A 115,343-nucleotide genomic window follows, 5' to 3' on the forward strand; every position below is an offset into this window, starting at 1 on the left:
CAAGAACCTGAAGGAGATGGTGCTGGAAGACCTGGTGGCCGAGCGCATCGCCATCGACAGCTACCGCGAGATCATCCAGTTCATCGGCGACAGCGACCCGACCACACGGCGGATCTTCGAGGACATCCTGGCCCAGGAAGAAGAGCACGCGGACGATATGTCGGATCTGTTGCAGGGTCTGTAAACACCAGACTGTGGGAGCGGGTTCACCCGCGAACACGGGCATAGCCCGTGCCAGGCACCGAGGTGTCACCTTCGCGGGTAAATCGCAGCGGCGAACCGCCGCTCCCACAGGTAGAGTGCAGGTTTTGAGTTCGGCCCGCTCCCACGCACTTCAACGACCTTTGTTCACCGCAGCCGGCGCCTTGCCGGCTTTCATCTGCTGCAACAGCGGCGTGCACTGGTTCGGCGCATCGCCACTGCTCGGCGCGATCAGCGCCAGCAGCCCCGCCGCTGGCCCCACGACCACACCCAGTGCCAGCATCCCCGCGCCACGCAGCGCCAGCGGCACCGCCTGCACGCCGGCATTGGGCTTGGCGAACGGCCCACGCACATACAACGGCGAACGCAGCGAGAACAGCCGCACGCCCTTGGATTCCGGGGTGATCTTCAGGTCCAGCTGCTCGCTGGCGAAGTTGGCCGTGCCGTTGATGTAGATGATCGCGTTCTCGGTATCGAAGACGAACAGGCGGGTAGTGGCCAGGCCATCCTTGATACCCACATCGGCCGCCGCGCAATTGATCTTCACGTCCTCGTCGCCGAACAGCTTGCCGATCACATAGTTGCCGACATTGAGCCCGGCGATCTCCATCAGGCTGCGGCTGATCGCGCCATCGTTGATCAGCAGGCGCAGGTCACCGTTGGAGGTGCCGAGCAACGCCGCCACCGAATTGCCGCTGCCGCGCAGGTCGGCATCGCCATTGAGTTCACCAAAGCTGGTCTGCATCGGCGCGAAGCTGGGGAACAGCTGCTTGAGCTTGAAGCCCCGGGCGGTGAGCTTGGCACGCCCTTGCAACGGCGTGCTGCGCCCGTCCAGGCTGATGTTGGAGTCGAGGTTGCCGCCGGCCACGCCGAAGCGCAGCGGCTCCAGGCGCAACAGGCCATCGTCGAGGATCACATGGGCGGCCAGGTCGTTGAACGGCAGCTGCTCGCTGTGGACGATGCGCTTGCCGGCGAACGAGACGTCGGCATCCATGGCCCGCCAGCGCTCGGTGCGGAATTCTTCCACCGGCAGCACCTTGCCCGCCGGCTGCTTGCTGGCGCCGCCACGGGCCTTCTGCTGGCTGTTGGAGTCGGCGCCGATCAACGGTGCAAGGTCCTTGAACAGCAGCTGGTTCGACACCAGGTTGCCGGACAGTTTCGGCCGCGGCTGGCTGGCGACGAACGCCAGGTCGCCATGGATATCGCTGGCGCCGATCTTGCCGTTGAAGCCCTCGTAGCGGAACTGCGCACCGCCTGCTGCATGCAAATTGGCGTTGAGGTGGCCGTCGGTTTCATAAGCCGGGGTGTCCGGCAAGGTCACGCCGGTGAGCGGGTAGAGGTTGCCCAGGCTGCTGCCGGACAGTTTCAGGCGCAGGTCGAGGGCGCCCAGGTTGCGCGGATCGGTCAGGGTACCGGCCAGCGCCACCTGGGTGTCGCCGATGCGGGCGTCGGCCTGCAGCGGGAACGGTTGGCTGGCATCCTGCAGCGCCAACAGGCCACCGATCTTGCCGGTGGCCGTCACGGCCTGGCCTTTGTAGCGGCCCTGGGCCTTGAGGCCGAAGGCGTAGGCCTGGGCGTTGCCGGCTTTTTCGGCGCGGGCCTTGCCGACGATGTCGCTGAACGGGATCGGTTTGCCCAGCGGGTCGATCTGCACCTTCAGGCTGGTCTTGAGGGTCTGGTCGTCGAAGCTCACGTTGCCCTGGTCGAAGCCGATGGCGCCGATGTCCAACACCCATTTCGACGGTGGTTGGTTGCCGTCCTTGGGCCCGAAGTCGAAGGTCCAGTTGGCGCGGCCGTCGGCCAGCCGGGTGAGGCTGGCGCTGGGCTTGACCAGATCGATGCGTGGGATGCTGATGCGCTGGACGATCAACGGCAGTGGCGCCAGGCGGAACTCGACCCGCTCGAGGCCGACCATGCGCGGCTCCTTGAGCCAGTCCGGGTTCCCCAGCGTGAGATCTTCGGCGGTGAAATGCGGCCAGGGCACGAAGGCGCGCCAGCCGCCTTCTTCCGGTGCGGTGCGCCAGTGCACGGCGAGGTTGCCGTTGATCGCGAAAGGCCGATGCAGCGCCTCGGACACCTTCTCGTTGAGCAGTGGCTTGACGCGGTTCCAGTCGAAGGTGGCGATCACCACCACCAGGATCGCCAGCAGCGTGGCCAGGGTGACGAAGGTCCAGACAAGGATTCTGGCGGGGCGCGTCATTGCGGGGTTCTCCTGACTGCCGGGCACGAGGCGGGCATAACGATGGCACTTAAAATGTCGGACTGATGAAAACCCGCAGGGTTTAGTCCGGGTTGCCATGATAGCGAAGTTTTCCTGGCGCTTTTCTGCGCTATTGGTCTGCTGCGGGCCTTGGTGTTACTGAGAAATCGGCAACGCACAATGCCGGCATCATCGCCGAAACCATTGATTCAGAGCCGTCGCGCCTGAGTATCAATAGCGTCGATTGTTACCATTACCCTGATGAACTTCTCTCTGGCGTTACGCGGCGTAGCATTGCCTCCGTAGCCACTTTTCAGCCCCCGAGAGGAGCACCGAATCATGAAACGCCATCTGCTGCTGAGCCTGACCCTGTCCGTACTTGCCGCCAACGCTTTCGCCCTGCCTGCCGAAGACCAGCACCTGAGCGCCGAATCGCGCTCCAGCGCAGCCACTGTTGCCCAGCCGCTGAACACCCTGGCTGAAGGTGGCGCCGAACGCCTGCAGGAACGTGCCGGTCGCGTTGCCGAAGGTGGCTCGGATCGTCTGATCGAACGTAATAACCGCGTCGCCGAAGGTGGCTCGGATCGCTTGATCGAACGTAATAACCGCGTCGCCGAAGGTGGCTCGGATCGTCTGCTCGAACGCAACAACCGCGTCGCCGAAGGTGGCTCGGATCGCTTGATCGAACGTAATAACCGCGTCGCCGAAGGTGGTTCGGACCGTCTGATCGAACGCAACAACCGCGTCGCCGAAGGTGGCTCGGACCGTCTGATCGAACGCAACAACCGCGTCGCCGAAGGTGGCTCGGACCGTCTGATCGAACGCAACAACCGCGTCGCCGAAGGTGGCTCGGACCGTCTGATCGAACGCAACAACCGCGTTGCCGAAGGTGGCTCGGATCGCCTCGTCGAACTCAGCCGTGTGAGCTGATCGCCATGGCCGAAAACAACAAACCGCCCCGCTGTATCTGCTCCCCACCTAGCCCGGTCCATTGACCGGGCTTTGTTTTTTTATCCAGAATGGCCGGCCTCACAGCCACAGAATCCCGTCCCATGCTGCCGCGTGCCGAACAGAAGCTACAGACCCGCCAGGCCCTGCTGGACGCCGCCTGCCAGCTCATGGAGAGCGGCCGTGGCTTTGGCAGCATCAGCCTGCGCGAAGTGGCCAAGGCTGCCGGCATCGTGCCCACTGGCTTCTATCGCCACTTCCCCGACATGGACACCCTGGGCCTGGCCCTGGTCGCCGAAATCGACACCACCTTCCGCCAGACCATTCGCCTGGTGCGGCACAACGAATTCGAGCTAGGCGGCATCACCGACGCCTCGGTGCGCATCTTCCTCGATGTAGTCAACGCCCACCGTGCTCAGTTCCTGTTCCTGGCCCGCGAACAGTACGGCGGTTCGCAAGCCGTACGCCAGGCCATCGCCCGCCTGCGCCAGGACATCAGCAGCGACCTGGCCACCGACCTTGCGCGCATGCCGCGCTGGCAGCACCTGGACGGCGCGGCCCTGGCGGTGATGGCCGACCTGGTGGTCAAGACCGTGTTCGCCACCCTGCCGGAGCTGATCGACAGCCCGGAGCCGGGCAACCCGCAGGTGATGACGGCGCAAGAGAAGATCACCCAGCAGCTGCGCTTCATCTTCGTGGGTGCGCGGCATTGGCAGGGGTTGGGGAACCCAGGCTGATCCCTTGCCTGTACCGGCCCCATCGCCGGCAAGCCGGCTCCCACAGGGAATCACTCCTACAAAGACAGTTGCTCCCACAGAGCAGGCGTCAGCCTCGATACTTGTGGGAGCTGGCTTGCCAGCGATGGGGCCAGCACAGGCAACCCATACCCCCAGTTCTGCTACCATGGCGCCCTGCCCGACCGTCCATGAGCGCCAGCATGTCCGACCCCCGCCTTGCTTTGACCCGTTTTCAACAGCACTTCGCCGAACGCATCGTGCCGCTGTGGCAAGGCCCGGGCTGGAACGCCGAGATGGCGCTGCCCTATGAAGCCCTGGACGCCCAACACCGCCCGCTGCCGGTACAGCGCTACCGCGCCATGGCCTGCGCGCGCCAGCTGTACCTGTTCAGCAGCCGCATCGAACAACCGGGCGCTGCCGAACGCGCGGCGGCACTGTTCCGCTCGCTGCAAAAGCACTTCCATGACGCCGAGCACGGCGGCTGGTTCTACAGCATCGACGCCGAAGGCAAGCCGCTGGACCGGCGCAAGGATCTCTATACCCACGCCTTCATCGTCTTCGCCTGCGCCCATTACTGGGGCAAGGTCGGTGAAGGTCTGGTGGAAGCCACGCTCAATGGCGCCCTGGAAGTGGTTGCCGAGCAGTTCGCCCGTGACGATGGCCTGTACGAGGCCAGCCTGGGTGAAGACTGGTCGGACCTGGGCAGCGGCCCGTTGCAGAACCCACAGATGCACCTGGCCGAAGCTTTCCTGCAGGTGCTGGCCGTGCGCGAGGACGACGACGTACGCCAGTCGCTGCTGCAGCTGTGCGAAGCACTGCAGGCGCAATTCGTCGAACCGCAACACGGCCTGATGCTGGAGAAACCGCGCGGGGCTGTGGATAACTGGTTCGAGCCTGGCCATCAGTTCGAATGGTTCTACCTGCTCGACAGCTCGCCGCTGCTGCGCGGCACGCCGCTGCATGCCTCCATCAGCCGTGCGTTCGGCTACGCCGAACAGTGCGGGGTGAAGGATTCGGCGGTGCTGGCGATGCTGGATGTGGACGGCAAAGTGCTCGACGCCACCCAGCGGATCTGGGCCCAGGCGGAGTACCTGCGGGCGCTGGTGCTGCGCTCGGCCAGCGATGAAAAATTGCTTGGGCAGCTGCAGGCCCTTCAGGGGCAGTTCCTGCATGACGGCGGCTGGCATGAGTGCCGGGATGGCAATGGCGCGGTCAGCCGGCATGACATGCCTTCGACCACGCCCTATCACTTGGCGACCTGCCTGGAAGGTTTGCAGCGCCTGGACTGACGCAATCGCGGGGCAAGTCGCAGCGGCGCACCGCCGCTCCCACAGGTTTTGCGCATCATCTGTGGGAGCGAGCTTGCCTCGCGAATGGCCCGCAAAGCGGGCCTTGTCAGTTGATTCAGGCCTTGGCCGAGCGGTCGATCGAGAACCCTGCCCAGTCCTGGCTCACCGGCATCAGCTCGAGGCTGTTGATGTTGATGTGCGCCGGTTGATTGAGGATCCAGAAGATGGTCTCGGCAATGTCCTGCGGCTGGATCGGCTCGGCGCCTGCATAGGTGGCGTCGTACTTGGCCTGGTCGCCGCCGAAGCGCACCAGCGAGAACTCGCTCTCGCACAGTCCTGGCTCGATGTTGCTCACCCGCACCCCGGTACCGCGCAAGTCGCAACGCAGGCTCAGCGAGAACTGGCCGACGAACGCCTTGGTGCCGCCGTACACGTTGGCGCCTGGGTACGGGTAGTTGCCCGCCACCGAGCCGACGTTGAGGATCGACGCACCACGGCCGTGGGCGATCAGGCGTGGCAGCAGCAGGCGGGTGGTGTACATCAGGCCCTTGATGTTGGTGTCGACCATGGTTTCCCAGTCGTCCAGGCTGCAGTTCTGCGCGGCATCGACACCCAGCGCCAGTCCGGCGTTGTTGACCAGGCCCTGCAGTTTGTCGAAGGCCGGCGGCAGGCTGGCGATGGCCGCCTCCATGGCTTTGCGGTCACGCACATCGACCACCAGGGTGTGCACTTCGGTCTTGGCCGACAGCTCGGCGCGCAGGGCATCCAGGCGCTCCTGGCGACGGCCGGTGAGGACCAGCTTCCAGCCGGCCTCGGCGAAACGGCGGGCGGTGGCCTCACCAAAACCGGAAGTCGCGCCAGTAATGAATACGGTGGATGTCATGCTCTTCTCCTTGGCTGTGGATTAGGTGCTGCAGGCCTCGCAGCATGCCCGGCGCACGCCCTGGCGACAACCGTTTCGATGCCTGATCAAAAAACGACCAAAGCCTTGAAGGCCCCGTGCTAGATGGTCCTGAGAGAGCTATGCGCACCTTATCCACAAGCCTTTCCCCACGGATTGGGGGCAACTCGTCGGTTGCGTGGAACCTTTTGTTCGGCCGAGGTCCTGTGGAAATCTTTCAGTGATGGCGCAACGCTTTCAACCATGCCGCTTGCGGCAGTCTGTCCAAGGTTTTTGCACAGAGTTATCCACAGATATCCGGCCCTTGTGGACAGGTCCTCCTGCTGGCAAAAACACTCGTTGAATCAACCACAAAGCGTACATGATCAAAAAACGTACAACCTCTTGAAGACCTTGAAAACAAAGGGGTACAGCGAGGTGCCACCATGTTTTCCACAGGCGGCTCCACACAATCCGTGGAAAGTTTTGTACCTGTGGAAACAAGGGCTTGCGAGGGGGTTGTGGAGTGCTTCGAGAAAGATATGCGACAAGTTGTCCACATGCTGCTGGGAAGCCGCATCGCTGGCAAGCCAGCTCCCACAGAAGCAGGTTCATGCGGTCAGGGTGGGAGCCGGCTTGCCGGCGAAGGGGCCGCGCAGCGGCCCCGGAAACAATCAGTGCCCGCCCAGATAGGCGTTACGCACCTCCTCGTTGACCAACAGCTCCTGCCCGGTCCCGGTCATGCGGATCTGCCCGTTGACCATCACATAGGCACGGTCCGAGAGCTTCAGCGCATGGTTGGCGTTCTGCTCCACGAGGAAGATGGTCATCCCGCTCTGCGCCAGTTCGCGCAGGGTGGCGAAGATCTGCTTGACCACGATCGGCGCCAGCCCCAACGACGGTTCGTCAAGCAGCAGCAGCTTGGGCCGGCTCATCAGCGCCCGGGCGATGGCGAGCATCTGCTGCTCGCCGCCGGACATGGTCATCGCCCGCTGGTTACGCCGCTCCTTGAGCCTGGGGAACAGCGTAAACATGCGCTGCATGTCCTCATCGGCATGTTTGTCGCCGATGGGGATGGTGCCCATCATCAGGTTCTCCTCGACGGTCATGTCGGGGAACACCCTGCGCCCTTCGGGGGACTGGGCGATGCCGTTGGAGGCGATGTAGTGCGACGACTTGCGGGTGATGTCGGTGCCACGGTAGATGATCTGCCCGGAGGCCGCCCGGGGCTGGCCGAAGATCGACATCAACAAGGTCGACTTGCCCGCACCGTTGGCGCCGATCAGGCTTACCGTCTCGCCTTCGTTGATGTGCATCGAGACTTTCTTCAGGGCCTGGATCGGCCCGTAGAACACCTCGAGATCCTTCAGTTCGAGAATGGGTGCGGTCATACCAGTTCCTCTTCATCAGCACCCAGGTAGGCGGCGATCACCGTCGGGTTGTGGCGGATATCCTGCGGCGCGCCTTCGGCGATCACGTTGCCGTGGTCGAGCACGACGATATGGTCGGAAATGCTCATGACCATGCCCATGTCGTGCTCGATCAGCACCACGGTGATGTCATGCTCGTCGCGCAGCACGCGGATCATGCGGCTGAGCGCCTCGGTTTCCTGCGGGTTGAGGCCGGCGGCCGGTTCGTCCAGGCAGATGATCTTGGGCCTTGTGCACATGGCCCGGGCGATCTCCAGACGGCGTTGCTGGCCATAGGAAAGCTCACCGGCCAGGCGGTTGGCGCAGTCGACCAGGTCGACCACCTCCAGCCAGTAGAAGGCATGGTCCAGCGCCTCGCTCTCGGCCTGGCGGTAGCCCTTGGTGTTGAGCACCCCGGCCAGCAGGTTGCGGTTGACCCACATGTGCTGGGCCACCAGCAGGTTCTCCACCACCGACATTTCCTTGAACAGGCGGATGTTCTGGAAAGTACGCGCCAGCCCCGCCCGGTTTACCAGGTGGGTACCGCCGAACATCTTGTAGTACATGCGGTTGGCGAAACGCGCGGGGGACACGAAGTCGGAGGGCCGGAAACGCTCGCCCAGCAGCTGAATGACGTTGGTTGTGCTGCCGCGCACGTTCAGTTCGATGCGCCCGCCGCTGGCCTTGTAGAAGCCGGTCAGGCAGTTGAACACGGTGGTCTTGCCGGCGCCGTTGGGGCCGATCAGGGCGAAGATCTGGTTGCGCTTCACTTTCAGGCTGACATCGCTGAGCGCCTTGATCCCGCCGAACTGCATCATCAGGTTGTCGACCGACAGAATGATTTCGTCGCTCATGGCGCCACTCCTTTACGCGGGACCACACCAGTACGGCTGATGCGGATCAGCCCCCGTGGTCGCCAGATCATCATCAGCACCATCAATACGCCGAACAGCAGCACGCGGTACTCGGAGAAGCTGCGCAGCAGCTCGGGGGCCACGGTCAGCACGAATGCGGCAATCACCACGCCCACGGTCGAGCCCATGCCGCCGAGCACGACGATGGCGAGGATCAGCGCCGACTCGAAGAAGGTGAACGACGACGGGTTGACGAAGCCCTGGTAGGTGGCGAAGAACACGCCGGCAAGGCCTGCGGTAGAGGCACCGAGGGTGAAGGCGGAGAGCTTGACCAGCACGTGGTTCAGGCCCATCGAGCGGCAGGCGATCTCGTCTTCGCGCAGCGCCTCCCAGGCACGGCCGACCGGCATGCGGGTCAAGCGGTGCTTGATGTACAGCACGGCCAGCACTACCAGGAACAACACCGCGTAGATGAACACGAACTTGAGGTTGGCGTTGTATTCGAAGCCGAAGAACTCATGGATCGGCACCCCGCCGTCCTTGGCCCTGCGACCGAACTCCAGGCCGAAGATGGTCGGCGATGGCGCCGGCATGCCGTTGGGGCCACCGGTGAACGACAACCAGTTGTTCAGCACCAGGCGAATGATTTCACCAAAGCCCAGGGTCACGATCGCCAGGTAGTCGCCATGCATCCGCAACACCGGGAAGCCGAGGATGCACCCCGCCAGCGCGGCGGCGATGGCCGCCAGCGGCAGCACGCTCCAGAAGCCCAGGCCCAGATACTGGTAGCCGAGCGCCAGGCCGTAGGCGCCAATGGCGTAGAACGCCACGTAACCCAGGTCGAGCAGGCCGGCCAGGCCGACCACGATGTTCAGGCCCAGGCCCAGCAGCACGTAGATCAGGCCGAGGATGACCACGGTCAGCAGGTACTTGTTGGCGAAGACGGGGAACACGATGGCAATCACGATCAGCGCCGGAATGATGTAGCGCAGGCGCGACTTGTAGTCCGGCGCCAGCACGTGCACGCCCGAACCACCACTGTCGAAGCCCTGGAGCATGCGCAGGCCGGTGGCGGTCTGCAGGAACAGGCTGAGCACGAAGCGCCCGACCATCACCCCGCCGACCAGCCAGGCCACGCGGGTCGGCTGGGCGTTGAAGGTGTAGCCGTCGAGTACCACGCCGACGACCGGGCCAAATACGATGAGGGCCAGCAGGCCGGCGACTATGGTCTCCAGCAGGCTGCGTTTGAGATCGAAACCTTTGTTTGCAACAGCAGGGGCAGTATTGGCAGCGGACATGTTCACACCTTAGCCACGAGCGGGCGACCCAGCAGGCCTTGGGGACGGAAGATGAGGATCATCACCAGCAGCGAGAAGCTGAACACGTCCTTGTAGTCGGAGTTGATCAGGCCGGAGAACAGCGACTCGGAAATCCCCAGGATGATCCCGCCAAGCATGGCGCCCGGGAGCGAGCCGATACCGCCAAGCACGGCGGCGGTGAATGCCTTGATGCCGATGATGAAGCCGGCATAGAAGTCGAAGGTGCCGTAGTTCATGGTGATCAACACGCCCGCCAGTGCGGCCATCACCGCGCCGATGACGAACACGTAGGAGATCACCCGGTCGGTGTTGATACCCAGAATGGAGGCCATCTTGCGGTCTTGTTGCGTGGCGCGGCACATGCGGCCGAGCTTGGTGTACTTGATCACGTAGGTGAGCAGGCCCATGCCGACGAACGCGGCGACCAGGATGAAGATCTTGGTGTAGGTCAGTTGTACGAAACCACTGCCAACGTCGATACGCATGGCGCCTTCGAGCAGCGTGGGTACGCCCTGCTGGCGGGCGCCCTGGCTGATCTGTGCGTAGTTCTGCAGGATCAGCGAGATGCCGATGGCGCTGATCAGCGGTGCCAGGCGGGTGGAGTTGCGCAGGGGTTTGTAGGCGATGCGCTCGATGGTGAAGCCGTAGACGCCGGTGACGACGACGGTGAACAACAGCGTGCCGAGCATCAGCAAGGGGAACGACTCGATGCCGAAGTAGGCCAGCAATGCCAGGCTGATCGCCGCGAGGTACGCGGAAATCATGTACACCTCGCCGTGCGCGAAGTTGATCATGCCGATGATGCCATAGACCATTGTGTAGCCGATGGCGATCAGGCCATAGACCGACCCGAGGGTCAGGCCGTTGACCAGTTGCTGCAGGAAAATACCATCCATAACGCAATCTCACCTGATTGAGATTGCACGAGCGCCGACCACGGCGGGCCACGGATGAAGTGGCCGTTGCGGCGCAGAACCGTGCAGATCTACGAATAAAGACAGCTGCTGCGGGGGCGTTGGCCCGGGCTTGCAGGCCCGGGCCCCACCCTGGTTATTTTTGTTTTTCGAGCTGGTGGTACTTGCCGTCTTTATCCCACTGGTAGACCACGTAGTCGGACACGGTCAGGTCGCCCTTGCTGTCCCACTTCTTCTCGCCCATGACGGTCTTGACCGGGTTGGCCTTGAGCCACTTGGCGGCGTCCTCGCCCTTGTTCGACTTGGCGCCGTTGAAGCCGGCGGCCAGGGCCTGCAGCGAAGCGTAGGCGTACAGGGTGTAGCCTTCCGGCTCGGTGCCATTCTTGCGGAACTCCTCGACCACCGCCTTGCTGTCGGGCAGCAGACGCGGGTCGGCGCCGAAGGTCATGTACACACCATCGACGTATTGAGCACCGCCAGCGGTGGTGACCAGTTCGTCGGTGACGATGCCGTCGTCGGACATGAACTTGACGTCCTTCAGGCCCTGCTCGCGCAGCTGGCGTACCAGCGGGCCGGCCTCTGGGTGCAGGCCACCGAAGTAGACGACGTCGGCACCGGCGGCGCGGATCTTGGTGACCACGGCGCTGAAGTCCTTCTCACCGCGGGTCAGGCCTTCGTACAGTACCGGCGTGACGCCGCGCTTGATCAGCTGTGCCTTGGTCGCGTCGGCCAGGCCCTGGCCGTAGGTGTCCTTGTCGTGCAGCACGACCACTTTCTTGCCCTTGAGCACGTCGACGATGTAGTCGCCGGCGACGATGCCCTGCTGGTCGTCACGGCCACACATGCGGAACATTGCAGACAGGCCGCGCTCGGTGACCTGCGGGTTGGTGGAGCCCGGGGTGATGGCGATCACGCCAGCCTCGTCATACACCTCGGAGGCGGGGATGGTGTTGGAGGAGCAGAAGTGACCGACCACACCGATCACCTTGTCCTGGTCCACCAGGCGGTTGGCCACGGCCACGGCCTGCTTGGGTTCACAGGCGTCGTCACCTTTGACCAGGACGATCTTTTCGCCGTTCACCCCGCCGGCGGCGTTGATCTTGTCGGCTGCCGCCTGGGCACCTTTCATGTACTGCTCGCCAAACGCTGCGTTGGCACCGGTCATGGGGCCCGCAACACCGATCTTGACGTCGGCCTGAACATACGAAGAAACACCCAGTGCTGTGGCTACTGCCAGTGCCAGGAAACCTTTCTTGTAAAACGTCTGCGACATGAGGTGGTGCTCCTAGAGTTTTTTTTGGTTGGCACTACAACTTCATCAACCCTGTGCTCCGAGCAAGGGCCGTGCCATTGGTTTTGCATTCCGGGAAAACTCACTGTGCAGGGGGATAAGAGGCGACCGACGGCCTTTTCTTTATTGAGCGTGCAACCGTCTGCCGCAGGGTGAGCGCCACCCAAACGCCTAGACAAGGAGCAACCATCGAGTGCCATCATTGCAACCCTTGCAAGTGTTAACGTGCAACCGCCCTGTAACAGCCGACGTCACCGAACTGCACACCGCTGGTGCGCGACTGCTACAGGCAGCACCGTTTGAAGGCTAGCCGGTGCACGGAAAAAGACCTGCTTTGCCTGCGCCGGCCCTTTCGCGGGTAAACCCGCTCCCACAGGATGGCACCTGACCTGTGGGAGCGGGTTTACCCGCGAAGGGGCCGGCATAGGCGCAACAACACCTCAAAGACTGGCACAATAGCCGCCATTGCCCGCTTTGGAGCTTCCCCCTGATGAGCGAGAGCGCATTCGCCGAGCGCATCGTGCACAACCTGCTCGACACCGATTTCTACAAGCTGACGATGATGCAGGGCGTGCTGCACAACTACCCGGACGCCGACGTCGAGTGGGAGTTTCGCTGCCGCAATGGCGAAGACCTGCGCCCCTACCTGGGCGAAATCCGCCACCAGCTGGAACTGCTCAGCGAGCTCACCCTGGATGATGGCCAGCTAGCCTTCCTCGAGCGCATCAGCTTTCTCAAGCCCGACTTCCTGCGTTTCCTGCGGCTGTTCCGCTTCAACCTGCGCTACGTGCGCTTAGGCATCGAAAATGACCAGCTGAGCCTGCGCCTGCGTGGCCCGTGGCTGCACGTGATCCTCTTCGAAATACCCCTGCTGGCGATCATCAGCGAAGTGCGCAACCGCCACCTGCACCCGCACATGCGCCTGGCCGAGGCGCGTGACCAGCTACACCGCAAGTTCGACTGGCTGCGCGCCCATGCCAGCGATGACGAACTGGCCGAACTGCAGGTGGCCGACTTCGGCACCCGCCGGCGCTTTTCCAGCCGGGTGCAGGCGGAAGTGGTGCGGGTGCTACGCGATGATTTCCCGGCCCGTTTCGTCGGCACCAGCAACGTCGACCTGGCATGGAAACTGGATATCAAGCCGCTGGGCACCATGGCCCATGAATGGTTCATGGCCCACCAGCAACTCGGCCCACGGCTGATCGACAGCCAGAGCGCCGCGCTGGACTGCTGGGTACGTGAATACCGCGGGCTGCTGGGCATCGCCCTGACCGACTGCATCACCATGGATGCCTTCCTGAAGGATTTCGACCTGTACTTCGCCAAGCTGTTCGACGGCCTGCGCCACGATTCGGGCGAGCCGGTGGCCTGGGCCGAGAAAGCCATCGCCCATTACCAGAAGCTGGGCATCGACCCGATGACCAAGACCCTGGTGTTCTCCGATGGCCTGAACCTGACCCGTTCACTGGAAATCTTCCGTGCCCTGCGCGGTCGGATCAACGTCAGCTTTGGCATCGGCACCAACCTGACGTGCGACATCCCCGGTGTGGCGCCCATGAACATCGTGCTTAAAATGACCGACTGCAACGGCTCGCCAGTGGCGAAGATCTCCGACGAAGCCGCCAAGACCCAGTGCCGCGACCAGAACTTCGTCGCCTACCTGCGTCACGTATTCAAAATCCCCAGCAAGGAGTAACCCATGCAAGCCGTTCAGCAGGAGATTGCCCAGGCGCTCAAGGTGCAGCCCCCCTTCGCCGATACCGCCGCGCTCGAGCAGGAAGTGGCCCGGCGCGTGGCGTTCATCAAGGACTGCCTGGCCAACGCCCGGCTCAAGACCCTGGTGCTGGGCATCAGCGGCGGCGTCGATTCGCTGACCGCCGCCCTGCTCGCCCAGCGCGCCATCAACGAGTTGCGCAGCGAGACCGGCGACAAGGCCTACACCTTCATCGCCGTGCGCCTGCCGTACCAGGTGCAGCACGACGAGCACGACGCCCAGGCCTGCCTGGACGTGATCAAGGCCGATGAAGTGCACACCGTCGACATCGCCCCGGCGGTACGCGCCCTGGCCACTGAAGTAAAAGCGCTGGAAGGTGGCTCGCCGAGCCTGGTGGACTTCGTCGTCGGCAATACCAAGGCGCGCATGCGCATGGTGGCGCAATACACCATCGCCGGCGCCCGCGCGGGCCTGGTGATCGGCACCGACCACGCCGCCGAGGCGGTGATGGGCTTCTTTACCAAGTTTGGTGATGGTGCCTGCGACCTGGCGCCGCTGAGCGGGCTGGTGAAGAACCAGGTGCGGGCGATTGCGCGCAGCTTTGGCGCGCCGGAATCGCTGGTGGAGAAAGTGCCGACCGCCGACCTGGAAGACCTGGAACCGGGCAAGCCGGACGAGGCGTCCCACGGCGTCACCTACCAGCAGATCGATGCCTTCCTGCATGGCCAGCCGGTCGATCAGGCGGCGTTCGACATCATCGTCGGCACCTACCGCAAGACCCAGCACAAGCGCGAACTGCCGTTCGCGCCTTGATCAAGTCATAAAACGACCTGTGGGAGCGGGCTTGCCCCGCGATGGCGATGGTGGATTCACCATCGCCATCGCGGGGCAAGCCCGCTCCCACGTTTGTGGCTCAGTTAGTCGTTACTTAACTACGACCTTGCCCTTCATCATCGAGATGTGGCCCGGGAAGGTGCAGAAGAAGCTGTAGTCGCCACCGGCTTCAAGCTTCGAGGTGTCGAACTTCACTTCAGTCTCTTTCTCTGGCGCGCCGATCATCGCGGTGTGGGCGATGATGTTGGCGTTATCTGCTTTCAAGTAGCCCTTGTCGATGCCCTGGCTCATGCCTTCGGTGGCGATCGCCTGCATGTCGGCAGTCTTGCTGATCACCAGGTTGTGGCCCATGACGTTCTTCGGCAGGCTGCCCGAGTGGGTCAGCTTCACGGTGAACTCTTTGCAGCTCTTGTCGACGGTGAATTCTTTGCTGGTGTAGGACATCTGGTCAGTCGACTCGACAGTGACCGAGCATTCGGCTGCAAAGACAGAGGCGCTGGCGAGGGTCAGCAGGGATACCGCTACAGCTTTCGCAAACATCATGAATCTCCTTGGCAGGGTTTTATCAATTGCGAGACTGCCTGAAACCATGCAACCCAGCCCTGATGTGGGTCAAGGGGTGTCAAGTGGCCAGCCAGTTGAATTGTTCAATGGATTGTATACAACCAATCAAAGAGCACATCATGCCCTCTTGATAGACGATGGGACAACCTTTCATTTAGGAGTAACTGAAATGTCCCTCTCAAGTTTCATGAACAGCCTGCTCGCCGCCTACGCCCAGGGCGCCACCGGCGCGGCCTGCGAATTCTCCCGCCCAGAGTGAATAGCCTTGGAAGTGTCAGGCTAGAGCCTTACCCTGTGCCCCCTGTGAAGGGAGACAAGCCATGCCTGTACGTTCCGTTTGTGTGTTCTGCGGCGCCAGTATCGGCGCCAACCCCGCCTACCGTGAAGCCGCCATCGCCCTGGGCCAGGCCATCGCCCGCCGGGGCCTGACGCTGGTCTATGGCGGCGGCGCGGTGGGCCTGATGGGCACCGTGGCCGACGCCGCGCTGGCCGCGGGTGGTGAAGTGGTCGGGATCATCCCCGAAAGCCTGATGAACGCCGAAATCGGCCACAAGGGCCTGACCCGTCTGGAAGTGGTGGACGGCATGCACGCGCGCAAGGCGCGCATGGCCGAACTCAGCGATGCCTTCATCGCCCTGCCGGGTGGGCTGGGGACGCTGGAGGAGCTGTTCGAGGTGTGGACCTGGGGGCAGCTGGGGTATCACGCCAAGCCGCTGGGCTTGCTGGATGTGAACGGGTTCTACGAGAAGCTGGGCGGGTTCCTCGACCATATCGTCGAGGAAGGCTTCGTACGGCCGCAGCACCGGGCGATGTTGCAGTTGGCGCAGCAGCCGGATGAGTTGCTGGAGGCGATGGACAGCTTCGTCGCGCCAGTGGCGCCGAAGTGGGTGGACAAGAAGCCGGATTGATCTCGATTGATGCGGCAAACACCTGAGCCTGTGGGAGCGGGTTTACCCGCGAATGCGTCGGTGGATCGACCATCGCATTCGCGGCGGTTCGACGCTTCGATGAACCCGCTCCCACAGGGATCTCATGCTGCCTTGAAGGTCAGCGCGGAATGACTGGCTGACGCGGCTTCTTGCCCTTGCCGCCACCCTTGGCCGCCTCTTTGCGCTCCTTGGCCGCCTGCTGGTTGCGGGCGAACGCTTCGGCCTTGGCCTTCTCGCGCTTGTCCCACGGCTTGCTGCCATCGCTGGCACGCGGCGGCAGGCCGGTGTGCTGGGTGAGGATCTTCTGCTCCTTGCCCACCTTGTGGCTGCCGGCCGGCGTGGAGTTCTTGCGCCGGGCGCTCTGGTAGCTGTCGGTCTGCGGCTGGTGCAGCGGGATCAACTGGTGCTTGCCCGGGCCGATCAGGTCGGCGCGGCCCATACGCTCCAGCGCTTCACGCAGCATCGGCCAGCCCTTCGGATCGTGGTAGCGCAGGAACGCCTTGTGCAGGCGACGCTGCTCCTCGCTCTTGACGATCTCCACCCCTTCGCTCTTGTAGGTGACCTTGCGCAGCGGGTTCTTGCCCGAGTGGTACATGGCCGTGGCCGAGGCCATGGGCGACGGGTAGAACGCCTGCACCTGGTCGGCGCGGAAGCCGTTGCCCTTGAGCCAGAGGGCCAGGTTCATCATGTCTTCGTCGGTGGTGCCCGGGTGCGCGGCAATGAAGTACGGGATCAGGTACTGCTCCTTGCCCGCCTCTTTCGAGAACTTCTCGAACATGCGTTTGAAGCGGTCGTAGGTGCCGATACCCGGCTTCATCATCTTGTCCAGCGGGCCACGCTCGGTGTGCTCCGGGGCAATCTTCAGGTAGCCACCGACGTGGTGGGTCACCAGCTCGCGCACGTACTCCGGCGATTCCACCGCCAGGTCGTAGCGCAGGCCCGAGGCAATCAGGATCTTCTTCACCCCCGGCAAGGCGCGGGCCTTGCGGTACAGCTCGATCAGCGAGCTGTGGTCGGTGTTGAGGTTCTCGCAGATGCCGGGGAACACGCACGACGGCTTGCGGCAGTGCTTCTCGATCTCGTGGCTCTTGCAGGCGATGCGGTACATGTTGGCGGTCGGGCCGCCAAGGTCGGAGACCACGCCGGTGAAGCCTGGCACCTTGTCACGCATCTCTTCGATTTCGTGCAGGATCGACTCGTGCGAGCGGTTCTGGATGATCCGGCCTTCGTGCTCGGTGATCGAGCAGAAGGTGCAGCCACCGAAACAGCCACGCATGATGTTGACCGAGAAACGGATCATCTCGTAGGCCGGGATGCGTTCCTTACCATAGGCCGGGTGCGGAACACGCGCGTAGGGCATGCCGAACACGTAGTCCATTTCTTCGGTGGTCATAGGGATGGGTGGCGGGTTGAACCACACATCCACCTCGCCGTGCTTCTGCACCAGGGCGCGGGCGTTGCCGGGGTTGGTCTCCAGGTGCAGCACGCGGTTGGCGTGGGCATAGAGCACCGGGTCGTTGCGCACCTTTTCGAACGATGGCAGGCGGATCACCGACTTTTCCCGGGTGATCTGCGGGCTGTCGAGGATCTGCACCACCTTGGCTTCGTTCGGGTCGTCCTGCTCGCCCTTGGCCTGCTCGATGGCGCAGGCCTGGGTGTCCTGGGTGTTGACGTAGGGGTTGATGATCTTGTCGACCCGGCCCGGACGGTCGATGCGGGTGGAGTCGATCTCGTACCAGCCCTGGGGCGTGTCGCGGCGAATGAACGCCGTGCCGCGCACGTCGGTGATCTGCTCAATGGGCTCGCCCTGGGACAGGCGCTGGGCGACCTCGACGATGGCCCGCTCGGCGTTGCCGTACAGCAGGATGTCGGCGCTGGCGTCCACCAGGATCGAGTGGCGGACTTTGTCCTGCCAGTAGTCGTAGTGGGCGATGCGGCGCAGCGAGGCCTCGATGCCGCCGAGCACGATCGGCACGTGCTTGTAGGCTTCCTTGCAGCGCTGGCTGTACACCAGGCTGGCGCGGTCCGGGCGCTTGCCGGCCAAGCCGCCAGGGGTGTAGGCGTCGTCGGAGCGGATCTTCTTGTCCGCGGTGTAGCGGTTGATCATCGAGTCCATGTTGCCGGCCGCGACACCGAAGAACAGGTTCGGCTCGCCGAGCTTCATGAAGTCGTCTTTGGACTGCCAGTTCGGCTGGGCAATGATGCCCACCCGGAAGCCCTGGGCCTCGAGCAGGCGGCCGATGATGGCCATGCCGAACGACGCATGGTCGACGTAGGCGTCACCGGTCACGATGATGATGTCGCAGGAATCCCAGCCGAGCTGATCCATCTCCTCCCTGCTCATCGGCAGGAACGGCGCTGGCCCGAAGCATTCGGCCCAGTACTTGGGATAGTCGTAGAGTGGTTTGGCTGCTTGCATGTCAGTGACCGGTTCTGGTGTGCAGGGAAATCGCGGGCGCGGAATATAGCACAAATTTTGACCAAATCCGACGGTGGTGGTCGGATTCATTTGGATCGACCAGGAAAACACTGACCCCTGTGGGAGCGGGTTTACCCGCGAAGGCGATGGAACATTCGACATCGCATTCGCGGGTAAACCCGCTCCCACAGGGGCCAGTTGGATCCCGGGAGGTTTATTCGTCGTCGTCGAAGTTGTACATACCCGGCGCGAGGTTCTCGAAGCGGGTGTACTTGCCGATGAACGCCAGGCGGATGAAGCCGATGGGGCCGTTACGCTGCTTGCCGATGATGATCTCTGCCACGCCCTTGTGCTCGGTCTCGGGGTGATACACCTCGTCGCGGTAGACGAACATGATCACGTCGGCGTCCTGCTCGATTGCACCGGATTCACGCAGGTCGGAGTTGACCGGGCGCTTGTTGGGGCGCTGCTCCAGGGAGCGGTTGAGCTGCGACAGGGCGATGACCGGGCAGTTGAATTCCTTGGCCAGGGCTTTCAACGAGCGGGAGATCTCGGAGATCTCGTTGGTGCGGTTGTCACCGGCAGAGCCCGGGATCTGCATCAGCTGCAGGTAGTCGACCATGATCATGGCGATCTCGCCGTGCTCACGGGCCAGGCGGCGGGTACGGGCACGCATTTCCGAGGGGCTGATGCCGGCGGTGTCGTCGATGAACAGCTTGCGGTCATTGAGCAGGTTGACCGCGGAAGTGAGGCGCGGCCAGTCGTCATCGTCCAGCTGACCGGAACGCACTTTGGTCTGATCGATCCGGCCGAGGGACGAGAGCATACGCATGATCAGCGATTCACCTGGCATCTCGAGGGAGAACACCAGCACCACCTTGTCGCTGCGCAGTACGGCGTTTTCCACCAGGTTCATGGCGAAGGTGGTCTTGCCCATCGACGGACGGCCAGCAACGATGATCAGGTCGGCGGGCTGCAGGCCGCTGGTCTTCTCGTCGAGGTCGGTGTAACCGGTAGAGACACCGGTGATGTCACTGTCGGAGTTGAACAGCGTGTCGATGCGATCGATGGCCTTGGTCAACAGCTCGTTGACGCCCACCGGGCCACCGGTCTTCGGCCGCGCCTCGGCGATCTGGAAGATCTGCCGCTCGGCGTCGTCGAGGATCTCCTCGGCGTTGCGCCCCTGGGGGTTGAAGGCGTTGTCGGCGATGTCGGTACTGATGCTGATCAGCTGGCGCAGCGTGGCCCGCTCGCGAATGATCGCGGCGTAGGCCTTGATGTTGGCCACCGACGGCGTGTTCTTGGCCAGTTCAGCCAGATAGGCCAGGCCGCCGACCTGGGTGGAGACGCCTTCCTTGTCCAGCTGCTCGTGCAGCGTCACCACGTCGAACGGGTGGTTCGCGTCGACCAGCTTGTGGATGGCGCGGAAGATCAGGCGGTGGTCATGCCGATAGAAATCGCCATCCGACACCTGATCCAGCACCTTCTCCCAGGCGTTGTTGTCCAGCATCAGGCCACCGAGCACGGCCTGTTCGGCCTCGATGGAATGCGGCGGCACCTTCAGGGCAGCGGTTTGCAGGTCGAGCTGTTCCGGATGGGTAATCTCGTTCATGGCCACGAAAGAATTCTGGGGGGATGATAAAACAAAGGGCACGGCCTGTAGGAAACAGGACCGTGCCCGATGTTAACCGCCTGGCCCGCGAGGGACCAGCCGATTGCGCAGCTTAGGCAGCTACGACGACCACACGTACGGTGGCTTCAACGTCGCTGTGCAGGTGCACGGCTACGTCGTATTCGCCAACCTGACGGATGGTGCCGTTCGGCAGACGAACTTCAGCCTTGGCCACTTCAACGCCGGAGGCGGTCAGGGCGTCAGCGATGTCGTGGGTGCCGATCGAACCGAACAGCTTGCCTTCGTCGCCAGCGGTGGCAGTGATGGTCACTTCCAGCTCGGCCAGTTGGGCAGCACGGCTTTCAGCCGATGCTTTCTTGTCTGCTGCGGCTTTTTCCAGCTCAGCGCGGCGCTCTTCGAACGCGGCCAGGTTGGCGGCGTTGGCAACGGTGGCCTTGCCGAACGGCAGCAGGAAGTTACGGCCGTAACCGGCCTTAACGTTTACTTTGTCGCCCAGGTTGCCCAGGTTGGCGACTTTTTCCAGCAGGATCAGTTCCATTTGGTAAAACCTCTTAACTTTTAACCTTCACCGTTCGCGGAATCGTCACCCTGCGAAGGGGACTTGCGACCGCGAAAATCAATCAGGCTGTCGACAATGGCCAAAACCACGAGCAACGGATACATCAGCTGCATGAGCAGCGGCAACGTCACGTACATCCCCACCAGCCAGAACCCGGCCAGTCGCCCCTGCGCCACCAACCCATGAATCAGGGCGATGCCAGCCAGAAGCAGTACCAGGCTGGAGGCCGATGCCAGCACGATGAACTGAGACCCGATAAACGGACCCAGCGCCATCAGCGACACCAGTGCCAGCATGGGCACCAGCGGTAGCCTCAGTTCGCGAAACTCGCGGCCGAAACCACCGGGGTTGTACAACGCTGCCTGCCAATAGCGCGCCAGCATCAAAGCCAGCAGGCTGAACAGCTGCAGCATTACCGCACTGGAAGCGACCAGCAAAGGGCCGATCAGCTCACCAGGTAGTACGGGTTTGCCTTCGAACTGCGGCAGGGCTTTTTCAAGCGCCTTGGCCAGCACCTCGAAGGTCTCGCGCAGCACCGCATCCAGGATCAGGCTGTACAGCAAGCCTAATACGACACTGGACAGCAGCACCCGGCTCCAGGAGTGCCCGGCACGCAACAGCGCAGCCAGGCCCAGCGTTCCCAAAAACACCAGCAAGGTGCTGGGTTCGCCGAAGTACCACATGATCACCGCCGGCAACAGGCCCCAGGCGATGACCGATGAAGCATCCTTGAAACCACGCCGCAGGAACACCAGGCTCCCGGCGGCGGCACTCAACCAGAACAGCAGCGGCAGTACCGCACTGATGACCACCACGAAGGTGGCCTGCACACGACCGCGCATGATGAAACTTGCCAACGCTCGCATGCTTATCCCTTGCTACTTAAGTCGACGACCCGGTCTCAGCGGCCGTGGCTGTCGGTGTAGGGCAGCAGGGCCAGGAAGCGGGCGCGCTTGATAGCGGTAGCCAGCTGACGCTGATAACGAGCTTTGGTACCGGTGATGCGGCTTGGAACGATCTTGCCGGTTTCGGATACGTAAGCTTTCAGGGTGTTGAGATCTTTGAAGTCGATCTCTTTCACGTCTTCAGCAGTGAAGCGGCAGAATTTACGACGACGGAAGAAACGTGCCATGTGATTGGCTCCTCAAAAGGTCCGTGGATTACTCGTCAGCGTTATCGCTGTTGTCGCTGTCATTGCTGTCGTCGCCATCGACGCCATCAGCACTGTCAGGACGTTCGCGACGCTCACGGCGCTCGCTGCGGTTCTCTTCTGCCTTGAGCATCTCGGACGGGCCGGTAACGGCTTCGTCACGACGGATGACCAGGTTACGGATCACGGCATCGTTGTAGCGGAAGTTGTCTTCCAGCTCGGCCAGGGCCTTGCCGGTGCACTCAACGTTCAGCATCACGTAGTGAGCCTTGTGAACATTGTTGATTGCGTAGGCCAGTTGACGACGGCCCCAGTCTTCCAGGCGGTGGATCTTGCCACCATCTTCTTCGATCAGCTTGGTGTAACGCTCAACCATGCCGCCGACTTGCTCGCTCTGATCCGGGTGGACCAGGAAGATGATTTCGTAATGACGCATGAATGCTCCTTACGGGTTAGTAGTCTGCCAGCGTATCTGGTCAGACAAGGAGTGAATGACACTGTAAGTCTTGCCCCGGCGTGTAGGCGCATGCGCACCGGCCAGCTGGCAAGGGGCGCAATTGTAGAGAAGGCCAGGGGGACAAGCAAGGTAATTGGCGAATATTTGAACAGCCGGAAACATATTCGCCCGACGGGCAGGTTCCTGCGGGAGCAGACCCGTGAGGCGGGGTTCGTGGGAGCGGGCTTGCCCCGCGATACGATGGCAAACCCACCACCGCCATCGCGGGGCAAGCCCGCTCCCACAAGCCCGCCCTGTAGGTAACGAATCAGCGCTTGGCCTGGCGCTGTCTCACTGCCTCGAACAGGCACACCCCGGTCGCGACCGAGACGTTCAGGCTGCTGACGCTACCGGCCATCGGCAGCTTGACCAGGAAATCACAGTGCTCGCGGGTCAGCCGACGCATGCCCTTGCCTTCGGCACCCATGATCATCACCAGCGGGCCGGTCAGGTCCTGCTGGTAGATCTCCTGCTCGGCCTCACCGGCGGTACCGACCACCCACAGCCCGCGCTGCTGGAGCTTCTCCAGGGTGCGGGCCAGGTTGGTCACGGCCACCAGCGGGATCACTTCGGCAGCGCCACAGGCCACCTTGCGCACCACGGCAGTCAGGCTGGCCGACTTGTCCTTGGGGATCACTACTGCAGTAGCGCCCGCGGCATCGGCGGTGCGCAGGCAGGCGCCGAGGTTGTGCGGGTCGGTAACGCCGTCGAGGACCAGAATCAGCGGCGGGGTTTCAGTGCGCTCGAGCAACTCCTCGAGCATCAATTCACCCCACACCTGGCTCGGGCTCACCTCAGCCACTACGCCCTGGTGCACACCCTCGACCCAGGCATCGAGCTCGCGGCGCTCGGCCTGGCCGACCTGAACGCGGTTTTCCGCGGCCAGGGCCAGCAAGGTCTGCAGACGCGGTTCGCTACGGCCTTCCGACAGCCAGATCTGCTTGACCCGCTTGGGATGGTGCTGCAGCAACGCCTGGACGGCGTGCACGCCGTAGATCTTTTCCAGCTGACTCATGACTTGTTCTTGCCTTTACGTGGCGCGCCGGACTTCGACGGCCCCTTGCGATGCTTGGTCGGTTTACCGGAAGCCGACTTGCTGCCTTTCTCCGACTTGCTGGCGGCGTGCCCGGTGCGCGCATCGCTCATCAGCGCTTTCTTCATCTCGCGGCTCTTGCGCACTTCGGCGTTACGCTGGACAGCGTCTTTCGGGAAGTAGGCTTCGGCGGTTTCGCCCTTGCGGCTGCGCGGCTTGGGCGAGATTTTCGCTTCGCCGGCAGGCGCCGGCTGGGCGGCCGGCTCGGCGGCACCGGCGCGCGTCTTGCGGCCAACCGGCGCGGTGACGGTCTGCTCGGACATCTCGAAGTCGATCTTGCGCTGCTCGAGGTCGACACGCATGACCTTGACCTCGACCGTGTCGCCAAGGCGGAAGCTGCGCCCGGTGCGCTCGCCCGACAGGCGATGATGAACCGGATCGAAGTGGTAGTAGTCACCCGGCAAGGCACTGACATGCACCAGGCCTTCGACATAGATGTCGGTCAGCTCGATGAACAGGCCAAAGCCGGTCACAGCCGTGATCACGCCCGGGAAAATTTCCCCGACACGGTCACGCATGTACTCGCACTTGAGCCAGTTGACCACGTCACGGGTGGCCTCGTCGGCGCGGCGCTCGGTCATCGAGCACTGCTCGCCCATCTGCTCGAGGGCGTTCTCGTCGTACGGGTAGATACGCGCCTTGGGGATGCTCATGGCACCGGCACGCTTGACGTGCGGGGTATCGACCTTGGAGCGGATCACGCTGCGGATCGCCCGGTGCACCAGCAGGTCCGGGTAACGACGGATCGGCGAGGTGAAGTGGGTGTAGGCTTCGTAGTTCAGGCCGAAGTGGCCATTGTTCTCGACGCTGTACACCGCCTGGCTCAGGGAGCGCAGCATGACGGTCTGGATCAGGTGGAAGTCCGGGCGCCCGGCGATGCTCGCCAGCAGGGCCTGGTAGTCCTTCGGCGACGGATCCTTGCCCTTGTGCAGGCTCAGGCCCAGTTCGCCGAGGAAGGCGCGCAGTTTTTCCAGGCGCTCCGGCGGCGGGCCGTCGTGCACGCGGTACAGCGACGGCACATTGTGCTTCTGCAGGAACGCGGCGGTGGCGACGTTGGCCGCCAGCATGCATTCCTCGATCAACTTGTGGGCGTCGTTGCGCACGGTCGGACGAATTTCGTCGATCTTGCGGTCTTCGCCGAAGATGATCCGGGTTTCCTGGGTCTCGAAATCGATCGCGCCACGGGTGTGACGGGCCGCCAGCAGCACCTTGTACAGCGCGTACAGGCTCTTGAGGTCTGGCAGGACCGCACTGTACTCCTCGCGCAGGGCCTTGCCTTCGCGGGTACGGGAATGCTCGAGCATGCTGCTGACCTTGTTGTAGGTCAGGCGCGCATGGGAGTGGATGACCCCCTCGTAGAACTGGTAGTCGACCATCTGGCCGGCCTTGTTGATGGTCATTTCACAGACCATGGCCAGGCGATCGACGTGCGGGTTCAACGAGCACAGGCCGTTGGACAGCTCCTCGGGCAGCATCGGGATGACGCGCTCCGGGAAGTACACCGAGTTGCCGCGCTGCTGTGCTTCGGTATCCAGGGCAGAACCCAGGCGCACGTAGCTGGACACGTCGGCGATCGCCACATAGAGGCGCCAGCCGCCAGAGAACAGGCGCAGCTTGCCCAGCGGCTCGCAGTAGACGGCATCGTCGAAGTCACGGGCGTCTTCACCGTCGATGGTGACGAACGGCAGGTGACGCAGGTCGATGCGCTTCTCTTTGTCTTTTTCTTCGACTTCGGAGCGGAACTTGCGCGCTTCCTTGATCACGTCCTGCGGCCAGACATGGGGAATGTCGTAGCTGCGCAGGGCGATATCGATCTCCATGCCCGGGGCCATGTAGTTGCCGATCACTTCGACAACGTCACCTTGCGGCTGGAAGCGCGGGGTGGGCCAGTGGGTGATCTTGATCGAAACGAACTGGCCGATCTTCGCACCACCGTTACGCCCGGCGGTGACCAGCACTTCCTGCTGGATCTTCGGATTGTCCGGCGTCACATAACCGATGCCGCCTTCTTCGAAGTAGCGGCCGACCACGCTCTCGTGGGCACGGGAGATGACTTCAACCAGCACGCCCTCGCGGCGGCCACGGCGGTCGACACCGGAGACCCGGGCAAGGCCGCGGTCACCGTCGAATACCAGGCGCATCTGCGAGGGGCTGAGGAACAGATCCTCGCTGCCGTCGTCGGGGATCAGGAAGCCGAAGCCGTCGCGGTGGCCGGAGACACGGCCGCAGATCAGGTCGAGCTTGTCTACCGGGGCATAGGTGCCGCGCCGGGTATAGATAAGCTGGCCATCACGCTCCATGGCGCGCAGGCGGCGACGCAGGGCTTCGATCTGGTCTTCTTCATACAGACCGAACTCTGCCGCCAGTTCTTCGCGGGCAGCCGGTTCGCCACGGTCGGCGAGGCGCTGCAGGATCAGCTCACGGCTGGGAATAGGATTGTCGTATTTTTCCGCTTCGCGAGCGGCCTCGGGATCGAGGGATTGCCAATCGGCCATCAGAAGGGGTTCACCTTGGGGTATATAGATATGAATTCTGGCATAGGCCTATTGAAACCGGAAATGTCAGCCTTGGACAGCCCCAGCACAGCGTCCGCTGCCCAGTAATAGGCCTGCGGAATCAACAAGTTGAATTTTTTGAAATTTTTTTCGCTCGGGGGCTTTACAGCCTCCAGGACCGTCCGTATAGTGCGCACCACAACGACGGACAACCCCGAAGTTGTAGTAGAGATGAACGGCGCTGTAAAGCATCTTGTAATCTCGAATGTGTGCCCAGGTGGCGGAATTGGTAGACGCGCTGGTTTCAGGTATCAGTGACTTAACGGTCGTGGAAGTTCGAGTCTTCTCCTGGGCACCAAGATTTTCAAGTAATAGATGACCAAGGATCTATTACTACTGTGTGAAAGCGAACGATAGTCGCCTCACCAGATGATTCAAAGCTTTGCCCAGGTGGCGGAATTGGTAGACGCGCTGGTTTCAGGTATCAGTGACTTAACGGTCGTGGAAGTTCGAGTCTTCTCCTGGGCACCATATAAAAACCCACTAGCTTGCTAGTGGGTTTTTTCTTGCCTGCGATTTTTGCTTGCCCCCTCTCCCGCCGAAAGTTCTCTAGCGCGCTCGATCTCACAGACACAGCAGGGATCACGGCGAACCCCCATGAATTTCCCGTCATACGCCCATTTGAGAAACGATTTCGTTTACCATTGTTTCCAAATATGTAGCCGTAAGCGAGGAAGTACCCGCATGACGATCCGCCCGCAACCGCTGATGCGCAGCCTGGCCGCTGCAGTGCTGAGCCTGGTGATCGGCGCCCCGGCCGCCCTGGCAGACGCCCCGGCCAGCCTGACCATGTACAACGGTCAGCACAAGGAAATCGGCGAAGCCATTGCCAAGGCCTACGAGGCCAAGACCGGCATCCACATCAATATCCGCAAAGGCAGCAGCAACCAGCTGGCCAGCCAGATCATCGAGGAAGGCGACCGCTCGCCCGCCGACATCATCTATACCGAAGAGTCGCCACCGCTGAACAACCTGGGCGAACTGGGTCTGCTGGCGAAGATCGACGACGCCACCCTGAATATGCTGCCAAAGGAATACGTAGGCGCCAATGGCACCTGGATGGGGGTCACTGCCCGCACCCGCGTGGTGGTGTACAACCCGAAAAAGGTCGACGAGAAAGACCTGCCCACCACAGTGATGGACTTCGCCAACCCCGAGTGGGAAGGCCGGGTCGGTTACGTGCCCACCAGCGGCGCCTTCCAGGAACAGGCCGTGGCCATCCTCAAGATGCACGGGCGCGAAGCCACCGAGGAATGGCTGACCGGCTTGAAAGCGTTCGGCAAGACCTACACCAACAACATGGTGGCCCTGAAGGCCGTGGAAAAAGGCGAAGTCGCCGCCGTGCTGGTGAACAACTACTACTGGTACGCCCTGGAGCGCGAGCGCGGCAAGCTCGATTCCAAGCTGTACTACCTGGCCGATGGCGATGCCGGCAACCTGGTGACCATCTCCGGCGCCGCTGCGGTGAAAGCCAGCAAGCACCCGAAAGAAGCCCAGGCCCTGCTCAACTGGATGGCCAGCGAAGAAGGCCAGCGTGTGATCACCCAGACCACCGCCGAATACCCGCTGCACAAGGGCATGGTCTCGGACCGTGGCCTGAAGCCGTTCGAGGAGCTGCGCCCGCCGAAGATCTCGCCGGCCGACCTGGGCAACGCCGAGGAAGCCATTGAGCTCGAACGTGAGGTTGGTCTGCTCTGATGACCGCCGCCCTGCCCTCGCCCGCCGTCTCCCGCTTCGTCCCCAAGCGCAAGCGCCCGTCTGTCTGGGTGCTGCTGCCGGTGCTGTTCCTGGTGGCGATGAGCCTGCTGCCATTGCTGTATGTCGGGCTCAAGGCCTGGGAAGCCGGCGCTCACGAGGCCCTGCGCCTGCTCTGGCGCCCGTTCGTCTGGGGCCTGCTGCGCAACACCCTGCTGCTGATGGCCGGCGTCACCGCGCTGTGCCTGGTGGTGGGCGTGGCCCTGGCCTGGCTGCTGGAGCGCAGCGACCTGCCGGGCCGGCGCCTGTGGGGCGTGGTGCTGTGCCTGCCGTTCGCCGTGCCGTCGTTCGTCAGCAGCTTCACCTGGGTGTCGCTGAGTTCGGACTTCGAAGGGTTGGGCGGGGCGATCCTGGTGATGGCGCTGTCCAAATACCCGCTGGTGTTCCTGCCGGTGGCCGCCACCCTGCGCAACCTCGACACCGCGCTGGAAGAATCGGCGCGCACCCTGGGTTGCAGCCGCTGGGGGGTGTTTCGCAAGATCACCCTGCCACTGCTCTGGCCGTCGATGCTGGGCGGCGCCTTGTTGATCGCCCTGCACATGCTGGTGGAGTTCGGCGCCCTGTCGATTCTTGGCCTGCAGACCTTCACCACGGCGATCTACCAGCAGTTCGAACTGGAATTCAGCAACGCCAACGCTGCCATGCTTTCGGCAGTGCTGCTGGCGCTGTGCCTGGTGATGCTCTGGCTGGAGCTGCGGGTACGCGGCAAGGCCCGCCATGTGCGGATCGGCCAGGGCGTGGCGCGTCGCGCCCAGCCGGTCAACCTGCGTGGCTGGATGCCGCTGGGGCAACTGCTGTGCCTGGCGCTTGCGGTGCTGGGCAGCGGTATTCCACTGGCCATGCTCGGCTACTGGCTGAGTGTCGGCTCGTCGGCGGCCTTCCCGGTGGCGGCCATCGGCAAGGCACTGGCCACCTCGCTGTCGGTGTCGCTGGGCGGCGCAGGTTTCTGCGTGCTGCTGGCATTGCCGATCAGCTTCCTGGTGGTGCGCTACAAGGGTCGCCTGGCGATCTGGGCCGAACGCCTGCCGTACCTGCTGCACGCCCTGCCGGGCCTGGTGATCGCGCTGACCCTGGTGTTCTTCGCCCTGCACTACGTGCCGGCGCTGTACCAGACCACTGCCCTGCTGATCCTGGCCTATGCCCTGCTGTTCCTGCCGCTGGCCCAGTCGCCGGTGCGCACGGCACTGAACAAGGCTTCACCGACGCTGGAAGAGGCGGCGCGCACGCTGGGTGCGAGCAGCTTCGCGGCGTTCTGCCGGGTGACCCTGCCGATCATCTTCCCGGCCATGGCGGCGGCATTTGCGCTGGTGTTCCTGGATGCCATGAAGGAGTTGACCGCCACCTTGCTGCTCAGCCCGACCGGGATGACCACGCTGGCAACCGAGGTGTGGGCGCATACCGCCAACGTCGAGTTTGCGGCGGCCGCGCCTTATGCGGCGCTGTTGATCGTGGTGTCGGGGTTGCCGGTGTATCTGCTGACCACGCGGATGTATCTGAACAAGGCGTAAGGCCCTATCGCGGGGCAAGCCCGCTCCCACAGTGTTCGTGGGGCGGGGCTGCCGGTGTATCTGCTGACTACGCAGATGTATCTGAACAAGGCATAAGGCCCTATCGCGGGGCAAGCCCGCTCCCACGCCGCCGTTTGTAGGTCGCGTGGGAGCGGGCTTGCCCCGCGATGCTTTTCAGGCCCGGAACTGCCCCAGGCTCGCGCGCAACTGCGCCGCCAGGTCATCCAGCACCTTGCTGCTGGCCGTGGTCTGCATCACCACCTCGGCTGACCGCTCGGCCTGGGCATGGATGTTCTCCACCCGCCCACGCACCGCCTGCGCGCCATTGGCCTGCTGCTCTGCCGCACGGGTAGCCAGGCCGATCGCCGCATGCACCTGCTCCACCGCCGCCTGCACCGACTGCTGACGCCGTTCGTTGTCACGCAGCACCAGCAGGCCTTCGCTGGCCTGGCGCCCGGCCTGGCTGATGGTGGCGACCGCCTCCTTGGCACCCTCCTGCAAGGCGGTGATGTGCGACTGGATATCGCCAGTCGAACTCTGCGTCTTGCTCGCCAGCGCCCGCACCTCGTCAGCCACCACGGCGAAGCCACGCCCGGTCTCGCCCGCCCGCGCCGCCTCGATGGCGGCATTGAGCGCCAGCAGGTTGGTCTGCTCGGCAATGCCGTGGATAACCGTCAGCACCACTTCGATCTGCTCGCTTTGCTTGGCCAGCCGCTCGATCACCTGGGAGCCGGTTTCTACTTCACCGGCCAGGTTCTCGATCAGCCGTGCCAGCTGCGTGGACGCACGGCTGTTCTCATCGGTGGCCTGGCGGATATCCACCACCTGCTGCAATGCGGCCTGCATGGCGTGGCTTTCGGCCTGGGCCTCGTCGGCCATGCTCGACAAGTCGCGCAGGCTGGCGGCCACTTCATCGCGCTGCAGCGCCGCCGCAGCGTCGGCCCCGGCGTTGCGCTGGGCCATGCTGCCGATCTCCACCCCGGTGCGCTGGGCCACCTCACCGGCCTCACGCACGATGGGCTGCAGCTTGTCGACGAAGCGGTTGACCGCCGAAGCCATGTCGCCGATCTCGTCGCGGCTGTCGAGGGTCACACGCTTGGTAAGGTCGCCCTCACCCGCAGCCAGGTCGTTGAGCGCGGTAATCAGCAGGCGCAGCTTGCTGAGCACCCGGCGCCCAAGCACCACGGCGACCACCAGCAATACCCCCAGCCCGACCAGCACCAGGCCCAGACCGATCCGCCAGCGCAACTCGCCGGCGGCGTCACGCACGGTCTGCGCAGTATTGGCCTGCATCGCCGTGGCGCTGTTCTGGGCGGTTTCCAGGCGGGCGCGCAGGGCCTTGCCACTGTCGGCGGCGGCGGCCACCAGGCTGTCGCCGACCAACTGCTCACCACTGCCGATCAACGCGGCAAAACGCTGGTCGAGCGCCTTGAGCTCCTGATCGACGCCCGCCGTGGAAACCCCCATCAGCACCTTGCCGATCTCGGCGCCATTGGGGCTGATGGATGCTTCGACGAAGTACACCGACGGGTCCTTGCGCGCCGCATCCAGCACCTTGTCCAGCGCCCGCTCGCCCTGGCCCTTGTCCATCAGTGCCTGGTTGATCGGGTTCTGCCGGTTGAGGTAGCGGGTCAGGTGCTGGCCCTGGGCGTCGTCATAGATCACAAACAGCACGTTGGGATTGCGCTGGGCGCGCCGGGCGAAGTCCGACAACATCGGCACGTCGTTATCCCAGATGGCGCGCGGCGCAACCGACGCCAAGAGTTCGGCCATGTCGTTGGCCGAGTCCTTGAGGTTCTTTTCCAGGGTGGCGCGCAGTTGCTGCTGCTCGCTTTGCAGCCGCTCGGAAAGGCCGGCACTCAGGCGCTGGCGGGTACTGGCAGAGAGGCTGTCGAGCCCGGCGCGTACATCCTGGCCGGCCTGTTCCAGTTCTGCGGCCAGTTTCTGGCTGTCATGCCCCAGGCGCTCGCCCAAATCGGCCTCCAGGGCGGTGACCGTGCTCCGCGTCAGTGCAACGGCGACCAGCACCTGCACCAGAAGAGCGATACCAAGCGCAACAAACACAGGCCGCAACAGGCGGCTTCGTAACAGTGAAAGGATGGCAGACACGTTGTAACCCTCGTGTTTCTGGCGCCATTACTTTGATGGCATCTACGGAAACTTCTTACAGCAAGGGTTGTGCCGAAGGCAGCAGGTAAAAATGCCATGCCAGGTGGCATCAATACCTGCGACAGAGCTGGAAGCAAAGCGACATCCCTGTGGGAGCGGGTTTACCCGCGAATGCAATGCTGGATTCACCGCCGCATTCGCGGCGGTTCGACGCTTCGATAAACCCGCTCCCACAGATACTTGGCAGTGGTGCCACATAGAAACAAAAACGCCGCGAACCCTTGCGGGAACGCGGCGCTCAGTCAGCTTACGGCTAGCTAATCAGGCAAACGGATGACGCAGCACGATGGTCTCGTTGCGGTCCGGGCCAGTCGAGATGATGTCGATCGGCGCGCCGACCAGCTCCTCGATGCGCTTGATGTAATCGCGCGCGGCCTGTGGCAGCTCTTCCAGGGTTTTAACGCCCAGGGTCGACTCGCTCCAGCCTGGCATCTCTTCGTACACCGGCTCCAGGCCGATGTAGCTGTCGGCATCGGAAGGTGCGTCGATGACGGCACCGTTCTCGTTCTTGTAGCCCACGCAGATGTTGATGGTTTCCAGGCCGTCCAGTACGTCCAGCTTGGTCAGGCAGATGCCAGAGATGCTGTTGACGTCGATGGCGCGACGCAGGATTACCGCATCGAACCAGCCGCAACGACGGGCGCGGCCGGTGGTGGAACCGAACTCGTGACCACGCTTGGCCAGGGTGGCGCCGGTTTCGTCGAACAGTTCGGTCGGGAATGGACCGGAACCGACACGGGTGGTGTAGGCCTTGGTGATGCCGAGGATGTAGTCCAGGTACATCGGGCCAACGCCGGAACCTGTGGAAATGCCGCCAGCGGTGGTGTTGGAGCTGGTGACGTACGGGTAGGTACCGTGGTCGATGTCCAGCAGCGAGCCCTGGGCGCCTTCGAACATGATGTCCTTGCCGGCGCGGCGCAGGTTGTGCAGCTCGGCGGTAACGTCGAGCATCATCGGCTTGAGTTGCTCGGCGTAGGCCATGCACTCGTCCAGGGTCTGCTGGAAGTCGATGGCCGGCTCTTTGTAGTAATTCACCAGCTGGAAGTTGTGGTAATCCAGCAGCTCACCGAGCTTGGCGGCGAAACGCTCGCGGTGGAACAGGTCGCCCACACGCAGGCCGCGGCGTGCGACCTTGTCTTCGTAGGCTGGGCCGATGCCACGGCCGGTGGTGCCGATCTTGGCTTCGCCACGGGCCTTTTCACGGGCCTGATCGAGGGCCACGTGGTACGACAGGATCAGCGGGGCAGCCGGGCTGATGCGCAGACGCTCGCGCACCGGTACGCCCTTCTCTTCCAGCTTGGTGATTTCGCGCATCAGCGCATCCGGGGCCACGACCACGCCGTTGCCGATCAGGCACTGTACGCCTTCACGCAGGATGCCCGACGGAATCAGGTGCAGAACGGTCTTCTCACCGTTGATCACCAGGGTGTGACCCGCGTTGTGGCCACCTTGGTAGCGCACGACGGCGGCAGCATGTTCGGTCAGCAGATCGACGATCTTGCCTTTGCCCTCATCACCCCACTGGGTGCCCAGGACGACGACATTCTTACCCATAACACTTGTCCTCATTCACGCAAACTTGGTTGCCGGCCCATCGCCGGCGAAGAATCTCAATGGGTCAGCGGCAGAACCTGCCAGCGCCCGTCTTGCTGAATCAATTGCCGATCACAATCCGCCTCAAGGGCAGCACTCAGCGGCTGGCCAGGCAGAGCCTGGACCACACGCTGGCCCTCGTTGCGCAACTGGCAGACTTGCTGCCAGAGGGCCGCATCACCGCTGTCGGGCATCCAGATGCCGCCAGCCGGGAGTACGACCTCCGCTCGCCCCAGTGTGACCAGGGTCTTCAAATCCGTGGAGAAACCGGTGGCCGGGCGTGCCCGACCGAAGTCGGCGCCGATGTCGTCGTAACGCCCGCCCTGGGCGATCGATTGACCCTCGCCAGGCACGAACACGGCAAACACCACGCCGGTGTGGTAGTGGTAGCCGCGCAGCTCGCCGAGGTCGAAGTACAGCGGCAGATCCGGGTAGCGCGAGGCCAGACGATCAGCGATCGCCAGCAGGTCGTCCAGCGCAGCCAGCACGCTGGCCGGGGCTCGGCCCAGGCGCACACGGGCCTCGGCCAGCACTTCGCGACCACCGCACAACTCGCACAAGGCGCGCAGCATGTTGCCAAGGTCTTGCGGCAGGTTGGCGGTCAGCGCCTGAACTTCATCGACAGCCTTGCGCTGCAGGGCATCGAACAGCTGCTGCTCGACGTCACCCGACAGGTTGGCGGCGCGGGCCAGGCCACGGTAGATGCCGACATGACCGAGGTCCATGTGCACATCCGCCACGTCGGTCAGCTGCAGCGTGGCGAGCATCAGGCTGATGACTTCGACATCGCTGGTAGGGCTGGCGTCGCCGTACAACTCGGCGCCCAACTGGATCGGGCTGCGCGAGGTGGACAGCGCGCGTGGCTGGGCGTGCAGCACGCTACCGGCATAGCACAGGCGGCTCGGGCCTTCGCGGCGCAGGGTGTGAGCATCGATACGCGCCACCTGCGGGGTGAAGTCGGCGCGGAAACCCATCAGGCGGCCGGACTGCGGATCGACAACCTTGAAGGTGCGCTCGTCCAGGTCCGCACCGGCACCGGTCAGCAGCGACTCCAGGTATTCGATATGGGGGGTGACCACCAGCTCGTAACCCCAGCTCTGGAACAGGTCCAACACCTGCCGACGCGCGATCTCGATGCGCGCAGCCTCAGGTGGCAGTACTTCCTCGATGCCATCTGGCAGAAGCCAGCGGTCTACCGTTGCCATTACGCCATTTCCCCTTTGGTCCGGGCGGCCACCCTGCGGGCTAGCCTTGAGTGAAACGGGCCCTGGCGGACAGCAGCGGGCAGGACCGAACCCAGCGCAGCCACCGTTACCAACACCCTTGAATACCTTGCGCCGGGGCCGTTTCATCGGCCAATCAACCTTACAGACGCAAAAAAGCCGGGAATTTCCCGGCTGCCGCATCATACACCCCTTTTCATTCAGGATGCACCCCGCCAGGCATTTTAGCTGCCGGGCGGGGCGCGCTCATCATGAGAGCAACCTCAGGGCTTGCTCTTGTCCAGGAAACGGAAGAACTCGTTCTTCGGGTCCAGGACCAGCACGTCGCTCTTGCTGGAGAAGCTCTCGCGGTAGGCCTGCAGGCTACGGTAGAACGCGTAGAAATCGGCGTCCTGGGTGTAGGCCTTGGCATAGATGGCAGCCGACTGGGCATCGCCATCACCACGGGTCTCTTCCGCCTCACGATACGCTTCGGCCAGCAGCACGCGGCGCTGACGATCGGCGTCGGCACGGATGCCTTCGGCCAGCTCGTTACCCTTGGCGCGGTGCTCGCGGGCTTCACGCTCACGCTCGGTGCTCATGCGGTCGAACACGCTGCGGTTGACTTCCTTGGGCAGGTCGATGGCCTTGACGCGAACGTCGACCACTTCGATACCCAACTCCTTGCTGGCCATGCGGTTCAGCGAGGCGGTGATGTCAGCCATCAGTGCGTCACGCTCACCCGACACCACTTCGTGCAGGGTGCGCTTACCGAACTGGTCACGCAGGCCGCTTTCCAGACGACGCGACAGGCGCTCGTCGGCGATCTGCTTCATACCCGAGGTAGCGGTATAGAAGCGCTCGGCGTCCTTGACGCGCCACTTGGCGTAGGCGTCGACCATCACTGCTTTCTTCTCCAGCGTCAGGAAACGCTGGGTTGGGGCGTCGAGGGTCATCAGGCGAGCGTCGAACTTGCGCACCTGGTTCACGTACGGCACCTTCACATGCAGGCCAGGCTGGACATCGGCCTTGACCACGCGACCGAACTGCAGCAATACCGCGCGTTCGGTTTGCGAAACGATGTAGAAGCAGTTCCAGGCGACGATCGCCAGCACCACGGCGCCAATCAGGGCGAACAGCGATTTATTGCTCATCAGCGGCTCTCCCTGGAACGCAGCGGCGGTTGTTGTTGCAGGTCCTGGGCGGCACGCGCGGCGGCGTCATTGGCCGACGGCGACACGCTGCTGGCGGGAACCGCAGTGCTGTTGCGACCGCTTTCGACCATCTTGTCCAGCGGCAGGTAGAGCAGGTTGTTCTGCCCATCCTTGGTTGCTACCAGGACTTTGCTGGAGTTGCTGTACACCTCCTGCATGGTCTCGAGGTACAGGCGCTGACGGGTAACCTCTGGCGCCTTGCGGTACTCGGCGACCAGCTTGGTGAAGCGATCGGCCTCACCCTTGGCGCGGGCGATGACTTCATCGCGGTAGCCGTTGGCGTCCTCGATGATGCGCTGCGCCTGGCCACGGGCTTCCGGCACCACGCCGTTGGCGTAGGATTCGGCCTGGTTGCGGGCACGCTGCTCGTCTTCACGGGCACGGATCACGTCGTCGAAGGCCTCTTGCACTTCACGCGGGGCTGCCGCGCTCTGCACGTTGACCTGGGTCACGGTGATACCGGTCCGGTAGGTGTCGAGGAAACGCTGCAGGCGCTCGCGGATGTCCACGGCCATCTGCTCACGGCCTTCGGTCAGTACCTGGTCCATCGAGGTGGAACCCACCACGTGGCGCAGGGCGCTGTCGGTCGCATGCTGCAGGCTGACTTCCGGCTGGTCGACGTTGAGCACGAAGTCCTGCAGGTTGCTGATGCGGTACTGCACGGTCAGCGGCACTTCGACGATGTTCTCGTCTTCGGTGAGCATCTGGCCCTGCTTGGTGTAGGCCCGCTCACGGGTCACGTTTTCCATGTACTTGCGGTCGATCGGCGGGAAATAGATATTCAAGCCGGGGCCGACGGTCTCGTAGTACTTGCCGAAGCGCAGCACGACTGCCTGCTCCTGCTCGTCCACCACGTACACGGCGTTGTACAGCCAGATTGCCGCCAGCACCGCCAAGCCTACGCCCAGCAGGCCCAGGCCGCCACCTTTGCCGATATTGCGGTCGCTGTTGCCACCGCGCTTCTTGCCACTGCCGAACATGCCGTTCAGGCTGTCCTGCAGCTTGCGGAAGGCCTCGTCCAGATCCGGTGGACCTTTCTTGTCGCCACCGCCGCCACCGCCACCGCGACGACCGCCCCAGGGATCCTGATTGTTCGAGTTGCCACCCGGCTCGTTCCAAGCCATAGCGCTCTCCATCTGATAAAGCAAAGACGCGCCCACGGCGCGCCGTCCAATGCTACAGAATGCCTGTCACTGCTGCCCGGCGACCTCGACGAGCATTTATTGCAAAGTGTGTTGCTCGACAAACACTTGCGGCTCCATGCCTTCGCGGCTGACCAGGCGATTCAACTCGACCCTGGGCAGTCGCACGCTCAGCAGGCTGCGCCCTTCTTCATCATGCTCTTCACTCTGCACGGCACCCAACGCGAAGAATTGCGCGCGCAAGCGGGCAAATCGCTGCTCCAGGCACAGGGTTCCGACATAAAGATCATCCCCCAGCAATTCGGCAACTGCCTGGCCAACCAGCTCCAGGCCTCGTCCATCACGTGCCGATACCCAGACCCGCTGCGGCTTGCCGTCGGCATCGCGCTGGATCTGCGGCTCGACATCTTCGAGCAGGTCGAGTTTGTTATACACCTCGAGGATCGGCAAGCCTTCAGCGCCAATCTCGCCCAGCACCGCCAAGACCTGCTCGATCTGCTCCATGCGCTCGGGCTCATGGGCGTCGATCACGTGCAGCAGCAGGTCGGAGTTGCTCGACTCTTCGAGCGTAGCCCGAAATGCCTCGACCAGCTTGTGCGGCAGATGGCGGATGAAACCCACGGTGTCGGCCAGCACGATCGGCCCAAGGTCGGCCAGTTCCAGCCGGCGCAGCGTAGGGTCGAGGGTGGCGAACAGCTGGTCCGCGGCATAGACCTCGGACTGTGTGAGGGCGTTGAACAGGGTCGACTTGCCGGCGTTGGTGTAACCCACCAGCGACACGGACGGGATGTCGGCACGCTTGCGCCCGCGACGGGCCTGCTCGCGCTGGCTGCGCACCTTCTCGAGGCGGCCCTTGATCTGGCGCAGGCGCACCCGCAACAGACGGCGGTCGGTTTCCAGCTGGGTTTCACCCGGGCCGCGCAGGCCGATACCGCCCTTTTGCCGCTCAAGGTGAGTCCAGCCGCGTACCAGCCGCGTGCTCATGTGCTCGAGCTGGGCCAGTTCGACCTGCAGCTTGCCTTCGTGAGTACGCGCCCGTTGGGCGAAGATATCGAGAATAAGCCCGGTACGATCCAGCACGCGACACTCGAAAACGCGTTCGAGGTTACGTTCCTGGCTGGGCGTGAGGGTGTGATTGAAAATCACCAGGTCAACTTCTTCGGTTTTGACCAGGTCGCGCAATTCCTCGACCTTGCCGCTACCGATCAGAAACTTGGCGGTGGGCTGATGCCGTGACACTGTCGCCAGTGTAACGATCTCGGCTCCGGCCGACAGCGCCAGCTCCTGAAACTCCTGCGGGTCTTCGCGCGCCTCAGGGTTCTGACCTTCCAAGTGAACGAGCAGCGCTCGCTCACCACCACCGTGGCGCTCAAAGAACAATGCAGGCTCCTACTATTTTCAAGCGTTGCCTTGCTCGCTATCGCCATGCTCGCCATCGGTCGGGCTGGGCAGACGAACTGGACGGGCAGGTACGACAGTCGAAATCGCGTGCTTGTAGACCATCTGGCTGACGGTGTTCTTCAGCAGCACGACGAACTGGTCGAACGATTCAATCTGGCCCTGCAACTTGATCCCGTTGACCAGATAGATCGAAACCGGGACCTTTTCTTTTCTCAAGGTGTTCAAGTAAGGGTCTTGTAGCGAATGCCCTTTTGACATATGCCGCACTCCTGTAAGGATCAATAGTAAAAAACAAGAAAATTCAGTAATTGCTGCCGCCTTTCGCAAGAATAGACGGCAATAAGCAGGGACTCAGCTCAATATGGAGACGGCCCCAAGGTATTTCAAGGTGCGGGACAGATTGTCGCAGGCCAGGCTATCCAGCCAGTGCACGTCGGACCAACCGCGCAACCAGGTGAATTGGCGCTTGGCCAACTGACGCGTGGCAATGATACCGCGTTCAAGCATCTCATTCTCAGTTAGCTGGCCGTCCAGGTAATCCCAGACCTGCCGATACCCCACTGCCCGTATAGACGGCAGCCCGGCGTGCAAGTCACTTCTGGCTCGCAGCGATCGGACCTCGTCGACGAAGCCCTGTTCCAGCATCTGCGAAAATCGTAACGCAATTCGCTCATGCAAAATGTGACGATCTGTAGGCGCTATGGCCAGGCTGGCGACAGTATAGGGCAAATGCCCGCTCACGCCTGCGTCTGCGCCGCGACTTTCGGCGAATTGTCGCTGGCGGTGGGCGGTCATGCTTTCGCCGCTCACCCGGTACACCTCAAGCGCGCGAATCAGGCGCTGCGGGTCATTCGGATGGATGCGCGCCGCCGACTCGGGGTCCACCTCGGCCAGCTGGCGATGCAACTCGGCCAGGCCCAACTCGCCGGCCTGGGCCTCAAGCTCGGCGCGCACCCCTGCATCGGCCGGCGGCATGTCGGCCAGGCCGTCGACCAAAGCCTTGTAATAAAGCATGGTGCCGCCGACCAGCAGCGGGATCTTGCCGCGCGCGGTGATCTCGGCCATGGCCTCGAGCGCATCGGTGCAGAACTGCTTCGCCGAATAGCTCTCGGCCGGGTCGAGGATATCGATCAGCCGATGCGGATGGGCGGCCAGCACCTCTTTCGAAGGTTTGGCAGTACCGATATCCATGCCGCGATAGACCAGCGCCGAATCGACACTGATCAGCTCGCACGGCAGCACCTTGGTCAGCTCGATGGCCAGGTCGGTCTTGCCGGCCGCCGTCGGGCCCATGAGGAATATCGCCGGGGGTTTCATGCTCATTTCATCGCCCCCGCAGGAACAGCTTGTCCAAGTCATCCAGGCCCATCTGGGTCCAGGTCGGCCGGCCGTGGTTGCACTGGCCGCTGCGCTCGGTGTTCTCCATGTCGCGCAGCAGGGCGTTCATTTCCGGGATCGCCAGGCGCCGGTTGGCGCGCACCGCACCGTGGCAGGCCATGGTCCCGAGCAATTCGTTCAGGTGCGCCTGGATGCGGTCGCTGCTGCCGTACTCCATCAGGTCGGCGAGTACGTCCTGCACCAGGCGGTTGGCCTCGGCCTGCTTGAGCAGCGCCGGGATCTGCCGGATCGCCAGGGTTTCCGGGCCCAGGCGCTGCAGTTCGAAGCCCAGGCGCTGGAACCACTGGGCGTGCTCTTCGGCGCAGTCGGCCTCGCGCTGGCTCAGCGCCAGCGACTCCGGCACCAGCAGCGGCTGGCCGCTCAGGCCTTCGCTGGCCATGGCCACCTTGAGGCGCTCGTACATGATCCGCTCGTGGGCGGCATGCATGTCCACCAGCACCAGGCCGATGGCGTTCTCGGCCAGGATGTAGATGCCTTTGAGCTGGGCCAGGGCATAGCCCAGTGGGGGGATATCACCCTGGCTGTCCGGCAAGGCTCCCGACGTGGCGGTGGCGTTGTCCAGCGGCGCATAGAACTCGCGGTAGACCGCCTGGGCCTCTCCGGCAGCGAGCGGCTGGGACGGGCGCGGGGTGTATTGGTACTGATAACCCGCACCCGCGCCGCCCGAGGAGAACGACTGACGCGCCTCGCCCTGGGGCTGCTCCAGTACCGGCGATGCCAGGCGCATTTCGCCCTGGGGGCCGAATTCCCCGGCCTGCTGACCGCTCGGGCGAATCAGCTCGGCGGTTGCCGCGGGGGCCGCGAGCTGGTCCTCAGGCCGTACATCAGCCAGGGCCCGGTGCAGGGTGCCATAGAGAAAATCGTGGACCATCCGCCCTTCGCGGAAGCGCACTTCGTGCTTGGTCGGGTGCACGTTGACGTCGACACCGGTCGGGTCGAGTTCGAGGAACAGCACGAAGGTCGGGTGCCGGCCGTTGAACAGCACGTCGCGGTAAGCCTGGCGCACCGCGTGGGCGACCAGCTTGTCGCGCACCGCGCGGCCATTGACGAAGAAATACTGCAGGTCTGCCTGGCTGCGCGAAAACGTCGGCAGGCCAACCCAGCCCCACAAGCGCAGGCCGTTGCGCTCGACGTCGATCGGCAAGGCCTGTTCGAGGAAGCCCGGGCCACAGATGGTACCCACGCGCCGCGCCCGGGCCATCTCGTCGGCCGCCTCGTGCAGGCTGAAGATGGTCTTGCCGTTGTGGCGCAGGTGGAAGCCCACGTCGAAGCGCGCCAGCGCCAGGCGCCGGATGACTTCCTGCAGGTGATCGAATTCGGTTTTCTCGGCCTTGAGGAACTTGCGCCGGGCCGGGGTATTGAAGAACAGGTCACGCACCTCCACCGAGGTGCCGACCGGGTGCGCGGCTGGCTGCACGCGCGGGAGCATGTCGCGGCCTTCGGTCTCTACCTGCCAGGCTTCGCCGGCGTCGGCAGTGCGCGATGTCAGGGTCAGGCGGGCCACCGAGCTGATCGAGGCCAGGGCCTCACCGCGAAAGCCCAGGCTGAGCACGCCTTCGAGGTCTTCCAGTTCACGGATCTTGCTGGTGGCATGGCGCGCCAGGGCCAGCGGCAGGTCGTCCGGGGCAATGCCGCTGCCGTTGTCACGTACCCGCAGCAGCTTCACGCCGCCCTGCTCGACCTCGACTTCGATACGCCGGGCGCCGGAGTCGAGGCTGTTCTCCAGCAACTCCTTGGCCACCGAGGCCGGGCGCTCGACGACCTCACCCGCGGCGATCTGGTTGGCCAGCCGCGGGCTGAGCAGCTGGATGCGCGAACCGCCATTCATTGTTGCGACGCCAGGGTAGTGCCCGGAATGTCGAGGTGCTGGCCGACTTTCAGCTCATCGGTCTTCAGGCCGTTGCTGCTGCGCAGGCTGGCAACGCTGACCTGGTAGCGCACGGCGATCATCGCCAGGGTTTCGCCGGGGCGCACGGTGTGATCGCGCGGGCCCTGGGCAATCTTGCCGCTGTCACGCAGCCAGGCGATGTAGGTGCCCGGCGGCGGGTTCTGCTGGAAGAACTGGCGCACGCCGGTATGGATCGAACGGGCCAGCGCCTGCTGGTGGCTGCGCGTGGCCAGCTTGGCCGCCTCGTTGGCATTGGAGATGAACCCGGTTTCAACGAGGATCGATGGAATGTCCGGCGACTTCAGCACCATGAACCCAGCCTGCTCGACGCGCTGCTTGTGCAGGGGCGTGACCCGGCCCATGTTGCCCAGCACCTTTTGCCCAACGTTGAGGCTGGAGCTGAGGGTGGCGGTCATCGACAGGTCGAGCAGTACCCCGGCGAGCATGCGGTCCTTGTCATCGAGGCTGACGTTGCCGGCGCCGCCGATCAGGTCGGAACGGTTTTCCGTGTCGGCCAGCCAGCGCGCGGTCTCGGAGGTGGCGCCGCGGTCGGACAGGGCGAATACCGAGGCACCAAAGGCGGCTTTGGACGGCGCGGCATCGGCGTGAATCGAGACGAACAGGTCAGCGCCCTTCTTGCGGGCGATCTCGGTGCGTTTGCGCAACGGGATGAAGTAGTCGCCGGTACGGGTCAGCTCGGCGCGATAACCCTTCTCGCTGTTGATCTGACGCTGCAGTTCCTTGGCGATGTCGAGCACGATGTCTTTCTCGTGCTGCCCACGCGAGCCCGAGGCGCCCGGGTCTTCGCCACCGTGGCCGGCGTCGATGGCCACGACGATGTCGCGCTTGCCGGCAGGTGCCGGTGGCAGCTTGATCGCGGGTTGCACCGGGGTCACCGGCACCGCCGGCGTGGTCGCAGGGGGCTGCACCGCTGGGGGCGGTGTCGGGTTGCTGGCGGCGATGGCGTCGGCTTCCTGGTCGTACAGGTCGACCACCAGGCGGTTGCCGTACTGGGCATTCGGCGCCAGGGTGAAGCTCTTGGGCGATACGGCCTTTTTAAGGTCGATCACCACGCGCAGGTCGGTTGGCGTGCGCTGGGCCGACCGCATGCTGTTGATCGGCGTGTTCGAGGTGGCCACGTTCAGCGGCCCACCCAGGGTGGCACCGTTGATATCGATGACCAGGCGATCCGGCGCGGTCAGGGTGAAGACGCTGTGCTGTACAGGCCCGGACAGGTCGAAGACCAGCCGCGTGTTGTCCGGCGCACGCCACAGGCGCACGCTCTTGACTTGAGTGACAGCCGCCAGAGCGTCAACGGTCACCGTTGTCAGCAGCAGCCCAACGACAGCGACCAGTGCGCGTATGCGCATACCTTTCCCCACTTACTGTTTGATTTTCTTGGCCAGATCGGCACACCAGGCTTCGCCGCGTGCCCCCTGCGGCGACAGGTTCAGCGAGCGCCCGCCCGCTTGCGGGCTTATGGTAATGGTCAGGTCGGGCTTTGGCAAAACGCCCGCACCTTTATCGGGCCACTCGAACAGGCACAGGGCGTCGCCCTCGAAGTAATCGCGAATCCCCATGAATTCAAGCTCTTCCGGATCGACCAGGCGATACAGGTCGAAGTGAAAAGCGCGAATGTCGCCGATCTCGTAGGGCTCGACCACGGTGAAGGTCGGGCTCTTGACCGGGCCGGTGTGGCCCAGGCCACGGATCAGGCCGCGTGACAGGGTGGTCTTGCCGGCGCCCAGGTCGCCCTCGAGAAAGATCACGCCATGACCGCCGGTCACTTCAGCCAGCTTCGCGCCGAAGTCGACGGTGGCCTCTTCATCGGCCAAAAACAGGGTTATGCCAGACACGCTGAATGTTCCTCCAACAATTCTCTAATGACCGCAACCAGATCGCTGGCTGCCAGGCCTCTTCCCTCAACCCCCAGCCGTTCGCCGGCACGGGCATGCAGCCACACCCCCAGGCAGGCTGCCTGCCAGGCGTCCAGCCCTTGGGCCAGCAGCGCCGCCAACACCCCGGTGAGCACATCCCCCAGCCCCGCGCCGGCCATGGCCGGATGACCGTGATCGCACAGCGCCAGCTGCCCGGCAGGGTCAGCCACCAGCGTACCGGCGCCCTTGAGCACACAGACGCTGGCATATTTGCGCGCCAGCTTGCGCGCGGCACCGGGCCGGTCGGCCTGCACCGCTTCGGTGGAGATCCCCAGCAAGCGCGCCGCCTCCCCCGGGTGCGGGGTCAGCACGCTGGCGCTGGGCAGCGCCAGCGGCGACCGCGCCAGCAGGTTGAGCGCATCGGCATCCCAGACTTGCGGCAGGTGCGCATTGGCCACCGCCGACAACAGGCTGCGCCCCCAGGCCGCCTGCCCCAGCCCTGGCCCGACCACCAGCACCGAGGCACGCTCCAGCGGCCCCATCAACTGATTGGCCGAACTCACGCCCAGCCACATGGCCTCGGGCAGACGGGCCAGCCCGGCAGCGACATGTTCAGGGCGCGTGGCCACACTGACCAGGCCGGCGCCACAACGCAGCGCGGCTTGCGCACTGAGCATCACCGCCCCGCCGGTGCCCAGGTCGCCACCGACCACCAGCACGTGGCCGAAGTCAGCCTTGTGGGCGCCAGCAGCACGCGGCGGCAGGCCGGCCAGGGTCAGCCGATTGAGCAGTTGCGGGGTATTACCGGGGTGTTTGGTCTGAGGCATGGGGTCAAAGGCTCCGATGTCTGGCAGAATTATACGCACCTACACCCGTAATGCCTTGCCCATCCATGCCCGCCACGCTCCCAGACATCAACACATTGGCCCAATCGATCAAGGATTGGGGCCAGGAACTCGGTTTTGCCCACGTCGGCATCGCCGGCGTGGACCTTGGCGAGCACGAACAGCACCTGCAGCGCTGGCTCGCGGCCGGCTACCAGGGCGAGATGGAATACATGGGCGAGCACGGCACCAAGCGTTCGCGCCCCGCCGAGCTGATCCCCGGCACCCTGCGGGTGATCTCGCTGCGCATGGACTACCTGCCGGGCGACACGCAGATGGCGCAACGCCTGGCCCAGCCGGAAAAAGCCTATATCGCGCGCTACGCCCTGGGCCGCGACTACCACAAGCTGGTACGCAAGCGCGTGCAGCACTTCGCCGACCGCATCCAGGAGGCCATCGGCCCGTTCGGCTACCGCGCCTTCGTCGACAGCGCCCCGGTGCTGGAGAAAGCCCTGGCGCAGGAGGCCGGCCTGGGCTGGATCGGCAAGAACACCTTGCTGCTCAACCGCAAGGCCGGCAGCTACTTCTTCCTCGCCGAACTGTTCGTCGACCTGCCGCTGCCGATCGACGGCGTGCAGGGCAGCGACCACTGTGGCCGTTGCCAGGCCTGCCTGGACATCTGCCCGACCCAGGCCTTCGTCGGCCCTTACCAGCTCGATGCACGGCGCTGCATTTCCTACCTGACCATCGAGCTGCGCCACGCCATTCCCGTGGAGCTGCGCCCACTGATCGGCAACCGGGTGTTCGGCTGCGACGACTGCCAGCTGGTCTGCCCATGGAACCGCTTTGCCAAGACCACCACCGAGGATGACTTCATGCCGCGGCGCGGCCTGGACAACGTCGAGTTGGCCGAGCTGTTCCTGTGGGATGAAAAGCGCTTTCTCGGCAGCACCGAAGGCTCGCCGTTGCGGCGTGCGGGGTATGAGCGGTTTTCGCGCAACCTGGCGGTGGGGCTGGGCAACGCGCCCACCACGATCCCGGTTGTAGAGGCGCTGAAAGCGCGGCGCAATGACCCGTCGGCGTTAGTGCGCGAGCACGTGGAATGGGCGCTGGGGCGGCACGGCGTCCTGTAGGCAATCATTCAGCCTTTCGGCGTGCGCAATCGCACAACGTGAAAGCGTCGGTACGTGGGAGCGGCGGTGCGCCGATGCGACTTGCCCCGCGATCTCGGCGAAGCCGGTGCATCCAATCGCGGGGCAAGCCCGCTCCCACGAGCAGCCGAACAGCTCCTGCATCCCGCAGGAGCCGCGCACTATTCACTGCTGGTCGTTGTAGTGGAACTTGGGCATTTCCCAGTGGAAACGGATCGCCAGCAAGCGCACCAGGAACCCGCCAAACAGGGTCAGCAGCATCGCCTGCTCCGCCGGCACCTTGAAGTACACGCAGCCCAGGTAGAACCACGCCGCCGCGAACGACACGCTGGCGTACAGCTCGCGCCGGAACACCAACGGGATGTCGTTGCAGAAGATATCCCGCAGGATGCCGCCGAACACCCCGGTGATCACCCCGCTGATCGAGGCGACCAGGAAGCCCTGCCCCATCTCCAGTGCGGTCATGCAGCCGATCAGGGTGAACGCCACCAGCCCCAGGGCATCGAGCACCAGGAACAATGAGCGCAGATGGCGCATCAACGGCGCGATGAAGATGGTCACCAGCGCGGCAAAACTGGTCAGCACCAGGTATTCCGGGTGTTTTACCCAGGTCAGCGGGTAGTGCCCGAGCAGCACGTCACGCACCGAACCGCCACCCAGGGCGGTAACGCAGGCAATCAGCACCACACCGAACCAGTCCATGCCGCGACGGCCGGCAGACAGGGCGCCAGTCATGGCTTCGGCGGTAATGGCGATGAGGTAGAGCATCAACAACATGGTGCAGTTCCAAAAACAGTGGAAAGCTACAAGCCCCAAGCTGCAAGCAATGCGCGGCGTCTGGGCTGTCGGGCCCGGGCGAATACGGCATTGCCTGGCTTGGGGCTTGAGGCTTGAGGCTTGAGGCTTGAGGCTTAGATTTTGATGAAATGCTCGCGGTAGTGACGCAGTTCGGCGATCGACTCGCGAATGTCGTCCAGGGCCAGGTGGGTGCTGCCCTTCTTGAAGCTGTCACGTACGTTCGGCGCCCAGCGCGCGGCCAGCTCCTTGAGCGTGGAGACGTCGAGGTTGCGGTAGTGGAAGTAGTTTTCCAGCCCGCGCATGTGCCGGTACAGGAAACGGCGATCCTGGCAGATGCTGTTGCCGCAGATCGGCGACTTGCCCTTGGGCACCCACTGTTCCAGGAAAGCGATGGTCTGCGCCTCGGCCTCGGCCATGCTGATCTTGCTCTCGCGCACACGCTGGGTCAGGCCCGAGCCGCCGTGGGTGCGGGTGTTCCACTCGTCCATGCGTGCCAGCACTTCATCGCTGTGATGAATGGCGATTACCGGGCCTTCGGCCAGGGTGTTCAGCTCGCTGTCGGTGACGATGGTGGCCATCTCGATGATGACGTCGCTGTCCGGGTCCAGGCCGGTCATTTCCAGGTCGATCCAGATCAGGTTCTGTGGGTTCTGCATGAAAGTGCTCCTCGAATAGGCCGTCATATTAGCCCAGCAAGGCGGTGCGTGGGCGGGCCATGCTAAACTGCCGCGGTTTTCTCACTGCCCCGCCGATACGGAACCTTCATGGCCAAACGCCAGCTCAACCGCCGCCAGAACTGGCGCATCGAAAAGATCCAGGGTGAACGCGCCGCCCGCGCCGCCAAACGCGAGCAGCATGCACTGCAAGAGCTCGAAGGTGGCGACCTGGGGCCGGAGCAGTTGGGCCTGGTGATCGCCCACTTCGGTGTGCAGGTCGAGGTCGAGGCCCAGGACGGCGACGACGCCGGCCAGGTATTCCGCTGCCACCTGCGGGCCAACCTGCCGGCGCTGGTCACCGGCGATCGCGTGGTATGGCGCGCCGGCAACCAGGGCATCGGCGTGATCGTCGCCCAGATGCCGCGCAGCACCGAGCTGTGCCGGCCGAACAATCATGGCCAGCTCAAACCGGTGGCGGCCAACGTAGACCTGATCGTCATCGTCTTCGCACCCGCGCCGGAACCGCACCCCAACCTGATCGATCGCTACCTGGTGGCCGCCGAGCATGCCGGTATCCGCCCACTGCTGCTGCTCAACAAGGCCGACCTGATCAACGACGAAAACGCCCCTACGCTCAACGCCATGCTCGAGGTGTATCGCGGGCTCGGCTACCCGTTGCTGGAAGTATCGGCCCACCAGGGCGATGGTATGCAGCGCCTGCAACAGACGCTGGATGGCCATATCAGTGTGTTCGTCGGCCAGTCGGGGGTGGGCAAGTCGTCGCTGGTCAACAGCCTGCTGCCTGACGCCGGCACCCGCGTAGGCGACCTGTCCGAATGGTCGGGCCAGGGCACCCACACCACCACCACCGCGCGGCTCTATCACTTCCCTAACGGCGGCGATCTGATCGACTCCCCGGGTATCCGTGAGTTCGGCCTGGGCCATGTCAGCCGTGACGATGTGGAAGATGGCTTCATCGAGTTCCGCGAGCTGATCGGCCATTGCCGCTTCCGCGACTGCAAGCACGACCGCGAACCGGGCTGTGCATTGCTCAAGGCACTGGACGAGGGCAGCGTGACGCAGCAGCGGATGAACAGCTACCGCTCGATCATCGCCAGCCTGCCGCAAGACAGCTACTGAGGCTGCGGCAGAGCGGCGGGTTCACAAGCCCTGTGGGAGCGGGTTCACCCGCGAAGCAGGCGACGCGATGCATGGCACCGGCTTCGCCGGTGTTCGCGGGTAAACCCGCTCCCACATGGATCGCGCTAACTTGAAGCAGCATCGTACCTGTGGGAGCTGGCTTGCCAGCGATGAGGCCAGCACTGACAACATAAGACAGTTGCTCCCACAGGCCTTTCACAAAGCAGAACGCCCATGACTGCATAGACAATCACGGGCGTTTTGCCTGGCAGCAACCGGCTTACTGGTTCTTCTGCTCGTCCATCTTCAACACACCATCCTCGAAGATGTTCAGCTTTTGCCGCAACTCGCGAGGCTGCATCGGGTCCTGCGGCGCCGGAGCGGCGGCGCCTGGCGCACCCTGGGCCGGCGGCGTCGCTTGCGGCTGGGCCTCAGGCGCACCCTGCTCACCCTGCTCACCCTCGATGGTGCGCTGGGCCTTCTTGGTCAGGACGATGATGTCGATACGGCGGTTGACCGGGTTGAACGGATTCTTGCGGTCGAACAGCGACGACGACGCATACCCCACCACACGCGCCACCTGCTCATCCGGGTAACCACCCGCGACCAGCGCACGACGCGCAGCGTTGGCACGGTTGGCCGACAGCTCCCAGTTGCCGTAGTCGCCAGTGCCGGAATACGGCTTGGCATCGGTGTGGCCACTGATGCTGATCTTGTTCGGCACTGCCTTGATGGTGTCGGCCATGGCCAGCAGGATGTCTTCGAAGTACGGCTGCAACCGCGCACTGCCAATGTCGAACATCGGCCGGTTCTCGGCGTCCATGATCTGGATGCGCAGGCCGTCCTGGGTGATCTCGAACAGGATCTGGTCCTTGAACTTCTGCAGTTGCGGGTTTTCCTCGACCTTGTTCTGCAGCTCCTGCAGCAGCAGCTCCAGGCGCTCGCGCTCGACCTGCTCGGCCATGGTCTCGACCTTGTCCTTGTCCAGCTGGATGCTGGTATCAGGCGTCGGCTCGGACTTGGTCTCGGGGTTGATGGTCTTCTCGGGTGCCAGCTGTGGCGAGCCACCCAGGTCGATGATGTACGGCGTGCCGCTTTCGGAGAAGCCGATCGGGTCCTTGAAGTAGCCGGCAATGGCGATCTTCTGCTCGGGCGTGGCGGTGGAAAGCAGCCACAGCACGAGGAAGAACGCCATCATCGCCGTGGCGAAGTCGGCGAAGGCGATCTTCCAGGCGCCGCCATGGTGGCCTCCACCGAAGCGCTTTACGCGCTTGATGATGATGGGCTGATTGTTTTCCATGGCTTAGCGACCGCGGACCGCTTGTTCCAGCTCGGCGAAGCTTGGACGGTGCTTGGGGTACAGCACCTTGCGCCCGAACTCGACAGCCAGCGAAGGCGGCATGCCCGAGGCGGAAGCGACCAGCGAAGCCTTGATCGACTCGTACAGGTTGAGCTCTTCCTTGGCATCGTGCTCCAGGCACTTGGCCAGCGGGCCGAAGAAGCCGTAGGCGGCCAGAATACCGAAGAAGGTACCGACCAGCGCCGCACCTACGTGCAGACCGATCGACGCCTGGTCGCCGTCGCCCAGCGACGCCATGGTCACCACGATACCCAGTACCGCTGCGACGATACCGAAGCCGGGCATGCCGTCAGCGATGCCGTTCACCGCGTGGGACGGGTGCTCCAGCTCTTCCTTCATGCTCAGCAGCTCCATGTCGAACAGGCCTTCGAGCTCGTGGGGAGCCATGTTGCCGGTGGACATGATGCGCAGGTAGTCGCAGATATAGGCGGTCATGCGTTCATCGCCCAGTACGGCGGGGTACTTGGCGAAGATCGGGCTGGCGGCGGCGTCTTCGATGTCACCTTCGATGGCCATCATGCCTTCGCGGCGACTCTTGTTGAGGATCTCGTATACCAGGCCCAGCACTTCCAGGTAGAAAGTATGGGTGAATCGGCTGCCGAACATCTTCAGCGACTTCTTGACCACATGCATGGTCATGTAGCCAGGGTTGGCCTGAAGAAACGCACCGAACGCGGCGCCGCCGATGATCAGCACTTCGAACGGCTGAATCAGCGCCGCGATCTTGCCGTGGGAAAGCACGTAGCCGCCGAGCACGCTCGCGAATACGACGATGATGCCGATAATTTTAGCCATAGGTTCAAAGCACTTGCTGTCGTGGTCAGGGTCGGGGACGGGAGCTTTAAAACTCTTCTTCTACTTATCGGCACAACTGCGCCAGACTATAGCCACTCATCGCGAAAAGCCAGTTCGGACTGATGTCAAAATGCCAATTGAAACCAAGGTGCCAAGTAAGGTTCCCGCGACGCTAGAGGCCTGGATAAAGCTGCTCGATGGGGTGCGCCTGCCGGTGCCCAAAGAGAGCCACGACCAGGTGGTCAAGGCCATCGCCGACAGCCGTCGCTCGCTGCGCGAGATCGCCGAACTGCTGCAGGACAGCCCCGCCCTGGTGCTGTGCGTGATGCGCGAGGCCAACCATCCGGCCAGCCCCAGCCAGGCCGACCCCGCCGAAAGCCTGGAAGTTGCCCTGAATCGCCTGGGCCTTGAACGTACCAGCCAGCTGCTGGCACGCCTGCCCACCCTGCCCGGCGACGACATCCCGCCGGTGCTGCGCCAGTTCCTGCTGATCAGCCAGCATGCCGCGCAACAAGCCAACGGCCTGTTCGCCAGCCGCCTGGCGCGGCTGTGGCAGGACATCCACTGGGGCAGCCTGCTGTTCCTCTCGCCGCTGTGGCCGCTGGCCCTGGCCTACCCGAAACTGCTGGACACCTGGGAGCTGCGGGTTATCCACAAGGGCGAGGACGCAGCCACGGTCGAGCATGAACTGTTCGGCGTGCGCATCATGTCGTTGTGCCAGGCCGTGGCCGAGCACTGGCGCCTGCCTGGCTGGGTCACCCAGGGCTATCGCCTGCTGATCGACGAACGCGAGCAACTGGCCCAGGTACTGGCCATCGCCCGCGAACCCGAGCCCCTGGCACAACAGCAGCGCCTGGACGAGGAGCCGGCCCTGCGCCGCTGGTTCAACCAGCCGCCCAACACCGTCTTGCTCGCCAATGGCCTGGCGCTGGCGGCCCAGGTCGGTTGGGACAATCCGCACCTGCTGCGCTGGCAACTGCTGACCGCGCTGTACCTGCAGACTTCGCTGGAAGATGTGCAGCAGCAGGTCCACCAACAGGCCGCCGCCAGCGCCCGCCACCATGCGCGCCACGCCTTGTTCCACCCGGCCGAAGCGCTGATCTGGCCCTGGCACCAGCGCCGCCCGCACCCGGACATGCTCACCCCGCCGCCGCCCAGCGCCGAAACGCTGGCGCACTGGCGCACGCTGTGCCAGGAACTGCTGGCCCAGCCAAGCCCGTTCTCCAACACCGTGCACCTGGCCACGCAAGCGCGCGAGGCGCTGCTGGCGTGCGGCATGCAGCGCATCATGCTGCTGAGCCTGGACAAGGCCAGCGACTACCTGCGCGTGCAGCAGACCGCCGGCCTGCCCAAGGAGGCAGACGCCATGGCGCTGGCGATCGGGCAGAACAAACTGCTGCAAAAGCTGATGAGCAAAGCCGGGCAACTGCGCCTGACGCCGGAAAACCACGCCCAGTTCGCCGCACTGCTGCCGGCCCCGCTGCGGGCGTTCTTCCGTAGCGAGCACCTGTTGCTGCGCTCACTGGCCGTCGGCGAGCAGGTGCTGATGCTGGCGGTGGTCGACCAGGGCGGCAAGCCGCTGGCCGATGTCAGCGTGCAAGCCTTCGGCAAGACCGCGCAATGCATCGAGCGCGCCCTGGCCGTGTTTGCCAACCGCAACGCCTGAGCCTTGCGCTACAATCGCTGCTCTTTCCACCCTGGAGACCGTGGATGACTGACTTTTCCGGCTTGCCCCTGGTGATCGAAGCCGAGGACCTGCTACCGCGCCTGGCTTCGCCACAGCTGATCCTGGTCGACCTGAGCAGTGCCAATCGCTACGTCAGCGGGCACATCCCAGGGGCCCGCTTCGTCGAGGGCAAGCGCACCCAGCTGGGCCAACCACCAGCACCCGGCCTGCTGCCGGCACTGGGCGACCTGGAGAAACTGTTCAGCGAGCTCGGCCACCGCGACGATGCCGTCTATGTGGTCTACGACGATGAAGGGGGCGGCTGGGCCGGGCGCTTCATCTGGCTGCTCGACGTGATCGGCCACCCGCACTACCACTACCTCAACGGCGGCATCCAGGCCTGGCCGGCGGACAAACTGTCCACCGAGGCGCCGGCGCCCGCCAGCAACCCGGTACGCCTGCAGTTGCACAGCGAACCGACCGCCACCCGCGAATACCTGCAAAGCCGCCTGGGCGCCGACGACCTGGTGGTCTGGGACGCCCGCGGCCCGCAGGAGTTCAGCGGCGAAAAAGTCCTGGCCGCCAAGGGCGGGCACATCCCCGGCGCGATCAACTTCGAGTGGACCGCCGGCATGGACCTTAACGACCACCTGCGCATCCGCAAGGACATCGCGCAAGTGCTCGAACAACTGGGCATCACCCCAGACAAGGAAGTGATCACCCACTGCCAGACCCACCGCCGCTCCGGTTTCACCTACCTGGTGGCCAAGGCCCTCGGTTACCCACGCATCAAGGCTTACGCCGGCTCGTGGAGCGAATGGGGCAACCACCCCGACACGCCCGTAGAAGTTTAAGGACGCTCAATGAAATCCCGTTTGTTCATCATCAGCCAGCACCTGCTGCCGCACCACTTGCTGTCGCGCCTGGCCGGCTGCGTCGCCGAATGCCGCGCGCGCTGGTTCAAGAATGCCTTCACCGCCTGGTTCGCCAAGCGCTACCAGGTCAACATGTCCGAAGCGCTGGTCGAAGACTTGACTGCCTACGAGCACTTCAATGCCTTCTTCACCCGTGCCCTCAAGCCCGGCGCCCGCCCGCTGGACGAGACCCCCGGCGCCATCCTCTGCCCGGCCGACGGCGCGGTCAGCCAGCTCGGCCCGATCGAGCATGGCCGCATCTTCCAGGCCAAGGGCCACAGCTTCAGCGCCCTTGAGCTGCTGGGCGGCGACCCGGCCCTGGCCGCACCCTTCATGGGCGGCGAGTTCGCCACCATCTACCTGTCGCCCAAGGACTACCACCGCGTGCACATGCCGCTGGCCGGCACCCTGCGCGAGATGGTCTACGTGCCGGGCCGGCTATTCTCGGTCAACCAGACCACCGCAGAGAACGTCCCCGAGCTGTTCGCCCGCAACGAGCGCGTGGTCTGCCTGTTCGACACCGAACGTGGGCCGATGGCGGTAGTGCTGGTTGGCGCAATGATCGTCGCCTCGATCGAGACCGTCTGGGCCGGCCTGGTCACGCCACCGAAGCGCGAGCTCAAGACCTTCCGCTACGACGAAGCCAGCCGCGCGCCGATCCACCTGGAGAAAGGCGCCGAACTGGGTCGCTTCAAGCTGGGCTCCACGGCGATCGTGCTGTTCGGGCCAGAGCAGGTGAAGTGGGCTGAAAACCTCGGCGCAGCCTCTGCCGTGCGCATGGGTGAACTGCTGGCGCAGCCAGCCCAGGCCTGATTCGCCGCGGCAATGAAAAAGGCCCTGCATCTGCAGGGCCTTTTCTTTTGGTGCATGGCGTATCAGGCGCGGCGTTCGTGCATCCGCGCCAGCTGGCGTTCCAGCATCGACGGGTACGGCTCCATCAACCGCTCCACGCAGCTCGCGCCCTCGGGGCTGGCAATCGGGCGGATCCGCGCACGCTGGCGCACCAGGGCATCGTCGCTGATGCGCCGTTCCACCAGCAGCAGGTTGCGGCTGTGCTGCGACAGCGCCAGGGCGTCCTGGGCCTGTTCGGTCATCAGCAGGTCAACCTGGTCCAGGCCCTGCAAGTCATCGGCCAGCACCAGGCCCAGTTGCAGTTGCAGGGTGATGCCGCTGTCGGCCACCTCGATCTGCAGGGCATGGCCCAGGGCACGCAACAGCTCACCACAGCAGATGGCGTTGGTCAGGTAGTCCTCGCCAGAGTCGCGGCTGTGGAACAGCAGCAGGGTGCCGCCGTCGCTCAGCGTGTGCACTTCGCCTTCATACAGCGAGGCAGCCTGGTCGAGGCAGTCGTTGTAGCGCTCCAGCAGCTCGGCCAGGCGGGTGCGCGGCAGGCGGCGCAGTTGCTCCTGGGAGCCCAGCTGGACGGCCAGCACGGCGCTGCTCTGGGGCTCGTTCGACTCGACGGCGATCGGCTTGGCGGGGGCGGCTTCTTCGTCCATCAGGCCGGCAAAGGCTTCGTCATCGTCTTCAGCCTCGTGCACGGCGGGCCTGGTGCGCGGGGCGGCCTTTGGCGCTACCGGCGCGTCGTCGAAGTCGTCTTCTTCCTCGACCTCTGGCTCCGGCGGCGGTGGCGGCGCGAGGCGGGCGTGCAGCTGGCGGGCCAGGTCGCCGATTTCGTCCTGGCGGTCGATGGCCGGGGTGTAGGGATGCGGGTCGCGCAGCCAGACCCGCAGTTGCAGCAGCGGGGTGGAGATGAAACGGCCCAGGCGCAGGCTCAGGGTGAGGGCCAGCGCCAGCAGGATGGCGGCAAGGATGCCCATGCTCTGCAGGCTGATCAGCATCGGCTGCTGGAACTGGCTCATGTCCAGGCTGATGCGCAGTTGGCCGGCGGTCACGTCCTGGAAGGTGATCTTGGTCTGGTACACCCCTTCTGCCTCGCCCAGCAGGCTGTTGCGCGGGCGCTGGCCGGCCTCGGCGAGGATGCGGTTGTCCACGCTGTAGATGGCGGCGTGCGCCACCAGCGGGTTCTTCACCAGGTTGCCGAGCAGCACATTGAGGCTGAGGATGTCGTTGGACACCAGCAGTTCGGTGGCCGAGGTGGCGGTCTGCGTGGTCAGGCTCTGGCCAACGGCATCGGCCTGCTCATGCATGGCCTGCTTGAACTGCAAACCCATCACGCAGGCATAGATCACCAAGGCCAGGGCCACCAGGAAGATGTTATGGCTGGCGATACGCAGGGCCAGGGGGATTCGGCGCTGGCTGAGGGCTCGGTAGATCATCAGGAAGAAGTTGTCGGTTTTGACGGGCGTGGGCCGGTTCACAGAGCGCGGCTCTTAATGGCGAGAAAGTGCTGCGCAGTATAGCGAGCAGAGTTTTGTCGGCAAAGTATCGTTGGCGCCCGATGGTCACGGAAAATCGGTAGAATGCGCATTTTTCATCGAAGTCGGAGCCCGGTCTTGCGCGAAATCGTCCTGATCAACATCACTGGTGAAGACCGTCCGGGTCTTACCGCTGCCATCACCGGCGTCCTGCTCCAGGGCGGTGTGAACATTCTCGACATTGGTTTGGCGGTGATGCACGGCACGCTGTCGTTCGGCATCCTGGTCGACATTCCCGACAACGAGGTCGCCACCGGGCTGCTGCAAAGCGTGCAATCGAAGGCCCACGAGCTGAACCTGCAGGCGCGTTACACGCCGATCTCCGAAGCCGATTACCAGCACTGGGCCGACAGCCAGGGCGAGGCGCGCCATATCATCACCCTGCTCAGCCGCCGGGTCACCCCGGAGCAGCTGCAGCGGGTCAGCGCGATCATCAGCCAGTACGGCCTGACCATCGAGCGCATCGAGCGCCTGTCCGCCCGTGTGGCGCTGGATGCCGATGCCGATAACGGCAAGGCCGCGCTGGAGATTTCCGCGCGTGGCGAACCAACCGATGCCCAGGCCCTGCGTGCCGACTTCTTTGCCCTGTGCGAAGCACTGAACATCGACATCGCCTTCCAGCGCGACGACCTGTTCCGTCGCAACCGCCGCCTGGCCGTGTTCGACATGGACTCCACGCTGATCGAGGCCGAAGTGATCGATGAGCTGGCCAAGGCCGCTGGCGTGGGCGAGCAGGTGGCGGAGATCACTGAGCGTGCCATGCGTGGCGAGCTGGATTTCCGCGCCAGCTTCAAGGAGCGCATGGCGCTGCTCAAGGGCCTGGACGTTGGCGTACTCGACCAGATCGGCGCGTCGCTGCGCTTGACCGAGGGTGCCGAACACCTGTTCGCCGAGCTCAAGCGCCTGGGCTACAAGACCGCCATTCTCTCCGGTGGCTTCACCTACTTCGCCAAGCAGGTGCAGGCGCGCCTGGGCATCGACTACGTGTTCGCCAACGAGCTGGAAGTGGTCGATGGCAAGGTGACCGGTGTTGCCGTCGAGCCGATTGTCGACGCGCAGCGCAAGGCTGAACTGCTGCAGAAGCTGGCTGCTGAAGAGGGGCTGCAGCTGGAGCAGACCATCGCCGTGGGCGATGGCGCCAACGACCTGCCAATGCTGTCGCTGGCCGGGCTGGGTGTGGCGTTCCGCGCCAAGCCGCTGGTGCGCCAGTCGGCCAAGCAGGCCATCTCCACGCTGGGGCTCGATGGCGTGCTGTACCTGCTGGGCCTGCGCGATCGCGACGCGCGCAGCTGATGATTGGCACCCCTTCGCCGGCGTGCCGGCGAAGACCGAGGCAATAAAAAAGCCCGCATCGCTGCGGGCTTTTTCATGGCTGGCGGATCAGAACCGATAGACTTCCATATCGGTGCGGATCGGTGAAGCCATCGGGATCTTCGACTTCTCCGGCTCCTTCTTCACCTGTACCGGCGCCGCCTGCTTGCGGGGCGCTTCCTCGGCGATGGCCGGCTGGTTGGCCAATGGTTTGACCGTGTTACTGAGCTGCTCGGCGAGCTTCTGCAACAACTGCCCCTGGGCCTGCACCTGGGCCGATTCGCTGCCTTGGTGCGGCTGCTCAAGGTGAACGATGCGGTTGTCGCGCACCTGGCCACGACGGTCCAGTACACGCCATTGCGCATCCAGGATCGCCGGCTGGTTCTTGCCCGAATCCAGGCGGGTGATGGTCAGCAGCACCTGCACGTCCGGGGTGAAACCGGCACTGGCGGGCGCCAGCACCACGCGCTGGCTGTCCAGACGCCAGGCCAGCTGGCGCACCAGCAACTGATCGATGTCCGACGAAAGGCTACCGGCCCAACGCCCGTCGGTCGCCGCAGTCAGGCTGCCGTCGGTCTGGCGCTGCAGGAAGGTTTCGCGTTGCAGGTAGTCGGCCACCGAAACAGGGCCAAGCACCACCGCCATGCCCGCCGCCTGCGAAGGCTGGCCAGGGTCACCGCTGTCGAGCTGATACAAGGCGACCGGCTGATGCATGCTGCACCCGCTCAGGCCCAGCAGCCCGGTCATCAACAGCGCAAATGGAAGGCGCAGAAATTTCATTCATCCCATCCAGGCGGTCGCCTCAAGACTGACCGCAGTGATACTCACGTAAATTCATCCGGGCACTCGGCCACGCCGGCGCCACAAGTGCACTATCATCCGCGAAATAGCGGCCCGACTCCAGCATTTCCGCCTGCAACGGCGCCGAAAGCGCCGCTGCAGACGTGCTACCCGCTTATGCCGGGGTTTCCACCAGCAGTGCATCGACACGCTGGAAACCACGTGGCAATTTGCTACCACGGCGACCGCGCTCACCCTTGTAATGCTCGAGGTCGTCCGGTTTCAGAGACAGGGTACGCTTGCCAGCCTGCAAAACAAGGGTCGCCCCCTCGCTGACCACCGCAAGATCGGTGACATATTCTTCACGACTGGCCACCCGGTCGCCCGGCACGCCGATGATCTTGTTGCCCTTGCCTTTGCCCAGCTGCGGCAGGTCGGCGACCTTGAACACCAGCAGGCGCCCTTCGGTGGTCACCGCGGCCAGCCAATCCTGCTCGCGGTCGGCCACCGGGCGCGGGGTCATGACCTTGGCACCGTTTGGCAGGCTCAGCAGGCCCTTGCCGGCCTTGTTCTTGGCCTGCAGGTCTTCACCCTTGACCACGAAGCCGTAGCCGGCGTCGGACGCCACCACGTACAGGGCATCGTCATCGGGCAGCAGCACGCACTCGAAGGTAGCGCCCGGCGGCGGCGTCAGGCGGCCGGTCAACGGCTCGCCCTGGCCACGGGCGGACGGCAGGCTGTGGGCAGCCACCGAGTAGCTGCGCCCGGTGGAGTCGATCAATACGGCAAACTGGTTGGAGCGCCCGGCGGCAGCGGCCTTGAAGCCATCGCCGGCCTTGTACGAAAGCCCCGTGGCATCGATGTCGTGGCCCTTGGCGCAGCGCACCCAGCCCTTCTCCGACAGCACCACGGTGACTGGCTCGGTCGGCATCAGCTCGTTTTCCGACAGGGCCTTGGCTTCGGCCCGTTCGACGATCGGCGAACGACGGTCGTCGCCGTAGGTTTCGGCATCCTCGATCAGTTCACTGCGTACCAGCTTGCGCAGCTTGGCATCGCTGCCCAGCAGCGTGGTCAGGCGCTTCTGCTCCTTGAGCAGGTCGTCGGTTTCGCCACGGATCTTCATCTCCTCCAGGCGCGCCAACTGACGCAGGCGTGTTTCGAGGATGTAGTCGGCCTGGATCTCGGTCAGCTCGAAACGCTCGATCAGCGCCTGCTTCGGGTGCTCTTCGGTGCGGATGATGTGGATCACTTCATCCAGGTTGAGGAACGCCTTGAGCAAACCTTCCAACAGGTGCAGGCGGCGCTCGACCTTGTCCAGGCGGTGCTGCAGGCGGCGGCGAACGGTACCGATGCGGAACTCCAGCCACTCCAGCAACAAGGCACGCAGGCTCTTGAGCTGCGGACGGCCGTCGAGGCCGATGATGTTGACGTTGACCCGGTAGGTGCTCTCAAGGTCGGTGGTGGCGAACAGGTGCTGCATCAGCTCGGCGGCATCGACGCGGTTGGAGCGCGGGATGATGACGATGCGGCAGGGGTTCTCGTGGTCCGACTCGTCGCGCAGGTCAGCGACCATCGGCAGTTTCTTGGCCTGCATCTGCGCGGCGATCTGCTCCAGCACCTTGGCCCCGGAGACCTGGTGCGGCAGCGCGGTGACGACGATATCGCCGTCTTCGACGCGGTACACCGCACGCATGCGGATCGAGCCCTTGCCGCTCTCGTACATCTTGAGGATGTCGGCGCGTGGGGTGACGATCTCGGCCTCGGTCGGGTAGTCCGGCCCCTGGATGTGTTCGCACAGCTGCTCAAGGGTGGCCTTGGGCTCGTCGAGCAGGCGCACGCAGGCACTGGCCACTTCGCGCAGGTTATGCGGCGGCACATCGGTGGCCATGCCCACGGCGATGCCGGTGGTACCGTTGAGCAGGATATTCGGCAGGCGCGCCGGCAATACCGCCGGCTCCTGCAGGGTGCCGTCGAAGTTCGGCACCCAATCGGCCGTGCCCTGGCCCAGCTCGCTGAGCAGCACTTCGGAGTAACGCGACAGGCGCGCCTCGGTGTAACGCATGGCGGCGAACGACTTCGGATCGTCCGGCGCACCCCAGTTGCCCTGGCCGTCGACCAGGGTGTAGCGGTAGCTGAACGGCTGGGCCATCAGCACCATGGCTTCGTAGCAGGCCGAATCGCCGTGGGGGTGGAACTTGCCGAGCACGTCACCGACGGTACGCGCCGACTTCTTGTGCTTGGAATCGGCATCGAGCCCCAACTCGCTCATGGCATAGACGATACGGCGCTGCACCGGCTTGAGGCCGTCGCCGATGTGCGGCAGCGCGCGGTCCATGATCACGTACATGGAGTAGTTGAGGTAGGCCTGTTCGGTGAAGTCAGCCAGGGAGCGGCGTTCGACACCGTCCAGGCTGAGTTCGAGTGAGTCGCTCATGCGGGCCTCGTCATTTCAGGTTCTGGCGCAGCAGCATGGTGCCGCCGCGCTGGGTAAATTCAAGTTGTTTGAGGGCGCTCATGCCCAGTAGCACGGCCTGGCCGTCTAGGCCGGGCACCACCAGGGCGCGCACGTCGCGCAGGTGGATATCGCCCAGCAGCAGGCTGTCGATACGGGTGCGGTAACCTTCCGTGCGGCCATTGGCGGTGCTCAGCGTCACGGGCGCGCCCCGGGCCAGATCGAGGTCGCGGGCCAGCGCCTCGGGGATGGCCACGTCGGTGGCCCCGGTGTCGAGCATGAAATGCACCACCCGGCCATTGATCGCGCCATCGGCGACAAAATGCCCCTGGCCGTTGCTCAGCAGGCGCACTTCGACGAAACCATCGCCCTGGGTGCTCTGCACTTCGCTGTTCGGGTTTTCCTGGCGCGCTTCCCACTCGCCGAAAAAACGCGTGGCGAGGAACATCGCCGCCGCCCAGGCCAGCACCATCAGCACCCTGCCCGCACGTTTGCCCGGTGCCTGACTCATGGTTTGCCGCTCCAGCCGCCCTGTGGCGCGGCGAAGCGCCAGATGATCGGCCGCGCTTCACCATCGGCGCGCACGCCATTGTTGTTGTCCACGCCAATCCAGGCGCCGTCCTTGTCGATCACCAGCGCTTCGGCAAGGCCATAGGGTTGATCGTACTGACGGGGCGCCAGCAACGCGTCGGCGGCAAACGACCAGCAGCGCTCGACCGCGCCGCTGTCGGCATCCCGCCGGCAAATGCGGTAGGCATTGCGCTCCAGGGTGAACAGCTTGCCGTCGAACAGCGCCAGGTCGGCGAAGTCCCGCGACAGGGCGCGTGCCCCCGGGAACTGGGCTGGCTGCATCTCGACGCCGGCCTCGCTGAACATCACGCAACTGCGCCCGCAGGCCCATACCGCTTGCTGGCGCTGCACCGAAAGCAGGCCACGGCGCTCGCGCTCGGCGGCCAGCCACAGGCGGTCGCCCGCCGGATTAACCGCCAGGCCTTCGAACAACGCATTGAAGTGCAGCAGCATGCCGCTGGCACGGGCCTGGCGGACCATCGACTGATCGATTTTCAACCAGTTCGGTTCACCCGAGGCTGGCAATTGCAGCACCGCCGCGTGCGCTTCGCTGACGACATAGAAATTACCGGCCTGATCACAGGCGATCCCTTCAAAGTCCAGCGCCCCGCCACGAACGAACGATGCGGCCCAGTTGCGCGACTTCAGCCCCCACGGCAGGCCGGTGTCCGGCGCCGCGGGCGGGGTGAACAGCAGCGCTTCGGCGCGCCAGCTGCTATCGCCCTGGTCGAGGCGATAGATGCGGTCGTCGTCGCGGTCGGACACCGCCCACAACGCCCCGCGGCACACCGCCAGGCCGGACAGGTTACCGCCACGCATGCCGTCGACCGGGTGCTCGCGGGTGAGCTTGAGCTCCGGCCAGTCCTGCGCCAGGGCCGGCAACATCGACAACGCCAGGCAAAATGCCAGGAGCGGACGAATCAAACCAGGACCTCGGCCAGGTTGCCTTTGGTCTCCAGCCAGTTCTTGCGGTCACCGGCGCGCTTCTTGGCCAGCAGCATGTCCATGATCTCGGTGGTACCCGCCAGGTCGTCGAGCGTGAGCTGGACCAGGCGCCGGGTGTTCGGGTCCATGGTGGTTTCGCGCAGCTGCGGCGGGTTCATCTCGCCCAGCCCCTTGAATCGGGTGACCTGCGGCTTGCCGCGCTTCTTCTCGGCGACCAGGCGATCAAGGATGCCATCACGCTCGGCTTCGTCGAGGGCGTAGTAGATCTCCTTGCCCAAGTCGATGCGGTACAACGGCGGCATGGCCACGTAGACGTGACCGGCCTCGACCAGCGGGCGGAAATGCTGGACGAACAGCGCGCACAGCAAGGTGGCGATGTGCAGGCCGTCGGAGTCGGCGTCGGCGAGGATGCAGATCTTGCCGTAGCGCAGCTGGGTCAGGTCGGTGGCACCCGGATCGACGCCGATGGCCACGGCGATGTTGTGCACTTCCTGGCTGGCCAGCACTTCACCGCCATCGACCTCCCAGGTGTTGAGGATCTTGCCGCGCAGCGGCAGGATCGCCTGGAACTCCTTGTCCCGCGCCTGCTTGGCCGAACCACCGGCGGAGTCACCCTCGACCAGGAACAGCTCGGCGCGCATCGGGTCTTGGCCTGCGCAGTCAGCCAGCTTGCCCGGCAGCGCCGGCCCCTGGGTGACGCGCTTGCGCTCGACCTTCTTGCTCGCCTTCAGGCGGCGGCCGGCATTGCTGATGGCCAGTTCGGCCAGCTGCATGCCCAACTCGGGATGGGCGTTGAGCCACAGGCTGAACGCGTCCTTGACCACGCCAGAGACGAACGCCGCCGCTTCGCGGGACGACAGGCGCTCCTTGGTCTGGCCGGAGAACTGCGGCTCCTGCATCTTCATCGACAAGACGAAGCTGATGCGCTCCCAGACGTCCTCCGGAGCCAGTTTGACCCCACGCGGCAGCAGGTTGCGGAACTCGCAGAACTCGCGCATGGCATCCAGCAGGCCCTGGCGCAGGCCGTTGACGTGGGTGCCGCCCTGGGCGGTGGGGATCAGGTTGACGTAGCTTTCCTGGATGCTGTCGCCGCCCTCCGGCAGCCACAGCAGGGCCCAGTCGACCGCTTCCTTGTTACCGGCCAGGCTGCCGCAGAACGGCTCGTCGGGCAGGCGCAGGTATTCACTGACCGAGTCAACCAGGTAGGAACGCAGGCCGTCCTCGTAGTGCCACTCGACCTTCTCGCCGGTGCCCTTGTCTTCGAAGCTGATCGACAGCCCCGGGCACAGCACGGCCTTGGCCTTGAGCACGTGCTTGAGGCGGCTGATGGAGAACTTGGGCGAGTCGAAGTACTTGGGATCAGGCGTGAAGTACACGCTGGTGCCGGTGTTGCGCTTACCGACGGTGCCGACCACTTCCAGCTCGCTGGCCTTGAAGCCGTCGGCAAAGGTCATCTGGTACTCGTTGCCATCGCGCTTCACGCGCACCCGCACCTGGGTGGACAGGGCGTTGACCACCGAAATACCAACGCCGTGCAAACCGCCGGAGAACTGGTAGTTCTTGTTGGAGAACTTGCCGCCGGCATGCAGCTTGGTGAGGATCAGTTCGACACCGGACACGCCCTCTTCGGGGTGGATGTCCACCGGCATGCCGCGGCCGTCGTCGCACACTTCCAGCGAGTGGTCGGCGTGCAGGATCACCTGCACCGAACGGGCGTGGCCAGCCAGGGCTTCGTCGACACTGTTGTCGATGACTTCCTGGGCCAGGTGGTTCGGCCGGCTGGTGTCGGTGTACATGCCCGGGCGTTTGCGGACCGGGTCAAGGCCCGAGAGGACTTCGATGGCGTCTGCGTTATAGGCGCTAGCGCTGGGATTGGCCATGGGGTCTCGTCGTCAGTCAGGTGAATGCAAAAAGCTCAAAGTACAGAAAAGTCCAACGCCGCATACTGCCCACGGGCAATACCGGCAAAGCTCAGCAGCGCCGGGAGCTGTTCGGCGAAGCCTTGGTAGCTGTGGTCGCCGCCGGCCTGGATGCGCAGGGCACAGGCTCGGTAATAGCGCTCGGCCTGGCGATAGTCCAGTGTTTCATCGGCGGTCTGCAACCACACTTGATAGCGGCTGGCATCCAGCGGGGCAGGCACTTCCAGCTCGGCCAGGGCCTGCACGTGGTCGTGGGTCAGCTCCCAGGCTTCGTCGGTATACAGGTTGCGCTGGGTACCGAGATAACCATCGAACAACCGGTGCGGGGCGACCGCCGGGTTGATCAGCAGGGCCTTGAGGCCGTGGCGCTCGGCCAAGTGGGTGGCATAGTAGCCGCCCAGCGAGCTGCCGACCAGCAAGGGCGCGCCGAGCTCGCCGATGGCCGCCTGCAGCTGCGCGATGGCCTGGCGCGGGTGGTGATGCAGGGCTGGGACGCGCAGTTGCTCAGCCAGGCCGATCTGCTGCATGACCGCCTCGAGTTGGCGGGCCTTCTTCGACAGCGGCGAGCTGTTGAAGCCATGGATATAAAGGATGGAACCCGACATGCTGCCCCCGGACGCAAAGACGCGCAGTGTAGCCTGTTCGAGGAGCATTGGTTCAGTGCAGAGATTTTCGCAACACATTCTTCAAATGCGCGCCGCGGCTTGTGATTCAACACGGACACTGTGGGAGCGGCTTTAGCTGCGAACACCGGCAAAGCCGGTGCCATCCACCGCGTCGCTTGCTTCGCGGCTAAAGCCGCTCCCACAGGATTGGCCCCGTATCCCGCTTGGACTCAGTAGCCCGGGCTGTCGAAATCCAGCTTCACCACAAAATCCCGCGCCCGCTCCACCCCGGTCTCCAACCGCCCATCGGCATGCAAACGCAACCAGCGATACCCCGGCTGCTCTTCACTCACCTGGAAGTCCTCGCTGCCCGGCGCGAACTGAATGCAGGTCGAGGGCGTGGCCAGCAAGCGCACGCCCTCGCGCACCTGGTCCCATTCCTGGTGAACATGCCCCCAGAGCAGCGCTTTCACCTGTGGATAACTTTTTATGCGCAGCTGAAGCTGGTCAGCATTACGCAACCCGATTGGCGCCATCCACGCGCAACCGATATCCACCGGCTGGTGGTGGCAGCACACCAGGCAATGACGCTCATCGGCAGTGGCCAACGCCTGATCCAGCGTGGCCAGCTGGTCTTCAGCCAGCAGCCCGAACGTGGCACCGACCACCGCCGAATCGAGCATCACGATGCGCCAGGCGCCGATATCGGTCACCGCCGTGATCAGCTCCGGCGCCACCTTGGCCATTACCTGGGCTTCGTCATGATTGCCCGGCAACCAGCGTGCCGGCGCACCGAACCCGGCGGTCAGCCCGCGGAATGCTTCATAGGAGGCCACACTGGCATCCTGGGACAGGTCCCCCGTGCACAGCAAAAGGTCTATGCGCGGCTGCTCCCGGCGCACCTGCGCCACCACATGTTCAAGGCTGTCGCGGGTATTGAGCCCCAGCAGCGTCCCAGCGGGATCGGCGAACAGGTGGGCATCGGTCAGTTGCACCACATGAACGGGTGACTCTGCGAAAAGTGCTTGCGGCAACGGCCGTCTCCTCGAACGGATTCAGCACGGATTATGGCGATGGATCGCTTTGGAGCAAATACTCGAAGCCGACGGGCGTCACATTTCAGCGCACGGTCGCCAGTTCGTGACCACAGGCCAGGCAGTGGCTGAGCCATTCGCCGAGGAACAGGTTGAGCTGGGCCTTCTCGTCGGGCTGGTGCATCGCCGTGTTGGGGTACGGGTAGATGCTGTGCAGGCGGCGGGTATGCTCGGCGCTGACCACTTCGGCCATCCGCGCGTCGTGATACACCTGCACCTCAAGCTCGGGCACCGGCAACCACGGCAGGCTGTGCTCCTGACGCACCCGCAGGGTGGTGGTATAGGGGCAGGCCAACAGCACTTCGAGCACCAGCACGCCGAGCATCTGGTCGCCCTGGGTCATGCCGATGCGCCGCGAGCTTTGCGTGGTGCGCATCTCCGGCAGCAGGCGCATAAGGCGGGCGTAGTTGGCCTCGCAGGCCGTCTGCAGCCCGACCAGGTCGACTCGATAACGCTCGCGCAGCAGGTTCACTTCCACATACCTCGTACTTCGTCACGGTTGAGCGCCAGCCATTGCAGGCCGATGATCGTCGCGGCATTGCAGATGCGCCCGTCGCGCACCGCCTGCAGCGCATCCTCGAACGCCCACACCCGCACGCGGATATCCTCGCTCTCTTCTTCCAGGCCATGCAGGCCACCGGCCCCTTCACTGACGCAACGGCCGAGGAACAGATGAACGTATTCATCGCTGCCGCCCGGGGACGGGAAGTAGCAGGTCATCGGCCACAGCGCGCTGAAGGTAAGGCCAGCTTCTTCATCGGCCTCGCGATGGGCGACTTCTTCCGGCTGTTCGTCCTTGTCGATCAGGCCGGCCACCATCTCGATCAGCCACGGATTGGCCACCTTGCCTATGGCGCCCACCCGGAACTGCTCGATCAGCACGACTTCGTCGCGCTGCGGGTCGTAGGGCAACACGCAGACCGCGTCATGGCGCACGAACAGCTCGCGGGTGAACTCACGGCTCATGCCCCCGGCGAACAGTTCATGGCGCAGGTGCAGCTTGTCGAGCTTGTAGAAGCCCTTGAACAACTGCTCGCGCTTCGCGATCTCGACTTGGCTGGGCAGCGAATTCAACGTGTCCGTCATGCAAACTCCTCATTACCTCGTTTACCGCATCGCGCAATCCTACTCTGCGCGCCGCCCGGTTTCATCCCTTTGTGGCGACCGTTCGGGCACTCGGGACAGGCGCTACGCTCTCTGTTAGCTTAGTGGCGAACTGAAGGCCGCGCAGGCGGTCCAAGGCCGATCATCACCGTTGTGCAAGGATCATCATGACGCTAGTCAAACTGACTTCCGTGGCCGTGCTGGCAGTCGCCCTGAGCGCCTGCCAGAGCCTGTTCACGCCCAACTACCGGGCACCGCTCGAGGTCAAGCGCGACGCCTGGGAGCACGTAAAACCCGGCTGCAGCGAGAGCGACTGCCCGCTGGTGAACATCGACACCGTGCACTTCCCGGCGCTGCCCAAGCTCGACGCCATCGTTGAAAAACGCCTGCTGCAACTGACCGAGGACAACCAGCGCGGTACCCCGCCAGCCTCGCTGCAGGCCTATGAGCAGCAGTACCTGGCCCGCGCCGACAAGCGCAACAGCAGCTACCTGCAAGCCAAGGTACGCGAGCAGCATGACGGGCTGGTGATCGTCGAGCTGTCCAGCTACCTCGACAGCGGCGGCGCCCACGGCATGCCCGGGCGCGGCTTCATCAACTACTCGCGCAAGCTGGACAAGGTGCTGACCCTGGACGACATGCTGGTGCCCGGCCAGAAAGAGACCTTCTGGAAGACCGTCGAGGAGTCCCACCGCGCCTGGCAGATCAGCACCGGCGTGGACAAGGACCCCGAGTTCGTCAAGACCTGGCCGTTCAAGCAGTCGCCGCACATTGCCCTGACCTACGGCGCGGTGATCGTGAAGTACGAGGTCTATGCCATCGCGCCCTACTCCATGGGCCACGTCGAGCTGAAGATCCCCTACCCGCGCCTCAACGGCGTGATCAGGCCCGAGCTGTTTCCCGGCCGCGGCTGATCGACAGCAGCCCGTGCAACACCCCTGCCAGCAGCAGTGCCGGCAGGGTCGCCCCTAGCTCCGGCGCCTGATTGGCCATGACATGGTAGGCCGCCACGCCCACCGCCCAGGCCAGCAGCGCCCGCCAATGCAGCCCGTCGACCAGCGCCGGCAGGCGCCGACGGCGGACCACGAAGTGGTCCACCAGCACCACGCCGAACAGCGGCGCGAACACCGAGCCGATCAACAGCAGGAAGTTCTGGTACTGGGCCAAGGGCGCCAGCAGTGCGATCAGGGTGCACAGCACGCCGATGGCCAGCGCCAGGTGCTCGACCTTCATTTTCACCAGCAGGCCGGTTGAAACCGCTGCCGAGTGAATATCGGCAAAGGCATTCTCCGACTCGTCGAGCAAGATCAGCAGCAGCGGAATACCCAGCCCGGCGCCAGCCAGGGCCAGCAGCAGTGCATTCACCTCGCCGCTCGGGGCGAAGGCCAGGGTGTAGGCCACGCCCAGGCTCATCAGCCAGGCATTGCCAATGAAGAAGCCCAGCGCGGTACCGCCGAACACCCGGCTGGCGCGCTTGCCGAAACGCGAATAGTCGGCGATCAACGGCAGCCACGACAGCGGCATGGCGATGACGATATCGAAGCCCAACGCCAGCGACAGCGACCCGTCACCCGGACGGCGCCACAGCTCGGCCAGGTCCGCCTTGGCGAACAGGTTCCAGGTCAACCACAGGCAAGCGCCGAGCAGCAGCCAGATCCCCCACTTGCGCAGCACCTTGCGCACGAACGCCAAGGGCCCGCTGACCGCCAGCAAGGTGGCCAGGGCGCCAAAGCACAACGTCCACAGCAGCGGGCTGTTCCAGCCACTGTCCTCGCCGAAGGTTCGCGCGCCCAGCAGGCTCGCGGCATCGCGCATGACGATGATCTCGAACGAGCCCCAGCCCACCAGCTGCAGCAGGTTGAGCAGCGCCGGCAAGCGCGCGCCATGGCGGCCCAGCGACAGCCGCAGGGTGGCCATGGCCGACAGGCCGGTGTCGCTGCCGATCACCCCGGCCGCCGCCAGCAGCAACACGCCCACCGCCGTGCCCAGGGTGATCGCCAGGATCGACCCGGCCAGGCCCAGGCCCGTGGCCAGCAGCCCGCCGACCTGCAGGACCATCAGGCCGATACCGAGGGAGAACCACAGCGAGAACAGGTCGCGGGCGCCGAACTGGCGGTGATGGAGGGGGACCGGGTGGTCGGGGGAGAAGTGGCTGGGTGTGGTCATGGTGGCGCTCGCCGGAATTATTGTGGGTGTTGTGGGCGAGGACTGCGTCCTCGTATCGCGGCACAAGGCCGCTCCTACAGGAACCCCGCGTGCTCAAGGTCGGCGCGGTCCCTGTAGGAGCGGCCTTGTGCCGCGAAAGGGCCGCAAAGCGGCCCCGTCCTCTACTTACACTTTCTGGTACAGCTGGCTGCCTTCCTGGCGGAACCGCTCGGCCTGCTCGCGCATGCCCTGCTCGGCCGTCACATCGACGCTGTCGATCTTCGCGGCATACTCACGCACTTCCTGGGTGATCTTCATCGAGCAGAACTTCGGCCCGCACATCGAGCAGAAGTGCGCGACCTTGGCCGACTCCTTGGGCAGCGTCTCGTCGTGGAACGAGCGCGCGGTGTCCGGGTCCAGGCCGAGGTTGAACTGGTCTTCCCAGCGGAACTCGAAGCGCGCCTTGGACAGCGCGTTGTCGCGGATCTGCGCGCCCGGGTGGCCCTTGGCAAGGTCGGCGGCGTGCGCGGCGATCTTGTAGGTGATGATGCCGGTCTTGACGTCATCCTTGTTCGGCAGGCCCAGGTGCTCCTTGGGCGTGACGTAGCAGAGCATGGCGCAACCGAACCAGCCGATCATCGCCGCACCGATGCCCGAAGTGATGTGGTCGTAGCCCGGTGCGATGTCGGTGGTCAGCGGGCCGAGGGTGTAGAACGGCGCCTCGTCGCAGCACTCCAGCTGCTTGTCCATGTTCTCCTTGATCAGCTGCATCGGCACGTGGCCCGGGCCTTCGATCATGCACTGCACGTCGTGCTTCCAGGCGATCTTGGTCAGCTCGCCGAGGGTTTCCAGCTCACCGAACTGGGCGGCGTCGTTGGCGTCGGCGATCGAGCCCGGGCGCAGGCCGTCGCCCAGCGAGAAGCTGACGTCGTAGGCCTTCATGATTTCGCAGATCTCGTCGAAGTGCGTGTACAGGAAGTTCTCTTTGTGGTGCGCCAGGCACCACTTGGCCATGATCGAACCGCCGCGGCTGACGATGCCGGTGACCCGCTTGGCGGTCAGCGGCACGTAGCGCAGCAACACGCCGGCGTGGATGGTGAAGTAGTCCACGCCCTGCTCGGCCTGCTCGATCAGGGTGTCGCGGAACAGCTCCCAGGTCAGGTCTTCGGCAACGCCATTGACCTTCTCCAGGGCCTGGTAGATCGGCACGGTGCCGATCGGTACCGGCGAGTTGCGGATGATCCACTCGCGGGTTTCGTGAATGTGCTTGCCGGTGGACAGGTCCATGACCGTGTCCGAACCCCAGCGGATGCCCCAGGTCAGCTTGGCCACTTCTTCCTCGATCGAGGAGCCCAGGGCGCTGTTGCCGATGTTGCCGTTGATCTTCACCAGGAAGTTGCGGCCGATGATCATCGGCTCGAGTTCGGTGTGGTTGATGTTGGCCGGGATGATCGCGCGGCCACGGGCGATTTCGTCGCGGACGAACTCGGGGGTGATCTCTTTCGGGATGTTGGCACCGAAGCTGTGGCCGGCGTGCTGCTGGCTCAACAGGCCGGCGGCGCGGGCTTCCTGCAGTTTCATGTTCTCGCGGATGGCAACGTATTCCATCTCGGCGGTGATGATGCCCTGGCGGGCGTAGTGCATCTGCGAAACGTTGGCGCCGGGCTTGGCGCGGCGCGGGTTGCGCACATGGGCAAAGCGCAGCTTGGTCAGCTCGGCATCGTTCAGGCGCTGCTGGCCGAAGTTGGAGCTCAGGCCTTCCAGGCGCTCGGTGTCGCCACGGGCGTCGATCCACGCCGAGCGCACATCGCCCAGGCCCTTGCGCACGTCGATGACGACGTTGGGGTCGGTGTACGGGCCGGAAGTGTCATACACCAGCACCGGGGCGTTCTTTTCGCCGCCGAAGTCGGTGGGGGTGTCGTGCAGGCTGATTTCACGCATGGGCACGCGGATGTCGGGGCGCGAACCTTCGACGTAGACCTTGCGCGAATTGGGCAGGGGTTGTACGGACTGTTGGTCGACTTGGGCCGACTCGCTCAGGCTGATAATTTTTTCTTGTTTGCTCATCACAGGCTCTCCAGACAGCTTCCTAGCGGGCGGAATGTCGGGGTGAACCTGAAAGGCGCGGACGCACTCGTGGTGACGAGTGCAGTGCCGGATATGGGGTGCCATGAGCTGCATGCAGCTGTGACGATCCCGGACCTGGCACAAGAGGCTCCCGGGAAGTGAGAGCAATCTTGTTCCCTACGCAGGCGCTAACCTGATCAGGTTCAACGGGATCCGCAACTTTGCGATCTCAGCCTTTGCATCAAGGCACCCCGACAAGAACCTGCGCAGTCTAAGCTGGAGTGGTCGGCAAAGCCAAGCAGGTATTTGGGGGCATGACAAATGGCACAAACAGTGGATTGTTGATGCCTGCGCGTGGCACTACACTGGCGCACCGCTCGATACCCGACAGTACAGTAATTAAATCTTGATCAAGGATTGCCCTATGCTGCGCAAACTCTCACTGGCGATTGCCGTGTCTTGTGCGACCCACGGAGTGGCGTGGGCAGTGGATACGCCCACCACGGTCAAGACCGACCTGGTCAGCGTCTACCAGGAAGCGGTCGACAACAACGCCGACCTGGCCGCCGCCCGCGCCGACTACGGCGCCCGCCGCGAAGTGGTGCCGCAGGCCCGCGCCGGCCTGCTGCCCAACCTGTCGGCCGGTGCCGAAATGATGAACACCCGCACCAAGATCGACGACCCGTCGATCACCTCCAACCGCAGCGGCAATTCCTGGAGCGCCACCCTGGCCCAGCCGATCTTCCGCGCCGATCGCTGGTTCCAGCTGCAAGCCGCCGAAGCCGTCAACGAGCAGGCCGCGCTGGAGCTGTCGGCCACCGAGCAGAACCTGATCCTGCAAACCGCCGAGAACTACTTCAGCGTGCTGCGCGCCCAGGACAACCTGGCCTCGACCAAAGCCGAGGAAGCCGCGTTCAAGCGCCAGCTGGACCAGTCCAACGAGCGTTTCGACGTCGGCCTCTCGGACAAGACCGACGTGCTGCAATCCCAGGCCAGCTACGACACCGCCCGGGCCAACCGGATCATCGCCGAGCGCCAGGTGCAGGACGCCTTCGAGGCACTGATCACCCTGACCAACCGCCAGTACAGCTCGATCCAGGGCGTGGTCCACACCCTGCCGATACAGGTGCCGACCCCCAACGACGCCAAGGCCTGGGTCGAAACCGCCGGGCGCCAGAACCTCAACCTGCTGGCCACCAACCACGCGGTCGATGCCGCCGAAGAGACCCTGCGCCAGCGCAAGGCCGGCCACGCGCCGACCCTCGATGCGGTGGCCAAGTACCAGAAGGGCGACAACGACAGCCTGGGCTTCACCAATCCCTCGCAGAACGGCATCCGTTACGGTGGCGATGTGGAGCAGACCAGCGTCGGCCTGCAGTTGAACATTCCGATCTACAGCGGCGGGCTGACCAGCTCGCAAGTGCGCGAGGCTTACCAGCGCCTGAGCCAGAGCGAGCAGCAGCGCGAGAGCCTGCGCCGCCAGGTGGTGGAGAACACCCGCAACCTGCACCGCGCGGTGAACACCGACGTGGAGCAGGTGCAGGCGCGCAAGCAGTCGATCATCTCCAACCAGAGTGCGCTGGAGGCCACCGAAATCGGCTACCAGGTGGGTACCCGCAACATCGTCGACGTGCTGGATGCCCAACGCCAGCTGTACACCTCGGTGCGCGACTACAACAACAGCCGCTATGACTACATCCTCGACAACCTGCGCCTGAAGCAGGCGGCGGGGACGTTGAGCCCGCAGGATCTGCAGGACCTGGGGCGGTACCTGAAGGCCGACTACAACCCCGACAAGGACTTCCTGCCACCGGACCTGGCGGCGGCGGCGGCGAAGAACTTCGAACGCAGGCCTTGATATCGGCGCTGGCCCCTTCGCGGGTAAATCGCAGCGGCGAACCGCCGCTCCCACAGGTACATCGCAAGGCTCAAGGCCAGTGGTGTACCTGTGGGAGCGGCGGTTCGCCGCTGCGATTTACCCGCGAAGAGGCCAGTGAGCCTGTCAGCGAATGAACTGCGCCAACCCATCCAGCAACCGCTGCAACGCGCCCTGATTGGCCTGCATCACCGCCCTGCCCGCCTCGCCCATGCGTCGGGCATCCTGCGGCAGTTCGACCAAGCGGCGCACCGCGCCGGCCAGCCCCTCGGCATCGTCCACCTGCTGCAACGCCCCCGCCTCACGCAGCATCGCGCTGATCTCGAGGAAGTTGAATACATGTGGCCCCATCAGCACCGGCAACGCCAGCGCTGCGGGCTCCAGCGGGTTGTGCCCGCCGGTGGCCACCAGGCTGCCACCGACAAAGGCAATGTCGGCCAGGGCATAGAGGAACAGCAGCTCGCCCATGGTGTCGCCCAGCAACACCTGGGTCTGGGCCTGAACCGCCTCCCCGGTGGAACGGCGCACCGTGGCGAACCCGGCGCTGCACAGGGCATGTACCGCATTGAACCGCTCGGGGTGGCGCGGCACCAGGATCAGCAGCGCATCGCCGTGCACCTGGAGCAGTTGCCGATGCGCCTCGAGGATCAGCGCATCCTCACCGTCATGGGTGCTGGCGGCGATCCACACCGGGCGCTGCGTCGCCCCCCATTGCTCGCGCAACGCCCGGGCGCGGGGCAGCAGTTGCTCATCGATCTTCAGGTCGAACTTGATCGAACCCGTCACCTGCACGCATTCGCTGCGCGCGCCAAGGCTGCGAAAGCGCTCGGCCTCGGTCTCGGTCTGCACGGCGATCAGGCTCATTTCCTCGAGCATCGGCCGGGTCAGGCCGGCAAAGCGGGCATAACCACGCGCCGAGCGCTCGGACAACCGCGCATTGGCCAGCGCCACCGGGATGCCGCGCTTGGCGCACTGGTGGATATGGTTCGGCCACAGCTCGGTTTCCATGATGATGCCCAGCTTCGGGCGCACATGGTCGAGGAAGCGCCCGGCCGCCCATGGCAGGTCATAGGGCAGGTAGCAGTGCTGGACCCGCGGCTCGCCTTCGAACATCGCGCGGATGCGCTCCGACCCGGTCGGGGTCATGCAGGTCAGGGTGATCGGCAGGTCCGGATACTGCTTGAGCAGCGCGCGAACCAAAGGCGCGGCGGCGATGCTCTCGCCCACCGACACCGCATGCACCCAGATCCCGCCCTGCTTCAGCGGCGGTAGCTTGCAGGCGAAGCGCTCATTGATGCGCGCACGATACGCCGGCGCCTTGCGCCCGCGCAGGAACAGGCGCAGCGCGACCAGCGGCAGGCCCAGGTGAAACAGCAGGGAGTAGAGGGTTCTGTTCATGGCGGCGGAGTTTACCCGATCGCACGCAGGTGCACGGCAAAACGCTCGGCCAACCATTGCGCCGCCGGCCCCAGCGGCTCGTCACGGCGCCAGGCCAGCTCGGCCACCAGCGCGGGCGGGCGCCACTCGCTGTCCAGCTCGACCATTTGTGCCTGGTAGGTGGGGTACTGCACCACGTGGCGCGGCAACCAGGCCCAGCCCAGGCCGCGCATCAGCAGTTCGGCCATGGCGTAGAAGCTGTCGGCACGCCAGACCTGCGGGCTGATCGCCTCGCCGCCTGGGTAACCGCTCTGCTGTGGGGTGATCAGCAACTGGCGATGACGTGCCAGTTGCTGGCGGCTGACCTTGCCCTGCCCTGCCAACGGGTGGCCGATGGCGCACACGGTGACCATCTCGACGCTGCCCAGGGCGCGCCGCTCCAGCGAGGAGGGAATGCTTTCGTGGTGGAAGAACAGGCCCAGATCGGCACGTCGCTCCACCAGCTTGCGCGCCACATCGCCCTGGGCGCCGCTGGCCAGCTGCACCTCCAGGAAGGGGTAGTGGGCGGCCAGTTCGTCGAGGCTGTCGATCACCGGCTGATAGGGCATCGCCTCATCCTGGGCCACCCGCAGCAAGGCTTCCTGGCCGCGCATCAGGGCCAGCGCCCGGCCATCCAGGCGCTCGCACTGGCGCAGCAGTTCACGGGCGTCTTCCAGCAAGGCCGCGCCGCTTTCGGTCAGACGCGGCTGGCGGCCACTGCTGCGCTCGAACAGGGTCACACCCAGGTCCGTCTCAAGCAGGGCAATGGCGGTGCTCACCGCCGATTGCGCCTTGCGTTGCTCGCGCGCCACGGCGGAGAACGAGCGCAGTTCGGCGGTGCGCACGAACAGGCGCAATTGCTCCAGGTTCCAGTGTTCGGTCATGGCCAGCCTATCTCCATTACAGATAGGTAATGACTTTACCCCATCCCAGCTTTCCCTAGAATGCCCGACCAGCAACGGAGGAAACGAACCATGAACGCCTATACCTATCTCGCCATCGCCATCTGCGCCGAAGTCATCGCCACTGCTTCCATGAAAGCGGTCAAGGGCTTGAGCACGCCGTTGCCGCTGCTGCTGATGATCTGTGGCTATGGCGTGGCGTTCTGGATGCTCACCCTGGTGGTGCGCAGCATCCCGGTGGGCATCGCCTACGCCATCTGGTCGGGGCTGGGCATCGTGCTGATCAGCGTCGCCGCGCTGGTGATCTATGGGCAGAAGCTGGATGTGCCGGCAATGCTGGGCATGGCCATGATCGTCGGCGGGGTGGTGGTGATCCAGGTGTTTTCCAACACCGCCGGGCATTGATCCACAGGGCACCTGTGCCTGGCGGGGGCCTGTATACTGCGCACCTGTCCCAGCTTTAGAGGTGCCCGCATGCCATCCGCCATTTCCACCGACGTGCTGATCGTCGGTGCCGGGGTCGCCGGCCTCTGGCTCAATGCCCGCCTGCGCAAGCAGGGTTATTCGACCGTACTGGTAGAACGCGCCAGCCTAGGCGGCGAGCAGACCATCAAGTCGCAAGGCATCATCCACGGCGGCACCAAGTACGCCCTGCACGGCGCCCTGACCGGCGCCTCCGAGGCCATCGCCGACATGCCGCGGCGCTGGCGCGAAGCCCTCGCCGGCACGGGCGAGCTGGACCTGACCGGCACCCGCCTGCTGTCCGATGCCCACTACCTCTGGTCCCCCGGCACCCTGGCCGGCAACCTCACCAGCTTCTTCGCCAGCAAGGCCGTGCGCGGCCGGGTCGACCAGGTCAAGGGCGAGCAATTGCCGCCGGCCCTGCAGGACCGCGCCTTCAAGGGCAAGGTGTACCGCCTGGCCGAACTGGTCATCGACGTCCCCAGCCTGCTGGTCAACCTGGCGCAGCTGGCCGGTGACAGCCTGCTGGCCGGCGAGCGTATCGAACCGCTGCGCGAGGGCGACGAACTGGTCGGGCTGAACGTCGATGGCCGCGAAATCCGCGCCCAGCGCATCGTCCTCAGTGCCGGTGGCGGCACCGAGGACCTGTTGCACGCCCTAGGCCTGAACCAGCCGACCATGCAGCGCCGTCCCCTGCACATGGTTCTGGCCAAAGGCCCGAACCTCAAGCCGCTGTATGCCCACTGCCTGGGCGGCGGGCCCAAACCGCGCATCACCGTCACCACCCACCCGGCGGCCGACGGCCAGTGGGTGTGGTACCTCGGTGGCGACCTCGCCGAAGCCGACGGCGTCGCCCGCGAACCGGCCGCGCAGATTGCCGCCGCGCAAAAAGAAGTCGCCGGCCTGTTGCCCTGGGTCGATCAGAGCCTGATCCGCTGGGCCACGCTGCGCATCGACCGTGCCGAACCTGGGCAATCAGGCCTGGTGCGCCCAGACAACGCCTTCCTCGCCGAGCAGCAGCGCCTGCTGGTAGGCTGGCCGACCAAACTGGCCCTGGCGCCGGACCTGACCGACCGCGTGCTGGCCAGCCTCGAGCGCGACGGCATCCGCCCGGCCGCCCGCCCCGACCTCACCGACCTGCCACGCCCGCCACTGGGCGTGCCGGCCTGGGAGCAACTGCTGCCATGAGCCTGCCGACCCTGCACGACCATCACCGCGCACTGGGCAGCACCGGCCTGCGTGTTTCGCCACTGGGCCTGGGCACGGTCAAGCTCGGCCGCGACCAGGGCGTGAAATACCCCAACGGTTTCACCATCCCCGACGACACCGCCGCTGCCCTGCTGCTCGCGCAAGCCCGCGAGCTGGGCATCAACCTGCTCGATACCGCGCCCGCCTATGGCCGTAGCGAAGAGCGCCTGGGCCCGCTGCTGCGCGGCCAGCGCGACGAATGGGTGATCGTCAGCAAGGTCGGTGAAGAATTCGACGACGGCCAATCGCGCTTCGACTTCAGCGCCGCGCACACCCGCCGCTCGGTGGAGCGCAGCCTCAAGCGCCTGGAAACCGACCGCATCGAGCTGGTGCTGGTGCACTCCGATGGCAACGACCTGGCGATCCTCGAGCACGAAGCGGTTTATGAAACCCTTGCCGCACTCAAGCAGGAGGGCAAGATTCTCGGCTATGGTTTCTCTGGCAAAACCGTTGCCGGTGGCCTGAAAGCCCTGGAACAGGGCGATTGCGCCATGGTCACCTACAACCTCAACGAGCAGGCGGAGCGCCCGGTGCTGGACTACGCTGCCGAGCACGGCAAGGCCATCCTGGTGAAGAAAGCCCTGGCCAGCGGGCATGTCTGCCTGGCCCCCGGGGTCGACCCAGTGCAGGCCAGCTTCGAGCTGCTGTTTGCCCACCCGGGTGTGAACAGTGCCATCGTCGGCACCATCAACCCGCTGCACCTGGCCCACAACGTGGCCACAGTCGCCCGCATCCTGGGCCGGCCCTGAGCCACCCGGGCGGGGGCCCAACGCAAGGAGGAGCCTCGTGCCGCGTACGCTGATCCGCAAGAACCCGAGCAACTTCAAGACCCTGCCGCTGCACGTCGAGGCCACCCCCGACGGCCTGACCTACCAGAGCATCGGCATGCCACTGAACTTCGCCCAGACCCTGCAGCGGCGCAAGGCGATCCAGCTGGGCAACCCCGAACGCTTCGTGGTCGAGCTGGCCAACCTGGGCGTCTCGGTGCGCCTCACGCTGAACTGGCAGGGCCGCGACTACTGGGTGCTGGTGCGCCAGCGCCGCCAGGACCGCGGCGATGTGGTGCTCAAACTGATTTCTGGCTATGTGCCCGCCCACGAGTTGAACCTGCCGCTACTCACCGCCATTCAGGAAGTGGCCGAGGAATGCCTGCTGGAAACCCCCGAGGGCTGGCTGGGCGGGCGCTTCAACGATACCTGGCTGCCGGCCCCCTATGCCGCCGCCCTGCACTACCGCGAAGCGCCACCCTTCGTGCTCTCACCCGAATCCGGCGCCGCCCGCCCGGTGCACTGTGCCAACCTGATGCTGCTGGAACGGCCACGGGCCTACGTGCACCTGCCGACGGCCTCGCTGCAGTTGATCTATGACCTGCGCCTGCAGGTGCCCAGGGACGCCAAGCCGCTGAGCCTGTTCCACGTCGATGAACGGCTGGAAGGTGATCAACTGGTGGCGCGGCTGAACCGCAAGCGCCCGGACCTGTACCTGATGCCCTTGAAGGATGGCCAGCCGCTGCCTGAGCTCTACACCCTGAAGAAGGACCAACTGCTGCCGGCGAGTACGCGTGGGGTGTGGCTGGCAGAAAGCTTTGCGCGCCAGGAGGGTTGGGTGGTGCGCGATGAGCGGGTGCGCTGGCGGGATTGGCTGAAGCAACAGGGGCTGGCAGAGCAGCGCAGGCCGGAAACGCACCTGCAGCGTTTCAGTGACAAGGCCCGTGAATTGCTCGAGCGAGCGCGGGGAACACTGCACAAATAGTCGCGGGAGCAACTGCCTTGCGCTGGCCCCCTGTAGGAGCGGCCTTGTGCCGCTCCTACAGGGGGCGTGCCGGCAATGGGCCGGTTTCAGTGCTTGCGGATCTTCTCGACGATGGCGGTGGTCGAGCTGTTCTCGACCAGCCCCAGCACCTTCACCGTACCGCCGTAGGCCTTGACGATATCGGCGCCGACCACCTGGTCGATGCCATAGTCGCCGCCCTTGACCAACACATCCGGCTTCACCTGGCGCAGCAGGTTCTCCGGGGTGTCTTCAGGGAAGCTGATCACCCAGTCCACCGCACCCAGCCCGGCCAGTACGGCCATGCGCCGGTCGACGCTGTTGATCGGCCGTCCCGGGCCTTTCAAACGACTGACCGAGGCATCGTCGTTGATCGCGACAATCAGCCTGTCGCCTTGGGCGCGCGCTTGCTCCAGGTAGGTCACGTGGCCGGCATGGAGGATGTCGAAGCAGCCATTGGTGAAGACGATCTTCTCGTTGTGCGCACGGGCATCGTCGATCGCCAGCAGCAACTGCTCCAGGCCCAGCACACCACGCTCGGAACCCTCTTCGCGCTGGATGGCCCGGCGCAGTTCCGGGGCACTGATGGCCGCCGTACCGAGCTTGCCCACCACGATGCCGGCGGCCAGGTTGGCCAAGGCGACGGCGTGGGGCAGCTCTTCACCGGCAGCGATGGCGGCGGCCAGGGTGGAGATCACGGTATCGCCGGCACCGGTGACATCGAACACTTCACGGGCCCGGGCCGGCAGATGCAAGGCCGGGTGACCGGTGCGCAGCAGGGTCATGCCGTGCTCGCCACGGGTCACCAGCAGCGCCCCCAGGTCGAGCTCGTCGAGCAGGGTGAGGCCCTTGGCGACCAGTTCGGCCTCGTCGGCACAACGGCCGACGATCGCCTCGAACTCGCTCAGGTTGGGCGTGATCAAGCTGGCGCCACGGTAGATGGAGAAATCCTTGCCCTTGGGGTCGGCCAGCACCGGAATGCCTTTGGCCCGGGCGGCCTGGATCAACGCCTGGTGGTTCTTCAGCGCGCCCTTGCCGTAGTCGGAGAGCACCAGCACCTTGATGCCTTCGAGCAGGCCGTCGACCTCGGCGCCCAGCGACAGCGCGTCGGTGGCAAAGGGTTCTTCGAAATCGATGCGCAGCAGTTGCTGGTGACGGCTCATCACCCGCAGCTTGACGATGGTCGGCTGGTGCGCGATGCGCTGGAAGATCGAGCGCACACCGGCGGCCTGCAGGCTGTTGGCGAGGCTGTCGGCAGCTTCGTCCTGGCCGGTGACGCCGACCAGCGCGGCTGGCGCGCCCAAGGCGGCGATGTTCAACGCGACGTTGGCCGCACCGCCGGGGCGATCTTCGATCTGATCGACCTTGACCACCGGCACCGGCGCTTCAGGCGAAATACGTGAAGTACCGCCATGCCAGTAGCGGTCGAGCATGACATCGCCGACCACCAGTACCGGGGCTTGATCGAAACGCGGCATGGACAACTTCATGGGCAACCCATATGAAAAAGTGAACAGGGGCAGGATATTAGCACAGGGTCGAGGATGGCTTTACGGCCAGCTTCACTGTGGACAACTGCAGTGACAATCGGGGCCATGCAGGCCCCGATCTTTGAGGTTTCAGGTGATATCGGCGTTTTCCGGCGCATCCAGGCCCATGGCATGCAGGCGGGCATAATAGCCATTGGCCGCCAGCAGCTCGGTGTGGGTACCACGCTCCACCAGCCGCCCCTGGTCCATCACCAGGATCATGTCGGCTTTCTCGATGGTCGACAGGCGGTGGGCGATCACCAGGGTGGTACGGCCTTGCATCACATGGTCCAGGGCTGCCTGGATATGCCGCTCGGACTCGGTGTCCAGGGCCGAGGTGGCCTCGTCGAGGATCAGCAGCGGTGCGTTTTTCAGCAGCGCCCGGGCAATCGCCAGGCGCTGGCGCTGGCCGCCGGAGAGCAGTACGCCGTTCTCGCCGACTTCGGTGTCGAAGCCCTTGGGCAACTGGTCGACGAACTCCTTGGCATAGGCATCGGCAGCCGCGGCTTCGATGTCTGCGCGCGGCGCGCCGGCCAGGTCGCCGTAGGCAATGTTGTTGGCCACGGTGTCGTTGAACAGGGTGACGTGCTGGGTCACCTGCGACACGTGCCGGCGCAGGTTGCGCAAGCGGTACTCCTCGATCTCCACGCCATCGAGCAGGATCTGCCCTTCGCTGTGGTGATAGAAGCGCGGGATCAGCGCCGCCAGCGTGGACTTGCCGCTGCCGGAGCGGCCGACCAGGGCAATCATCTGCCCAGGCTCGGCAGTAAAGCTGATATCGCTGAGCACCTGGCGCTCGGTGCCGGGGTAGGTGAAGCTGAGGTTGCGCACTTCCAGGCGGCCTTCGACCCGCTCCTTCTCGACGGTGCCGGTATCGACCTCAGGTTCTTCGTCGAGCTGCTCGAAGATGCTCTCGGCACCCGCGAGGCCTTTCTGGATGGTCGAGCTGACCTCGGAAAGTTGGCGGATCGGCTTGGGCAACAGGCCTGCGGCGGTAATGTAGGCGACCATGTCACCGGCCGACGCATCGCCACGCAGGAACAGCACCAGGAACATCAGCGCAGCCATGGCGGTGTAGATCACCAACTGCAGCATCGGCGTGTACAGCGCGCCGGTCTTGGTCATGCGCAGTTGCTTGTCGGTGTTGCTCTGGCTGGCGTTGTCGAAACGCTGCTGCTCGTAGGCCTCGCCGCCGAAACTGCGCACCACGCGGTAGCCCTGGATGGTCTCGGACGCGACGTGGGTCACGTCACCCATGGCCACCTGGATCTTCTTGCTCTGCTTGCGGAATTTCTTGCTGGCGGTACTTACCATCACCGCGATCACCGGCAGGATGGCGAGCATGACCAAGGTCAGCATCCAGTTCATCCACAACAGGTAGACGAACAGGAAGACCACGGTCAGGCCTTCGCGGATCACCACCTTGATCGCATCGGTGGCGGCACCGGTGACCATGGTCACGTTGAAGGTGATGCGCGAGATCAGGTGCCCGGAGTTGTGGTTGTCGAAATAGCGGTTGGGCAGCACCAGCAACTTGTTGAACAACTCGACCCGCAGGTCGTGCACCAGGCACAACGAAACCTTGGCCAGGAAGTAGTTGCCCAGGAACGAACCCAGGCCCTGCCAGGCCGCGATCAGGATGATCAGCAGCGGCACAGCCTGCAGCAGTTGCAGGTCGCGCAGGTAGGGCACATTGGGGAACAGCACGGCCTCTGGGTTGCTCAGGCCGTCGACGAAGTACTTGAGAATGCCGGCCAGCATCGGCTGGGTAGAGGCGAAGATCACGAACCCGACGATACTCAGCAGGAAAATGCCGACGTAGGGTTTCACGTAGCCCAGCAGCCTGAAGTAGATCTTCAGGCTGGAGGTGTTCTCCGCCGGGAGCGGTGTTTCGGCCATCATCGAGCTCGCTGTTCAGGTTGAACCGGCGATTTTACCACAGGGTTGTTGCCGTTCATGTGCCCAGGGCAACAACATCACCAGCGCCACCGGCAGCCAGCTGATGAACCATTCGGCGCGCGGGGTGCCAGTCAGGCTGGCGGCGTCGAACTGCATGGCCAGGGTGGAGAACACCCAGAAGCCGAACAGGACCTTGCCGAACAGCGTGGCTCGGGCCCGCACGATCTCGCCCAGGGCGAACAGCCAGACCGCCGTCCACAGCAGCATGCCGGGCAGGCCCAACTCCACGGCGACGTGGGTGAACATGTTGTGGGTGTGATCGAACTCAAGGCCGACTGCATGAACGCGATAGAAGGCGCCCAGGCCGAGGCCGGTCAGCGGGTGTTCGCTGATCATCTGCACGGCCGCCTGGAAGATCTCCGGCCGGTACGATGAACCCCGCTGGGTGATCAAGCCGTACATCAGGTAGAAGGCCACGGCAGTCGCCAGGGCCGCCAACAGTGCGAACAGGGCGCTGCTGCGAGTGCGATGCCAGAGCGGTGCCAGGAGCACCGTCGCTACCAGCGCCAGGGCCGCACCACGGCTCTGGCTGAACACCACGAAGGCACCCAGGCAGGCCAGCGCCAGCGCCCAAGCCAGTTGCAGGCCGCGCTGGCGCGGGTTGCTGTACAACAGCCACAGCGCCGCCGCAGCGACCACATAGCCACCTAGGATCGGGTGGGAAATCTCGCCGATACCCTCGATGCGGGTCACCAGTGGCTGGCCCTGCAGGCCGTAGAAGCGCACCACCGAAATCAGCGCCGCCAGCGCCAGCAGCCCGCCGCCCAGCATCAGCAGACGCCAGATGCGTTCGATACCCGCCTGCGCCAACAGAGGGAATGCCATCAGGAACAGCAGGATGTACACCAGCCGCTTGCCTTCGCGCGAGACATCCTCGGCGGTGGACCAGGCCAGTGTCACGGCACTCCAGGCCAACAAGCCCAGCAGCGCGAGCCACAATGCCGGCTGGCGGCGCCAAGCCTCGATGAACACCTGCCGGGCCGACCAGGCCAGGCCCAGAGTGGGCAACCACAGAAACAGGACCAGGCCCTGTTGATAAACCTTATTGCTCGGCGCCAGTGCGATCGCCGCCAGGAACCAGACAAAACCCAGCCCCAGCCAGGCCTTGGCCCAGCGCTTTTCGTACAACATCCCGTTCCCTCGTTGAAACCCTGAAACACCAGCATGGTGCTAACAGATAATTTTCGGCATTATTGCCGGTCATTTTGCCTGCCCATGAAGACAAGGCCAGAACTCATGCAATGCTCCCGGCTCTCCCAGACCGACTTCGATCGGCTGATACTCGGCGCCAAGGTGCTAGAGGCAGATAGCCATGGTGCCAAAGTCTACCTGCTTGAAGATGGAAATATCCTCAAGGTTTTTCGTCGCAAGCGTCTGATTTCATCTGCGCTGCTGCGCCCGTACTCGCAGCGCTTCATCGACAACGCCCGGCACCTGGCGCAACTGGGCTTGCCCACCCTGGAAGTGATCAGCCATTACAAGCTGCCACTGCCTGGCCGCACCGCCGTGCTGTATCGCCCACTGCCGGGCGATACCCTGCTGGGCCTCTCCCGCCAACCCGGCTTCAGTTGGGACAACCTGTTGCCGCAGCTGATCGAGCTGGTCCGGCGCCTGCATCGCTCGGGTATCTACTTCCGCTCGCTGCACCTGGGCAATGTGGTGCAGACCCCCGAAGGGCTGCTGGGGCTGATCGACGTGGCCGACATGCGCTTCCTGCGCGCGCCCTTGTCATCGCGGATGGTGCGACGCAACGTGCAGCACATGGCGCGGTACATCGAGCGCGAGCAACTGGACCAGCAGTTCCCCCTCGCACAGTTCCAGGCGGCCTTGATCGGCCAGTGATGCTCAGCCCCCCAGCAGGCTTGCCGAGCCGGCCTTGAACGCCGCCCAGCCCTGCTCGGGCGCCAGCGCCTGCCATTGCTCCCGCGCCACTGCCGCGCCATCGCGCGTGACGCAGTTGGCGATGGCCTCGGCCCAGCAGTGCTGGTCGCCGACGGGCAGATAAAAGCCCGCTTCACCCAACTGCTCACGGAACACCGGTAGGTCGCTGCAGATCACCGGTACTGCGGACAGTACCGCCTCCTGCAGCACCAGCCCCAGACCTTCCGAGCGCGAGGGCACCAGCAACCAGTCGAACGCCGGATACAGCCGCGCCAGATCGTCACGATGGCCGCAGAAACGCACGCTGTCTGCCACCCCCAGCGCCTCGGCACGAGCCTGCAAGTGCGTACGCAGCTCGCCATCCCCCAGGATTGCCAACTGCGCGCCTGGCATACGCATGCGCGCCTCGGCGAAGGCTTCTATCAGCATCGCAAAGCCTTTGCTCTCCACCAGCCGCCCCACCGCGCCCAGCACCGGCCCTCCCTCCGTCAGCCCCAGCGCCTGGCGGGCTTGCTCACGCCCCAGCAACTGCTGGCAGAAGGCGTGCGGGTCAAGGGCGATGCGCACCGTTCGCACCGGCCGCCCAAGATCCTGCTCAAGCGTGCGCGCCAGCGTGGCCGACACCGCCGCGACCCGCAGGCGCTCGGCCGGGAACTGGCAGAACAGGCGCACATCCTCGGCATTCAAGCGGGTCATACCATGGAACAGCACCGCCACCTGCACGCCGGGCAGGCGGTGCAACAGCGGCAGCAGCAGACGGGCGACGCCGACGCCATCCAGCAGCAGCACATCGGCAGCCGCCTCACGCAGCGCGCGCAGCATGCGCCAGCGCACCCAGGACAACGCCAGGCGGTGGGGCATGCGCCCCTTGAGCACCCGCGACTGCAAATGCCAGCTACGGGTTTTGCCGATTCCACCGCTCAAGCCATCGCCAAGCAACAGCCAGTTGCAGACCTGCCCCCCCATCGGGGCATGCGCCAGCACTTGGCGGTGGACAGTGTGTACGGACATGAACGGTGTACCACCCGACCACATCACATTGACGATATTCAACGGTATCGCGCCCCTACGGTCATACGGATGGGCCAGCCAGCTCTTCGATCAGCCGATGCGCATCAGCAATCGCTGCCAGAAGGTCAGCGGCGGATGCGGCCGCAGAGGGGGCTCCATGTGTTCGACAATACTTCGGCCAACCTGGGCAAAGCTGAAGCGCGACGTTGCCAGTTCGCGCCCGTTGCCGGCAATGCGCGCCGCCAGCGCCGGGTCGTCACGCAGTTGCCGCAACTTGGCCTGCAGCGCCGGGATGCTGTCGTACAGCACCACGTTGTGCATATCGACCAGGCCCAGAGCACGATTCTCCTCCTCGCCCTGGTCGTATGCCAGTAGCACGCACCCGCAGGCCATAGCCTCGAAGTTCTTGATCATGTATTCGCCCATGCCGACATCGGCACTGACGAAAAAGCGGATGCGATTGAGGGTGTTGCAGTAGTCCTCACCGGACTTGGTGCGGGTCACCACCAGGTTTTCCACCTGCCCCAGCTCGTCCAGCAGCGCCTTGCGGCCGCTGTAGGCAACGCTGTTGGTACTGCCTACAAAGGCCAGTTCGATATCGCGCTCACGCCCCTGATCGGTCAACAGCTGCTCGTCGTAGCCCTTGGGCACGAACACGGCGTCGAAGCCTTCCTGGCGCAAGCGCTCACTGACCATGTAACCGGAGCTGATCACCCGCGCCCACGGCAGCTGCCGGTAATGCGCGCTGAACTTGCCGGTGTACTTGCAGGGGATGTAGTTCTGGTAGGCGTCGTGCTCGAGGATCACCAGGTTGGGGATGCTGCGAATGAATGCGACCTGGCGGATCTCCTGCTTGAAGCGCAGGAAGAACACGATGCGGTCATAGCGCGTGACGTCGACTTCACGCTTGAAGTAGCGGCGCAGGTTGCGCTGGTCTTCGTCGCTCACCCAACGCAGGTCGCAGTCGCAGTGGGCCGCGACGCCGTCATACAGGCGGTCGAGAATCGCCCGTTGTTCCTTCTGCACCAGAAATAGGACTTTCATTGCGTTCCTCGGGCGCTCGGCGCTATCGCGGTCATCATGGGTCAGGCTCACAGGTCGCGGCGCCAGAACAGCTCGTGCCGGCGAACGGCCTTGCGGAAAAATTCGTTCTCGCCATAGGGCGATGGCCGGCGCCCCGCCAGCCAGCGTTGCAGCAGGCGGCGCAAACGGCGTTTGAAAGCGGCCGGGGGCTGCAGGTCGTGCATCATGCCCAGGGCCATGGCTTTGTCACGCTGGGTCGCGGTGTCCAGCACCAGGCTGCAGGGCGCCCAGGCTTCACGGCTCTCCATCTGCGGCGGCAAGGCCACGCCATCACCGCTGTCGCCCATCGGCCAGCGGTCGTTGTCGTGCAGGTGGTTGGCGTAGCACAGCAAGGTTTCCGGCTGCCAGGCCAGGCCTTGCAGCGCTTCATGCACGGCGGCCTGGGCGCAGATATGGTCGGGGTGCGGGTCGAGGGTCGGGTGCGGCATCACCAGCACTTGCGGCCTGGCCAGCTCCAGCAGCGCGCGCAGGTCGGCCAGCAGGTTGTGCCAGGTAGGCGCGCCGTCGGCATCGGCGGGCAGCGGGAACGGGTTGAAGCAGCGGAACGGGCGGGTATCGGCCATGTCCGCTTCACGCGAACCTTGTGGCTGGTCCGGCGCCGCCTGCATTGCGGGCAATTGCAGGCAGAAATAACCCAGCTGCACGCAACGCGCTTCCGGCACACCTGCCCAACGAGGCACGGCGATACTGTCCCAGGCCCGCAGCCGGCCCTTGAGCCGCGCTGCCTCGGCCTTCTGCATACCCATCTGCTGGTAATGCTCGGCTTCGATCTCGCCAGCAGTCAGGGTAACTACCCAGGTTTCCTCGGCCTGGCTGTACAAGCCATAGGCAGCCAGCTCTGCGTCGTCGGCGTGGGGCGCGATCACCATCACCCGCCGCTTGCGCAACTCGATGGCCGGGGTTATCCACAGGCGCGGCGCCCCCTGCAACCGGCAATGGCGCCCGCGCAGGCGCAAGGTGCCCGCCGCCAGCGACTCGGCCAGGCCGGTCAGGTTGAGGTAACGCACGCCGTTGGCGCCACGTTCGAAGGTCTGCACATCACGCCCCGTGCCGCCCAGCAGCTCGACGCGCGGATCGAGGAAGCGCCCAAGCCAGCCGCTGCTGATGCCGACCTCGAGGATCAGCGTCTCATTGCCCTGCAAGGCAGCATCGGTGCGCAGCAGATCACCTTGCAGCGTCGCGCCGGCTTCGCGGGTCTGCTCGCCGAAACGGTAGGCGTAGTCTTCACCGGGGGCATAGAACAGGTGGTCGGCGAACCACGCCTCATGCGCGGCCCATAGCAGCGGCAGCAGCAACAGCGGCAGCCACCACCAACTGAACAGCCCCAGCGCGACCAGCAGCACCAGCCCGGCCAGCAGCCCTAGGCGCTTGTTGCGCCGATGGCGCTTGAGCAGTTGCTGCTTGCGGCTCACGACTGGAACACCGGCACAGGGTTGCACCAACGGTCCTTGTACTCACGGTCGGCACGGCCAAAGGAGAACCGCAGCGCTTTGCCACGGCTGTTGGCATCCTCCCAGGCGGCCTGGGTGTTGAGGAAGCTCAGCACGCTGCCGGGGCTGAACGCCTTGGTCTCAGGGTCGACGCCACCATTGACGTACTCCACGCTGATCCACTGCGGCGCCTCGACGCGGTACACCAGTTGAATGGCGATGGGGGCGTCGTTGAGGAACAGCACCGAACCGACCAGCAGCTCGCGCAGGCGCTCGACCACCTCGGCCATGTGCGCCGCACCGGTGGCCGGGAAGCCCCAGCGGCGCTGGAACAGGTCGCAGTACATGGCGGCGATCTGCGCCGAGGTGAAGTCAGCGATCGGCCGCACTTGCCCACCCGCCTCTTCCAGCAGGCGCAGCTCGCGGCGCTGGTTGTAGCGGAACTTCTTCGACAGATCCTCATGCGCGCGGGCCATGGCCAACTGCTCGGGCTGCGCCTTCAGGCCGCTGAAGCGGCCCTGGTTGAGCTCCGACAGGTAGCGCCCGGCATGGCGCAGCGGCGCGGCCGCATCGGCGGCGGCCGGCAGGATGATCTCGGCATTGCCCAGGTCGAACAGGCCCTTCTTGCCATGGCGCTTGAGCACGTCCTTGGACAGCGCCAGGTGACGCCCCCACACCGGCAAGGCGGCCTTGATTTCACCACCCTGTGGATAACCGAGGTAACGCACCGGGATCTGCGCCAGGTCGGCCAGCTGCTCGATCACCCGCGGATGGGTGGCGACACTGCCGCCAAAACGCTGCCAGGCCTCGTTGTAAGCAGCCGCATCGATGACCTGCCAGCCGCGCTCGCGCCAGCCCTGGATAAAGTTGAGCATCAGGCCTCCGCAACCAGTGCACGGACTTGCGGCAGTTGCCAGAAGGTTTCGCGTACCGCCCGATCACTGAACCGCTCACCCAGGCGCTGCAGCATGTGCTGCGCACAGGCAGCCTGCTGCTGCGGGTCCAGCCCGGCCAGGTGCTTCAGGCCCTGGGCCAGCTGCGCGGTATCACCCAGCGGGAACAATACGCCAACACCTTCGACCACCTCGCGCGCACCGCCGCAGGCCGTGGCCAGCAGCGGTACGCCGGCGACCATGGCTTCGAGCAGGACCATGCCGAACGGCTCATGGTCGGAACTCAACGCGAAGACATCGAACGCCTTGAAATAACGACGGGCATCCGGCACCTGGCCGAGGAAGTCGACCTGCGCGGCAATCCCCAACTCGGCGGCCAGCGCCTTGAGGTTCGACTCCAGGCGGCCCTTGCCCAGGATCGCCAGGCGCGCTCCGGCCGGCAGCCCCGGCAGTGCCTCGGCAAAGCCGCGCAGCAGGGTGGCCTGGTCCTTGTCCGGGTGCAGGCGGCCGACATTGCCGACCACCCAGGCCTGCTCGTCGAGCCCCAGGGCCCGGCGCGCCTCGGTGCGCGGCACCAGGCTGGCCTGCAGCGCCTCGACATCGATGCGGTTGTAGAGGGTCTGGATACGCTCGGCGGGCCACTGCGCCAGGCAGCGGCGCATGTCGTCGCGCACGGCATCCGATACACCGAGCAGGCTCAGGCGCCGGCGGAACAGGTTGGCGAACAGCCGCCGGCCCTTGCGCTGGTAGTCGCCAAAGGCATGGTGCACACCGATCACCGGCAAACCGGTGCCTAGCAACGCCACGTAGATCGGCTTGAAGCGGTGGGCGATGCAGAACTTGAAGTCGCGCTGCGCGGCGATCTTGCGCAGCGCAGCGATGGCGCCCAGCTTCAGGCCGCGCACGGCCTTGGAGCTGAACTCCAGGAACAGCACCTCGTCCGAGGCGCAGCCCGCCGCTACTTTCGCGTTGGCTGCCCCGGTGAGGAACACGGTGGTGACCTTGTAGCCGCTGCCCTGGAACAGGCTGGCGTATTGACGGGCGCAATCGAGGAACGGCCCGTCATAGCCATGGCAGAACTGCAGGATCCGCGGTTCAGAGCGGCTGGTCATAAGGCGCCGCGCCGTCCTTGACCACCAGGATGTCTTCCATGATCAGGTACTGCAGGTCCGAGCCGAAGAACATGTTCAGGGCATCGGTCGGCGAGCAGATCATCGGTTCGCCACGGCGGTTGAGCGAGGTGTTCAGCGACACGCCGTTGCCGGTGAGGTTTTCCAGCGCCTTCATCATGTCGTAGTAGCGCGGGTTGTACTCGCGCTTGAGCACCTGGGCACGGGAGGTACCGTCCTCGTGGACCACTTCCGGCACGCGGGTCTTCCACTCTTCAGCCACTTCGAAGGTGAAGGTCATGAACGGCGCCGGGTGGTCGATCTTGATCATCTGCGGCGCGACGGTGTCGAGCATCGACGGGCAGAAAGGCCTCCAGCGCTCGCGGAACTTGATCTGGTGGTTGATGCGGTCGGCCACGCCCGGCACGCTCGGGCAACCGATGATCGAACGACCACCCAGGGCACGCGGGCCGAACTCCATGCGGCCCTGGAACCAGGCCACCGGGTTGCCGTCGACCATGATCTTGGCGATCTGCTCGGGCATGTTCTCGAGCTTGCGCCAGACAGGCTTGCTCGGGTGGCGGGCGCAGGCGGCGATCACGTCTTCATTGGAGTACGCAGGGCCGAGGTAGACGTGTTCCATCTTCTCGACCGGCACGCCACGGGCGTGGGACACATAGGCCGCCGCACCGACAGCGGTACCGGCGTCGCCGGAGGCCGGCTGCACGAACAGCTCCTTGACGTCCGGGCGGGCGATGATTTTCTGGTTCAGCTTGACGTTCAGCGCGCAGCCACCGGCGAAGGCCAGCTTGCCGGTTTCTTTCAGCGTGTCGCCCAGGTAGTGGTCGATCATCTGCAGGGCCAGCTTCTCGAACAGCGCCTGCATGCTCGCCGCGTAGTGGATGTACGGCTCGTCGGCGATGTCGCCTTCGCGTTTCGGGCCCAGCCACTCGATCAGCTTGGGCGAGAAGTAGAAGCCCTTGCCCTTCTCTTTATAGCGGCGCAGGCCGATGACGTTGGCGTACTCGGTGTTGATCACCAGTTCGCCGTTTTCAAAGCTGGCCAGGCGCGAGAAGTCGTACTTGCTGGCGTCGCCGTACGGCGCCATGCCCATGACCTTGAACTCGCCGTCGAGCATCTCGAAACCGAGGAACTCGGTGATCGCGCCATACAGGCCACCCAGCGAATCCGGGTCGAAGAACTCCTTGATCTTGTGGATCTTGCCGTTCTCGCCATAACCGAAGAAGGTGGTGGCGTACTCGCCCTTGCCGTCGATCCCGAGGATCGCGGTCTTCTCCTTGAAGCCCGAGCAGTGGTAGGCACTGGAAGCGTGGGCCAGGTGGTGCTCGACCGGCTCGATCTTGATCTTCTTCGGGTCGAAGCCCAGTTGCTCCAGGCACCAGACGATCTTCTTGCGGTAGCGCTTGTAGCGGCGGTTACCCATCAGCAGCGCGTCGAGGGCGCGGTCCGGGGCGTACCAGTAGCGCTTGGCGTAGTGCCAGCGGGCCTTGCCGAACAGGCTGATCGGGGCGAAGGGAATGGCCACTACATCAACGTCCGACGGCTTGATGCCGGCCTGTTCCAGGCAGAACTTCGCCGACTCGTAGGGCATGCGGTTCTTCGCATGCTTGTCACGCACGAAGCGCTCTTCTTCGGCGGCGGCAATCAGCTTGCCGTCGATGTACAGGGCCGCGGAAGGGTCATGGCTAAGGGCGCCGGACAGGCCAAGAATCGTCAGTGCCAAGGGGTTAGCCTCTCAAATCGGTAGAAGTGCGCCACCGGCCACGCAGGCGGGCGACGGCTAAAGGGGCGGGATTATAACGCAAAGATCAGGGACACACCGCCCCCTTGTAGGAGCGGCCTTGTGTCGCGAAAGGGCTGCGCAGCAGCCCCGGCAATTTCAGCGGCGCATATGAAATCTGGGGCCGCTACGCGCCCCGTTCGCGACACAAGGCCGCTCCTACGGAGGGGCGCAACACCATGTTACTCGGCGATCAACCAGTCCATGCGGTAGCTGCCTGCGGTCTGCGCCAGCTCTTTGGCCAGCCACGGCAGCAGCTCCTTGAGCTCGTCCTCCAGCCCCCACGGCGGGTTGGCGATGGCCAGGCCCGAGCCGTTCAGGCCCTGCGGGCTGTCCTGGTGATGTACGTACAGCTCCACCCGCAGCAGCTTGGGCGCGCCGGTGCTGGTCAGGTCCTGGTAGAAGCGGGTCAGCGAGCGCTGGTCCTTGATCGGGTACCAGATCGCCGCGACGGTCTGGCGCATGCGGCCGATCGCCTCTTTCATCGCCACGGTGCAGCGCTTGAGCTCGTCGGCCTGCTCGAATGGCGGGTCGATCAGCATGATCGCGCGTTTTTCCTGCACGGGCAGCAGGGCCCGCGGGATGTGCCAGCCTTCGCCCAGGTGCACGGTGACGCGCGGGTCCTTCTTCATGTTCTCTTTGAGCAGCACGCCGTCTTCAGGGTGCTTTTCGTTGAGCTGCGCACGGTCCTGCTCGCGCATCAGGCGACGGGCCAGCTCCGGCGAGCCTGGGTAGTAGCGCAGCTCGCCGTTCTTGTTCAGGCGCTTGATGACGCCCAGGTAGTCGGCGGTGACGGCCGGCAGGTCATCGCGATTCCACAAACGGGCGACGCCTTCGAGGTACTCACCGGTACGGCTCGCCTGATCGCCCTGCAGGTCGTACAGACCAAGGCCGGCGTGGGTGTCGATATAGGCGAACGGCTGCTCCTTGCGCGACATCAGGGCGATGAGGCGGGTGAGCACGATGTGCTTGAGGACGTCGGCATGGTTGCCGGCGTGGAAGGCGTGACGATAGTTCATGAGGACTCCTGCGGGGACGCCAAGTTTACCTTGCCTTGACGGCCGCAAAAAGCATCGCGGGGCAAGCCCGCTCCCACGCCACTTGTAGAGGCTGCGTGGGAGCGGGCTTGCCCCGCGATAGGGACAACGCCGATTCAGCAGGTATTACTTGTCGGCGTGATACTGCGCATCAGCGGTTTCAAAGCGCGAAACCATGCTGTTCGACGGGCTGCCCAGCTTGCTCACCAGGACGATGGCGATGGTGGCGAACAGGAAGCCCGGAATGATCTCGTACAGATCGGTACCCAGCTGCTTCCACAGGATCACGGTCAGCGCACCGACCACGATGCCCGCCAGCGCACCATTGCGGGTCATGCCTTTCCACAGTACCGACAGCAGCACCACCGGACCGAAGGCGGCACCGAAGCCAGCCCAGGCGTAGGCCACCAGGCCCAGCACACGGTTCTCAGGGTTGGCAGCCATGGCGATGGCGATCAGTGCAACGGCCAGCACCATCAGGCGGCCGACCCACACCAGCTCCTGCTGCGAAGCGTTCTTGCGCAGGAAGCTCTTGTAGAAGTCTTCGGTCAGGGCGCTGGAGCACACCAGCAGCTGGCAGCTCAGGGTACTCATCACCGCCGCCAGGATGGCCGACAGCAGCACACCGGCGATCCATGGGTTGAACAGGATCTTGGCCAGCTCGATGAACACGCGCTCACGGTTCTCGGTGACCGGGCCGGCGAGGTCCGGGTGCGCCGAGAAGTAGGCGATGCCGAAGAAGCCCACGGCACAGGTGCCGGCCAGGCACAGGATCATCCAGGTCATGGAGATGCGGCGGGCGTTGGCGATCGACTTCACCGAATCGGCGGCCATGAAGCGCGCCAGGATGTGTGGCTGGCCGAAGTAACCCAGGCCCCAGCCCATCAGCGAGATGATGCCGATGAAGGTAGCGCCCTTGAACATGTCGAAGTGCGCCGGGTCCACCGCCTCGATGGCGAGGAAGGTGGTATCGAAGCCACCGGTGGAGATCAGCACGATGATCGGCGTGAGGATCAGCGCGAAGATCATCAGCGAGGCCTGCACGGTGTCGGTCCAGCTCACCGCCAGGAAGCCACCGACGAAGGTGTAGGCGATGGTGGCCGCGGCACCGGCCCACAGGGCGGTTTCGTAGGACATGCCGAAGGTGCTTTCGAACAGGCGGGCGCCGGCGACGATGCCCGAGGCGCAATAGATGGTGAAGAACACCAGGATCACGATGGCGGAGATGATCCGCAGCACGCCACTCTGGTCTTCGAAGCGGCTCGAGAAGTAATCCGGCAGGGTCAGCGCATCACCGTTGTGCTCGGTCTGCACCCGCAGACGGCCGGCGACGAACAGCCAGTTGAGGTAGGCGCCGACGGTCAGGCCGATGGCGATCCAGGCTTCGGAGAGGCCGGCGAAGTAGATGGCGCCCGGCAGGCCCATCAGCAACCAGCCGCTCATATCGGAAGCGCCGGCGGAAAGCGCGGTTACCACGCTACCAAGGCTGCGGCCACCGAGGATGTAGTCGGAAAGGTTCTTGGTGGAGCGATAGGCGGCGAAGCCGATCAGCACCATTGCCGCGATGTACACCACGAAGGTGATGGTAAGAGGATTGCCCATGAGTTGTGCCCTGGCGTTGTTTTTATCTCCAGCGACCGCCGTGCATGACGACGGTTGCACCCAGGCGGCGCATCCTATGCAACAACATGAACGAGGTGCAACCACTTTTCATTTGCAAGTTGCACCCAATCCTGCATTTTCGGACAAAACCGTGTTTTTGCTCCATTTCGGAGCAAACACAACGTTTTCCATAACAAAAAACACCGAAAAAGACCTTTTCCGCTGTACGGAAACGTCCTTCAGACGAGTTGCACCTTTGCCCCGAAAATTTCGGGTTGCACCCGGTTGCACCCGAATTGTCCTACAGGCTAATCTTGCCTCCAGCTTAGGTCACACCCGTGGCCAATAACGAGGATAAGAAATGGCGACGACCACCCTTGGGGTCAAACTTGACGACCCGACCCGTGAGCGACTCAAGGCAGCTGCGCAGTCCATCGACCGCACGCCGCACTGGTTGATCAAGCAAGCGATCTTCAACTATCTCGAGAAGCTCGAGGGTGGCGCCACCCTGAACGACCTCAACGGCCACGCCGTCAACCTTGGCGACGAGGCCGGCGAAGCGCCGACCGACCACGCCCACCAGTGCTTCCTGGAGTTCGCCGAAAGCATCCTGCCGCAATCGGTGCTGCGCTCGGCGATCACCGCCGCCTACCGCCGCCCTGAGCCGGAAGTAGTGCCGATGCTGCTGGAGCAGGCGCGCCTGCCGGCCGCCCAGGCCGAAGCCACCAACAAGCTGGCCGCCAGCCTGGCCGACAAGCTACGCAACCAGAAGAGCGCTGGCGGGCGTGCCGGCATCGTCCAGGGCCTACTGCAGGAGTTCTCACTGTCCTCGCAGGAAGGCGTGGCACTGATGTGCCTGGCCGAAGCCCTGCTGCGCATCCCCGACAAAGGCACCCGCGACGCGCTGATCCGCGACAAGATCAGCACCGGCAACTGGCAACCGCACCTGGGCAACAGCCCGTCGCTGTTCGTCAACGCCGCCACCTGGGGCCTGCTGTTGACCGGCAAGCTGGTCAGCACCCACAACGAATCCGGCCTGACCTCCTCGCTCACCCGCATCATCGGCAAGAGCGGCGAGCCGATGATCCGCAAGGGCGTCGACATGGCCATGCGCCTGATGGGCGAGCAGTTCGTCACCGGCGAAACCATCGCCGAGGCACTGGCCAACGCCAGCAAGTTCGAAGCCAAGGGCTTCCGCTACAGCTATGACATGCTCGGCGAAGCCGCGCTGACCGAGCACGACGCACAGAAATACCTGGCCTCCTACGAGCAGGCGATCCATTCGATCGGCAAAGCGTCCCATGGCCGTGGCATCTATGAAGGCCCGGGCATCTCGATCAAGCTGTCGGCCCTGCACCCGCGCTACAGCCGCGCCCAGTACGAGCGCGTGATGAACGAGCTGTACCCGCGCCTGCTGTCGCTGACCCTGCTGGCCAAGCAGTACGACATCGGCCTGAACATCGACGCCGAAGAGGCCGACCGCCTGGAGCTGTCGCTGGACCTGCTCGAGCGCCTGTGCTTCGAGCCGTCGCTGGCCGGCTGGAACGGCATCGGCTTCGTTATCCAGGCCTACCAGAAGCGCTGCCCGTATGTGATCGACTACGTCATCGACCTGGCCAAGCGCAGCCGCCACCGCCTGATGATCCGCCTGGTAAAAGGCGCGTACTGGGACAGCGAGATCAAGCGCGCCCAGGTCGAAGGCCTGGAAGGCTACCCGGTCTACACCCGCAAGGTGTACACCGACGTTTCCTACGTCGCCTGCGCCCGCAAGCTGCTGGCCGTGCCGGAAGCCATCTACCCGCAGTTCGCCACCCACAACGCCCACACCCTGTCGGCCATCTACACCATCGCCGGGCAGAACTACTACCCGGGCCAGTACGAGTTCCAGTGCCTGCACGGCATGGGCGAGCCACTGTACGAGCAGGTTGTAGGCAAGGTCTCCGAAGGCAAGCTGAACCGTCCGTGCCGCGTGTATGCACCGGTCGGCACCCACGAAACCCTGCTGGCCTACCTGGTACGCCGCCTGCTGGAAAACGGCGCCAACACCTCGTTCGTCAACCGCATCGCCGACCACTCGATCTCGATCCAGGAACTGGTCGCCGACCCGGTCGCCAGCATCGAGCGCATGGGCACCCAGGAAGGCAGCATCGGCCTGCCGCACCCGCGCATCCCGATGCCGCGTGCGCTCTATGGCAGCGAGCGGGCCAACTCGGCCGGTATCGACATGGCCAACGAACACCGCCTGGCGTCGCTGTCCTGCGCCCTGCTGGCCACCGCCCACAACGACTGGAAAGCCGCCCCGCTGCTGGCCTGCGCCGCCAGCGAGCAAGCCGCCGTGGCGGTGCTCAACCCAGCGGATCACCGCGATGTGGTCGGCCACGTGCAGGAAGCCACCGTTGCCGACGTCGACAACGCCATCCAGTGCGCGCTGAACGCCGCACCGATCTGGCAGGCCACCCCGCCAGCCGAGCGTGCCGCGATCCTGGAACGCGCCGCCGACCTGATGGAAGCCGACATCCAGCCGCTGATGGGCCTGCTGGTGCGCGAAGCTGGCAAGACCTTCGCCAACGCCATCGCCGAAGTGCGCGAAGCCGTGGACTTCCTGCGCTACTACGCGGTGCAGGCACGCAACGACTTGCGCAACGACAACTGCCGCCCGCTGGGCCCGGTGGTGTGCATCAGCCCGTGGAACTTCCCGCTGGCGATTTTCTCCGGCCAGGTGGCCGCAGCACTGGCCGCCGGCAACCCGGTACTGGCCAAGCCCGCCGAACAGACCCCGCTGGTCGCCGCCCAGGCCGTGCGCCTGCTGCTGGAAGCCGGCATCCCCGAAGGCGTGCTGCAACTGCTGCCAGGCCAGGGCGAAACCGTCGGTGCCGGCCTGGTCGGTGACGAACGCGTCAAAGGCGTGATGTTCACCGGTTCCACCGAAGTCGCCCGCCTGCTGCAACGCAACATCGCCGGCCGCCTGGACAACCAGGGCCGCCCGATCCCACTGATCGCCGAAACCGGCGGCCAGAACGCCATGATCGTCGACTCCTCGGCCCTCACCGAGCAGGTGGTGATCGATGTGGTGTCCTCGGCCTTCGACAGCGCCGGTCAGCGTTGCTCGGCCCTGCGCGTGCTGTGCCTGCAGGAAGACTCCGCCGACCGCGTGATCGAGATGCTCAAGGGCGCCATGGCCGAAAGCCGCCTGGGCAACCCCGAGCGCCTGTCCGTGGACATCGGCCCGGTGATCGACGCCGAAGCCAAGGCCGGTATCGAGAAGCACATCCAGGGCATGCGCGACAAAGGCCGCACCGTGTACCAGGTGGCCATCGCCGAAGGTGAAGAGGTCAAGCGCGGCACCTTCGTGATGCCGACCCTGATCGAGCTGGAAAGCTTCGACGAGCTGCAGCGCGAGATCTTCGGCCCGGTGCTGCACGTGGTGCGCTACAACCGCAAGGACCTGGACCAGCTGATCGAGCAGATCAACGCCTCCGGTTACGGCCTGACTCTGGGCGTGCACACCCGCATCGACGAGACCATCGCCAAGGTGGTGGGTAACGTCAATGCCGGCAACATGTACGTCAACCGCAACATCGTCGGTGCCGTGGTCGGCGTGCAGCCATTCGGCGGTGAAGGCCTGTCCGGCACCGGCCCGAAGGCCGGCGGCCCGCTGTACCTGTACCGCCTGCTGTCGACCCGCCCGGCCGACGCCATCGCCCGCCACTTCCAGGCCGACGATGCCCGCAGCCCGGCCGACACCACCCTGCGCGACCAGCAGATCAAGCCGCTGAACACGCTCAAGAGCTGGGCGGCCGGCAGCCAGCTGAGCGACCTGGCCGCGCTGTGCGAGCAGTTCGCCGGACAGTCGCAGAGCGGCATCACCCGCGTATTGCCCGGCCCGACCGGCGAGCGCAACAGCTACAGCGTGCAGCCCCGTGAGCACGTGCTGTGCCTGGCCGACAACGAAGCCGACCTGCTGGCGCAGTTCGCGGCGGTGCTGGCGGTGGGTAGCTCGGCGGTGTTCCAGGACGGCGAGCCGGCCAAGACCGTGCGCGGCCGTCTGCCGAAGGAGCTGCAAGCGAAGATCAAGCTGGTAGCCGACTGGAACAACGACGACGTGGCATTCGACGCGGTGATCCACCACGGCCACTCGGACCAGCTGCGCGGCATCTGCGAGCAGGTGGCCAAGCGTGCTGGTGCGATCGTTGGGGTGCATGGGCTGTCGAGCGGCGATCACCAGATTGCCCTGGAGCGCCTGGTGATCGAGCGGGCGGTGAGTGTGAACACCGCTGCGGCGGGGGGTAACGCCAGCCTGATGACCATCGGTTGATGCTGATGGGGTGAATGAAAAAGGAGAGCTTCGGCTCTCCTTTTTTATGGGCGCTGGACAGGCCTCTTGGCGGGCAACGTCAGCTCTCCCGATTACTGAAACCAGCTGATGACTGCCAGCAGCAAAGTCAGCGAGAGGGACACAGTAATGGACAGGACAACAACCCCCCATAGCAACAAGCCAGGCGTCATCCAGATCCAGTTTGCCCACGACATACGGGAGTTCTGAGCGCCCTGCGGGTCCCCCGCTAGCAGATTGGCAGCCTGCTGGAGCTTGACCTCTACCCATATCAACAGTGCATACGCCCCAATGGCGAACGGTAGAAACCAGAGTGGATCAATGGCATCAACCATTAGCCCTGAGCCGATCTGACATATCATCACGGCCAGATAGAGCAGGAACAATGCAGCAGGAGACCAACGCCGCCCCAGACCAGCGCGAACCAGATCTCGATCGAGCCGCCTGATCAATGGATAGAGATAAAAAATAAGGAAGAATGCCCTGGCCAACGGCCATATTCGATCGCCTGTTGCGCAACGCTGATGGACCCAGTGTCGATGGAAACAAAACCACCAATAAAGACCCAGGCTGAAGAAGCTCATCAAGGCCAGCTTTTTGGGAGAAACCACGAAATACCCAGCCGGGCGCATGTTATGGGCGAATTTTTCATCAGGCATTTGTCTTACTCAGCAAACATTTTCCAAACGCCATTCAATACGCTTCAACTAAAAAGTGCAGCGCGCCCAAGTCTGAGTAACTTGCCAGAGCGGTATTACAGCAAAGTAATAAATACATCCGATCAGCGTAGGAAAACTTCCTTATGCTTGGCTTCCATTGCTTTACTTGGATAAAAGATAAGGAGAGCTCAGGCTCTACTTTTTATTGCAATCTTACTGGCCTCTTCGCGGGTAAATCGCAGCGGCGAACCGCCGCTCCCACAGGCGCAACGCAGACCCTGAGGCAAAAGTGAAACTGTGGGAGCGGGTTTACCCGCGAAGAGGCCTGCACCGGCAACACAAACTTCAGTGCTTCATGCCGAGCTCGGCATCATCCATCAGCGCCTTGGCCAAGGCGCTCAGGTAGTAAGACGCCCAGAGCAACTGCGGCTTCTCCTCCATGATCCCGGTGATAGTCAGGTCACGCACACAGCCCATCAGCTCCGATGCCTGGTCGCGGGCGTGCTGGCAAGGGATGCCGGGTTCGATGCAGAACAGCGGTGCGGTCATGCCCTCGCCTTGGTAGAACTTGGTCTTGCCGACGGTGGTTTTGGGTGTGGTGTCGATTGTCGTCATTGTTTGATCCCCTGAAGTTTTCCGGTGCCTGTGCGGGCCTCATCGCTGGCAAGCCAGCTCCCACAAGGTGAGGCGTGCGTCATATCTGTGGGAGCCGGCTTGCCGGCGATGAGGCCCGCCTGAACAACACAGCGCTCACGGCCTAATGCATCGCCTGCGGCTGCGCCGGCATCTGCACCTGAATCAGTGCCGATTCGAGCAACACCCGCAGCGCTTCGGTCTCGTGCATCGCCGTCATCAACAAGACCGAAACGGGCGACTTGGGCTGCAGCAGCATCGCCTGATGGACCACGGTCACTGCGCACAGGGCGTACTCGGTGGCCTGGATCAGGGTGTCTTCAAGGGAGTGATGGTTGTGGGGTGGATCGGGGACGATCTTCAGCATTTTGGGGTACCTGGAAAGGGCCGCAACACGCCTGCTGTCAAACAAGAAGGTGGCAGCTGTACATGGGTTGACAGACCGGTAGGTATCCCAAGACCCGGCGCACACGAAGTGCCCCACGCACAGCCGCCATAAAAGGCAAGCCATGGGAATAAACCTAGGACGGCCTGTCAAAGCCGGTCACTGTTTTCGCAGCGACCGCCCGAGACTAGTGACCAACCCAGAGCACCGCAATGGCTTGAAAGGGGCAGAAGTATGTTTGGGAAATGGACTACAGGGAATAGGGGAAGTCTCGGGATTTGCGTAGGAAACGCGGCAGAGGTAACCCTTGGATCCAGCGCTTCCAGGTCCATAGCCATGATCGCATGAGGGCGTCCAAGCGCTGGGCGAAAGCCTTGCAGCGCCTACAAGATCGAGCGCCGCCCGCGCGGCGCTTCGCGGGTAAACCCGCTCCCACAGTTTATTTCGGGCCAGTCTTTTCTGTGCCATCACCTGGGTCGCCTTGTTGGTACGACGCGGTTTCAGTGTGGGCGTTGCCGCCGCCCCACATGACTCAAGGCATGCACCAAGGCAGGCGCCGATACTTTCACAGGAATAATTGGCCCGAAACAGATGTAGGAGCGGCCTTGTGCCGCGATGCGCCGCGCGGGCGGCGCTCGATCTCACAGGCGCTGAAGAGCTTTCGGCGAACACCTGGCAGCCCTGACCTAATCAGAAAAAATCCGCGCAACTACAGCGAAGCAAGCATCACGCAGATTTCTTTCTAACCGTGAAGTCAACTTCCAGATCAGCATTCGCCAGAATATTCACCAAAGCATCCAACGAGAACTTATCGATCTTGCCATTGAGCAGATCACTCAAGCGAGGCTGAGTGAGGTGCAGCCGCCGTGCTGCGTCTTTCTGCGGCAGATCCCAAGACTGGACAAGCTTGGTCAGCAGTCTCATCAGTTTCGCCCGAAGCCGCAGGTTTTCGGCCTCTTCGGGTGAGTCGAACAGCGCATCCCATACCGAAGTGGAGCGTTCGTTTGTCATCGCAAATCCCTCTGTGCATCCGTATTTCAAAACAATGCGCTTCAACAGGTACCTAACAACTTGTATCTCGCTTTCGCCAGGTCGATGTCGCGCTTTTCAGTCTTCTCGGTCTTCTTGCGAAACGCATGCAGGACATAGATCGCCTCTGGCCGATTCACCACGTAAAACACGCGAAACGCACCATCCCTACACTTGATTCGGATTTCCCGCGCCCCTGCACCTACGCTGTCCATCGGATTCCAATCGGCGGGCTCTTCACCGTCCTGGATCAGCGCCAACTGATACCCCGCCCGCTGCCTTGCCACTATTGGAAAATCCCGCAGGTCCTGCTTGCTGCTACCCAACCACTCGATTGGCTTCTGCTCATTCTGCATCCTGCACGCTCCTGCCAACGCTCACACCCGGCCTGATCAGCCAAAGGTGCAAGCTCTCCATGAGCGGCAAGGTTAAAATTATATCGGTATCGATATAAGCGCAATTCCATGACAAGGCTTTACGACGGCTGACGCCCACCTGCATACCGCCGGGCGCACGACAGCGGTCAGGGCGATGGCGGCTTCTAAACCCATATCACCCAAACCAATTAACCTGTCCCCCGCCCCACCACCCCGCCTAGACTCGCCGCACCCCGACCCAGGAATGCCGCCATGTCCGAGCAACTCCTCAGCAGCCGCAACCTCGCCTTCGAACTCTACGAAGTACTCGACGCCGAGGCCCTGACCCAACGCCCGCGCTTCGCCGAGCACAGCCGCGAAACTTTCGACGCGGCGCTGACCACCGCCCGTACCATCGCCGAGAAGTACTTCGCCCCACACAACCGCAAGGGCGACGAAAACGAGCCCCGCTACGTGGACGGGCGCGCCGAACTGATCCCGGAAGTGAAACCAGCAGTGGACGCCTTCCTCGAAGCCGGCTTCCTTAACGCCAACCGCGACTTCGACGTCGGCGGCATGCAGCTGCCCAGCCTGGTATCGCAAGCCTGCTTCGCCCACTTCCAGGCCGCCAACGCCGGCACCACGGCCTACCCGTTCCTGACCATGGGCGCGGCCAACCTGATCGAGAGCTTCGGCACCGAAGAACAGCAGCGCCTGTTCCTGCAACCGATGATCGAAGGCCGCTACTACGGCACCATGGCCTTGACCGAGCCCCACGCTGGCTCCTCGCTGGCCGATATCCGCACCCGCGCCGAGCCTGCCGGCGATGGCAGCTACCGGCTCAAGGGCAACAAGATCTTCATCTCCGGCGGCGACCACGAGCTTTCGGAAAACATCGTGCACATGGTCCTGGCCAAGCTGCCGGGCGCACCGGCTGGCGTGAAAGGCATCTCGCTGTTCATCGTGCCCAAGTACCTGGTAAACCCCGACGGCAGCCGGGGCCCGCGCAACGATGTGCTGCTGGCCGGGCTGTTCCACAAGATGGGCTGGCGCGGCACCACCTCCACCGCGCTGAACTTCGGTGACAACGGCCAGTGCGTCGGCTACCTGGTCGGCCAGCCGCACCAGGGCCTGGCCTGCATGTTCCAGATGATGAACGAAGCGCGCATCGGCGTCGGCATGGGCGCGGTGATGCTCGGTTACGCCGGCTACCTCTACTCACTGGAGTACGCGCGCCAGCGCCCGCAAGGCCGCCTGCCGGACAACAAGGACCCACACAGCCCGGCCGTGCCGATCATCGAGCACAGCGACGTGAAGCGCATGCTGCTGGCCCAGAAGGCTTACGTGGAAGGCGCCTTCGACCTGGGCCTGTACGCCGCGCGGTTGTTCGACGACACCCACACCGCGCCCGAAGAACACGCCCGCCAGCAAGCCCAGCAACTGCTCGACCTGCTCACCCCGATCGTCAAATCCTGGCCCTCGACCTTCTGCCTCAAGGCCAACGAGCTGGCGATCCAGATCCTCGGCGGCCATGGCTACACCCGCGAATACCCGGTCGAGCAGTACTACCGCGACAACCGCCTGAACCCGATCCACGAAGGCACCGAGGGCATCCAGTCCCTCGACCTGCTGGGCCGCAAGCTGGCGCAGAACGGCGGCGCCGGGCTCAAGCAACTGATCCGCCTGATCGCCAGCACCTGCGAGCGCGCCAGCCATCAGCCGAACCTGGATAACCTGCGCCAACCGCTGGAGCAGTTGGTCAATCGCCTGCAAACGGTCACCCTGGCCCTGCTCGGCGACCTGGCCCAAGGCAAGGTTGCCGGGACCCTGGCCAACTCGGCGTTGTACCTGAAGGCCTTCGGTCACTGCGTGATCGGCTGGCGCTGGCTGGAGCAGGCCATCCATGCCGAAGTCGGCCTGCTCAAGGGCAGCGACCGCGACTTCTACCAGGGCAAGCTGCAGGCCGCGCGTTATTTCCTCACCTGGGAAGTACCGGGCTGCCATAATGACCTCGCATTGCTCGAGGCCCGCGACGATACGTGCCTGGGCATGCAAGAGGGGTGGTTCTAGGGGGAGCCACCGCGCCAACGGAGGTTTCCCATGTTCGATTCCAGCGCCCTGCTGCGCCAGCGCTTCGCCGCGCTGCGCAGCACGGCCGAAGTGTTCTCGCTTCGCCACGTCAAGCAATCGCACCAGTCCCTTTCAGTACGCCGCAATGTCGCCGAGCCGCCGCACTTCAGCCAGGATGAAGGCGCCATGCTCACCGTGCGGGTCAACGGCGTCGAGGCCTATGCAGCCACCGCCGACCTGTCGCAAAGCGGCCTGCAGCGCGCCCTGGAACAGGCCGAAGCGCTGGCCCGGCGCATCAAGGCCCATAGCCTGCTCGACCTCAGCGGCCAGGCCGCCCCAAGCGAGCGTCACGACCACGTTTCGCCCAACTTCGAGCAGCCCCTGCCCAACCTCGCTGACTGCCTGGACCTGCTGGCCGCAGAATCCGCCAGCGTGCCCAAGGACAGCCGCCTGGTGGACTGGCAGGCCAGCCTGGGCATCAGCCTGGTCGAGCAGACCTACCTGAACTCCGCCGGCGCCGAGTTGCGCCATGCCCAGCGCTTCGTCTACCCAGGCCTGGGCGTCACCGCCAGCGACGGCCAGGACAGCCAGAGCCGCACCCTGGGCCGCGACAACTTCGGCCAGCAAGGCAGCGTCGAGGTGATCGAGCGCTGCGGCCTGGTCGGCGCGGCCCGCCGCGTGGCCGACGAAGCCTTGCAACTGCTGCTGGCGCCCAACACGCCGAGCGGCACCCGCGACCTGCTGCTGATGCCTGACCAGATGATGCTGCAGATCCACGAGTCCATCGGCCATCCGCTGGAGATGGACCGCATCCTCGGCGACGAGCGCAACTACGCCGGCACCAGCTTCGTCAAAGCCGCCGACTTCGGCCACCTGCAATACGGCTCCACGCTGCTCAACGTGACCTTCGACCCGACCATCGGCGAAGAGCTGGCCAGTTACAGCTTCGACGACGACGGCACCCCGGCCAGCAAGCAGTTCCTGATCCGCAACGGCTTGCTGGTGCGCCCGCTGGGCGGCGCGCTATCGCAACTGCGTTCGGGCCTGGACGGCGTGGCCAACAGCCGCGCCTGTGGCTGGAACCGCGCGCCGATCGACCGCATGGCCAACCTCAATATCGAGCCGGGCGACCAGCCGCTGGAGCAACTGATCGGCGCAATCGAAAACGGCATCCTGATGCGCACCAACCGCTCGTGGTCCATCGATGACGCCCGCAACAAGTTCCAGTTCGGCTGTGAATGGGGCCAGTTGATCGAGAACGGCGAGCTCAAGGGCGTGGTGAAAAACCCGAACTACAGAGGCATCTCCGCCGATTTCTGGCGCAACCTGTCGGCGGTGGGCGATCGCAGCACCTTCCAGGTACTGGGCACGCCCAACTGCGGCAAGGGTGAACCCAACCAGGTGGTGCGGGTCGGCCACGCTTCGCCGGCCTGCGTGTTCCGCCAGATCGACGTATTCGGAGGGGACGCCTGATGAGCACCTATCAACAACGTTTCGAAGACCTGCTCGGCGCCCTGCGCGATGCGCTGCAACCCGGCGAGCAGTTCACCCTGGGCTACAGCGCCGAACACTCGCAGTTCGTACGGTTCAACCATGCCAAAGTGCGTCAGGCCGGGCTGGTCAGCCAGGCCAGCGTGCAGCTGCGGCTTATTCGCGATGGCCGCCAGGCGGAGCAGCAGATCACCCTGGGCGATGACGCCGAGCTGGATCGCCAGCGCCTGCATGACGGCCTCGGGCAACTGCGTCAGACCCTGCCGCTGCTGCCGGTCGATCCGTACCTGAGCCTCGACGAGAGTGCCTGGCACAGCCACAGCCTGCTGGAGCAGCCACTGCCCGAGCTGAATGAAGTGCTGGCCCTGGTCGAGCACGAGGCCAACGACCTGGACCTGGTCGGCATCTACGCCGCCGGCCCCATCTGCCGCGGCTTCGCCAGCTCGTTCGGCGCCTTCGGCTGGCACCAGGCCAATAGTTTCAACTTCGACTGGAGCCTGTTCCACGCCAACGGCCAGGCGGTCAAAGCCAACTATGCAGGCCAGGCCTGGAGCGGCGAGGCCTTTGCCGCGCGCCTGCGCCTGGCCCGCGAACAGCTGCAACACCTGGGCCGCCCGGCCATTACCCTCAAGCCCGGCAGCTACCGCGCCTACCTGGCGCCAGCGGCGATGGACGAAATCGCCGGGATGCTCTGCTGGGGTGGTTTCTCCGCCCAGGCACTGGCCACGGGGAACAGCTCGCTGCAACGCCTGTACAACGGCGATGCACGACTGAGCCCGCTGGTGAGTTTCAGCGAACAGGTCAGCGGCTCGTTGAGCCCGGCGTTCTCCGACGAGGGCTCGCCGCGTCGCGACCTGCTGCTGATCGGTGAAGGCCGGGCACTGGAACGGCTGGTGAGCGCCCGCAGCGCCGCCGAGTTCACACTTCAGGCCAATGGCGCCGACAGCTACGAATCGCCATGCGCACTGAGCCTGGCGCCGGGCAACCTGCCCAGCGCGCAGATCCTCGAACGCCTGGGCACCGGGCTGTACATCAGCAACCTGTGGTACCTGAACTACTCGGACCTGCCCGCCGCGCGGATGACCGGGCTGACCCGGTTCGCGACGTTCTGGGTGGAGAACGGGCAGATCCAGGGGCCGGTGAGCACCATGCGCTTCGATGACAGCCTTTACAGCCTGCTGGGCAGCCAGCTCGAAGACCTGACCCAGGAGCGCGAGATGATCCTGTCGACCAGCACTTATGGGCAGCGCAGTACCGGGTCGAGCCATCTGCCAGGGGCTTTGGTCAAAGGGCTGACCCTGACATTGTGATCGGCAGGATCGGCCTCTTCGCGGGTAAACCCGCTCCCACAGGGTTTTCGGTAAGCCCCAAGGGTTGGATTGGTGCCCAATTTACTGGGCGCAGTCCAAACTTGTGGGAGCGGGTTTACCCGCGAAGAGGCCAGCGCAGGCAACACAAAACGTAGAGGTAGCTGATGTCCGAACGCGCCCCACTGGACCCCGTCACCGCCCGCTGGATCCCCTGGGTGGTGGCCATCGCTTTCTTCATGCAGTCGCTGGACGGCACCATCCTCAACACCGCGCTGCCGGCCATGGCCCGCTCGCTGGCCGAGGACCCCTTGCGCATGCAGGGCGTGATCATCGCCTACATGCTCACCGTGGCGCTGCTGATCCCGGCCTCGGGCTGGATCGCCGACCGCTTCGGCACCAAGCGCATCTTCTTCAGCGCGATCCTGCTGTTCAGCTTCGGCTCGCTGCTGTGCGCCATGGCCAACAGCCTGGGTTTCCTGATCTTCGCCCGGGTGGTGCAGGGCCTGGGCGGGGCGCTGATGCTGCCGGTAGGCCGGCTGGTGGTGCTGCGCGCCTACCCGCGCAGCGAGCTGGTGCGGATCATGAGCTTCATCACCATCCCCGGCCTGCTCGGCCCGCTGCTCGGCCCGACCCTCGGCGGCTGGCTGGTGGAGATCCTGACCTGGCACTGGATCTTCCTGCTCAACCTGCCGGTGGGCGCCCTCGGTTGCTATGCGGTGTGGAAGTTCATCCCCGACCTGCGCGGCGCCGAGCGCACCCGCTTCGACGGGCCGGGCTTCGTGCTGTTCGGTGCGGCGATGGTGCTGATCACCATCGCCATGGAAGGCCTGGGCGAGCTGCACCTGCCGCACCTGCGGGTGATGCTGTTGCTGTTCGCCGGCATGGCCTGCCTGGCCGCGTACTGGCTGCGTGCCGGGCGTGACCCGGAGCCCCTGTTCTCGCCGTCGCTGTTCCGCGTGCGCACCTTCGCCATCGGCATCCTCGGCAACCTGTTCGCCCGCCTGGGCAGCGGCGCCCTGCCCTTCCTGGTGCCGTTGCTGCTGCAGGTGGCGCTGGGTTACTCGCCGGCCCAGGCGGGCATGAGCATGATCCCGCTGGCTGCAGCAGCGATGCTGGCCAAGTCGGTGGCCCGGCCGCTGATCGAACGCCTGGGCTATCGCATCGTGCTCACCGGCAATACCTTGCTGCTGGGCCTGCTGCTGGCCAGCCTGGGACTGGTCGATGAACAGACGCCCTATGCCCTGCTGCTGGTGCAACTGGCGTTGCTGGGGGCGGTGAACTCGATGCAGTTCACGGCGATGAACACCGTGACCCTGATCGACCTCGACGACGCCAGCGCCAGCAGCGGCAACAGCCTGCTGTCGGTGGTCGCGCAACTGTCGCTGAGCCTGGGCGTGGCCTGCGCCGGTGCGCTGCTCGGCGGTTTCACCGCTGCCGGCAGCGCCGAAGGCGTGCAAAGCACCCTGGGGGCGTTCCAGCTGACCTTCGTCACCATCGGCGTGATGGCCATGCTGGCGGCGGCGATCTTCCTGCAACTGGCGCCGACAGACGGAAGGCGCGCTCGTCGTCCGGAAGAGCACGTCGAGTCGTAGGGCGAATGGCCATGAGGCTGGTAGACTGTGCGACATTTTTTGCATCGCAGTAGGCCCGCCTCGTGACCGTTGAAACCACCGCCTTTGCCACCCTCCCGCTGTCCGCCGCCATGCTGGCCAACCTGGACGCCCTGGGATACGCCTCGATGACCCCGATCCAGGCCCAGAGCCTGCCGGTCATTCTCAAGGGCCAGGACCTGATCGCCCAGGCCAAGACCGGCAGCGGCAAGACCGCCGCGTTCGGCATCGGCCTGCTCAATCCGATCAACCCGCGCTACTTCGGTTGCCAGGCGCTGGTGCTGTGCCCGACCCGCGAGCTGGCCGACCAGGTGGCCAAGGAGCTGCGCCGTCTGGCCCGGGCCGAGGACAACATCAAGATCCTCACCCTGTGCGGTGGCGTTTCGCTGGGCCCGCAGATCGCCTCGCTGGAGCACGGTGCGCACATCATCGTCGGCACCCCGGGGCGCATCCAGCAGCACCTGGACAAAGGCACCCTGGTACTCGACGGCCTCAACACCCTGGTACTCGACGAAGCCGACCGCATGCTCGACATGGGCTTCTTCGACGCCATCGCCAGCATCATCGGCAAGACCCCGTCGCGCCGCCAGACCCTGCTGTTCTCGGCCACCTACCCGGCCGGCATCGAGCAATTGGCCAAGAACTTCATGCGCCAGCCGCAGCAGGTGAAGGTCGAAGCGCTGCACAGCGACAACCAGATCGAACAGCGTTTCATCGAGATCGACGCGCAGCAGCGCCTGGAAGCCGTGACCCGCGTGCTCGGCCACTACCGCCCGCAGTCCTGCGTGGCGTTCTGCTTCACCAAGCAGCAGTGCGAAGACGTCGTCGCCCACCTCACCGCCAAGGGCATCGTTGCCCAGGCGCTGCACGGCGACCTGGAGCAGCGCGACCGCGACCAGGTGCTGACCATGTTCGCCAACCGCAGCAGCTCGGTGCTGGTAGCCACCGACGTGGCCGCCCGCGGCCTGGACATCGATGGCCTGGACATGGTCATCAACGTCGAGCTGGCGCGTGACGCCGAGATTCACGTGCACCGCGTCGGCCGTACCGGCCGGGCCGGCGAGAAGGGCGTGGCGATCAGCCTGGTGGCCCCGGCCGAGGGCCACCGCGCCCAGGCCATCGAAGACCTGCAGCAGAAGCCGCTGCGCTGGGAGCAGTTGGACAACCTGAAGAACAAAGGCGGCGAGCCGCTGCTGCCGGCGATGACCACCCTGTGCATCGGCGCCGGGCGCAAGGACAAGCTGCGCCCGGGCGATATCCTCGGAGCGCTGACCGGTGATGCCGGCTTGCCGGGCAAGCAGGTGGGCAAGATCGCCATTTTCGACTTCGTGGCTTTCGTGGCCGTGGAGCGGGCGGTGGCCAAGCAGGCCATGCAGCGCTTGAACAGCGGCAAGATCAAGGGTCGTGCCCTGAAAGTCCGCATTATTTAAACCGATCAGCAGATCGATCGTGGGAGCGGGCTTGCCCCGCGATGGCGTCAGCAGGGCCAACATCATTGCCTGCACCAGCGCATCGCGGGGCAAGCCCGCTCCCACGCTTCCCCCTACTTTGCCAAAGGTTCCAACCGTGCACTCCACCGACGTGATCATCCTCGGCGCCGGCGCCGCCGGCCTGATGTGCGCCCAGCTCACCGCCCGCCGTGGCCGTCGGGTGCTGCTGCTCGACCACGCCAACAAACCGGGCAAGAAGATCCTCATGTCCGGCGGCGGGCGCTGCAACTTCACCAACATGTACACCGAGCCTGCCAACTTCCTTTCGCACAACCCGCATTTCTGCAAGTCGGCGCTGGCCCGCTACACCCAGTGGGACTTCATCGAACTGGTGTGCAAGCACGGCGTGCCGTACCACGAGAAGAAGCTCGGCCAGCTGTTCTGCGACAACAAGTCCAGCGACATCCTCAACATGCTGCTGGCCGAGTGCGACGCGGCCGGCGCCGAACTGCGCATGAACACCAGCATCGAACAGATCGAGAAAACCGAAGGCGGCTACCGCCTGCAGACCAGCGCCGGCCCGTTCGCCTGCCAGTCGCTGGTGATCGCCACCGGCGGCCTGTCGATCCCGACACTGGGCGCCACCGGCTTCGGCTACCAGGTCGCGCGCCAGTTCGGCCACCAACTGCTGCCGACCCGCGCCGGCCTGGTGCCGTTCACCATCACCGAGCCCCAGCTCAAGGCACTGTGCACCGAGCTGTCCGGCACCTCGCTGGATTGCACCGCCAGTTGCAACGGCACAAGCTTCCGGGAAAACCTGCTGTTCACCCACCGCGGCCTGAGCGGCCCGGCGATCCTGCAGATTTCGTCGTTCTGGGAGGCCGGCGACACGGTCGAGATCAACCTGCTGCCCGACCGCGATGCCCTGGAGTGGCTGCAGGGCCAGCAAGTCGAGCGCCCCAACAGCGAGCTGAAGACCGTGCTGGGCGAGGTGTTCACCCGCAAGCTGGCCAACCTGCTGGCCGAGCAGTGGTTCGAATCCAAGCCGCTGAAGCAGTACACCCCAGCCCAGTTGGCCGAAGTTGCCGACAAACTGGCGGCCTGGCAGGTGGTGCCGGCGGGCACCGAGGGCTATCGCACTGCCGAGGTGACCCTGGGCGGCGTGGATACCCGCGAGGTGTCGTCCAAGACCATGGAATCGCTGAAGAGCCCCGGGCTGTACTTCATCGGCGAGGTGCTGGACGTGAGCGGGCACCTGGGTGGTTTCAACTTCCAGTGGGCCTGGGCTTCGGCCAACGCTGCGGCGCAGTTCGTGTAGAGTAGAATCCATTCAGCAGCACGGAACGCTTCTTGCTGGTCTGTGTTGTGACGGGTGCAAAACCATCGCGGGGCAAGCCCGCTCCCACAAAGGCCTCCTGTGTCTCGTGGGAGCGGGCTTGCCCCGCGATGAGGCCCCCAAGGTTCTAGTCCGCAAACTGCCCAGCAGGCCATCATGTCATCGAGCTCGTTCCGCCATTCATTGCGTCGCCTGTGGGGCCAAGACAAGTTCAGCTACGCCATTCGTGTGACCATCGCCCTCACCGGCAGCATGGCCTGGTGCTGGTACCAGAACGAGATGAGCCTGCTCATCCCGCTGTTCCTCGGCATCATCGCCAGCGCGCTGGCCGAGACCGATGACGGTTGGCAGGGCCGCCTCAGCGCCCTGCTGGTCACCCTCGGCTGTTTTGCCATCGCCGCCCTGTCGGTGGAGCTGCTGTTCCCCTACCCCTGGATCTTCGCCATCGCCCTGGCCCTGGCCGCCTTCGGCCTGACCATGCTCGGCGCACTGGGCGAGCGCTACGGGGCGATCGCTTCGGCGACCTTGATCCTGTCGGTGTACACAATGATCGGCGTGGACCAGCGCGGCGGCGAGGTCAATGACTTCTGGCACGAGCCGCTGCTGCTGGTGACCGGCGCCGCCTGGTACGGGCTGCTGTCGGTGCTGTGGCAGGCGCTGTTTTCCAACCAGCCGGTGCAACAGAGCCTGGCCAAGCTGTTCTATGAACTGGGCAGCTACCTCAAGCTCAAGGCCAGCCTGTTCGAGCCGATCCGCGGCCTGGACGTCGAGGCCACGCGCCTGGAACTGGCCAAGCAGAACGGCAAGGTGGTGGCCGCGCTCAACGCCGCCAAGGAAATCATCCTGCACCGAGTCGGCAACAGTCAGCCCAATTCCAAGGTCAGCCGCTACCTCAAGCTGTACTTCCTGGCCCAGGACCTGCACGAGCGGGTCAGCGCCTCGCACTACCCCTACAACGCCCTCAACGAGGCGTTCTTCCACAGCGACGTGATGTTCCGTTGCCAGCGCCTGCTGCGCAAACAGGGTGCCTCCTGCCAGGAGCTGGCACGCTCGATCCGCCTACGCCAGCCGTTCGTGCTCGCCAGCGGCTACCCCGAAGCGCTGGAAGACCTGAATGCTTCGCTGGAGCACCTGCGCGAACAGAACAACCCGGCCTGGCGCGGGCTGCTGCGCTCGCTGCGGGCCCTGGCCGCCAACCTGGCCACGCTGGACCGCCTGCTGGGCGCCGCGAGCAACCCGGACAGCCTGGCAGACGCCAGCGACAGCAGCCTGCTCGACCGCTCGCCGCGCAACCTGAAGGATGTGTGGCAGCGCTTGCGCACCCAGTTGACCCCCACCTCGCTGCTGTTCCGCCACGCCCTGCGCCTGTCGCTGGCTTTGTCGGTGGGTTACGGCATGGTGCACCTGATCCACCCGACCCAGGGCTACTGGATCATCCTCACCACGCTGTTCGTCTGCCAGCCCAATTACGGGGCGACCCGGCGCAAGCTGGGCCAGCGGATGCTCGGCACCGCCATCGGCCTGACCGTGGGCTGGGCGCTGTTCGACCTGTTCCCCAACCCGCTGATCCAGTCGGCCTTCGCCGTGGTCGCCGGGGTGGTGTTCTTCGTCAACCGCACCACCCGCTACACCCTGGCCACGGCGGCGATCACCCTGATGGTGCTGTTCTGCTTCAACCAGACCGGCGATGGCTACGGGCTGTTCCTGCCGCGCCTGTTCGATACCCTGGTCGGCAGCCTGATCGCCATCCTCGCGGTGTTCCTGTTCCTGCCCGACTGGCAGGGCCGCCGGCTGAACAAGGTGCTGGGCAATACCCTGGCCTGCGCCAGCCAGTACCTGCGCCAGATCATGCAGCAATACGCCCACGGCAAGCGCGACGACCTGGCCTACCGCCTGGCCCGGCGCAACGCGCACAACGCCGACGCCGCGCTGTCCACCACCCTGGCCAACATGCTCATGGAGCCCGGGCATTTCCGTAAGGAAGCGGATGTCGGCTTCCGCTTTTTGGTGCTGTCGCACACCCTGCTCAGTTATCTCTCAGGGCTTGGGGCACACCGCGACACCGCGTTGCCGGCCGAGGTCCATGAACAGCTGATCGAGGGTGCAGGCCAGACCTTGGCCGCCAGCCTCGACGAAATCGCCAACGGCCTGGCCGCGCGCCTGCCGGTGGCGATCCACAGTGACGCGGAAGAGGCCCTGGCCAATGCGCTGGAGCAGATGCCCGAGGATCTGGACGAGCACCAGCGCCTGGTGCAGACCCAACTGGCGCTGATCTGCCGTCAATTGGGGCCGCTGCGCACGTTGGCGGGGCACCTGATCAAGGAAGGTGAGCCGGGCTGATTGCGTGGTTACCTGTACTGGCCCTATCGCCGGCAAGCCGGCTCCCACATGGATCGCGCCGATTTCGCGGCAAGCATCGTACCTGTGGGAGCCGGCTTGCCGGCGATAGGGCCAACGCAGATCAGAAACCGTGCTGGCGCAACAACCGGGCGTAGCTGCCATCGGCCTTCATCGCCGCGATGGCCTTCTCGAACCGTGCCACCACCTGCCCGTGCTCCGGGTGCTTGAGGCTGACCAGGATGTGCAGGCTGTTCTCGCTCAGCGGCGGGTCGACGAAGCTCACCCCATCGCGCACCTGCTGCGGTTCGCGCTGCAGGTTGTAACGCGCCACGTACTCGTCCTCCACCGTCAGGTTGACCCGCCCGGCCGCGAGCATCCGCACCGCCGACGAGAAACTGCGCACCGGCACTTTGTTCAGACGCTCGTCGCTGTCGAAGCCCGGTGAGTAGGCATAGTCGCGCACCACGGCGATGGTGTAGGGATAGAGGTCGGCCTGACGCGTGAACACGAAGCCTTCGCCCTGGCGCTGGAGCAGACGAATACGGTTGATGAGGTAGGGGCCGGAGAACTCGCCGATGCGCGTGCGCTCATCGTTGTACCAGGCGTTGACCAGTACGTCGTAACGCCCCTCGCCAATGCCCATGAGGGCCCTGGCCCAGGGCACTTCCTCGAACGAAGTGGCGAAACCTGCCCGGTTCAGCGCCGTGGTGACGATGCTGGTGGCCAGGCCACCGCCGGGCATGGCGGCATCGGTAAAGGGCGGCCAGCTGTCGGCCACCAATCGCAGTTTCTCCTGGGCGGCTGCCGGCATCGCGCACAACAAACCCAGTATTCCAAGAACGCAAAGCAGTGGCCGCATGCTCAAATCCTTTCGCAGTTGGGGGCCCCACGCTGAAGATGGCGATCTCTACTCACAACAGAGCCTGCAGATTACACAAGCCGCATGCCGGCGACAGCGGACAATAATGTCATTTAGCCTCTATTTTGGCCGAACGACATCTGACGTGATTTGCAGCAAAGCCAGGCTCGTGCGCAGCGGCCGGATTTGCGATGATCGAGCGCCATTACAAGGAGCTCATACCCATGTCCATCGAGTGGATTTGCAAACACCACAGCGACCTCGGCAAGGAACAGCTCTACGCCGTCCTGCAACTGCGTACGGCAGTGTTCGTGGTCGAGCAGCGCTGTGCCTACCAGGAAGTCGACGGGCAGGACCTGAGCGGCGACACCCTGCACCTGATGGGATGGCAGGACGACAAGCTGGTGGCGTATCTGCGCCTGCTCGACCCGCAATCACAGGGTGGCGACGTGGTCATCGGGCGGGTGGTGACGGCAGCCGACGCACGGGGTGGCGGCCTGGGCCATCAGTTGCTGCTCAAGGGGCTGGAGTGTGCCGAACATTGCTGGGCGGGGACGCCGGTGTACCTGTCGGCGCAGGCGCATTTGCAGGGGTACTACGCTCGGCATGGTTTCGTGGCGGTAGGCGAGGAATATCTGGAAGACGACATTCCCCATATCGGCATGCGCAAGGGCTGAAGCCGCCGGTGGGCGCGCCAGATCTTTAAAGTGTGAGCAAGGCAGTTGCTCCCACCTGACAGCGCCGAACTCAAGACCTGCACTCTGCCTGTGGGAGCGGCGGTTCGCCGCTGCGATTTACCCGCGAAGATGACACCTCGGTGCCTGGCACGGGCTATGCCCGTGTTCGCGGGTGAACCCGCTCCCACAGTGATCGCGCAACGGTTTGAATAGCGAGCAAGACAATTGCTCTCACCAGGACCGCGCAGAGATCACGGATAACCCAGCACATCCCTGATCTGGCGCAGATGCTGGATGATCCACTGCTTGTCGATCGCCCCCCAGTCACGGATGCGGTAATGCCCGGCATGGTTGCGGGCGCCGCTCTGCTGCTCGAACTCACAGACGATGTCCAGGTCGGCCAGCGCAGCGATGGTGTCCTGGGCGGTGCGCCGGGGCATGCCGGTGGCCTCCATCAGCGCCGGCACACTGGTGGCGGTCTGGCTGTCGATCAGCCAGGCCACGTACAGGCGGCGGTAGAAACTGCTGCGGGTCTTGCTCACTTCCGTGCTCATCTGGTGCTTGTCCCTCAGGTGTTGCCCGGCAGCTCCCGATAGGTCAGGTAGACGCGCAGGTCGAATTCCAGTTGGTGGTAGTCCGGCTCCATGTGCTGACAGAGCTGGTAGAAGGCCTTGCTGTGGTCGCGCTCCTTCAGGTGCGCCAGTTCGTGCACCACGATCATGCGCAGAAACTGCGGCGCCGCCTCCTTGAACAGCGAGGCGATGCGGATCTCTTTCTTGGCCTTGAGCTTGCCGCCCTGTACCCGCGACACCGCGGTATTCAAGCCGAGGGCGCGATGGGTCAGGTCCAGGCGGTTGTCGAACAGCACCTTGTCCAGCGGCGGCGCGCTGCGCAGGTATTCCTGCTTGAGATCCTGGGCGTAGCCGTACAACGCCTTGTCATTCTGTACCGTATGCCGCTCGGCATAGCGTTGGTCCAGGTAGGCACCCAGGCGGCCGCTGGCGATCAGCTGACGCACCTGGTCTTGTAGATGCGGCGGGTAGGCTTGCAGGTAGCGTAAGGCGGTCATCAGGGTGCAGATCGGGGTAAGGAGCGCCGAGTTTACCAATCACTCGCCCCAAGGGAATACCGCCGGGAAGTCGCCGGCATCGGCGGCGGTCATCGGCCTTGCAACAAGGAACCCCTGCACGTAGGCACAACCCGCGCCCTTGAGCCATTGCGCCTGCGCCTGCGTTTCCACGCCTTCGGCAATCACGGTGATGCCATAGGCCGCGCACAGTTCGATGACACTGCGCACCAGTGCGATGTCGGCCGCCGAATCCGGCAGCCGCGCCACCAGGTGACGGTCGAGCTTGAGGGTATCGATGGGCAGGTCGCGCAGCATGCGCAGCGAGCAGTCACCCGCACCGAAGTCGTCCAGCGCCACGCGGATGCCCATCTCGCGCAGCCGATTCACCTGCTTCACCGCCGCGTCGATGTTGTACATCAGCGAGGTCTCGGCCACCTCGACCTCCAACTGGGCAGGCAACAGGGCATATTCGTCGATTACCCGCGCCAGTTCGTCGGCAAGGCCCGGCATGGCGAACTGGGCTCGGCTCAGGCTGATGCTCAGTACCAACCGGGCCCCGAAGCGCGCCCCCCATTCCTTGCGCTGGGCAGCGCCCTTGCGGTAAATCCAGCTGGCCAGGCGATTGATCAGTCGCGCTTCTTCCAGCAAGGGGATGAACAACCCCGGCGGCACATCGCCGACACTTGGGTGCTTCCAACGCAGCAAGGCTTCGAAGCCGCGCAAATGGCCATCGCCGAAAGCCACCTGAGGTTGATAGACCAGGTTGAAGTCGTTCTGCTCGATGGCCGCGCGCACGCTATCTTCGAGCATCAGCCGCGAGCGCGCCCGGCCATTGAGCTCCTGGTCATAGAAACGGTACTGCTGGCGCCCGGCCTGCTTGGCGGCGTACATCGCAGCATCCGCCGCGCGCAGCAAGCCCTCGACGCTGGAACCGCAAT

General features: G+C 64.5%; 97 protein-coding genes, 2 tRNA genes and 1 riboswitch (2 of these 100 running past the window's edge). Of the genes, 33 read left to right on the top strand and 66 right to left on the bottom strand.

Features of this window, described 5'->3' with window-relative positions; translation table 11 throughout:
- Positions 1-184, top strand: the 3' portion of a protein-coding gene (locus LOY51_RS24145) for a ferritin-like domain-containing protein (protein ID WP_125465736.1). 344 nt of this gene lie to the left of the window's left edge; only the last 184 of its 528 coding nucleotides appear in the window; the start codon falls outside the window, past its left edge; it ends in the stop codon at positions 182-184.
- A 150-nt stretch (positions 185-334) separates the two neighbouring features.
- Here the strand turns inward: LOY51_RS24145 and LOY51_RS24150 are convergent, their stop codons facing one another.
- Positions 335-2,401, bottom strand: coding sequence for an AsmA family protein (locus LOY51_RS24150; protein WP_258643381.1), 2,067 nt, complete (start codon positions 2,399-2,401; stop codon positions 335-337).
- 339 nt (positions 2,402-2,740) lie between these two features.
- Between LOY51_RS24150 and LOY51_RS24155 the strand changes: the two genes are divergently transcribed.
- From LOY51_RS24155 to LOY51_RS24165, 3 genes are all read left to right on the top strand, one after another.
- A complete protein-coding gene (locus tag LOY51_RS24155) occupies positions 2,741-3,331 on the top strand; it encodes a phage infection protein (protein WP_125860636.1) in 591 nt (196 codons plus the stop codon).
- Positions 3,332-3,453: 122 nt separating this feature from the next.
- Positions 3,454-4,086 carry a TetR family transcriptional regulator gene (locus LOY51_RS24160; protein ID WP_125465739.1) on the top strand — a complete coding sequence of 211 codons (633 nt, stop codon included), beginning with the start codon at positions 3,454-3,456 and terminating at the stop codon, positions 4,084-4,086.
- A 200-nt stretch (positions 4,087-4,286) separates the two neighbouring features.
- The gene (locus LOY51_RS24165; RefSeq protein ID WP_125860638.1) at positions 4,287-5,375 is read left to right on the top strand and encodes an AGE family epimerase/isomerase; all 1,089 of its coding nucleotides are present in this window, start codon (positions 4,287-4,289) and stop codon (positions 5,373-5,375) included.
- Between the two features lie 115 nt (positions 5,376-5,490).
- Here LOY51_RS24165 and LOY51_RS24170 read toward each other — a convergent pair whose 3' ends face one another.
- The 6 genes from LOY51_RS24170 to LOY51_RS24195 form a co-directional block, all read right to left on the bottom strand.
- Positions 5,491-6,258 carry an SDR family oxidoreductase gene (locus LOY51_RS24170; RefSeq protein WP_125465741.1) on the bottom strand — a complete coding sequence of 256 codons (768 nt, stop codon included), beginning with the start codon at positions 6,256-6,258 and terminating at the stop codon, positions 5,491-5,493.
- A gap of 671 nt (positions 6,259-6,929) precedes the next feature.
- Positions 6,930-7,646, bottom strand: a complete 717-nt coding sequence (locus LOY51_RS24175; protein WP_125465742.1) for an ABC transporter ATP-binding protein — start codon at positions 7,644-7,646, stop codon at positions 6,930-6,932.
- Positions 7,643-8,518, bottom strand: coding sequence for an ABC transporter ATP-binding protein (locus tag LOY51_RS24180; RefSeq protein WP_125860640.1), 876 nt, complete (start codon positions 8,516-8,518; stop codon positions 7,643-7,645). The genes LOY51_RS24175 and LOY51_RS24180 overlap by 4 nt, the downstream gene beginning before the upstream one ends.
- On the bottom strand, positions 8,515-9,816 hold the full coding sequence (gene livM, locus LOY51_RS24185; protein WP_110992986.1) for a high-affinity branched-chain amino acid ABC transporter permease LivM: 1,302 nt from the start codon (positions 9,814-9,816) through the stop codon (positions 8,515-8,517). The genes LOY51_RS24180 and livM overlap by 4 nt, the downstream gene beginning before the upstream one ends.
- Positions 9,817-9,818: 2 nt before the next feature.
- Positions 9,819-10,733 carry an ABC transporter permease subunit gene (locus tag LOY51_RS24190; protein ID WP_110992987.1) on the bottom strand — a complete coding sequence of 305 codons (915 nt, stop codon included), beginning with the start codon at positions 10,731-10,733 and terminating at the stop codon, positions 9,819-9,821.
- 154 nt (positions 10,734-10,887) lie between these two features.
- Positions 10,888-12,024 (bottom strand): branched-chain amino acid ABC transporter substrate-binding protein, encoded by a 1,137-nt coding sequence (locus tag LOY51_RS24195; RefSeq protein ID WP_110992988.1) that lies wholly within the window; start codon positions 12,022-12,024, stop codon positions 10,888-10,890.
- Between the two features lie 508 nt (positions 12,025-12,532).
- On the opposite strand from LOY51_RS24195, the gene pncB reads away from it, so the two are divergent.
- Together pncB and nadE are read left to right on the top strand one after the other, a co-directional pair.
- Positions 12,533-13,738 (top strand): nicotinate phosphoribosyltransferase, encoded by a 1,206-nt coding sequence (gene pncB / locus LOY51_RS24200; protein ID WP_110992989.1) that lies wholly within the window; start codon positions 12,533-12,535, stop codon positions 13,736-13,738.
- A gap of 3 nt (positions 13,739-13,741) precedes the next feature.
- On the top strand, positions 13,742-14,569 hold the full coding sequence (gene nadE / locus LOY51_RS24205) for an NAD(+) synthase (RefSeq protein WP_125860644.1): 828 nt from the start codon (positions 13,742-13,744) through the stop codon (positions 14,567-14,569).
- Between the two features lie 111 nt (positions 14,570-14,680).
- Here nadE and azu read toward each other — a convergent pair whose 3' ends face one another.
- On the bottom strand, positions 14,681-15,130 hold the full coding sequence (gene azu, locus LOY51_RS24210; protein WP_110992991.1) for an azurin: 450 nt from the start codon (positions 15,128-15,130) through the stop codon (positions 14,681-14,683).
- 344 nt (positions 15,131-15,474) lie between these two features.
- Here azu and LOY51_RS24215 point away from each other — a divergent pair, with 344 nt between their 5' ends.
- Positions 15,475-16,062: a cytokinin riboside 5'-monophosphate phosphoribohydrolase gene (locus LOY51_RS24215; protein ID WP_125860646.1), complete on the top strand. Its 588-nt coding sequence runs from the start codon at positions 15,475-15,477 to the stop codon at positions 16,060-16,062.
- 139 nt (positions 16,063-16,201) lie between these two features.
- On the opposite strand, the gene LOY51_RS24220 is transcribed toward LOY51_RS24215, so the two are convergent.
- From LOY51_RS24220 to rnr, 8 genes are all read right to left on the bottom strand, one after another.
- Complete coding sequence (locus LOY51_RS24220; protein ID WP_125465748.1) at positions 16,202-18,502, bottom strand: YgiQ family radical SAM protein; 2,301 nt, start codon at positions 18,500-18,502, stop codon at positions 16,202-16,204.
- 214 nt (positions 18,503-18,716) lie between these two features.
- A complete protein-coding gene (dnaB, locus tag LOY51_RS24225) occupies positions 18,717-20,114 on the bottom strand; it encodes a replicative DNA helicase (RefSeq protein WP_110996121.1) in 1,398 nt (465 codons plus the stop codon).
- Between the two features lie 112 nt (positions 20,115-20,226).
- Positions 20,227-20,673, bottom strand: a complete 447-nt coding sequence (gene rplI, locus LOY51_RS24230) for a 50S ribosomal protein L9 (RefSeq protein ID WP_011535934.1) — start codon at positions 20,671-20,673, stop codon at positions 20,227-20,229.
- 20 nt (positions 20,674-20,693) lie between these two features.
- A complete protein-coding gene (locus LOY51_RS24235) occupies positions 20,694-21,560 on the bottom strand; it encodes a hypothetical protein (RefSeq protein ID WP_125860648.1) in 867 nt (288 codons plus the stop codon).
- A 35-nt stretch (positions 21,561-21,595) separates the two neighbouring features.
- Positions 21,596-21,826 (bottom strand): 30S ribosomal protein S18, encoded by a 231-nt coding sequence (gene rpsR, locus LOY51_RS24240; RefSeq protein WP_003249563.1) that lies wholly within the window; start codon positions 21,824-21,826, stop codon positions 21,596-21,598.
- Between the two features lie 28 nt (positions 21,827-21,854).
- On the bottom strand, positions 21,855-22,280 hold the full coding sequence (rpsF, locus tag LOY51_RS24245) for a 30S ribosomal protein S6 (protein ID WP_110996123.1): 426 nt from the start codon (positions 22,278-22,280) through the stop codon (positions 21,855-21,857).
- Positions 22,281-22,608: 328 nt separating this feature from the next.
- Positions 22,609-23,355 carry a 23S rRNA (guanosine(2251)-2'-O)-methyltransferase RlmB gene (gene rlmB / locus LOY51_RS24250; RefSeq protein ID WP_110996124.1) on the bottom strand — a complete coding sequence of 249 codons (747 nt, stop codon included), beginning with the start codon at positions 23,353-23,355 and terminating at the stop codon, positions 22,609-22,611.
- Positions 23,352-25,928, bottom strand: coding sequence for a ribonuclease R (gene rnr, locus LOY51_RS24255; protein ID WP_125860650.1), 2,577 nt, complete (start codon positions 25,926-25,928; stop codon positions 23,352-23,354). The genes rlmB and rnr overlap by 4 nt, the downstream gene beginning before the upstream one ends.
- Positions 25,929-26,199: 271 nt before the next feature.
- On the opposite strand from rnr, the gene LOY51_RS24260 reads away from it, so the two are divergent.
- From LOY51_RS24260 to LOY51_RS24275, 4 genes are all read left to right on the top strand, one after another.
- Positions 26,200-26,286: transfer RNA gene (locus tag LOY51_RS24260), tRNA-Leu, on the top strand.
- A gap of 86 nt (positions 26,287-26,372) precedes the next feature.
- Positions 26,373-26,459: transfer RNA gene (locus tag LOY51_RS24265), tRNA-Leu, on the top strand.
- 213 nt (positions 26,460-26,672) lie between these two features.
- A complete protein-coding gene (locus tag LOY51_RS24270; protein ID WP_125860652.1) occupies positions 26,673-27,686 on the top strand; it encodes an extracellular solute-binding protein in 1,014 nt (337 codons plus the stop codon).
- On the top strand, positions 27,686-29,251 hold the full coding sequence (locus tag LOY51_RS24275) for an ABC transporter permease (RefSeq protein WP_125465752.1): 1,566 nt from the start codon (positions 27,686-27,688) through the stop codon (positions 29,249-29,251). The genes LOY51_RS24270 and LOY51_RS24275 overlap by 1 nt, the downstream gene beginning before the upstream one ends.
- 174 nt (positions 29,252-29,425) lie before the next feature.
- Here LOY51_RS24275 and LOY51_RS24280 read toward each other — a convergent pair whose 3' ends face one another.
- The 12 genes from LOY51_RS24280 to LOY51_RS24335 all read right to left on the bottom strand — a co-directional run bounded on the left by LOY51_RS24280 (position 29,426) and on the right by LOY51_RS24335 (position 43,962).
- Positions 29,426-31,360, bottom strand: a complete 1,935-nt coding sequence (locus tag LOY51_RS24280; RefSeq protein ID WP_258643388.1) for a methyl-accepting chemotaxis protein — start codon at positions 31,358-31,360, stop codon at positions 29,426-29,428.
- A gap of 321 nt (positions 31,361-31,681) precedes the next feature.
- A complete protein-coding gene (locus LOY51_RS24285) occupies positions 31,682-32,974 on the bottom strand; it encodes an adenylosuccinate synthase (protein ID WP_003249542.1) in 1,293 nt (430 codons plus the stop codon).
- A gap of 56 nt (positions 32,975-33,030) precedes the next feature.
- Positions 33,031-34,218 carry an ATP phosphoribosyltransferase regulatory subunit gene (locus tag LOY51_RS24290; RefSeq protein ID WP_110996129.1) on the bottom strand — a complete coding sequence of 396 codons (1,188 nt, stop codon included), beginning with the start codon at positions 34,216-34,218 and terminating at the stop codon, positions 33,031-33,033.
- Between the two features lie 281 nt (positions 34,219-34,499).
- The gene (hflC, locus tag LOY51_RS24295; RefSeq protein WP_110996130.1) at positions 34,500-35,369 is read right to left on the bottom strand and encodes a protease modulator HflC; all 870 of its coding nucleotides are present in this window, start codon (positions 35,367-35,369) and stop codon (positions 34,500-34,502) included.
- Positions 35,369-36,553 carry an FtsH protease activity modulator HflK gene (gene hflK, locus LOY51_RS24300; RefSeq protein WP_125465755.1) on the bottom strand — a complete coding sequence of 395 codons (1,185 nt, stop codon included), beginning with the start codon at positions 36,551-36,553 and terminating at the stop codon, positions 35,369-35,371. Before hflK ends, hflC begins: the two co-directional genes overlap by 1 nt.
- A 96-nt stretch (positions 36,554-36,649) precedes the next feature.
- On the bottom strand, positions 36,650-37,951 hold the full coding sequence (gene hflX, locus LOY51_RS24305) for a ribosome rescue GTPase HflX (RefSeq protein WP_125860658.1): 1,302 nt from the start codon (positions 37,949-37,951) through the stop codon (positions 36,650-36,652).
- 18 nt (positions 37,952-37,969) lie between these two features.
- The gene (gene hfq / locus LOY51_RS24310) at positions 37,970-38,230 is read right to left on the bottom strand and encodes an RNA chaperone Hfq (protein ID WP_110996133.1); all 261 of its coding nucleotides are present in this window, start codon (positions 38,228-38,230) and stop codon (positions 37,970-37,972) included.
- 93 nt (positions 38,231-38,323) lie between these two features.
- Positions 38,324-39,295, bottom strand: coding sequence for a tRNA (adenosine(37)-N6)-dimethylallyltransferase MiaA (miaA, locus tag LOY51_RS24315; protein WP_258643393.1), 972 nt, complete (start codon positions 39,293-39,295; stop codon positions 38,324-38,326).
- Between the two features lies 1 nt (position 39,296).
- Positions 39,297-41,198, bottom strand: a complete 1,902-nt coding sequence (gene mutL / locus LOY51_RS24320) for a DNA mismatch repair endonuclease MutL (RefSeq protein ID WP_258643395.1) — start codon at positions 41,196-41,198, stop codon at positions 39,297-39,299.
- Entirely contained in the window at positions 41,195-42,628 is a 1,434-nt protein-coding gene (locus LOY51_RS24325; RefSeq protein ID WP_125465759.1) for an N-acetylmuramoyl-L-alanine amidase, read from the bottom strand. Before LOY51_RS24325 ends, mutL begins: the two co-directional genes overlap by 4 nt.
- A gap of 12 nt (positions 42,629-42,640) precedes the next feature.
- Positions 42,641-43,105 carry a tRNA (adenosine(37)-N6)-threonylcarbamoyltransferase complex ATPase subunit type 1 TsaE gene (gene tsaE / locus LOY51_RS24330; RefSeq protein WP_371923667.1) on the bottom strand — a complete coding sequence of 155 codons (465 nt, stop codon included), beginning with the start codon at positions 43,103-43,105 and terminating at the stop codon, positions 42,641-42,643.
- Positions 43,102-43,962, bottom strand: a complete 861-nt coding sequence (locus LOY51_RS24335) for an NAD(P)H-hydrate dehydratase (RefSeq protein WP_258643396.1) — start codon at positions 43,960-43,962, stop codon at positions 43,102-43,104. The genes tsaE and LOY51_RS24335 overlap by 4 nt, the downstream gene beginning before the upstream one ends.
- A 65-nt stretch (positions 43,963-44,027) precedes the next feature.
- Between LOY51_RS24335 and queG the strand changes: the two genes are divergently transcribed.
- A complete protein-coding gene (gene queG / locus LOY51_RS24340) occupies positions 44,028-45,092 on the top strand; it encodes a tRNA epoxyqueuosine(34) reductase QueG (RefSeq protein ID WP_125465761.1) in 1,065 nt (354 codons plus the stop codon).
- Positions 45,093-45,275: 183 nt separating this feature from the next.
- Here queG and LOY51_RS24345 read toward each other — a convergent pair whose 3' ends face one another.
- A complete protein-coding gene (locus LOY51_RS24345; protein WP_110996140.1) occupies positions 45,276-45,887 on the bottom strand; it encodes a trimeric intracellular cation channel family protein in 612 nt (203 codons plus the stop codon).
- Positions 45,888-46,021: 134 nt separating this feature from the next.
- Complete coding sequence (gene orn, locus LOY51_RS24350) at positions 46,022-46,564, bottom strand: oligoribonuclease (protein ID WP_125465762.1); 543 nt, start codon at positions 46,562-46,564, stop codon at positions 46,022-46,024.
- A gap of 108 nt (positions 46,565-46,672) precedes the next feature.
- On the opposite strand from orn, the gene rsgA reads away from it, so the two are divergent.
- Complete coding sequence (gene rsgA / locus LOY51_RS24355) at positions 46,673-47,704, top strand: small ribosomal subunit biogenesis GTPase RsgA (protein ID WP_125465763.1); 1,032 nt, start codon at positions 46,673-46,675, stop codon at positions 47,702-47,704.
- Between the two features lie 280 nt (positions 47,705-47,984).
- Here rsgA and motB read toward each other — a convergent pair whose 3' ends face one another.
- Positions 47,985-49,004 (bottom strand): flagellar motor protein MotB, encoded by a 1,020-nt coding sequence (motB, locus tag LOY51_RS24360; protein WP_125860664.1) that lies wholly within the window; start codon positions 49,002-49,004, stop codon positions 47,985-47,987.
- A 3-nt stretch (positions 49,005-49,007) separates the two neighbouring features.
- A complete protein-coding gene (gene motA, locus LOY51_RS24365; RefSeq protein ID WP_125860666.1) occupies positions 49,008-49,859 on the bottom strand; it encodes a flagellar motor stator protein MotA in 852 nt (283 codons plus the stop codon).
- Positions 49,860-49,989: 130 nt separating this feature from the next.
- Between motA and LOY51_RS24370 the strand changes: the two genes are divergently transcribed.
- The 3 genes from LOY51_RS24370 to asd are packed head-to-tail and all read left to right on the top strand — an operon-like array spanning position 49,990 to position 53,252.
- Positions 49,990-51,525: an HDOD domain-containing protein gene (locus LOY51_RS24370; protein ID WP_258643399.1), complete on the top strand. Its 1,536-nt coding sequence runs from the start codon at positions 49,990-49,992 to the stop codon at positions 51,523-51,525.
- Positions 51,526-51,569: 44 nt separating this feature from the next.
- Positions 51,570-52,379, top strand: a complete 810-nt coding sequence (locus LOY51_RS24375) for a rhodanese-like domain-containing protein (RefSeq protein WP_258643401.1) — start codon at positions 51,570-51,572, stop codon at positions 52,377-52,379.
- A gap of 9 nt (positions 52,380-52,388) precedes the next feature.
- Complete coding sequence (asd, locus tag LOY51_RS24380; RefSeq protein ID WP_110996147.1) at positions 52,389-53,252, top strand: archaetidylserine decarboxylase; 864 nt, start codon at positions 52,389-52,391, stop codon at positions 53,250-53,252.
- 62 nt (positions 53,253-53,314) lie between these two features.
- Here the strand turns inward: asd and LOY51_RS24385 are convergent, their stop codons facing one another.
- Positions 53,315-54,760: a histidine kinase gene (locus LOY51_RS24385; RefSeq protein WP_258643403.1), complete on the bottom strand. Its 1,446-nt coding sequence runs from the start codon at positions 54,758-54,760 to the stop codon at positions 53,315-53,317.
- Between the two features lie 135 nt (positions 54,761-54,895).
- Between LOY51_RS24385 and serB the strand changes: the two genes are divergently transcribed.
- Positions 54,896-56,110: a phosphoserine phosphatase SerB gene (gene serB, locus LOY51_RS24390; RefSeq protein WP_258643405.1), complete on the top strand. Its 1,215-nt coding sequence runs from the start codon at positions 54,896-54,898 to the stop codon at positions 56,108-56,110.
- Positions 56,111-56,197: 87 nt separating this feature from the next.
- On the opposite strand, the gene LOY51_RS24395 is transcribed toward serB, so the two are convergent.
- The 9 genes from LOY51_RS24395 to LOY51_RS24435 all read right to left on the bottom strand — a co-directional run bounded on the left by LOY51_RS24395 (position 56,198) and on the right by LOY51_RS24435 (position 65,579).
- A complete protein-coding gene (locus LOY51_RS24395) occupies positions 56,198-56,908 on the bottom strand; it encodes a PqiC family protein (RefSeq protein WP_110996462.1) in 711 nt (236 codons plus the stop codon).
- A 175-nt stretch (positions 56,909-57,083) separates the two neighbouring features.
- On the bottom strand, positions 57,084-59,342 hold the full coding sequence (parC, locus tag LOY51_RS24400) for a DNA topoisomerase IV subunit A (RefSeq protein ID WP_258643407.1): 2,259 nt from the start codon (positions 59,340-59,342) through the stop codon (positions 57,084-57,086).
- A 10-nt stretch (positions 59,343-59,352) separates the two neighbouring features.
- Complete coding sequence (locus LOY51_RS24405) at positions 59,353-59,871, bottom strand: retropepsin-like aspartic protease family protein (RefSeq protein ID WP_125860677.1); 519 nt, start codon at positions 59,869-59,871, stop codon at positions 59,353-59,355.
- Positions 59,868-60,854: an esterase-like activity of phytase family protein gene (locus LOY51_RS24410; protein WP_258643409.1), complete on the bottom strand. Its 987-nt coding sequence runs from the start codon at positions 60,852-60,854 to the stop codon at positions 59,868-59,870. The genes LOY51_RS24405 and LOY51_RS24410 overlap by 4 nt, the downstream gene beginning before the upstream one ends.
- Positions 60,851-62,755 (bottom strand): DNA topoisomerase IV subunit B, encoded by a 1,905-nt coding sequence (gene parE / locus LOY51_RS24415; protein ID WP_110996466.1) that lies wholly within the window; start codon positions 62,753-62,755, stop codon positions 60,851-60,853. Before parE ends, LOY51_RS24410 begins: the two co-directional genes overlap by 4 nt.
- Before the next feature lie 35 nt (positions 62,756-62,790).
- Positions 62,791-63,399, bottom strand: coding sequence for a YqiA/YcfP family alpha/beta fold hydrolase (locus LOY51_RS24420; RefSeq protein WP_258643412.1), 609 nt, complete (start codon positions 63,397-63,399; stop codon positions 62,791-62,793).
- A 230-nt stretch (positions 63,400-63,629) separates the two neighbouring features.
- A complete protein-coding gene (cpdA, locus tag LOY51_RS24425) occupies positions 63,630-64,433 on the bottom strand; it encodes a 3',5'-cyclic-AMP phosphodiesterase (RefSeq protein ID WP_258643414.1) in 804 nt (267 codons plus the stop codon).
- Between the two features lie 85 nt (positions 64,434-64,518).
- Complete coding sequence (locus tag LOY51_RS24430) at positions 64,519-64,971, bottom strand: DUF1249 domain-containing protein (protein ID WP_110996469.1); 453 nt, start codon at positions 64,969-64,971, stop codon at positions 64,519-64,521.
- A complete protein-coding gene (locus tag LOY51_RS24435) occupies positions 64,962-65,579 on the bottom strand; it encodes an NUDIX domain-containing protein (RefSeq protein ID WP_125860684.1) in 618 nt (205 codons plus the stop codon). Before LOY51_RS24435 ends, LOY51_RS24430 begins: the two co-directional genes overlap by 10 nt.
- Positions 65,580-65,764: 185 nt before the next feature.
- On the opposite strand from LOY51_RS24435, the gene LOY51_RS24440 reads away from it, so the two are divergent.
- Complete coding sequence (locus LOY51_RS24440) at positions 65,765-66,511, top strand: RsiV family protein (protein WP_110996471.1); 747 nt, start codon at positions 65,765-65,767, stop codon at positions 66,509-66,511.
- On the opposite strand, the gene cytX is transcribed toward LOY51_RS24440, so the two are convergent.
- Together cytX and thiC are read right to left on the bottom strand one after the other, a co-directional pair.
- Positions 66,480-67,763 (bottom strand): putative hydroxymethylpyrimidine transporter CytX, encoded by a 1,284-nt coding sequence (cytX, locus tag LOY51_RS24445; RefSeq protein WP_258643418.1) that lies wholly within the window; start codon positions 67,761-67,763, stop codon positions 66,480-66,482. The genes LOY51_RS24440 and cytX overlap by 32 nt on opposite strands.
- A gap of 165 nt (positions 67,764-67,928) precedes the next feature.
- Positions 67,929-69,809, bottom strand: coding sequence for a phosphomethylpyrimidine synthase ThiC (gene thiC / locus LOY51_RS24450; protein ID WP_258643420.1), 1,881 nt, complete (start codon positions 69,807-69,809; stop codon positions 67,929-67,931).
- Between the two features lie 157 nt (positions 69,810-69,966).
- A riboswitch (TPP riboswitch) is annotated at positions 69,967-70,073 on the bottom strand.
- A 160-nt stretch (positions 70,074-70,233) separates the two neighbouring features.
- On the opposite strand from thiC, the gene LOY51_RS24455 reads away from it, so the two are divergent.
- The gene (locus LOY51_RS24455) at positions 70,234-71,667 is read left to right on the top strand and encodes a TolC family outer membrane protein (RefSeq protein ID WP_125465779.1); all 1,434 of its coding nucleotides are present in this window, start codon (positions 70,234-70,236) and stop codon (positions 71,665-71,667) included.
- Positions 71,668-71,811: 144 nt separating this feature from the next.
- Here the strand turns inward: LOY51_RS24455 and waaA are convergent, their stop codons facing one another.
- Complete coding sequence (waaA, locus tag LOY51_RS24460) at positions 71,812-73,083, bottom strand: lipid IV(A) 3-deoxy-D-manno-octulosonic acid transferase (protein ID WP_258643422.1); 1,272 nt, start codon at positions 73,081-73,083, stop codon at positions 71,812-71,814.
- An 11-nt stretch (positions 73,084-73,094) separates the two neighbouring features.
- A complete protein-coding gene (locus LOY51_RS24465; protein ID WP_125860690.1) occupies positions 73,095-73,985 on the bottom strand; it encodes a LysR family transcriptional regulator in 891 nt (296 codons plus the stop codon).
- A 90-nt stretch (positions 73,986-74,075) separates the two neighbouring features.
- Here LOY51_RS24465 and LOY51_RS24470 point away from each other — a divergent pair, with 90 nt between their 5' ends.
- From LOY51_RS24470 to LOY51_RS24485, 4 genes are all read left to right on the top strand, one after another.
- Complete coding sequence (locus tag LOY51_RS24470; protein WP_011535981.1) at positions 74,076-74,408, top strand: DMT family transporter; 333 nt, start codon at positions 74,076-74,078, stop codon at positions 74,406-74,408.
- A gap of 69 nt (positions 74,409-74,477) precedes the next feature.
- Entirely contained in the window at positions 74,478-75,653 is a 1,176-nt protein-coding gene (locus LOY51_RS24475) for an NAD(P)/FAD-dependent oxidoreductase (protein ID WP_258643423.1), read from the top strand.
- A complete protein-coding gene (locus LOY51_RS24480) occupies positions 75,650-76,462 on the top strand; it encodes an aldo/keto reductase (protein ID WP_125465783.1) in 813 nt (270 codons plus the stop codon). The genes LOY51_RS24475 and LOY51_RS24480 overlap by 4 nt, the downstream gene beginning before the upstream one ends.
- A gap of 37 nt (positions 76,463-76,499) precedes the next feature.
- Positions 76,500-77,465, top strand: coding sequence for a metal ABC transporter ATPase (locus LOY51_RS24485; RefSeq protein ID WP_258643426.1), 966 nt, complete (start codon positions 76,500-76,502; stop codon positions 77,463-77,465).
- A gap of 86 nt (positions 77,466-77,551) precedes the next feature.
- Here the strand turns inward: LOY51_RS24485 and hldE are convergent, their stop codons facing one another.
- From hldE to LOY51_RS24500, 3 genes are all read right to left on the bottom strand, one after another.
- A complete protein-coding gene (gene hldE / locus LOY51_RS24490; protein ID WP_110995812.1) occupies positions 77,552-78,973 on the bottom strand; it encodes a bifunctional D-glycero-beta-D-manno-heptose-7-phosphate kinase/D-glycero-beta-D-manno-heptose 1-phosphate adenylyltransferase HldE in 1,422 nt (473 codons plus the stop codon).
- A 129-nt stretch (positions 78,974-79,102) separates the two neighbouring features.
- Positions 79,103-80,911, bottom strand: a complete 1,809-nt coding sequence (msbA, locus tag LOY51_RS24495; RefSeq protein ID WP_258643428.1) for a lipid A export permease/ATP-binding protein MsbA — start codon at positions 80,909-80,911, stop codon at positions 79,103-79,105.
- Positions 80,912-80,926: 15 nt separating this feature from the next.
- Positions 80,927-82,102: an O-antigen ligase family protein gene (locus tag LOY51_RS24500; RefSeq protein ID WP_258643430.1), complete on the bottom strand. Its 1,176-nt coding sequence runs from the start codon at positions 82,100-82,102 to the stop codon at positions 80,927-80,929.
- A gap of 105 nt (positions 82,103-82,207) precedes the next feature.
- Between LOY51_RS24500 and LOY51_RS24505 the strand changes: the two genes are divergently transcribed.
- Complete coding sequence (locus LOY51_RS24505; RefSeq protein ID WP_110995810.1) at positions 82,208-82,813, top strand: BUD32 family EKC/KEOPS complex subunit; 606 nt, start codon at positions 82,208-82,210, stop codon at positions 82,811-82,813.
- Positions 82,814-82,816: 3 nt separating this feature from the next.
- On the opposite strand, the gene LOY51_RS24510 is transcribed toward LOY51_RS24505, so the two are convergent.
- The 8 genes from LOY51_RS24510 to putP form a co-directional block, all read right to left on the bottom strand.
- A complete protein-coding gene (locus tag LOY51_RS24510; RefSeq protein ID WP_258643432.1) occupies positions 82,817-83,905 on the bottom strand; it encodes a glycosyltransferase in 1,089 nt (362 codons plus the stop codon).
- 48 nt (positions 83,906-83,953) lie between these two features.
- Complete coding sequence (locus LOY51_RS24515) at positions 83,954-84,907, bottom strand: glycosyltransferase family protein (RefSeq protein ID WP_258643434.1); 954 nt, start codon at positions 84,905-84,907, stop codon at positions 83,954-83,956.
- 47 nt (positions 84,908-84,954) lie between these two features.
- Entirely contained in the window at positions 84,955-86,358 is a 1,404-nt protein-coding gene (locus tag LOY51_RS24520; protein ID WP_258643436.1) for a PIG-L deacetylase family protein, read from the bottom strand.
- Positions 86,355-87,251 (bottom strand): antimicrobial resistance protein Mig-14, encoded by an 897-nt coding sequence (locus tag LOY51_RS24525; RefSeq protein ID WP_125860704.1) that lies wholly within the window; start codon positions 87,249-87,251, stop codon positions 86,355-86,357. Before LOY51_RS24525 ends, LOY51_RS24520 begins: the two co-directional genes overlap by 4 nt.
- A complete protein-coding gene (locus LOY51_RS24530; RefSeq protein WP_258643438.1) occupies positions 87,251-88,381 on the bottom strand; it encodes a glycosyltransferase in 1,131 nt (376 codons plus the stop codon). Before LOY51_RS24530 ends, LOY51_RS24525 begins: the two co-directional genes overlap by 1 nt.
- A complete protein-coding gene (locus LOY51_RS24535) occupies positions 88,365-90,122 on the bottom strand; it encodes a carbamoyltransferase family protein (protein ID WP_110995804.1) in 1,758 nt (585 codons plus the stop codon). Before LOY51_RS24535 ends, LOY51_RS24530 begins: the two co-directional genes overlap by 17 nt.
- A gap of 239 nt (positions 90,123-90,361) precedes the next feature.
- Complete coding sequence (locus tag LOY51_RS24540; protein ID WP_125465792.1) at positions 90,362-91,198, bottom strand: 23S rRNA (adenine(2030)-N(6))-methyltransferase RlmJ; 837 nt, start codon at positions 91,196-91,198, stop codon at positions 90,362-90,364.
- Between the two features lie 144 nt (positions 91,199-91,342).
- A complete protein-coding gene (putP, locus tag LOY51_RS24545) occupies positions 91,343-92,818 on the bottom strand; it encodes a sodium/proline symporter PutP (protein ID WP_125465793.1) in 1,476 nt (491 codons plus the stop codon).
- A gap of 361 nt (positions 92,819-93,179) precedes the next feature.
- On the opposite strand from putP, the gene putA reads away from it, so the two are divergent.
- Positions 93,180-97,133: a trifunctional transcriptional regulator/proline dehydrogenase/L-glutamate gamma-semialdehyde dehydrogenase gene (gene putA, locus LOY51_RS24550; RefSeq protein ID WP_258643442.1), complete on the top strand. Its 3,954-nt coding sequence runs from the start codon at positions 93,180-93,182 to the stop codon at positions 97,131-97,133.
- Positions 97,134-97,225: 92 nt separating this feature from the next.
- Here the strand turns inward: putA and LOY51_RS24555 are convergent, their stop codons facing one another.
- The 5 genes from LOY51_RS24555 to LOY51_RS24575 all read right to left on the bottom strand — a co-directional run bounded on the left by LOY51_RS24555 (position 97,226) and on the right by LOY51_RS24575 (position 100,213).
- Positions 97,226-97,810 (bottom strand): hypothetical protein, encoded by a 585-nt coding sequence (locus LOY51_RS24555; RefSeq protein ID WP_258643444.1) that lies wholly within the window; start codon positions 97,808-97,810, stop codon positions 97,226-97,228.
- Between the two features lie 345 nt (positions 97,811-98,155).
- Complete coding sequence (locus LOY51_RS24560; RefSeq protein WP_125860713.1) at positions 98,156-98,425, bottom strand: DUF3077 domain-containing protein; 270 nt, start codon at positions 98,423-98,425, stop codon at positions 98,156-98,158.
- Positions 98,426-98,567: 142 nt separating this feature from the next.
- A complete protein-coding gene (locus LOY51_RS24565; RefSeq protein ID WP_110995798.1) occupies positions 98,568-98,810 on the bottom strand; it encodes a hypothetical protein in 243 nt (80 codons plus the stop codon).
- A 744-nt stretch (positions 98,811-99,554) separates the two neighbouring features.
- The gene (locus tag LOY51_RS24570) at positions 99,555-99,839 is read right to left on the bottom strand and encodes a helix-turn-helix domain-containing protein (RefSeq protein WP_125860715.1); all 285 of its coding nucleotides are present in this window, start codon (positions 99,837-99,839) and stop codon (positions 99,555-99,557) included.
- Positions 99,840-99,880: 41 nt separating this feature from the next.
- The gene (locus LOY51_RS24575; protein WP_258643446.1) at positions 99,881-100,213 is read right to left on the bottom strand and encodes a type II toxin-antitoxin system RelE/ParE family toxin; all 333 of its coding nucleotides are present in this window, start codon (positions 100,211-100,213) and stop codon (positions 99,881-99,883) included.
- Between the two features lie 273 nt (positions 100,214-100,486).
- Between LOY51_RS24575 and LOY51_RS24580 the strand changes: the two genes are divergently transcribed.
- The 7 genes from LOY51_RS24580 to yccS all read left to right on the top strand — a co-directional run bounded on the left by LOY51_RS24580 (position 100,487) and on the right by yccS (position 111,800).
- Entirely contained in the window at positions 100,487-102,283 is a 1,797-nt protein-coding gene (locus LOY51_RS24580; protein ID WP_258643448.1) for an acyl-CoA dehydrogenase, read from the top strand.
- Positions 102,284-102,313: 30 nt separating this feature from the next.
- Positions 102,314-103,756 carry a TldD/PmbA family protein gene (locus LOY51_RS24585; RefSeq protein ID WP_258643450.1) on the top strand — a complete coding sequence of 481 codons (1,443 nt, stop codon included), beginning with the start codon at positions 102,314-102,316 and terminating at the stop codon, positions 103,754-103,756.
- Entirely contained in the window at positions 103,756-105,084 is a 1,329-nt protein-coding gene (locus tag LOY51_RS24590; RefSeq protein WP_125860723.1) for a TldD/PmbA family protein, read from the top strand. Before LOY51_RS24585 ends, LOY51_RS24590 begins: the two co-directional genes overlap by 1 nt.
- A 164-nt stretch (positions 105,085-105,248) precedes the next feature.
- Positions 105,249-106,676: a multidrug transporter subunit MdtD gene (mdtD, locus tag LOY51_RS24595; RefSeq protein WP_258643453.1), complete on the top strand. Its 1,428-nt coding sequence runs from the start codon at positions 105,249-105,251 to the stop codon at positions 106,674-106,676.
- Positions 106,677-106,786: 110 nt separating this feature from the next.
- Positions 106,787-108,124: an ATP-dependent RNA helicase DbpA gene (gene dbpA, locus LOY51_RS24600; RefSeq protein WP_258646715.1), complete on the top strand. Its 1,338-nt coding sequence runs from the start codon at positions 106,787-106,789 to the stop codon at positions 108,122-108,124.
- Positions 108,125-108,260: 136 nt separating this feature from the next.
- A complete protein-coding gene (locus LOY51_RS24605) occupies positions 108,261-109,442 on the top strand; it encodes a BaiN/RdsA family NAD(P)/FAD-dependent oxidoreductase (RefSeq protein ID WP_258643455.1) in 1,182 nt (393 codons plus the stop codon).
- Positions 109,443-109,616: 174 nt separating this feature from the next.
- Entirely contained in the window at positions 109,617-111,800 is a 2,184-nt protein-coding gene (gene yccS, locus LOY51_RS24610; protein ID WP_258643457.1) for a YccS family putative transporter, read from the top strand.
- A 121-nt stretch (positions 111,801-111,921) separates the two neighbouring features.
- Here the strand turns inward: yccS and LOY51_RS24615 are convergent, their stop codons facing one another.
- Positions 111,922-112,659, bottom strand: a complete 738-nt coding sequence (locus LOY51_RS24615; RefSeq protein WP_125860733.1) for a substrate-binding periplasmic protein — start codon at positions 112,657-112,659, stop codon at positions 111,922-111,924.
- Positions 112,660-112,883: 224 nt separating this feature from the next.
- Between LOY51_RS24615 and LOY51_RS24620 the strand changes: the two genes are divergently transcribed.
- The gene (locus LOY51_RS24620) at positions 112,884-113,336 is read left to right on the top strand and encodes a GNAT family N-acetyltransferase (RefSeq protein ID WP_125465805.1); all 453 of its coding nucleotides are present in this window, start codon (positions 112,884-112,886) and stop codon (positions 113,334-113,336) included.
- A 251-nt stretch (positions 113,337-113,587) separates the two neighbouring features.
- Here the strand turns inward: LOY51_RS24620 and LOY51_RS24625 are convergent, their stop codons facing one another.
- The 3 genes in view from LOY51_RS24625 to LOY51_RS24635 are tightly spaced (at most 39 nt apart) and all read right to left on the bottom strand, a layout consistent with a single transcriptional unit that may run on beyond the window.
- Positions 113,588-113,890 (bottom strand): winged helix-turn-helix domain-containing protein, encoded by a 303-nt coding sequence (locus tag LOY51_RS24625; protein ID WP_125465806.1) that lies wholly within the window; start codon positions 113,888-113,890, stop codon positions 113,588-113,590.
- 14 nt (positions 113,891-113,904) lie between these two features.
- On the bottom strand, positions 113,905-114,405 hold the full coding sequence (locus LOY51_RS24630) for a M48 metallopeptidase family protein (RefSeq protein WP_125465807.1): 501 nt from the start codon (positions 114,403-114,405) through the stop codon (positions 113,905-113,907).
- 39 nt (positions 114,406-114,444) lie between these two features.
- Positions 114,445-115,343, bottom strand: partial view of a putative bifunctional diguanylate cyclase/phosphodiesterase gene (locus LOY51_RS24635; RefSeq protein ID WP_125860735.1) — the final stretch only. It continues 1,219 nt past the right edge of the window; the window shows 899 of its 2,118 coding nt (coding positions 1,220-2,118); its start codon lies off the right edge, out of view; it ends in the stop codon at positions 114,445-114,447.

The organism is Pseudomonas sichuanensis, assembly GCF_024749065.1.
Taxonomy (GTDB): domain Bacteria; phylum Pseudomonadota; class Gammaproteobacteria; order Pseudomonadales; family Pseudomonadaceae; genus Aquipseudomonas; species Aquipseudomonas sichuanensis.

What these genes read in the sequence shown, in the direction of transcription:
- LOY51_RS24470 (WP_011535981.1), top strand. Translation starts at nt 74,076, where the DNA reads ATGAACGCCTATACCTATCTCGCCATCGCCATCTGCGCCGAAGTCATC.
- cytX (WP_258643418.1), bottom strand. Translation starts at nt 67,763, where the DNA reads ATGACCACACCCAGCCACTTCTCCCCCGACCACCCGGTCCCCCTCCAT.
- LOY51_RS24630 (WP_125465807.1), bottom strand. Translation starts at nt 114,405, where the DNA reads ATGACCGCCTTACGCTACCTGCAAGCCTACCCGCCGCATCTACAAGAC.
- rnr (WP_125860650.1), bottom strand. Translation starts at nt 25,928, where the DNA reads ATGGCCGATTGGCAATCCCTCGATCCCGAGGCCGCTCGCGAAGCGGAA.
- LOY51_RS24220 (WP_125465748.1), bottom strand. Translation starts at nt 18,502, where the DNA reads ATGCAAGCAGCCAAACCACTCTACGACTATCCCAAGTACTGGGCCGAA.
- mutL (WP_258643395.1), bottom strand. Translation starts at nt 41,198, where the DNA reads ATGAATGGCGGTTCGCGCATCCAGCTGCTCAGCCCGCGGCTGGCCAAC.
- LOY51_RS24590 (WP_125860723.1), top strand. Translation starts at nt 103,756, where the DNA reads ATGAGCACCTATCAACAACGTTTCGAAGACCTGCTCGGCGCCCTGCGC.
- hflK (WP_125465755.1), bottom strand. Translation starts at nt 36,553, where the DNA reads ATGGCTTGGAACGAGCCGGGTGGCAACTCGAACAATCAGGATCCCTGG.
- LOY51_RS24180 (WP_125860640.1), bottom strand. Translation starts at nt 8,518, where the DNA reads ATGAGCGACGAAATCATTCTGTCGGTCGACAACCTGATGATGCAGTTC.
- LOY51_RS24150 (WP_258643381.1), bottom strand. Translation starts at nt 2,401, where the DNA reads ATGACGCGCCCCGCCAGAATCCTTGTCTGGACCTTCGTCACCCTGGCC.
- rlmB (WP_110996124.1), bottom strand. Translation starts at nt 23,355, where the DNA reads ATGAGTCAGCTGGAAAAGATCTACGGCGTGCACGCCGTCCAGGCGTTG.
- LOY51_RS24505 (WP_110995810.1), top strand. Translation starts at nt 82,208, where the DNA reads ATGCAATGCTCCCGGCTCTCCCAGACCGACTTCGATCGGCTGATACTC.
- asd (WP_110996147.1), top strand. Translation starts at nt 52,389, where the DNA reads ATGAAATCCCGTTTGTTCATCATCAGCCAGCACCTGCTGCCGCACCAC.
- dnaB (WP_110996121.1), bottom strand. Translation starts at nt 20,114, where the DNA reads ATGAACGAGATTACCCATCCGGAACAGCTCGACCTGCAAACCGCTGCC.
- hfq (WP_110996133.1), bottom strand. Translation starts at nt 38,230, where the DNA reads ATGTCAAAAGGGCATTCGCTACAAGACCCTTACTTGAACACCTTGAGA.
- LOY51_RS24160 (WP_125465739.1), top strand. Translation starts at nt 3,454, where the DNA reads ATGCTGCCGCGTGCCGAACAGAAGCTACAGACCCGCCAGGCCCTGCTG.
- LOY51_RS24575 (WP_258643446.1), bottom strand. Translation starts at nt 100,213, where the DNA reads ATGCAGAATGAGCAGAAGCCAATCGAGTGGTTGGGTAGCAGCAAGCAG.
- LOY51_RS24475 (WP_258643423.1), top strand. Translation starts at nt 74,478, where the DNA reads ATGCCATCCGCCATTTCCACCGACGTGCTGATCGTCGGTGCCGGGGTC.
- pncB (WP_110992989.1), top strand. Translation starts at nt 12,533, where the DNA reads ATGAGCGAGAGCGCATTCGCCGAGCGCATCGTGCACAACCTGCTCGAC.
- LOY51_RS24625 (WP_125465806.1), bottom strand. Translation starts at nt 113,890, where the DNA reads ATGAGCACGGAAGTGAGCAAGACCCGCAGCAGTTTCTACCGCCGCCTG.
- motA (WP_125860666.1), bottom strand. Translation starts at nt 49,859, where the DNA reads ATGGCTAAAATTATCGGCATCATCGTCGTATTCGCGAGCGTGCTCGGC.
- LOY51_RS24170 (WP_125465741.1), bottom strand. Translation starts at nt 6,258, where the DNA reads ATGACATCCACCGTATTCATTACTGGCGCGACTTCCGGTTTTGGTGAG.
- LOY51_RS24335 (WP_258643396.1), bottom strand. Translation starts at nt 43,962, where the DNA reads ATGCCTCAGACCAAACACCCCGGTAATACCCCGCAACTGCTCAATCGG.
- LOY51_RS24370 (WP_258643399.1), top strand. Translation starts at nt 49,990, where the DNA reads ATGCCAATTGAAACCAAGGTGCCAAGTAAGGTTCCCGCGACGCTAGAG.
- LOY51_RS24275 (WP_125465752.1), top strand. Translation starts at nt 27,686, where the DNA reads ATGACCGCCGCCCTGCCCTCGCCCGCCGTCTCCCGCTTCGTCCCCAAG.
- LOY51_RS24190 (WP_110992987.1), bottom strand. Translation starts at nt 10,733, where the DNA reads ATGGATGGTATTTTCCTGCAGCAACTGGTCAACGGCCTGACCCTCGGG.
- LOY51_RS24480 (WP_125465783.1), top strand. Translation starts at nt 75,650, where the DNA reads ATGAGCCTGCCGACCCTGCACGACCATCACCGCGCACTGGGCAGCACC.
- thiC (WP_258643420.1), bottom strand. Translation starts at nt 69,809, where the DNA reads ATGAGCAAACAAGAAAAAATTATCAGCCTGAGCGAGTCGGCCCAAGTC.
- LOY51_RS24530 (WP_258643438.1), bottom strand. Translation starts at nt 88,381, where the DNA reads ATGACCAGCCGCTCTGAACCGCGGATCCTGCAGTTCTGCCATGGCTAT.
- LOY51_RS24155 (WP_125860636.1), top strand. Translation starts at nt 2,741, where the DNA reads ATGAAACGCCATCTGCTGCTGAGCCTGACCCTGTCCGTACTTGCCGCC.
- motB (WP_125860664.1), bottom strand. Translation starts at nt 49,004, where the DNA reads ATGGAAAACAATCAGCCCATCATCATCAAGCGCGTAAAGCGCTTCGGT.
- LOY51_RS24615 (WP_125860733.1), bottom strand. Translation starts at nt 112,659, where the DNA reads ATGCGGCCACTGCTTTGCGTTCTTGGAATACTGGGTTTGTTGTGCGCG.
- rpsR (WP_003249563.1), bottom strand. Translation starts at nt 21,826, where the DNA reads ATGGCACGTTTCTTCCGTCGTCGTAAATTCTGCCGCTTCACTGCTGAA.
- miaA (WP_258643393.1), bottom strand. Translation starts at nt 39,295, where the DNA reads ATGAGCATGAAACCCCCGGCGATATTCCTCATGGGCCCGACGGCGGCC.
- queG (WP_125465761.1), top strand. Translation starts at nt 44,028, where the DNA reads ATGCCCGCCACGCTCCCAGACATCAACACATTGGCCCAATCGATCAAG.
- LOY51_RS24175 (WP_125465742.1), bottom strand. Translation starts at nt 7,646, where the DNA reads ATGACCGCACCCATTCTCGAACTGAAGGATCTCGAGGTGTTCTACGGG.
- LOY51_RS24540 (WP_125465792.1), bottom strand. Translation starts at nt 91,198, where the DNA reads ATGAACTATCGTCACGCCTTCCACGCCGGCAACCATGCCGACGTCCTC.
- LOY51_RS24455 (WP_125465779.1), top strand. Translation starts at nt 70,234, where the DNA reads ATGCTGCGCAAACTCTCACTGGCGATTGCCGTGTCTTGTGCGACCCAC.
- putP (WP_125465793.1), bottom strand. Translation starts at nt 92,818, where the DNA reads ATGGGCAATCCTCTTACCATCACCTTCGTGGTGTACATCGCGGCAATG.
- LOY51_RS24560 (WP_125860713.1), bottom strand. Translation starts at nt 98,425, where the DNA reads ATGACGACAATCGACACCACACCCAAAACCACCGTCGGCAAGACCAAG.
- LOY51_RS24525 (WP_125860704.1), bottom strand. Translation starts at nt 87,251, where the DNA reads ATGCTCAACTTTATCCAGGGCTGGCGCGAGCGCGGCTGGCAGGTCATC.
- LOY51_RS24405 (WP_125860677.1), bottom strand. Translation starts at nt 59,871, where the DNA reads ATGAGTCAGGCACCGGGCAAACGTGCGGGCAGGGTGCTGATGGTGCTG.
- nadE (WP_125860644.1), top strand. Translation starts at nt 13,742, where the DNA reads ATGCAAGCCGTTCAGCAGGAGATTGCCCAGGCGCTCAAGGTGCAGCCC.
- LOY51_RS24270 (WP_125860652.1), top strand. Translation starts at nt 26,673, where the DNA reads ATGACGATCCGCCCGCAACCGCTGATGCGCAGCCTGGCCGCTGCAGTG.
- yccS (WP_258643457.1), top strand. Translation starts at nt 109,617, where the DNA reads ATGTCATCGAGCTCGTTCCGCCATTCATTGCGTCGCCTGTGGGGCCAA.
- LOY51_RS24565 (WP_110995798.1), bottom strand. Translation starts at nt 98,810, where the DNA reads ATGCTGAAGATCGTCCCCGATCCACCCCACAACCATCACTCCCTTGAA.
- waaA (WP_258643422.1), bottom strand. Translation starts at nt 73,083, where the DNA reads ATGAACAGAACCCTCTACTCCCTGCTGTTTCACCTGGGCCTGCCGCTG.
- LOY51_RS24515 (WP_258643434.1), bottom strand. Translation starts at nt 84,907, where the DNA reads ATGAAAGTCCTATTTCTGGTGCAGAAGGAACAACGGGCGATTCTCGAC.
- hflC (WP_110996130.1), bottom strand. Translation starts at nt 35,369, where the DNA reads ATGAGCAATAAATCGCTGTTCGCCCTGATTGGCGCCGTGGTGCTGGCG.
- LOY51_RS24440 (WP_110996471.1), top strand. Translation starts at nt 65,765, where the DNA reads ATGACGCTAGTCAAACTGACTTCCGTGGCCGTGCTGGCAGTCGCCCTG.
- LOY51_RS24325 (WP_125465759.1), bottom strand. Translation starts at nt 42,628, where the DNA reads ATGCGCATACGCGCACTGGTCGCTGTCGTTGGGCTGCTGCTGACAACG.
- LOY51_RS24435 (WP_125860684.1), bottom strand. Translation starts at nt 65,579, where the DNA reads ATGACGGACACGTTGAATTCGCTGCCCAGCCAAGTCGAGATCGCGAAG.
- LOY51_RS24285 (WP_003249542.1), bottom strand. Translation starts at nt 32,974, where the DNA reads ATGGGTAAGAATGTCGTCGTCCTGGGCACCCAGTGGGGTGATGAGGGC.
- rpsF (WP_110996123.1), bottom strand. Translation starts at nt 22,280, where the DNA reads ATGCGTCATTACGAAATCATCTTCCTGGTCCACCCGGATCAGAGCGAG.
- LOY51_RS24290 (WP_110996129.1), bottom strand. Translation starts at nt 34,218, where the DNA reads ATGGCAACGGTAGACCGCTGGCTTCTGCCAGATGGCATCGAGGAAGTA.
- LOY51_RS24570 (WP_125860715.1), bottom strand. Translation starts at nt 99,839, where the DNA reads ATGACAAACGAACGCTCCACTTCGGTATGGGATGCGCTGTTCGACTCA.
- LOY51_RS24195 (WP_110992988.1), bottom strand. Translation starts at nt 12,024, where the DNA reads ATGTCGCAGACGTTTTACAAGAAAGGTTTCCTGGCACTGGCAGTAGCC.
- LOY51_RS24215 (WP_125860646.1), top strand. Translation starts at nt 15,475, where the DNA reads ATGCCTGTACGTTCCGTTTGTGTGTTCTGCGGCGCCAGTATCGGCGCC.
- LOY51_RS24235 (WP_125860648.1), bottom strand. Translation starts at nt 21,560, where the DNA reads ATGCGAGCGTTGGCAAGTTTCATCATGCGCGGTCGTGTGCAGGCCACC.
- putA (WP_258643442.1), top strand. Translation starts at nt 93,180, where the DNA reads ATGGCGACGACCACCCTTGGGGTCAAACTTGACGACCCGACCCGTGAG.
- parC (WP_258643407.1), bottom strand. Translation starts at nt 59,342, where the DNA reads ATGAGCGACTCACTCGAACTCAGCCTGGACGGTGTCGAACGCCGCTCC.
- LOY51_RS24500 (WP_258643430.1), bottom strand. Translation starts at nt 82,102, where the DNA reads ATGTTGTACGAAAAGCGCTGGGCCAAGGCCTGGCTGGGGCTGGGTTTT.
- orn (WP_125465762.1), bottom strand. Translation starts at nt 46,564, where the DNA reads ATGCAGAACCCACAGAACCTGATCTGGATCGACCTGGAAATGACCGGC.
- LOY51_RS24580 (WP_258643448.1), top strand. Translation starts at nt 100,487, where the DNA reads ATGTCCGAGCAACTCCTCAGCAGCCGCAACCTCGCCTTCGAACTCTAC.
- LOY51_RS24585 (WP_258643450.1), top strand. Translation starts at nt 102,314, where the DNA reads ATGTTCGATTCCAGCGCCCTGCTGCGCCAGCGCTTCGCCGCGCTGCGC.
- parE (WP_110996466.1), bottom strand. Translation starts at nt 62,755, where the DNA reads ATGGCCAATCCCAGCGCTAGCGCCTATAACGCAGACGCCATCGAAGTC.
- dbpA (WP_258646715.1), top strand. Translation starts at nt 106,787, where the DNA reads ATGCTGGCCAACCTGGACGCCCTGGGATACGCCTCGATGACCCCGATC.
- rplI (WP_011535934.1), bottom strand. Translation starts at nt 20,673, where the DNA reads ATGGAACTGATCCTGCTGGAAAAAGTCGCCAACCTGGGCAACCTGGGC.
- LOY51_RS24555 (WP_258643444.1), bottom strand. Translation starts at nt 97,810, where the DNA reads ATGCCTGATGAAAAATTCGCCCATAACATGCGCCCGGCTGGGTATTTC.
- LOY51_RS24465 (WP_125860690.1), bottom strand. Translation starts at nt 73,985, where the DNA reads ATGACCGAACACTGGAACCTGGAGCAATTGCGCCTGTTCGTGCGCACC.
- LOY51_RS24420 (WP_258643412.1), bottom strand. Translation starts at nt 63,399, where the DNA reads ATGTCGGGTTCCATCCTTTATATCCATGGCTTCAACAGCTCGCCGCTG.
- msbA (WP_258643428.1), bottom strand. Translation starts at nt 80,911, where the DNA reads ATGGCCGAAACACCGCTCCCGGCGGAGAACACCTCCAGCCTGAAGATC.
- LOY51_RS24620 (WP_125465805.1), top strand. Translation starts at nt 112,884, where the DNA reads ATGTCCATCGAGTGGATTTGCAAACACCACAGCGACCTCGGCAAGGAA.
- LOY51_RS24165 (WP_125860638.1), top strand. Translation starts at nt 4,287, where the DNA reads ATGTCCGACCCCCGCCTTGCTTTGACCCGTTTTCAACAGCACTTCGCC.
- LOY51_RS24375 (WP_258643401.1), top strand. Translation starts at nt 51,570, where the DNA reads ATGACTGACTTTTCCGGCTTGCCCCTGGTGATCGAAGCCGAGGACCTG.
- LOY51_RS24395 (WP_110996462.1), bottom strand. Translation starts at nt 56,908, where the DNA reads ATGAAATTTCTGCGCCTTCCATTTGCGCTGTTGATGACCGGGCTGCTG.
- LOY51_RS24345 (WP_110996140.1), bottom strand. Translation starts at nt 45,887, where the DNA reads ATGTTGTTGATGCTCTACCTCATCGCCATTACCGCCGAAGCCATGACT.
- hldE (WP_110995812.1), bottom strand. Translation starts at nt 78,973, where the DNA reads ATGAAGTTGTCCATGCCGCGTTTCGATCAAGCCCCGGTACTGGTGGTC.
- azu (WP_110992991.1), bottom strand. Translation starts at nt 15,130, where the DNA reads ATGTTTGCGAAAGCTGTAGCGGTATCCCTGCTGACCCTCGCCAGCGCC.
- livM (WP_110992986.1), bottom strand. Translation starts at nt 9,816, where the DNA reads ATGTCCGCTGCCAATACTGCCCCTGCTGTTGCAAACAAAGGTTTCGAT.
- mdtD (WP_258643453.1), top strand. Translation starts at nt 105,249, where the DNA reads ATGTCCGAACGCGCCCCACTGGACCCCGTCACCGCCCGCTGGATCCCC.
- rsgA (WP_125465763.1), top strand. Translation starts at nt 46,673, where the DNA reads ATGGCCAAACGCCAGCTCAACCGCCGCCAGAACTGGCGCATCGAAAAG.